This is a genomic window from Paenibacillus sp. FSL M8-0334, assembly GCF_038000405.1.
Taxonomy (GTDB): Bacteria; Bacillota; Bacilli; order Paenibacillales; family Paenibacillaceae; genus Paenibacillus_AQ; species Paenibacillus_AQ campinasensis.
In genome coordinates this window covers 1,612,943-1,728,285 of the sequence record NZ_JBBOCH010000002.1, presented here as the reverse complement: position 1 = coordinate 1,728,285, position 115,343 = coordinate 1,612,943, and the positions used below count along the sequence as shown (strand labels likewise).

The following is a 115,343-nucleotide window of genomic DNA, read 5'->3' as shown; positions in this document are numbered from 1 at the left end:
CGACATGAGTCAAGCTGACATAATAGACACCGTAAGGATTATAACCGTGAATCAGAACGTCAAAGGGGTCTGGCCCCGCATTCGTAATCGTGATATCAACAGATTGAATGTATCTGGAATCGATGACTCCATGTTCAACCGCATCCAATCGAAATATGGACATTGAATTCCCCCCTGGTCATCACTTAATGATTACTATCAGGGTATGTACCGCATATGGCATGTGTAAGGGCATATCAACCCGGCCAATATCCATTTGTGCGGTAGCGCTGGCATGTTAGTCCACGCCTCTTCGCGCCTTTCGGCATTCAATAGAATATAACTTCACTGCCAAGAAAGGATCAGGTGAGAGTGCGATGAACCTTGCGGATCTTAAGGTTCCTTACAACGCCATTTTCAGCCTAGGGAACAACTGTATTCCCGCTATTCAGCTTCGCAAGAACGGACTGCGCAGGTTCGCGGGCCCGCTGGACTGGATGGGCACGCCATTTCTGCCTCAGGTGATTAGACTGCTGCAAAACCGGTTTGTCGGGTATCTTGACTATACGAAACTGCAAGTCGTCGATCAGGTAAGCTCGGAGCTGTACAACGTTCGGGATCAGGAATACGATCTGTTCATGAATCACGACTTCCATGTCAATGCCGATTACCCTCCATACAAGCTCAGCTATCCTGCCGTGAAAACGAAGTATGACCGCCGCGTCGACCGCTTTCTTCTGACCCTGCAGCAGCCCGGCCGGTATTTGTTTATCCGGACCGACTCGGACATTCTGCATGTCAGGGAACTGGTGGAGGTGCTGCGCGGTCTTGTGGTCGGCGAGTTCCGGGTGCTGCTCGTGAATCATATGCCCGTCCCTGAACTGACATGGGTGGAGAGCGGCATGAATGAAGTATGCTGGCTGCATATGCCGAATCAGGAAATCTGGGAGGGCAATAACTACCGCTGGTCCTTTATTTTCCAGGGCATGTCGCTCGCATGAGCGGCACTGTGGTGTTGAAGACCGACCGTTCATCGGTTTAACACGCGCAGGGGATCCACCATTCGCCGGTTCTTTCACAACATCGTTAATCGTTAAGGAATGTCTGGAGCTGGCAAAGGGCCACATGTGGTAACCCTATGAGCGATCGACCGCCGCCTTGCAGCGTCCCGCAGAACAACGCCCCGGTCAATCCTGACGGGCAGGAATGACCGGGGCTTCTTGTTACCGCTCTTATTCAGACTCTGAATTCAGGGCTACGTTCAGGACTTACGTTCGGAGCTTACAAGCTTACGCTTCTGTAGGTTCCATTCCGATTAGTGCGAAGGTGCGATGAAGAATGTCTCCCATGCGCCGCCTACCGAGTCTCGGTTCGCATACAGCACGCCGTCTCTGTCCAGGTCTGCGGTGACATATTTTCCGTTCGCTACAGACTTCAGCGCATAGAGTCCGCTGCTGATCTGCTCGCGGGTAAACTTCTCCCAGGTCGAGGCATAGGTGGCCGAGGCAATGAGTCGTCCGCCATTGTTCAGATCAGCCTGCACAAACTTGTTGTTGCTCATCGACAGAAGCGATACCGTTCCATCCGCATGCTCGATGATCTTGAACCGTTCCCAATCCCCGTCCGTGTCGCGGTTGGCCACAAGCGGCGCAGCCCCGGCATTCTCGGCGCTGACAAACTTGCCATTGGCATTGGCTTTCAGGCTGGACCAGCCTACCGTAACCGGAGCGGTGCCGGTATGTCTTCTCACCACATTCAGAAACGCCGTGTTGCTGGCAAAATGGTTTGTGGTGAAGCGCGTCCATTTGGCTGCGATTGTATCGGCGCTGTCGGTATTCAGGTTCGGAGCCGGATTATTGTTATTATTGAAATAGCCCCAGTTGCCGCCGCCCTTAACCTTGTAACTCCAGTTCGTCCAGGAGGCGTTCAGGTTATTCAGGCCGGACAACCATTTCTCCGTCAAATCATGCTGACCGAAAGAGAATTCGCCGGCAAATACAGGCACGTTCCAATTTTTCTGATGTGTCGCCAGGTCTCTCAGCCAACGATCAATCTCCTGGTTTGTCATCTCCCAGTTGTTATAGTCGGTGAACTGGTAGTGATGCGTCTGGTACATCACATTTTGCCAGCCGTACGTGCTCGGCGGATAAGCGGCAAACCAGTCGTGGAAGGCTGCAATAATGATCATGTGATCAGGGTCCTTGGCGCGAACAGCCCGGTACATCCGGTCATAGAACTCCATCTTCTGCCGGATCTGCGTCGAGTTCTCCCCTGCCCCCATCGAGACGAGCGGTTCATTCAGAAGATCGTAGGCTGCTACGGTCGGATTGCCTCTGTAGCGTGTGGCGATACGCTCCCAAATCTGGATGGTCCAGTTCTGGTAGGTGGAATTGGTCCACAGCTCATTGGCATTTTCCCGTCCGCAGGAATGCCATGGACAGGCTGCGCCAGGGGCTCCGTGAAGATCCAGAATGACATACAGATTGCGCTGTCCAGCTTCCGCGATCAGCCAATCCAGCTTGCGGAAAGATACCGAATCGGGTTTCATCACGCCGTTTGTATTCATGAAATCCTCCCAGTAGAGAGGAACCCGAACCACGTTCATGCCCCAATTCCGGATATTGTCGAGGTCACTCGCCTGAATCCAGTGATCCTGATATACATTAATCAGCGACTGTGCGCCGGCTTCGCCAAAACGATGGATCAGCGTTCTCCGCAGCGTGTATTCGTCCACCGCTCCGGACGGCGTCATCCATTCCTCCTGCAGCAGCCATCCCCCAAGGTTCGTGCCGCGCAGGTTGACAATGCTGCCATTGCCTGAATTGTTTCGCACAACGGTTCCGTTTGCCTTCAGAAAATCGCCGGGCCCAAAAGCAGCATCGGCTGTCGGCGCACCGATAACTGAGGCAAACAGACCTAGCAGCAGGCTGGTACATAACAGAATGATTTTGCTTTTCTTGAACACAATAACGCCTCCCCAATATGAAAGATCGAATTCGCTTGAAGACTGACCCTGCTGCTTGATGAATGATAACACCCGGAAAACCAGGACGTTACAGGACAACGCTTCCCGCCCTCCTGAAAACCCCAAAGACGGTTTTCGTATACCGATGATGAAATCGATTTCATTTCAAAGCAATGTTGGAAATCGGATTTCTCCTCATTGGGAAAGAATTGACGCTAACCCAAATGTGAAATCGATTTCATAAATCAGAAGCCTTGCGAATCATCACACTTACATCCTCCCGTGATCCCCTCCTTTCTTCCATCGATTCATACATCGACGTTATGCAAGATTGCGCTTCTGCTTATTTCTCTTGTTGTAATCGTTTTCAATTCACATTATAATAGAATTACAATAATTGTCAATCATGGGTTTGGAGATGTGAACGATGGATGTCAAAATCGTGGATGTGGCCATGATCGCCGGTGTCTCCCCTGCTACCGTCTCGCGTGTGCTGAATCATACCAGCAAGGTCAGTGCCCGCACCCGGGATAAAGTGATGCGGGCCATTGAAGAGCTGGGCTATCACCCGAATGCCGCAGCCAAAAATTTGCGTTCCCAGAGAACGATGACCATTGGCGTCATTGTTCCGGATATCAATAATTCCTATTTCGCCGAGATTATCAAGGGCATAGAGAATATCGCCTACGCTCAGCATTACAAAATCATTATCTGTGATACGCAAAACCAGAAGGAACGTGAGGCGGAATATCTGAACCTGCTGCTGGACCGGACAATCGACGGCGCTATCATCCTCACCCCGCTGGTCGAGGATCAAGAGCTGATCGAGCTCGCCGATAAAGGATACCGCCTTGGCGTCGTGGGCAAATATGTCAAGCATGATCAGGTTCCTTGCATTTATACGGATAATGTGAAATTTTCGCAGGAAGTAGTGCAGCACCTGGTTGATCAGGGCCACCGGGATATTGTGTTCTTGAGCGGTTATGCCGATGCAGTGGACAGCTACGAGCGCCTGGAAGGTTATCTGAAGGCGCTGCGCAGCCATCACATTCCGTTCCGGCCGGAGCTGGTCGAGAACGGAAACTTTAACGAACAAGGCGGGTATGAAGCGATGAAGCGGCTGTTCGAGAAGCGGCTGTCTTTTACGGCTGTCTATGCGGCCAATGACGAGATGGCGCTGGGTGTATACCAGGCTTGTGCCGAATACGGCATGCGCATTCCGGATCAGCTGGCCGTTGTCGGGGTGGATAATAATCGGATCAGCCGCTACATTCAGCCAACTTTAAGCTCAGTGGATCAGCCGAAATATACGATGGGTGCTATTTTGGCCGAGAAGCTGATTGATATGATGAATCACAATGAGTTCGCTCACCAGCGAGTATTCAGGATCGACTCCACCCTGCTCATCCGGGAATCCTCGGCCTATCAGCGCAAGAGCTGAGAAACATAACGCCTACCTATGACTGCATTTCATTCTGGATGCGGCTCATGAAGTCTTCCGCCGCACTGTAGCCGAGCTGTTTCAGGTACCAATTGTTGGCGGCCGCCTCGATCAGACCGGCTACATCCCGCCCAGGCTGAAGCTGGACTTCAAGATGCGGTATCTGAATGCCTAAATATTCGGTGAACTGAGGCACGACCTCCAGCTCGTTGTTCAGCGCATTCTCCCGCCATGGAGACAGCTCGATATCGAGCACGATGCGAGTCTCGTCCTGGAACGCGGTGCGCCCGTATTGACGCACCACATTGATCAGACCGACGCTTCGCAGCGCCAGGAACTCACGGGACGTCTGATTATGGGTGCCAAGCAGCGTCGTCGGCCCCAGCTTTTTAAGCACAACAATATCGTCAGCTACGAAGCGATGCCCTTTTCGAATCAGCGTATGCGCGGTTTCACTTTTGCCAATGCCGGACTTCCCCCGAAGCAAAATCCCGATTCCCGCTACGTTCACGCACACGCCGTGAATCGACATCTCCGGGGCGAGCGCCTTCACTAAATATCCGTCCAGCTTGGCGATAAACTCCGTCGTTGTCTCGGCTGTCCGCAGCAGCGGAATGCCTTCCTGTTCACAGAACAGCGTCAGATAGTGAATCTCCTCCTGGCCTGTCGTAACAATGAAGCAGGGCGGATGATATTTCACAATATTGCCGATATGCAGCTTGCGCTCCTCCACGCTTCTGGTCAGCAAATAGTTGATTTCCTTCCGTCCAAGCACCTGCACTCGCTCCATGGGAAAAAAATCAAAGTATCCGACAAACTCCAGGCCCGGTCTGTGCGACCTCGGACGGGTAATGATCCGGTCCAGACGATCGGCGCCAGTGAGCACCTCCAGTTGAAAAGTATCCTTTATGTTCTGAACGGTAATGGACTTCATGCGTCTCCCCCTCTGCGGCATATTTTAACTTTTATATTTACATAATTGTGTTTCCAATACAAATACGAGCCGGAGGCGAACCTGGTTACGCCATCATAAATGACAAAAGAAGCGGGGGATCATTCCCCGCTTCCCGGTTCGCTGCTGCAGCTGATCATCTGGCCCTTTGCGGCGCAGACATGCTGGACACGTGCTATTTTTTCAGGTTGATGCTGCGAATCGCTTCCATATTCACCTTCGGCTGGCGATCAATCGTCAGCAAGCCGTTCACTTCCTGCTGCACATCGGTAATTTGGGTATAGCAGAACCCGCATACGTAAGGCAAATCTTTAATCGCTTGCGTCACCCCTTCATACCGCTTCAGGAATTCCTCTTCGGTTCGCACCTGATTGCCATAACCCCAGCCCTCTTCGCTCGTAAAGGCGATGCCGCCATATTCGCTGATGAGAACCGGCTGACCGCGATAGCCATATCCTTGCGCGAACGGATAACGATTCTTATTATGAGCAAAGTCGTTGCTTAGGAGCGCCTCTTTGTCCTGATAGCGTTCGGCCAGATCGGCACCAAGCTCTTCATAATCATGAAGCGTAATAATATCCGAGATCGTATGCTCCCACCCGTCATTGACGATAACCGGGCGCATCTGGTCAAATGCTTTCGTCAGATGATAGATCGACTCTGTAAACTGCTGCTGCTTGCGGTTGGTGGCAATATCCGACACCCCCCACGACTCATTGAAAGGCACCCATGTGATGATGGAAGGGTGATTGTAATGCTGGCGGACCACCTCCATCCACTCTTTGGTGAAGCGCTCGACGGCATCGTCACCGAATTCAAAGGTCGATGGCATCTCCGACCATACGAGCAGCCCTTTACGGTCGCACCAATATAAGTAACGGGGATCCTCCAGCTTCTGATGCTTGCGTACTCCGTTAAATCCGAGCGCCAGCGTCTTGTCGATATCCTCCAGAATCGCTTCCTCAGATGGAGGTGTCAGATGCGTGTCTTCCCAGTACCCTTGGTCGAGCAGCAGCCGCTGATAGATTGGGGAATGATTCAGGATCACCTGATTCCCGGCAATGCGGATGTTCCGCATGCCAAAATAGGAATACACCGTGTCGATCGGCTGTCCATCCTTCTTCAGGATCATCTCGACGTCATATAGAGCCGGGTGGTTCGGATGCCATGGTCTGATCTTCCACTCGCCCACGGCTTCATTCACGACACTCACATCAACGGCTACGGTTCCGCGCTCCACATTCGTCTCGATGGAACGGATCAGCTTGCCGTCAAAGCGGACCGTTGTCTGAAGCGACAAACCGTCAACATCCGCACTCCCAAAGCCACCCAATTCGTAAATGAAATTGGCGGATCCGCGTTCCAGTTCGGGCGTAATTTTCACGCGGCTGATATGAACCGGATGCACGAACTCCATCCACACCGTCTGCCAGATCCCGGTCGTCTGCACATACCAGCAGCCAAAGCTGTTCGGCGTCCAGCGCTGCTTGCCCCGCGGCTGCGTACAGCTGTTGCTGTCTGTGGCACGAACCGTAATCCGGTTCTCCCCGCCAAGCTTGACCGCTTCTGTAATATCAAACGAAAAGGCTGCATATCCGCCCTCATGATTTCCGATATGGCGGCCGTTCACCCATAGCGTTGTCTCGTAATCAACCGCCTGAAAGTGAAGGATGACCCGCTTGCCCGCCGCCTCTGCAGGGACGGACACGGACCGTTCATACCATACGCATGGATGGAATGATTCATCGCCGATGCCGCTCGCCTTGGTCTCGTAGGTGAACGGAACCGTAATTTTCCGGTCTGCCTGCAGTCCTTCGTACCATCTGCCGAGCTGTCCCTCCTGGCTGTCATCAAACCGGAAATCCCATTGGCCGTTCAGGTTCTCCCATTGCTCACGCACCAGTTGAGGTCTGGGATAATCTTTTATATATTTGTGCGAATTTGTAGTCATCGTCTTCCACTCTCCATCTTTTTTATTTGTTGAACGATTGATGTACTGCATGCGCTTCTGCATGTGTTCACCATTCGCGCAGTTACTTCGTTTTTACGGACTCCACATCGATATCTCCAAGCTTGATCTGCTCGGCATGAACCGAACGGATGCCAACCCGTCCTTGCAAGAATGCTGCGGCATCCCGGAAGGTCATCACCGGCTCCGTTTCATCTTGGACATAGACCCGGATTGAGTCCCCGATAGCCTCAATCTGCAAGCGGACAGGCTCTCCGGCAGGAAAGGAAGTCTTGACGCTGTGCAGCAGCTCGGAATCGTACTGATGTTTGTACAGCTCCAGCTTCGTTGCGCTCACGGCTAGGAAGTATCCCATTAGGGAATCGCTGACCTGATCCCGGAACTCCGATTCATGGCTCACCCGGAACAGAACCCCTGCCTGCCCGGCAGGATCATCACCCAGCGTCACCGTGGTCCGGATGCGGTAATCAGTCCACAGATGGCTTCCTCCGTACATTTTCACATCGCCATCCTGGGCGCCGATATAGCCGTCACCTGTCTCAAGCCATGTGCCATGGACATCCTCTGCGCCAGCTTGCTCCAGCAGCCGTTCATGCTTGAACGGTTGATCATCGATGCGCTCAACATTCATCGTCTTCCACTCCAGCTGGCCGCTATTCAGCTGCACTGTAATGGTGTGCAAGCCTTGTTCCAGCTCCAGTGTTCCGGCCCGGATCTTCGCCCAGGATTCGCCTTCAGAGAAATGACGGCTGTCCACCGTATAGGTTCCGGCTTTCCGGTCATCAACCTGCACCTGGATGGATGAAGGCTGCTCCGCTGCCCTAACTGTCAGATCCAGCGCATACTTGCCGGTCTCTGACACGTTCACGGCATATCGCAGCCAGTCGCCTTTATGCGACAGCGTGGCTGCATAGCTGCCATCCTCCGCAAGGGTAATCGTTGTGCCATCCGAACGGCGCCACTGGCTGGTCGCTGATGGTTCACGGACCGAGAACCCTCTGTTCTCTCCGCTTAAGTAATGAACCGCTTCAATGCTGCCCGGAAGAGGCTTCACTGTTTCGAAGTCGCTGCTGCCGGAGGCGACATTGGAGAAAGCCGTATAGGACAAGCCCGGCTCGCCTTGCGCGTACTGATACCCGATTTTGCCTGGGCCAAAACCTGAGGCCTCCGCCGATTCATCCAGCTTCAGCAGCCCGTCCACATAGATCCGCAGCTGTTCTTCTCCTCGTTCCACGCGAATCGTATGCAGCTTCGTCCAGTCCATGTCCTCAGGAAGCTCTGACGTAGCCAGCGTGCTGCGATGGCCGGCCTCCACTCGGCCTATGGACACAAGATTGTGCTGCGGATCAAGCGCAACGAATCCGTAATGCAGCTCATCCTCATAGGCGAATAGCATGTCTACTGGCGCCGTGAGTGGCGTCAGATTATATTCCGCTGTGTAGATCTGCTCCGTACTCACCTTGCTCACGATCATCGTTTTGTCGCTTGACGCCACCTGTTCCCACACGCTCGAATCGGGAGCGCCCTCATTCAGCCTGCCGGCAAAGTCAGGCCCCTTTGGTACAGGATGTGCATAGTTGGTTGGGCCAAGAACCTCCATCTTGTCGCCATTGAATACGAGCCTATCTATGTTCATGCGGCGCACCGGCGGGCCTTCCTGAGATCTTCCGATCAAGTTATGGTACACAAGATAATAAGAGTCCAGATCCGGCCCCATCACAGTAGAGCTGTGTCCGAGTCCGTAGAAATCGTCCGTCGTGCTGATCACGAGCGGGTTGTTGGACGGGGCTGTGTAGGGTCCGAGCGGCGAATCATGGGCGATCGCGTAGTGAATGCGATAGCCTTTGCTGAACACATGATTACCCGTATAGGTTAAGAAATACGTGCCGCCGCGCTTGATGATCATCGAGCCTTCCGTCCAGTGGCCCAGATAGACCCCAGGAAGTGTAACACCGACGCCAAAATCTGCCGGGCCATTCATCGGTACACCGACAATACCGGAGGATCCAGCATGCGTGAACAACCAGCTGCCGTCATCGTCAATGAAGACCGAGCCGTCAATGCTCATACCGACATTGTCCGTGATTCGCTCAAACGGTCCCGTCGGCGATTCGCTGCGAAATACATAATGTCCCTGCCCGGCTGGGGAGGTGTACAGATAGAACCATCCATTCCAATAGTTGACCTCCGGCGCATAGGCCCCGGTGGACACCGGATCCTCCGTTACCATCCCCGCATAAGTCCAGTCGATCAGATTATCGGACACCCACGCCTTGATGCCAGTCCGGTGATCCTTCGTGCTGACATACAGATAGTAGCGGCCGTCATGCCGCAGCACATACGGGTCGCCGTTGCCATAATCCTCCCATTCTTCCTCTAAGGATGGAAAAGGATTGGCATACATTTCACGATAATTGTCCATATTCACCGCCTCCGGTTTCGCGCTTGAATCACATCCTGACAATGCGAGCGCTGCTGCTAATCCCAATGTTCCGAGACTGCGCATAAACGGCTTCCGTCTCGCCTTGCTGATCTGCATCCGCCTCACCCCTTGATTCCGCTGATCGCCATCGATTCAATAAAGTATCTTTGGCAGAAGAAGAACACCACGATCACCGGCAGCATCGCGATGACGGCCGCTGCCATAATCATCGGATAATCCGACTGGCCGATGTACATCGCCTGCATGGAGGCGATCAATACCTGTATCGTCTGCTTCTCCGGCGTATGCAAGTAGATGAGCGGACCGAGAAAATCGTTCCAGATGCCCATAAATCCGAGGGCTGCCTGAGCGGCAAGCGCCGGCTTCATCGTCGGCAGCGCGATTTTGAAGAAGATGCCCGGGAAGCTGCAGCCGTCGATCTTGGCCGCCTCGATCAATTCCGTAGGCAGCGCGCTCTGTAAATACTGCCGGATGAAGAAGATGACAACGATATTGCCGAACAGTCCCGGCACGATCAGCGGCAGCAGCGTATCCACCCAATCGAGCCTGGAGAAGCCGATATATTGCGGAATCATGACTACCGAATACGGAATCATCATCGTTCCGAGCAGCCCTAGAAACAGCACGCCTTTGTAAGGAAATTCGAATTTTCCGAACGCATAGGCAGCCATGGCCGAGACGAGCATGCCGACGGTCAGGACAATGACAACGATGATCAGACTGTTCATGAAGCCGTATAGCAGCGGCGATTCCAACCAGACGCGCTCATAGTTGCTGAACGTGATCGGATCAGGAATCCACTGCGGAGGAATTTCAAATACATTCCGCCGATCCTTCAATGAAGTCGAGATGGTCCAAATAAACGGCGCAATCATAAAAATTGAACCGAACAAAAGCAGCAGCAGCGACCAGAGGTCCTTCCATTGTTCCCGTTTCACAAGATCACCCCCCTAGTCCTGGTAAACCCATCGGTTCGAAAGCTTGAATTGAATCAGTGTCACGACAAAGATCAGCAGACCGAGCACCCAGGCCACCGAGCTGGCATAGCCCATGTTGAAGTATTTAAAGGCGTGCTGGAAAATGTAATACACAACGGTCGCGCCGCTGTACTCCGGTCCGCCGTCCACCGCCAATACGTAAATTTGGCTGAACGACTGGAACGCTCCGATGATCCCCATCACAATTACAAAAAAATGAATCGGCGTCAGCAGCGGGATCGTAATCCGCGTCAGCTTGTGCCAGGCTCCGGCGCCATCGATTTCCGCAGCTTCATAGTACGTCGACGAGATCGATTGGAGACCTGCAAGATACAGCACCATGTTGCCTCCGATACCGCCCCACAGCCCGATTAGAATAAGCGAAGGCTTCACCCACTCCGGCTTGCCCAGCCAGTTCGGACCCGTAATGCCGAACGTTTCCCATAAGAAGTTGTTCAGCAGGCCGTAATCCTGATTCAGAATCCACTGCCACAGCAAGGATACGGCAATAATGGGCGAGATGACCGGCAAATAGTAGATAGTGCGCATGAACGAGATGCCTGCAAATTTGCGGTTCATCAAGATGGCCAGCAGCAGCGACAAGACCATGCCGATCGGAATGCCGATCATCAGGTAAATGGTGTTGTACATGGATTTGTACACTTTTTCATCGCCAAGAAGCTCCTTGAAGTTCGCGAACCCCACCCACTGTGGATCAGACAGCATATCCCATTTATGAAAGCTGATATAGATTGAGAACAAGATCGGCACCAGACCGAACAATAGAAAACCGAGAACAGGCGGGGCGACGAATAAGTACAGCCACACCCGTTCCTTTCTGCGATAACCGCTAAGCTTCATTCCCATATTCATTCCACCTTAGCCTGTATTCATCATGACAGGACGTGACCCGGCGGGAAGCACCGCCGTCCGGCTATACAGCAGCCAGATCAAGCGGCTCTTCCCCTGGGTCTATGTGCATCTTGCATGAGAGCTGTTCACGAGGCGCCCTCTCTCTGAGGGCGGTCACCCGCTCCCGATAGCCTTACTTGTTGCCTTTATCGTACAGATCCTGCATCTGCTGATGGATCTCGGCGGTGAAATCCTTGGCAGACATATCGCCGTTCCATACCTTGCTTGCATTCTGATTGAACAGATCCATCCACTGGGTGTCCTTCGAGAAGGCAATTACATCCGGACGTCCGTAATCCTCAATGATGTCCAGGAACACTTGGCGTGTCTTCGGTCCTTGCTCCATCTGCAAAAATTCCCCTTCAGCCATATCGATCAGATTCGGCACCGCCTGGCCGAGCTGATAGTTCTCACGTTGGCCTTGTTCATCCAGCGACAGGAAGGCCGCCAGATCAAACGCCTCCTGCGGATGCTTGGATTTCGCCGAGACGGCAAATCCCATCGAGCCAAGCCAGGTCGCCGTCTGCCCCGTATTCGGGCTGGCCGGCCATGCCGCGATATCCCATTCAAAAGGCAGCTCCCAGAAAGCCGGCTGATCCCAAGGCCCCATCGCGAACATCGCCAGCGAACCGTCAACAAAGCGTGTATAGGCATTCATCGCCTGCTCGGCTTCCTGATTCGGGCTCACCTTATGCTTCAGGCTCAGATCGGCTACGAACTGCATCGCTTCATAGAACTCCGGCTCATTCACCTTCACGGTGCCGGTTTCGTAATCGATATACTCGCCACCGTTGGCCCATACCGCCGACTCCAGAGCGTAAGCGCCCACACCATACTGTTCCGGCTTCCCATCTCCGTTGCGGTCCACGGTCAGCTTCTGGGCCGCTTCCAGCATGTCCTCCCAAGTCCATTCCCCGGCTGTGGCGGAAGGATACGGCACACCTGCTTCATCAAACAAATCCTTGTTGTACACAAACGCCCACGGGCCGACATCCTTCGGCAAGCCGTACAAGTCGCCTGCTCCTACCTTGCTGCCATCAAAGCGGTAGCGGTCCAGCGCCTCTTTCCATACATTGTCTGGATTGAACAGCGTTGTCTGATCAAGGTAAGACTGAATATTCAGCAGAGTCCCGGCTTCTGCGAACCGGTAAAATTCAGGGCCGCCGACGTAGAAGACGTCCGGCACCTTGCCTGAGCTGATGAGCGTTGTCATCTTCTGCGAATACTCGCCAGGCGGAACCGATGTATATTTCACGGTCACATGCGGGTATTTGTCCTCAAAGGACGCGATCAGCTTCTCGAATATTTTCTTCTCATTCGGGTTGCCATGGCCCATAAACTCGATGGTGACCGGCGCCTTCTTCCCCGTTTCCCCACTCCCCTCTTGACCTGGCTGTGGCGAGCTCGGGCTGCCTGTCGAAGAATCACCGCTTGGACCGCCCCCGCTGCAAGCGGATAACGCGAACATCAACAGCAAAACCAACATGCCTGCAAATTTGCTCTTCGATTTCATGCGATTCCCCTCTTCTTTTCAAAATATTTATTTGTAAGCGCTTTACAATGTGATGATATATTATAACAATATAAATTTATATACTAAATTCAATATAAAATCAGGATGAATCATTCCATTCAATTATCGTGTACAAGACGGACAGGAACGACAATACGCCGCGCATCATAACCCCCCTTGATCTGCTCAATCAGGAGCTCTACGGTCAGGCGGCACATTTCCTCCTCGTTTTGGCGAATGTATGGAATATGCGGCAGCTCCGGAGGGTCGAATGTCACGAGTTCCAAATCTTCGGGCACCCGTAACGAGGCGGACAATGCGGCTTTGTACGTATTTCTGCACAGCTCGGTATTGACGGTCACCGCACCGGTTATTCCGCGATTGGCGGTCAAAAACATGCGGATGATTTCAACCGATTGCCCGGAAGCAATCGCATCCAGCGGCAGGAGGCACCATAAATTTTTGTCGATGGACAAGCCGTGCTCCAGGAACGCCTGCTCAAACCCGTGCGCCCGCTCGTCCGTCACCGTGTTCGTAATCTCAGGCGATATGAAGGCGATGGAGCTATGTGCCTGGTCCAGCAAATAGTTGACCGCTTCCTTGGTGCCGTTCACGTTGTCCGAGCTGACGCTGTATGTCTTGACCTCCTTCAGAAAACGATCGATCAGCACAAACGGAAACCGGTCCAGCGACAATCGAAGGATCGAATCGTTATAGGTCTCGTTCTCCACCGGGAATATGATCATCCCATCTACGCCCTGCTTCAAAAATGACGCGATCACCCGCGACTCCTCCACCTGGGATTCACGCGTAATTCTGACCATAACCTCATAACCGGCCTCTGTGGCATACCTCTCCAGACCGTCCAGAAATCGCTGATCGACTTTTGTCTTCATCGCCGGCAGCACGAGTCCGATGCGCCCGCTCCGGCTCGGCCCAGCCGTCCATTCGCCCAGCGTCTCAAGCGCGGAGGCCTCCTCCGGCCTGCTCATCACAAAGGTGCCTTTGCCCTGAATCCGCACAAGCAAACCTTCCTCCATCAGCCCGACCAGCGCATTCTTGCTTGTAATCTGGCTGACGCGGTAACGCTCGGACAGCTCCTTCTCGGAAGGGACGCGATCCCCTTCCCTTAGCTTGCCGATCGCAATCAGTCGCTTGATGTCCTCCTGGATCTGTTTGTACAGCGGCAACGATTTCAATGTATATCACAACCTTCGCGTTTCGAATATTATATTAAGTATATTAATATAATATTTCTCGATACTTGTAAATATGAAAACGCTTTTTTGTGCAAATAAAAATCGGCCCGGACAATGAGGATTCCTTCCTCTGCCCGGGCCGATCCCCGCTATAGCCGCACTATCACTATCGAATTGAAACCTATCGTTTTCCCAGCATTATCCAGTCTGCACCCACGCTACCGGCACGACCTCTCTGCGCGGGTCATACTTGCCCTCCAGCTGCTCAGCCAACAGTTCCACCGCGCTGCGGCACATCTCATCCAGATGCTGACGAACATAAGGAACACCTTCGAGATCCGGATCGTCAAAAGCCGCCAGCAGCGGTCTGTTCTCCGCCTGTGGCCAGATGTCCCGAAGGGCATAAAACGCATAGCGAGCCAGCTCCGCATTCACGGCAAACAACGCGGTAACCTCGCTCTTTTCACGTAAGAAGCGGCTGATCTCCTGCTGGCCAAGTCCCTTGCCTAAGGTGTCCAGATCAAGCAGGCACCACAGCGTCTTGTCAATCGGCAGGCCTCGCTCCATAAAGGCCGCCTCGAACCCTTTCGCTCTTTCATCCGTGACCGTATTGGTGATTTCCGGCGACAGAAGGGCCACATGCTCATGCCCCGCAGCAAGCATATCGGAGACGGCTGTCCGCACGCCGCCATAATTGTCAGCGCTCACGCTATACGTTTTGATCTCCTTCAGGAAACGATCGACCAGCACCAGCGGCACCCGATCCAGCGTCAAGCGAAGAATCGCATTGTTGTAGCTTTCCTGCTCCACCGGAAAAATAATGTAGCCGTCCACGCCCCGTTCCCTGAAATGCTCGATCGCGAAGGCTTCCTCCTCCGGCGATTCGCGGGTAATGCGTATTAAGAGATCATAATCCCTCTCCGAGCAATACCGCTCCAGGCCATCGAGCAGCTGCTGGTCAATTCTCGTTTTCATCGTCGGCAGGATCATGGCAATCGTTTTTTTGGCGCTTGGTTGGGGCTGATGCTGGTGCGGATGCCCGCGCTCGGAGCTGAGGAGCTCCCGCACGAAGGTCCCCCTCCCCCGGTAACGAACGAGCAGCCCTTCTTCCACCAGACCGTTCAGCGCATTTTTCGATGTGATCTGGCTGACACCATATTGCTGGGCCAGCTCCTTCTCCGACGGTACCAGCGCCCCCGACGGTAGCTCGCCGCTCTGAATGCGGCTCCTTATATCGTTCTGAATCTGTTTATACAACGGATGTTCCATGTTATACCTCTCTTTATTTATCCATTCCTATCGTTGCAGATTTGAAAAATAGTATATAGTTAGTATATTAAAGATACATCCGCAGCAAAGCATTCATATTCATATATTGTATCATCTCTTTGGATAATCTCAATCCCTTGGAGACGGAGTTATGCGGTCAGACTTTTAGGATAAAAACCACTATAAAAAACACGACGTCAGATCGACGACATCGGGTTAAGCATACTTGGGCTCTCTACAGAAGAAATTGAGATTGAAGACATTTTTATGATTGTTTGCTTTGGCTCTACATTAAATATGAGTATTACAAAGAGGTACATCATCACTAAAAGCCCAATAATGATGGATAATGTGATACCTATTATCTTTCCTAGTTTCATTTGGTTCCTCCTGTACTTCGATATTGAAATCGTGAATATGCGAATATAGCTTATAAAAACCAGAAACATACATAAATGATTATTGTTACATAAGTAATGTTAAAGCGAAAACAGGAAGATTTAAAGGAAATATTTCCTATTCCCACTCATGTTCCGCACACTTAGCAGAATTATCCCGCTAGGTCAGGATGAAGAACAAAAGACCGTGAAGATTCACATACTTCCCACGGTTTCTCATCCACTCCTTTTTTATCCCTTTTCATCCCTTCCGCTCTAAGCCTCTAACCTCTGCCCCCTGAATGAAAGGGATAACCATGCAAGACTGACGGCAAGGGGTACCGTGGCCGGCCCGCCAGTTAATTTTAATATCAATTTAGTATATCTATATGGATATCAACTGCGATACAATCCTTTTTAGAAAGCGCTTTCTACCATCTAATGACAATGTTGGGAGGCTGATGATGATCATGATACGGAAACAACAAGGCCGCTGGAAGCGTCCACTGGCCTTCATCTTGATGCTGGTGCTGGCAGCTGCATCCATGCCGATGAGCCCAGCTTATGCCGCTTCAACCGGCATGGCTTGGGCTACACAGCAGGTTCCGATCTATACCCCGCCTTCAGGCGGAGTGTGGTATCCGAGGCTGCTCAAGCTGACCCCGCAGGAGTGGCTCGTCTCGTTCGACACGAATGCCGGCGGAGGAAATACAAGAATCGTGGTGTCCAGAACACAGAACGGCGGCTATTCCTGGAGTGCTCCGGTTACGGCTGTCTCCAGCCCTACCGGCAACGTAGGCAACGGACAGATGATGAGGTTGCCGAACGGGGAAATCTGGCTGGCGTATCGGCATGTCGTCCAGAATGGCTCTACGTACGACATCCAGCTGAATGTCCGGCGAAGCTTCGATGGCGGTTATACATGGAGCGACTTGCCGGGCGGACTTATCGGCAGTTCAACCGCCTCCTCCTTCAAGGGGCTCTGGGAGCCGCATCTGGAAATGATCGGCAACACCATTGCAGTGCTCTATGCAGATGATAGCCCGGCAGCGGTCGGAACGACAGGTCAGCAGAATCTGTATATGAAGACTTGGAACGGAAACAGCTGGGGCAACCGAATCACGATCAGCGACGGTGTCGCGGTCGGCTCCCGCGAAGGCATGCCGGTCATTACGCGAATGAGCGATGGTCGGTATATCACCGTATTTGAAGCGTCTGACGTGCCCGGACATCCTTTTGTCATCAAATACAAAATCTCGCCGGACGGCTTTAACTGGTCTGTGCCGCGTCAGACGCTCTATGTGCCCAACGGAAACGGCAAGAAAGCCGGCGCTCCTTTTGTCGTCAGGCTTGAGGACGGTCGCCTGATGACCGCATTTCAGACGGATGATAGCAGCGCCAACACAGGGGACCCGTACACCTCCATGCATACGATGATCAGCGCCGATAACGGGGCCACCTGGCAGCACAAGTATAATGTGTTCCCGGTATCCGATACGCGCTCCTCGAATTGGAATGCGCTTATGACCGTTGACGCTACGAAAGTTGCAGCGGTGACCAGCGCGACTTATCCCGCAAACGGCATCTATCTGCGGTTTGGTTACACGGTAACACCGTTTCAGACGAATCTCGTGAACAATCCCGGGTTTGAGACAGCAAACGTAGCAGGCTGGACCACATACGGGGATGACTACCCGCAGCGCATTCTGATCCACGGTGCGAATGACGGTGTCGGCTTGCCGGCCGCAGAAGGCTCGTACTTTGTCGGCCTCGCCGGAACCAGCGGGCCGGCCACTGCCTATATCGGTCAAACGATTACCGGACTGGATAACGGCACCTATACGATGCGTGCCCGAATGCGCAGCAGCGGCGGTCAGAACAGCTGTGTCATGGAGGTTAAGGATTATGGCGGCAGCATGCGCCAGGCTGGCTGTCCGGTTACCACTTCGTGGACGCCGGTCACTATTTCCAACGTTCAAGTGACGAATGGGCAGGCGACCATCGGATTCTATGTGTCCAATTCCTCTCCTTCCCAATGGGCGGACATTGATCAGGTGGAATTTTTCCGGGAGTAACTTCGTATTTCTTCTTCTCACAACATTTGCGGAAGCTGCCGCCTGCCACCGTATGCCTGAAGCATCTCATGTGTGAGATGCTTCGATCAACCTGGGCACTCACCTTATTTAACTGGCAATAGACAACTCCCCGAAGCGTACAGCTTCGGGGAGTTTGTACTATACGAACCCCTCTCACCAATCATGGACAAATGAGGCGTCGATGCTATAATGATTGCGTACTGCTACAATTCCCTTTCCCCATTCGATGACCGTTCCTATTATATAAAAACGACCAAGGAGCTTATCACTTTTATGCATGCAATGAATGAAGCCTATTACCGAGCCATACTCGCCGCTTATCCGCTTCCGCCGGTCAGGCAGATCGAAGCGCGCGAGAGCGGCATGAACAATACGACCCGCTACGCTGTCCTGGAAGACGGACAAACGATCGTACTGCGTATTTACGAGAACCATCGTTCAACCCTGAAGCTGGCTGCCGAGCATGAACTGCTGCTCCAACTGGCACAGCAGCAGCTCCCCTTTCTGATCCCTTGCCCGCTTCGCACGGATCAAGGCCGGACCTGGACGACGGCATCTGACGGGAAGCTCGCCGCCCTCTTCACCTATCTGCCGGGTGTCAAACCCGCTGCCGATCGCCACGACCTGTCTTACGCATATGGACAAGTCGTAGGCCAGCTTACGCAGGCGATGGAGAAGCTGCAGCTTGAAGCTGCGCCTGCATACCCGCCGTATGATGAATTACTCGGCCCGGACACGGAAGAAGCAGCGGCAACCGCCCGCAACCTCTATGCGTCCGACCCGGCTCTTACCGCACTTGCGGAAGAAGCTGATTTCCTGCTGAATATTCTTGCTGCACTGAACCGTCACGCTGACGCCATTCGCTGCCTGAATAGACAATGGATACACGGCGACGTATCGTTCGCCAATGTCTTGATCGAGCCAGAAGGCGTTATCCGCGCTGTGCTTGACTTCGAGTTTGCTACACGTGATTCTAGGGCGATGGAGCTTGCTGTTTGCCTCGCTGAACAGCTATCCGCCCCCGGTGGGCTTGCGTTAACTGTGATTCATGAACTGCTCGCTGGTTACAGAAGCGTCCGCCCGCTGGAGTCAGAAGAGCTGAAGCTGCTCCCCGAGCTGCTTCAGCTGCGCAAGCTGGATGTCTTCCTTCACTTCCTGCACCGCTATCAGGAAGGGCTGGATCCCGCCCCTGTCCTTCTGGACCAGACGCGTAAATCCGCAGCCGTATGTCGTTTTATCAGCTCACATGCCGATCACATTCGCAGCCTGTGAATCCGTGTCATCGCGTTAGCACAACAGGAGTACAGCGACTGTACTCCTGTTTATTTCCGCCAGAATGTTGAGCAGTCCGCCTTATCCATAATATTGAACTCGATCATTTTCTCAAGCAGCGTGAAGTCCACCTCACCCTTCCACGGGAAACGCACCAATTCCTTGGTGTGACTATAACCTGCCTGTACAATGTCATCATAGAACCGATCGATCGTTACTCTTTCCGGAGCCACAGCCATATGCTGCTTGGATACGCTGAAACCAATGATGTACGTGCCGTGATCGGTGAACATCGGCTGATTCCATGCAATTTTCGGCTCTAATTGCGGAAACTTATGAGTTACCCATTTCAAGACCTCTTCTGTTCGTTCACGGTGATCCGGATGATCGATCCCTTTTAAATATTCCGCAAAAACCTCCATGCCGCTCCTCCTATCAGGAAAATATACGAGTGCTTCATCGTATTGAATACTTGGATTATAACCGCATTGTAAGTAAAGAATCAAAATTTTAGGTGCACTGCATTTCACATACGACCCGGTCAAAACACAGGCTTGCAAGATCATCCTCATGAATCCAAAAATAGATTCGGCCTGCATCCCCCCCACGAGACCCCTGTCTTGTCTTCTTCCGAATCGATTTGTAGCAGCAACGATAGCACGTACGTTCCCTTTCGAAATCTATAAAAACCAATAATTTACTACACCCATAATAAAAAAGAGAACGCCCGCTGGACGTCCTCCGACTTCATATCAACTTCACTTCAACTTCAGCAAACATTCAGTCACGTCAAATGAACCGTGAACCGTCTGTATGCGATAACGCGACACATCCAAGGGGTTTAAACGACCACGCCCTTTTTTAAAATAAGGTTGGCATACAGCGCGGTTTCCCCGGTGGCTACGATAGCGTAGGCGTTTTTTGCCCGTTCATAAAAAGCAAACCGCTCGACCGTCTCAAACAGGTCGCTCCCCGGATGGTGATCCCGCACAATGTCGCGGTAACGATCCCAGATCGGCGTCTCCACATTGTCTCCCGGCATGACGGCCATCAGGGATACAGGCCGCTCGACATAGGAGTCGAGCGGGAACAGCGGCAGAATGGCGGCCAGCAGCTCCGGAACGCCATGACCATCGCAGCGAACGAGCCGCTGCGCATGGCTGGCTGCCGGGAAGTTGCCATCCGCGATCACAATCTCGTCGGCATGCCCCATCTCCATCAATAGTTTGATCAGCTCCGGCGAGATCAACGGCGATATTCCTTTAAGCATGCGTTTCCTCCTCTTTCACAGGTTGGATTAACCTCGGCTCCGCACTCTAACCGGCACCACTGCGAATGTCCGACTCGATGAGCCGCAGATATCGCGTGTAGCCTGCTTCCCACACCGCACGACGCTCGGCTTCATCCGGCTCATAGATATGCTGCGGGAACGAAGCCTTCACCAGCTCCTGCCCCTCCCGCATATCGTTGATATGGCCGGACGTTCGGAGCTGGACAAGCACATTGCCGATCGCGCTTGCTTCGACCGGCCCCGCCCAGACCGGGCGGCCGATGGCATTCGCCGTCAAGGCGCACAGCAGTTCATTCTGAATGCCGCCGCCAACCATGTGCAGTCCGGCGAACTTTGAGCCTGTCAGCATCTCGGCCTGTTCCAGCACTTGCCGGTACCGGAAGGCCAGGCTTTCCAGGATGCAGCGCACCATGCTGCCGACTGAGTCCGGCTCAAGCTGGCCGTTATCCCGGCAGTAGCTTCGAATTTCCTCCGGCATATCCGGAGGGTTCATAAACCGCAGCGCATCCGGATCAATGAGCGTGCGCAGCGGTTCGGCCGCTTCTGCAAGTTCAATGAGCTCGGCATAGGTGAAGCTGCAGCCGTCCTGCTCCCACTTGCGCTTGCACTCCTGCAAAATCCACAAGCCCATAATATTTTTAAGCAAATGATAATTGCCGTCCACACCGCCTTCATTCGAGAATTGATGCTCGAATACCGATGACGTCAGCAAGGGCGCGGGCATCTGCGTGCCGAGCAGCGACCAGGTGCCGCTGACCAGATAGGCGAAGGAAGCTGAGGATGCCGGCACAGCCGCCGCGGCTGACTCCGTATCATGCGAAGCGACGGCAACGACGTTCATCGGCGGCACTCCCAGCTCCGCACACACCTCTGACGTCAATGATCCGATGACCGTTCCCGGTGATACCGGCTCCAGGAACATGTCGCTGCGCAGCCCCAGCTCCTCCAGCAGCTGAACGTTCCAACCGCCTCTTCCCGGGTCATATAGCCCGGTCGTTGTTGCCATTGAAAATTCACAGCAGCGCTTGCCAGTTAGAAAATAATTCATTAAATCCGGCGTGAGCAGCAAGGTGTCGGCAACGTCCAGCTTGGGGGAAGCGGCCTTTTTCATAGCATACAGCTGATAGATCGTATTAAACGGCATGAACTGCAGCCCGCTCTCGCGAAACAGACGCTCCGATCCGACCAGGGCGGACACCTCCTCCACCACCCCTTCGGTTTGCCGGTCGCGATAATGGTACGGGATGCCCAGCAGTTCGCCGTTACGGTCCAGCAGCCCGAAATCGACGCCCCAGGTATCGATGGCACAGCTTTGCGGCTCATAGCCTGCCTGAAACGCTTTGCGAATCCCGTTCTTAATCTCCTGCAGCAGCATCGGGGTATCCCAGTGCAAATGGCGGCCGATCTGAACCGGATGGTTCGGAAACCGATGAATCTCCGTGATCCGGAGTTTGCGCACAGCTTCCTCCGCCAATCCGCTTGACTGCAAGTGCATCTCTTCACCGGCCTGGTCAAGCAGGACCGCCGCGTCCTGGTCACGCTCCGTGCCATTGCGCCCGCCTTCTCCTGGCCCGTCTGTCGTCCAAGGGGGCTCCTCGACAATCTCGCCGATGATGGCGCGTCCGCTGCCGGCACCTAAATCAAACGCCAACACGCAAGGAATCCGTCGTTCATTCACGGTCATGGACAACCTCACGCCCCTTCCGTCATTTCATTTTTTGCAGCAGCTGGATTCGGTAGTCTTCACTCTCCAGCGCGGCAATCTCAGCCACTTCCTCATCGGTCAGCGGCACCGGCGTCCCGGCCGCCCGGGCACTTAAATAAATTTTTGCGCTCTCCTCCACAACCTGGGTCCGGTAAAAGGCCTCCCGCAAATTGCGTCCGGTAGTTACCAGGCCGTGATTTCCGAGCAGAATCGAGCATGCCTCATTGACTTTCGCAGCCACCGCATCGGCCAACAGATCGGTGGTCGGCACGAGGTAAGGAATGAACGCCGTCCGTCCGACCAGCGCGGCCTGATCCGGAAACATGATCGGAAGCTCCTGCTCAATCAGTGTAAAGGCGATGCAATGCGGCGGGTGCGTATGCACCATGGCCCCCATGTCCGGCTTCTTGCGGTATCCGTACAGATGCATCAGCACCTCCGACGAGGGACGCAGCCCGGTCTCGGTCACTTCCCCTGTCGGAATATCCACTTCGATCCACTGCTCCGGCTCAATCTCCTCCAGCGCGAAGCCGCTTGGCGACAAATACATTTTGTCACCAGCCCGCGCGCTGATATTGCCACCCGGGCCTACGACGAGACCGCCCTCCACAATTTTACGAGCGTATTTACACAACTCCTGGCGCACCTCTCTGGCATTATCGTTGCTCATGGTTTGCGATTCTCCTTTATTGCTTTTTTTGATCCTTGCCTGCCATCACTATGCCAACCGGTTACCGACCGCAGTGCATCACCACTGTGGCAGCCTGCATCCTAGGCCGACACGGTCATGGGCCGTCACTGGCCGTCAGCCGGCGGCGGGCGTTATCGATACAGCGGCCCGAACGTCTCGCAGGCGCGGAAATCGGCGCTTTCCGCTTCCTCGGTACCGAAGAGCCCCCATGCCCGCGGGCGGAAAATGCTCTCTTTCGGCACATTGTGCATACTCACCGGAATGCGCAGTATCGATGCCAGCGTAATCAGATCGGCACCGATATGCCCATAGCTGATCACACCGTGGTTCGCCCCCCAATGATCCATCACGCTGTAGACGCTCGTGAATGCGCCGCTGCCAGTCAGGTTCGGAGCGAACCAGGTCGATGGCCAGGTCGGGTCCGTCCGCTTATCCAGCGTGTCATGCACATGCTCCGGCAGATCCACCGAGTAGCCCTCGGCAATCTGCAGCACCGGACCCAGGCCCTTCACCAGATTCAGCCGAGCCATCGTCATCGGCATGCCGCCCCGGGTCAGATAGTCGGTTGAGAAGCCGCCGCCGCGAAAATATTCAACCGAAGCCGGACGCCACTGCGTCGCTTTCAGCATCCGCTCGACCTCATCATCGCTGATTTCCCAGTGCGGCTTGATGACAGGCGCCCCGTCTTTCGTCTGTTCGCCTGTGCCGTCCAGCGCGGCTGAGCCCGAATTGATCAGATGCAGAATGCCGTTGGCTGCACGCCCCTCCAGCTTGTAGCCAGCCACCCGCTCTACGGACGCTGGGCTCCAGTATGTGCGCACATCCGCGAATATCTGCGCCGTATTCGTCAACAGGTAGCCGAACAGCATGCCAACCCCATTCAGACTGTCATTCTCGGTTGCTACAATATAAGGCGCCCTTGTCCCGTTCCAGTCGAAGGACGAATTAAGAAGCGTTTCCATAAAGTCGCCGTTTGGAAAATGGTCCGTCCACTGCCGCTGCCCCTGGAAGCCGGAAGCGATCGCATGATGGCCCTGCGCCTCTTCCTCAAAGCCCAGCTCGGCCAACCGCGGGTTGCCGATCATCAGGTCGCGCGCGATCAGCGTCATTTTCACCACCGTCTCCCATTCCTTGTTCTTGCGCTCCCTGGACGTCTGCAGGTCTTCCGGATTGTTGTCCGGTCCTTCCTGGCAATTCCGCTTCACCCATTCGAAAGCCAGCTTGTACTCTTCCGGATCGTAGATCTCCTCGTTAATCCGCCGTGTGAATTCGCTCATGTCCACATATTCGTTGCGCATGCCAAGATATTCCTGGAAGAAGGAATCATTGACCATCGAGCCCGCAATCCCCATCGATACAGAACCCATCGACAGATAGGCCTGATCGCGCATCATCGCTGCCGCCAGACCGCCCCGGGCGAAGCGAAGCAGCTTCTCCTGCACATCCTCCGGAATCCGGTCATCGCCCTCATCCTGAACATCCTCCCCGTAAATGCCGAATGCCGGCAGCCCTTTCTGCGCATGGGCAGACAATACCGCCGCCAGGTACACCGCTCCCGGACGTCCGGTTCCGTTAAAGCCCCAGACCGCTTTCGGAATTACCGGATCGGTATCCATCGTCTCTGTGCCGTAACACCAGCACGGCGTCACCGTAATCGACAGGCCGACCTCGGCCTGCTTGAATTTTTTGGCCGCGGCAGCCGCCTCTGCCACTCCCCCGATACATGTATCCGCAATCACGCATTCAACCGGCTCACCGTTCGGATAGCGCAGCTGCTCGCTCAGCAGTCGCGCCACCGCCTTCGCCAGATTCATCGTCTGCTCCTCCAGCGATTCGCGGACCCCTCTTCTTCTGCCGTCAATGGTCGGGCGAATGCCGATTTTCGGAAATCCGTTTCTCCATCTGTAACCGTTTTCAACCATGCCTGTCCTGCCTCCTTGGCTATTGGAATATGCCCTTATTCTAATTGGAGGAAGCGTGGGGCGAGAACCTACTATATTGCCTTTTTCCAAACCCAAAACAACAAAAAAGTGAACCCCGTGCCTTCGCTTAGTGTGTGACGAAGCCGCGGGCTCTCTTCCTTTTTCCATCGGTTTCAAATTGAGCTATAATAGAGGTATCTATTTGCCGGGGGAGGAATGCAAGGCGTGCCCAAAATCGAAATTCCGCATCGCAAAAGCGATCGCTTCCGGTTCAAGAAGAGACCGGAGCTGTTATTTGCAGGCCAGGTTGTGGATGAATGCCGTTTCTACGCTCCGCCGCAAATTCACGATTATTGCGAAATTATATACATTGTAGAGGGCACCGGGACATTCCGGATCGGAGGCAAGTCATATGAGGTGCGGCCCGGCGATGTGGCTGTCTACAATGCCGGTGTCCCGCATGAGGAATTTTCCAGCAGTTCCGAGCCATTCAAGCTCATCTACTGCGGTGTAAGCCATGTGCATATTGAGGGGGTGCCGCTCGGGCATCTGCTTCCCGCTTCCGTGGAGCCGGTCGTTCCATGCGAGAAATACGCCTACAAGGTGGAGAGCTATCTGTCCGAGATCCTTCAGGAATGCGATTCCCAGGTGCTCGGCTACGAAACGCTCAGCAGCAACCTGCTCATGTCGCTGATCACGCTGCTGTACCGGATCATTGACGTCAAGCACCCGTTTGACCCGCTCAAGGACAAGAATGAAATTACAGTCCGTACCAAACAGTTCATCGATAAAAACTACACCCGCAGCATTACGCTGAAAGAGATTGCCGACACGCTGTACGTGAGCCAGCACTACCTGTCCCATCTGTTCAAAAAGGAGCTCGGCGACTCGCCCGTGAACTATTTGATCAAGCGCCGGATTGAAGAGGCTAAGCGCCTGCTTCGGGACAGTGATGCACCCATTCATGAAATCGCTTTCCGGGTTGGATATGGCAATGACAAGTACTTTTCCATGCTGTTCAAAAAAGTAACCGGCCAATCGCCCAGCGCCTACCGGGGTTCAGAGAAACCGAAGTAACGAGCGCCCCGGCTGTCTCACTCCCCGGCTTATATGCCAATCAGGCGCCTTTATGCCCGAACAAGGATATCCATCATTAAAAAAGCCCCCGGCATAAATGCCGGAGGCTTGAACCCGTTGCATGACGTATAGTCTATCGCACAGCGATTGTGCAGCAAGTCGTACCTTGCTATGATTCGATCTGGTATAAATAATGGCTCTATTCTGAATCTATCTATCGATGGTGCCTAGGCTTGTCTTAGTCAGATACGGCTATTCAGCCACTGCTTGCCCGGTTTTCACAGATTGTTCGTCGGCTGCATCCAGAGGCATATCTCCGTCTTTCCAGATCACCTTCTGGCCGTAATCCTTGCCCCAGTCATACATGAGCTTGAGGATCGGCATCAGACTCTCGCCGTAAGGTGTGAGCGAATACTCCACTCTTGGCGGGACCTCGGGATACACGACGCGGTGTACCAGCTGATCTTCCTCCAGCTCGCGCAGCTGATTGGTCAGCATTTTCTGTGTGATATGCGGAATGAGCCGATTCAGCTCACCGAATCGTTTAACGCCGCCCAGACCGAGATGCCACAGGATGATCAGTTTCCATTTACCGCCGATGACCGCAAGGGTTAACTCCTTATGGCAGTTTATTTCTTTCAGATTGATGCGCTGCTTGACTTCATTTGCCATAATGCTTCACCCCTTTACTCTATAGTATACAACGGTCAGGGCAATAACTTCAAAAAACAGATCTACTCCAGATTGGCGTGCAGCCCGAACATGCGGTCCGATTGCTGGTCGCTCTTCTCCATCAGCCTCAGGATGGCTGCATCCAGCACCACCAGCATCGTCTGCTCGAATAGGGAAGCCATCGGCTGGACCGTCGTCAGGAAATCCTGCTGCTGATCCTTCGTGGCTCCCGGCAGCTGAACGACGACATCTGCCAGTGCTCCGATGCGAGACTCTGGCTTGATCGTGATTGCGGCCAGACTCGATCCGATCTGCTTGGCCTTCTGGGCCATAGCGACCAGACTTTGCGTTTCACCGGAGCCGGATCCGATGATAAGTAAGTCCCGAGCTCCGATTGCAGGCGTTACCGTATCGCCCACGACATGAACCCGATGTCCCATCTGCATCAGCCGCATGGCAAACGCCCGGATCATCAGCCCGGATCTTCCGCTTCCGGCGACGAACACCGCTTCACTCTTCAATATCCGTTCAATCAGTGCCTCCACCTGGGTGCCGTCGATTTTCTCGACCGATTCTGCGATCTCACTAGCAATAACGGCTGCCTGTTTGAACATGATGGCGCTCATCGATGCTTACGCCTGCTGTACGAGCTGCTTCATTTCCGCAGCTACAGCTTTCATATCGGACTGGCCTGTAATGCCGCCGCCTACGATGACAAGATCCGGCTTTGCTGCAATAACTTCAGGAAGTGTCTCGAGCTTGATGCCCCCGGCAACAGCGGTTTTTGCCTGCTGAACCACCCGATTGATCGTAGCCAATTCCTCGAAGGAATTCTTGCCTTCTGCCTGGTGGTCGTAGCCGGAATGCACGCAGATGTAGTCGACTCCGAAACCGTCAATCTCCCGCGCTCTTTCCTCCATGTTCTTCACATTGATCATATCCACCATCACTTGTTTGCCTTGTTTGCGGGCTTCCGCAACAGCGCCTTTAATGGTGGCGTCGTCCGATACACCAAGCACCGTAATAATGTCTGCGCCCGCTTCGGATGCTTTCATTACCTCGTAACCGCCGGCATCCATAACTTTCAGGTCAGCAAGCACGCGCAGATGCGGGAATGCTTCCTTGATCGCTTTAACCGCATGAAGCCCCTCATTGATGACCACCGGCGTTCCGATCTCTACGATGTCGATATGCTCGGCCACTTCGGCCACCACTTGTTTTGCTTCCGGGATATTTACCAAATCGAGTGCCAATTGAAGTTCCATATTATGAATCTCTCCTTATGAGCGTATTGGTGTAGATTACAGCTTTCATTGTAGAGCAGTTACTTTAGAATGCGGAAGTACGTACTTGAAAGTGAGATACTTACGTGGAAGTAAGTATTGGGCAACGACAAGGGGTTTGGCACCTCGTATTCGAGAATTTCTTGATGCTGGTCTCGCGGCCATTAGTAGCATGCCCGAATTCACACCTGAATGCGCACATAAGAAAAAGACCTTCAATACGAAGGTCTTGTGAGGTTGCCATCATGGCCTCAAGCTTCTTTCCAAACGATTATTGCTCCGATGCCTGCTCATCCATATTAACTTGAAAAATCACGCCGAACTTGTCCCCGCCCGCACTTCGCAGAAACTGCCGCTCCCACATCCCGCTTCATCGTATCTAGCCGATACCCAATTCACTGCTTAATCCTGCACACAATGTCCATAGAATCGCGACTTCATTTATCGTCCAAACCTGCCTATGATCAATATGCAATCCTTTACAAATCCATTAAATAAAGGAGGTTTATGTACAGAATGAAAATTGCGAACAGCCACACACGAATGCTCGCCTTAGTCTGTGCCTTCAGTCTGCTGCTGGGGACGCTGCTCTCTTCCCTCGGCACACCCCGCACCGCCGATGCCGCTGCACTGCAGAATCTCGCTGCAGGCAAACCGGTGACCGCATCGGGCCATGCCGATGTGTACGTCGCAGCTAATGTGACCGATGGCAATCCGGGGACCTATTGGGAAAGCGTCAACCATGCCTTCCCGCAATGGGTGCAGGTGGACCTCGGCAGCCAGACAACTGTCCATCAGGTCGTGTTGAAGCTTCCTCCGGGCTGGGAGACCCGCGCCCAGACGTTGTCCGTTCAAGGCAGCGCCAACGGTTCCAGCTTCACCGACCTCAAGTCATCCGCCAGCTACACCTTTAATCCGGCGGCCGGCAACTCCGTCACCATTGAATGGAGCCCGGTCAGCACGAGATACATTCGAATCCACGTAACCGCCAACACGGGCTGGCCCGCAGCACAGCTGTCAGAGCTTGAGGTATACGGCCAATCCGAAGTGGTCACCTGGCCGATTCCGGGCAAGATTGAAGCCGAAGGCTACAGTGCCATGCACGGCATCCAGACTGAGCCGACATCCGACATCGGCGGCGGTCTGAACGTTGGCTGGATTGATGTCGGCGACTGGCTCGAATACAATGTTCATGTTCAGAGCGCCGGCACGTATGCTGTAGATTATCGAGTGGCCAGCAATGCCTCCACCGGACAGATCCAGCTGCGTTCCGGCACCACGACGCTGGCCACGACGGCGGTCCCGAATACCGGCGGCTGGCAGAATTGGCAGACGGTCACCGACTATGTCACGTTGAGCGCGGGTCAGCAAACGCTCCGTCTATATGCCAGCGGGCATGATTTCAACATCAACTGGGTACAGTTTGCCCCTGACAATGCCGACCGTATACCTCCTACAGCCCCGTCCAATCTGACCTATACGGAGCCGGCGCCAGACACGATTCGCCTCGCATGGGGAGCCTCCACCGATAATGTGGGCGTCACCGGATACGACATTTATGCCAATGGCCTGCTTCGCGGCAGTGTGAGCGGATCGACCCTCACCTATACTGATCAACAGCCTCAGAACGCCACCGTAAGCTACTATGTCGTTGCCAAGGATGCCATCGGCAATACTTCCTCGCCCAGCAACACCGTCACCCGATACGGTTCAGGCGGCAATGATAGCGGCCGCGGCGCGAACATGCCGTTCACCATCCTTGAAGCCGAAGCACCTTCGAACAGAACGAACGGCACACGGCTTACACCGAACTATATCCTCGGCGATTTTGCCGGCGAAGCCTCCGGCCGTTCCGCCGTATATCTGGACCGCAACGGCCAGTATGTCGAGTTCACGCTGACCGCACCCGCCAACGCGCTTGTCCTGCGCAACGCCGTTGCCGAGAATACAACCGGAACGATCAGCCTGTACATCGACGATGTGGATAAAGGCAACTTTACTGTTACCTCCAAATTTTCTTACGTCTATGCAACACCGACCACGCTCGACCGGCTCGGCTACGACAATGCCGGCTCCAAAGCCTACTGGCTGTATGAGGACAGTCAGCTTATGCTGGATCAGGTATATCCGGCCGGAACCAAGATTCGAATCCAAAAGGACGCCGGCGATGTGCCATGGATTTATGTCGATATGATCGAAACCGAGAATGTTGCACCGCCGGCATCCAATCCGAATCCTAACCTGTATGTTCAGGTATCCAACAGCAAATCGATTGAGCAGGCGCTCCAGGAATTCCGGCAGGACCCTTCGAAGAAAGGCATCTTCATTCCAGCCGGCGAATGGACCTTATCGTCCAAGATCCATCTGTACGGACGGGCAACGGAAATTATCGGCGCCGGGCCATGGCATACGAAGCTCGTCGCTCCGCAAAACCAGACGAATACCGATATCGGCTTCAACATCGGACAGGAAGCAAACGGCTCAACGATTCGGGATCTGTCGGCTTGGGGCAATTATGTCTACAGACAGGACGGTCCCGGGAAATTTATTGACGGAAACGGCATGCGAAACGTGACCATTGATAACGTGTGGGCTGAGCATTTTGTCTGTCTCTACTGGGGCGTGAACTCTTCATACAACACGTTTACGAACAACCGGATCAAGAACATGTTTGCAGACGGCATCAACATGACCAACGGTTCATCCTACAATGTCATCGACAACAACTATGCCCGCGGAACAGGCGATGACGCGTTTGCTTTGTTCAGTGCCATTGATGCAGGCGGCTCTTACAATGTTGGCAACAAATATACCAATCTGACGGCAACCAATGTGAGACGCGCAGCCGCATTTGCCGTATATGGCGGTCAAGGCAACCTGTTCCAGAATCTGTACGGTGCCGATACGCTGACATATCCGGGCTTAACAATCAGCAGCTTGAGCTTTGGCTACAACACGCTCGGCTTTGGCGATCAGGACACCGTCATCGATGGCGTCACCCTGGACCGCACAGGCGGCGATTTCTGGACCAGCGTCGGTGCAGATGACAAAATCAATGATTATCAGAACTTCGGAGCGATCTGGCTGTTTGCCGGTGACCGAAGCTTCCGAAATATTGTGGTGAAAAATGTAGATATCAACAACCCGGTCTACTTCGGTTTGATGTTCCAGACCAAATCACCGGAGAATCTGCCGATGGAGAACGTTCGCCTTGAGAATATCAATATCCATCATGCGCCTCGCTACGGCATCAAGCTGGTGGTGAGCGCAGAAGCAGGTCAAGGCCCTGTCGTCGGAGAAGCAAGCTTCACCAATGTCCGAGTGAACAACCCGGGAATCACCGCCATATACGGGGAAGACAGAACCCCGAACTTCCGCGTGATCCGGGTGTCCGGCAACAACTGGTAGACGACAGCCCGCTCCATTTCCTCATCGATAGTACAACGGAAGAAGCTCCGCGAGATCCTTGGGATCCGCGGAGCTTCCTGCATCCTAACAACGTTATGGCGCTTCAATCTTGTCAAAAAATCTCGTCTGCACCGTCTTGGCCGCTTCATCCAGCTGGGACTTGGAATCCGTCCCTTCCTTCGAGAAGGATTCCTGCACTACGTTGGCCATGACGCCGTAGTAATCCTGCGTTCCGTACTGGGCCTCCGGCTTGCCGTCGATCAGGCTCAGCATCCGCTCATCATAACGATACACATTGTCGTATTTATCGTAAATCGCATTCAGCTTCTGGGCATACTCGGAATCATCGCTGAAATAGTTCAGCGGTGCCGGGACATAATACTTGCCGTTGCTCTTCCGTTCCTGAATATTCGCCTCCAGCGCCTCCAGCCCTTTATCCGTGAAATAATCAAAGGTGATGTACCGGAACGCCATTTCCTGCTCTTCCTTCGTTGCATTCGGGTTGATAACCAAGTAATTGCCGCCCAGAATGCCGATATGCTTCCCGCCCTTTTCGTAGGCCGGCATCGGATAGGCGATGACATTCTCCGGCTTAAGACCGCCCTGGTTCAGCGCAGAGTCGATAATATCCGATGCACCGGCGATCACCATCGCGGTCCGTCCCTGCTGAAACGCATTGATGGCATCGCTCCAGCCTAGCGCCCAGTCCTGCGGAATCGCATTAGCTTCCCAGCGCAGCTTCTTGTAGAAGTCCAGCGCTTTTACTCCCGCCTCGGAATTGAAGATGGCCGTATATTTGCCATTCTCGATCTCCTGGATTTCCCCGCCGGCCTCAAACAGGAAGTTCGTCCAGTTCCATCCGGCCTCGTTACCCTTGCCCATCGGAGCAATGCCCGAGATGCCTTTCTTCGGATCTGCTGCGCCCTTGGCGGTATTGTACATATCGTCCCACGTCCAGTCCATGTCCGGCAGCGGAATCTGCTTCTCGTCTAACAAGCCTTTGTTGATCACCGTTGAGGTTACATAGCCGTTTTGCGTAATGCCATACACCTTGCCGTCCACGATAAACTGGCTTTGCAGCAGCGAGTTCATCTCATCCTTGTATTCCCAGCTGTTGTACAGCTCGCTGATGTCAGCCACCCAGCCATGCTCCACCAGCATTTGTGCTTCGGTTGCAAATGTGTTGTAGAAGGTCGGCGCTTCATTCGAAGCCATTTTAATGCCGATTTCGTTGACATTATACTGCCAGTCGTCCTTCACAATCGTCACATTCGGATACATCTCGGTAAAACGCTTGATTTTGTCATCCTCCTGTGCCCTGGCCTCCTTCTGATCCGGCAGCGGATAATGGATTTTGATCGTAATTTTGCTCTGCGAGCCGTCATCCGGGCCTGCCGCTTCCCCGCCTGGATTGTCCTCTGTCGCTCCATTGCCGCTGCAGGCAGCCAGAACGGCAGCCAGCAGCATCAAACTGAGCAGCAGCATTGAATACTTGCGCATGAAAACTCCCCTTTTCCCTTCAGAATGGTTGTTGCTTCTTTCTCATCATAAAAGAGCGCGCTCCTTCGAACGATGTGTTATCATATTCCCTTCATGTGCAGGCCTACGATGTTGCCTCCATGACCGAATTCCCGCTTGCAAGCGGGCCTCCCCGGATATTCAGCGCGCCCTTGCCCTGATCACCTCGACCTATCCTTTTACCGCTGCCAGGCTGACACTGCGCATAATGAAGCGCTGAAACACGAGAAAGACGAGGATCGGCGGCACCATCACCATGAACAGAATCGTGAACTTGATGTTGTTGTCCATGCTGCGGGCATTGATCACATATTTATAGATCGCGGTGGCGAGCGTGTATTTCGATTCACTGTGCAGCACGAGCGACGGCCAGAACCAGTCATTCCAGGCATTTGAGAATATAAAGATCGCCAGCGTAGCGAAGATCGGAATGGACAGCGGTACGGCGATCCGGATGTAGCTGTTCATCTCCGAGGCTCCGTCGATCCGCGCCGCCTCGAAGATTTCCGGGTGAATCCCGTCGAAGAAATTTTTCATCAGCAAAAAGAAGTAGGCATTCGCCCCCGCTGGCAGCCAGAATGCCCAGAACGTATTCAGCAGCCCCAAATCCTTCAAATTAACAAAATTCGGAATCATATAGCTGGAAGCCGGGATAAACAAAGTCATCAGAATGAAGAAATAAATCCCGCGGTGAAATGGCACTTTCAGGCGCGAGATGCTGAAAGACGCAAGCCCGAGCACAAATATGGTCATCACCAGATTTCCGACAAATACATACAGCGTGTTTTTCAGAAACATCGGCAGCTGAATGTAGGCCCAGCCTTCCTTGAAGTTGCTCCAATTCCACGTCTGCGGCAAAAACCGCGGCGGAAAGGTGTTGACCTCCTGATTCGTCTTCAGTCCGTTAAATGCGGTCATCAGGATCGGATACAGCATCGTCACAATCATGACAACAATACACAGCACCATGAAGCCGTAGACAACCTTGTTCCACGGTTTCTGCAGATCCGCATCCGAGAGAATGCCCCGTTCATAAAGTTTGCTCAAGCTCCATCATCCCCCTTGTTCAGCTTGTACTGGATGATCCCGACCAGGCTTAATACGGCAAACATGAGCATGCCCATGGCAGTCGCTGTTCCGTAATCCAGACGTGTGAAGGCGTATTTCACAATCAGCAGCGCATACGTCAGCGTGGCATTGTTCGGTCCGCCATCCAGCAAGGCCAGCTGGGACTGGTAGGCCTGTGAAGTGCTGATGACCTGGAGAATGAACATCAATGCAATCAGCGTTCGCATCGAAGGAAGCGTGATATACCGGATCCGGTTCCACACCCCTGCACCATCAATCTCCGCGGCCTCATACCAATCCTTCGGTATGCTCAAGACGCCGGCGAGATAGATCAGCATCGCTGAGCCGAACTGCTGCCACGTCTCCATGAACACAATCGCAATCATCGACCATCGGCTGTCGGATATAAAGGACACCGGATCCGCGCCAAATGTGATCAATAGCCCGTTGATCGGACCGACCGGATCATACATCCATCTCCACATGCCGTACAGCACGACGCCCGGCACAACGAAAGGCAAATAGGCGGCGATGCGCGCAAAGCCCTGGAAATAGCGCAGCTCGGAGATGGCGATCGAAGCCACGATCGGCACCCAGAAGCCGATGATCACCGTGAGCAGCATGTAATAAAGCGTGTTCTTGACCGCCGTCCACACGTCCGGGTCCTGAAATACGCGCGCATAGTTATCGACACCCACAAACGTATTGCCGTTCACAAAGTCGATGCTGTAGAAGCTGTACAGCGCCCCTTTGGCGATCGGCACCCATAGAAACAGAATAAAAATGATGACCGCCGGCAACAGAAACAAATATCCCCACAGATGTTTTCTGAATCGGCCTCTCGGCTTGCCGGACCGCTTCTGCAAGACGGGCTGCAGCGCCGTTTCTGGCTCCCCCATTGTTCTCCCTCATTTCATGTTGGTATGCAATCAACATCATTGTAGAGAAGAGAGAAGGGGCGGAACATGTCTAGTTCTATGAGAATGATGGTTGATCTTACTCCCCTTATTTTTTCAAGTCGCTTGGGCTGACCCCGTAATATTTTTTGAAGATTTTGCTGAAATGCTCCGGCGATTCATATCCGACCCGCTCGGCAATCTCATACCGGCGCAGATCGGTGTGAAGGAGCAGCGACCGGCTCTCTTCCATGCGCAGCTTCACCACGTATTCCCACAGGTTGGAGCCGGTTATTTTCTTGAACAGATAGCTTAAATAATTCGGGCTGACATGATTTCGCTTGGCCACTTCATGTATGGTAAGCCCCTTTTGATGGTAATGCTCATCGATGTAGCGTTTGACCTGCTCCACGATCTGGTTGCTCTGGGTAGAGAGCTCATCGGCATCCGGGTCGCGCTCGTAGTTATGCCAGCTGAAATCGCCGTAATAGAATACATGGTAATCCTTGTGCTCCCGGCTCCACAGCATCGCTTTATCCGCTTGCCGGCTCAATACGTTCAGGAACGAGAGCCCCTTCAAGATTTGGCTGATGCCGACCGTGCATGGTATCTTTAAATACTTGACGATATGGTGATGCATGCTTCTGCCGATCATCTCCAGCTGATGAATCCGCCCGGCCTGCAGCTCGGCGTATTCCTCATCGCTCCACTGGACGATCACATGGATGTTCCGGTTCCGGCCGTAGAAGACATCGGCATGCCATTGCTGATCCAGCAGCTCCTTGACGATGTTCAAGGCCGCATATTGCAGCAGCCGGGCATCCTGCTCCGAATAGCGTGCATCCTCCGCTTCGCTTAAAGCTAGGCGGATTTTGATCACCGAGAAATACGGGCCTTTCAAGCCCAGATGTTCATAATACGCGGTCTTCGGGTGAGGCTCCTCCAATCGATCCACAGGCGCCTCCAGCAATTGGTTGAGCGGCTCGCTGTGTGCTGGCCCAGGCTCCTCCATCCGAAAGTCCTCATGCCCGGCGGACAGCACCTCTTCCGTTCGAGGCAACGGCTTATCCATCTTCAGCAGCACACTCCGGACCGAGTCAAGAAACTGCTCGCTGTTCAGCGGCTTGATCAGATAGTCTTTGGCGCCGAGCCGGATCGCCATCTGGGCATACTGAAACGTCTCATGGGCGGAGATAATGATCGCCTGCACCCAAGGCTTTGCCATTTTCGCCTGATGCATCAGTTCAATCCCGGATAGCTCGCCCATCTGGATGTCGGTAATCAGCAGATCGACATCTTCCATACGAATATAATCCAGCGCCTCTTCTCCGCTGGCAGCCGTCATAATCTGACCGATGCCAAGTCCGGATGCTCGCAGCAGCCCGGCCAGCCCTCTGCATATGAGCGGCTCATCATCCACGACTAAAATGTTGTACATCGCTATCGTCTCCTCCTTTAATCGCTCTGGCGAATCACCCGCAGCCTCACCGTCACCATCGTGCCTCCTCCAGGCCGCTTGGCATACGTGAGCCCGTATTCCGGGCCATAATGAAGCTGCAGCCGCTGATGAATATTGCGAATGCCATAACCCGATGACGGATTCGGCGATTCATCGTTCAGCACCTTGGCAATCGCCTCGTAATCCACCGTTTTAAATCCGTTGTCGGATATGCGAACATACAGCGCTCCTTGTTTCTCCTCGGCGCTGATCCGGATTTCCCCGTCCTCGCCCATATTTTTAATGCCATGGATAATGGCGTTCTCTATTAATGGCTGAAGCGTAATTTTCGGAATCATCACATCGAGCAGCGCAGCGGGAATGTCCGACTCCACGCGGAAGGCGTAATCATGCCGGTTCTGCTGCAGCTTGATATAGGCTGTCGCATGCTGAAGCTCCTCCTCCAGCGTAATCAGCTCGCGGCCGCGGCTCAGACTGATTTTCATCAGTTTCGACAGATCCTTGATCATTTCCGCCGAGGCGGTGTTTCCTTCCATTACGCTTTTCCAGTAAATGCTCTCCAGTGTGTTGTACAGCAAATGCGGGTTGATCTGCTGGTATAATAGCGCGAGCTGGGTCTCCTTCTGTTTAAGCTCCATCAAATATTGATCACGAATCAGATCATTCAGCCTTCGCGCCATATCATAGGTGGTGGAGATGAGCACACTCACCTCGTCGCTGCGCTTTCGGCTTGGGGGTTCAGGCACGATGCTTCCCGGCTCGTAGCGGCGCACGAAATGGACCAGCTTCTGCAGCGGGGCCATCAGGGAGCGCCAGAAATACAGAATGATGATCAGGCCAACCACAAAATAAGCGACCGAGATCAGAAGAATGACCTGCTTCATCTCATCCTGCTGCTGCAGCAGCGCCTTGACCGGCACCTTGTACACGAGCTTCTGCTGAAGCACGTAGTTGTAATCGGCAACATAGATGAAATCCTTCGTGATCGCATCCTTCACGCCGATCGCAGAGCTGCCCGGATCCAGCTCCGGCGGCAGCGCAAGATAACCTTCCTCCCCGGGCACGGTCGATGTGAGGATCAAATTGTTCCAATCGGTAAAATATAGCTCTCCTTCCGGCAATGATACCGTTTTCAAAGATTCCTCGATTTTCGCCTCGACATTTGAGACGGCCAGTACGCCGATCGTGCCGTCTTTATAAATATTGTTGACTGCCCGAAGATACAGCAGCGTATTCGTTTCCTCCGGTGCCTGGACCGACGGGGAGTAATAATCAGTGAGCCTCAAGTACCCTTTTCCCTTGCGGGCCACTGCCTCATCGAACCATTCCGGCTTTTGCAACTCATCGGAAAAGAAATATACACCCGATTTCAACGGATCGGGATAATACGGGGCAAAAAAATACGCATTATCCGGGTCATACACGTAAAGCGAGTAGTACAGCGGTTCCCTTTCATCCGATTCCTGGGAGTATGTATTCAGCATCACTTCGATTTTCTCATAATGTTTGACCCGGGTCAGAACATCTTCCTCCCCGATCGTGCTGAGCTGTTGTATGAACTCGTTCTGCACCACGGTGGAAGTTACTTTGTTAATCGTCTCAATGTCCCTGCTGATCAGCTTGAAGTTCTGCTGGTTCAGCTCGATGTAGGCATTGGTCACATGACGCTTCAATATTTGCCCGGCCGTACTGTTGCCATAGCTGTTTAGAATGAACAGCGGAATGACAAGCACAAGAAACAGCAGGACGAGCTGCTGCTTGACATTCATTTGGGTTAACGGGTTTCGAAACTTCATTCGCCACCTCCGGCTTATTCTCAATATATCAGTTCCTAAATAAGCCCTGTATGTGCATTTCTACGATGATTATGAGCATTTCCACACACCGCTGCAGTGCGATCACCTCATCCTGCACCTCCTGATGACCCGTATATCGGTTCATTCATTAGCTTCATTCTACTTCCTCCGGCGTTTTTTGCCAAAACGGCGATTTGATCCCTTAGCTCATCGGCAACAGCACCCTGCTCCGCGGATCAAGATCCCTTCTGCATCTTCACTGCATGCGAAAAAGCCGCGATTCCTCGCGGCTGACATGAATCTGCGCACCGCCTGCAGCGGTGAAGCTGGAGTTATGCATCGGTTACAGTTCCTTCACCGTCCATAAAGCGAATGATCCTCTCCACATATAAATCCATGTCGGTGATCAGGCTAAGATGACCGCCTTGCCTGATTTCCAGATGAGCGGCTCCATGATACCGCAATACTACCGCCAATACTCCGGCTGCAATCTGATCCATCGAGGCGGCTTCCCCATAGTAAAATGATATGACCGTATACCGCTGTGCAAGCTCAAGCATATGCAGGAAAAAAGCTTCTCCGTTGCCGATCGCGCCAGGCAGCAATATCAAGGCAGGTTCATGGCTTCCACCGATATGGTAGCTGATTCGAATGCCACTGTGCACGAACGTTGATTTGCACAAGTTCTCGCAATGAGCCGCAATCCTATTCTCCGCTCTGATGCTATTCTTCCTCCATCAATTGCCGCAACTTCGCCTCTGTATTCGTATCCGGCGCAGGGGTGTAAATGCTGCAGCGCAGGTCAGCATCGCCATATACTTTCAGTGAGGTCAGCTCATACACCATCTTCCCGGCCTTCGCATGCCGAAATTCCAGATGCACTTCCGGCGCATAGCTGACCTGGCTTTGTTCCCACATCTGCTTGAAATCCGGGTGCTGCCGCTTCATTTCCTCCAAAAAATGATCATACCACTCATCATCCACATATTGACCGTAATACGTGCGAAACATTGCCAGAAAACCGCTGGCAAACTGCTCCCAGTTCACAGCCAGCCGCCGAAACTCCCGGCGTGTGAACAGCAACCGAATGATGTTCCGCTCTTCCGGCGGGATCTGGTCAAAATCGAGGAACACTATCGAGGCCGCGCGGTTCCAGCCTACAATATTGCACATTCGGTCCGAAATCATGACCGGACAGAGCCTCAGCTCGCTCATAATTTTTTGCAGGGACGGACTGAGCTGGACCTCGCCCTGACGAACGGGGTAAGCAGCGCCGCTGTCCCCGCTGTCCATGGCCAGCGAATACAGATAACGCCGCTCATCGGCATTGAGCTGCAGCGCCTTGGCTACATTGTCCAGCACCGATGACGATACCTGGATATCACGGCCTTGCTCCAGCCAGGTGTACCAGGTGGTGCTCACTCCAGCCAGCTGAGCAACCTCCTCCCGGCGCAGTCCCGGCGTTCGCCGCCGCGCACCGGGAGGGAGCCCGGCTGCTTCTGGCGAGATTTTCGCCCGCTGCCCTTTAAGAAAGTCTGACAATGCCTGTCTTCGAATTAACATATGACGACGCGTAGGGGACTCCATGCGCGCACCTCCCTTTAGTACCTGGATTTAGTACCAAGCCTAAACTATCATAATTTATACTAGGATAAACGGTATCTTGTAATAGGATAGATCTAGTGACATTATAGCCTTATATTCTCCAATATAGAAGATAAACAAGGAGGCTGACGTTCTCATGGAAAGAGTTGTCATTACCGGCATGGGCATCATTTCACCGCTCGGCAACGATGTAGAAACATTCTGGACCCGACTGTCCAGAGGCGAGTCGGGCATTTCACTTATAGATACTTTGGACACGACCAGGCATAAAGTTAAAATCGCGGGCTCCGTCTCCGCATTTGATGCGAACGAACGCTTCGGCGCGAAGGAAGCCCGGCGCATGGACCGTTTCTGTCAGTTTGCGCTGGCTGCAGCCGATGAGGCGGTCACCCGTTCCGGACTGGACCTGAACCAGGTGAACAAGGAGCGGATGGGCGTATATGTTGGGTCCGGCATCGGCGGCATACAGACGCTCATCTCCCAGACGGAGACCTTGTCCGCACGGGGGCCGGAACGGATCAGCCCTACACTCGTCCCGATGATGATCCCGAACATGGCCGCTGCCCTGATCAGCATCACCTACGGTACGCGCGGGCCTACGCTGGCTCCGGTAACCGCCTGCTCCATCGGCAATACCGCCATCGGCGAAGCTTTTTTTCACATTCAGGCCGGGCGATCCGACGTGATTATTGCGGGCGGAACCGAGGCTGCGCTTACCGACATTTCGCTCGCCAGCTTCGCGAATGCAACAGCCCTCTCCACTCGCGCTTGTGCGCCTTCGGAGGCGAGCCGTCCATTCGATCGGGATCGGGACGGCTTCGTCATGGCCGAAGGAGCGGGCATCCTGGTCCTTGAATCGCTCTCCCATGCGCTGAAGCGCGGTGCTCCTATCCTGGCTGAGGTCATCGGCTATGGAGCAAGCTCGGATGCCTACCATATGGTGGCTACCCCGGCAGACGGTCAAGGGGCCGCGCTGGCCATGCAGGCCGCGCTGGCAGAAGCCGGGCTCGCTCCGGCCGATATTGATGTCATTAGCGCTCATGCGACAAGCACCATCGTTGGCGACCGGTCAGAGACAGCTGCGATCAAGCAGGTATTCGGCGATCATGCCTACCGTGTCCCGGTGACGGCCAACAAGTCGATGACCGGGCATATGCTCGGCGCATCCGGCGGAGCCGAGGCGATTGCTCTTGTTAAAATGCTGGAGCAAGGACTTATTCCGCCAACGATCAATCTGAATCATCCTGACCCGGAATGCGACCTCGATTATGTCCCGAATACGGCCCGTTATTCGGATTTGCGAATCGGAATTTCCAATTCGTTCGGATTTGGCGGACATAATTCGGCCATTGTATTGAAGCGTTTCGAACACGACGGAAAGTGACCTTTATACAAGAAGAAGCCCCCGGGGAGCCGGGGGCTTCTCTTGATCCTGTTACGAACTCCGATACAGCCAGCCTTCAGGAGTTTCAGTCACATCGGCGGATATCTCATACTTTTACTTTTCGCCTATTTCTCTAAACCGTTCCATCACATTGTCATCCAGCAATCCCTGATATCAGGTGCTTCGCCTAGACGAGCAGATTGATCACGGAAATCATCCGTATATTCCAGAGCCTTCGGTTAATAATTAAGATATTTTCTTCGATTATTTGCGATAAGATAATGAGGGTAAGGGATTACAAGTGCAATAAAAAGAGGAGGATGGAACAATGAAACTGTTGGCTATTACCTCAAGTCCCAACGGGATTGCACATACGTATATGGCGGCGGAAAACCTGCAGAAAGCCGCTGACAAGCTCGGCATTACGATAAAGGTGGAGACACAAGGCTCCATCGGTGTGGAAAACCAGTTTACCGAAGAGGATATCCGCGAGGCTGACGGCATTATCATCGCAGCAGACAAGACGGTGGATAAGAGCCGCTTCATCGGCAAAAGGCTGCTCGTCACCGGGGTGCAGGAAGGAATTCGCCAGCCCGAAGCGCTGATCAACACCATGATCCGCGGCGAAGCACCTGTGTATCAGGGGCACAGCGAAGAAGATGTGCCAGCCGAGAAGGCTGCCGCTTCCGGAAAACCGCAAAATTCGTTCTATCGCCACCTGATGAGCGGCGTATCCTACATGATCCCGTTTATCGTTGTCGGCGGACTGTTGATTGCCATCGCATTATCGATTGGCGGCGAGCCGACACCCGGCGGGCTGCAAATTCCAGAAGACTCGTTCTGGAAAACCATCGAACAGCTGGGCGCTGCAGCCTTTACGTTCATGGTGCCTGTTCTGGCCGGCTTCATCGCCTTCAGCATCGCCGACCGTCCGGGTCTGGCTCCGGGCATCATCGGCGGTTACATCGCGGCCAATGGCAGTTTCTACGGCAGTGAGGCTGGTGCCGGCTTCATCGGCGGAATTATCGCCGGTTTCCTGGCGGGATATGTAGCGCTGTGGATCAAGAACTGGAAGGTGCCGAAAGTTATCCACCCGATCATGCCTATCATTATTATACCGGTATTGGCTTCCTTGATCGTCGGCCTGGCGTTCATATATTTGCTGGGCGGACCGGTCGCTCAGGTGTTCGTATCACTGACCAATTGGCTGTCCGGCATGCAAGGCACCAGCTCGATTCTGCTGGCCCTCATCCTCGGCGCCATGATCTCCTTCGATATGGGCGGTCCTGTCAACAAAGTGGCGTTCATGTTTGGTTCCGCCATGATCGCAGAGGGCAATTATGGCATTATGGGGCCGATTGCGGTTGCGATCTGTGTTCCGCCGATTGGTCTGGGACTGGCCACCTTTCTGTTCAAACGCAAGTTCCATGAGACAGAGCGTGAATCCGGCAAGGCTGCCTTCACGATGGGCCTGTTCGGCATTACCGAAGGCGCGATTCCGTTTGCTTCACAGGACCCGCTGCGTGTCATCCCGAGCATTATGGTCGGCTCGATGGCCGGATCCGTCATCGCGATGCTCGGCGGCGTTGGCGACCGGGTGGCTCACGGCGGCCCGATTGTAGCCGTTCTTGGCGCCATCGACAACGTCTTCATGTTCTTCGTCGCTGTCATCGTCGGTGCGATTGTCACCGCCTTGATGATCAAGCTGTTGAAGAAGGACCAGATTGAGCAGCAGCTGGCCGTAGCCGGAGAAAGTATAGGCACGGTCTCCCCTGCCTCGGGGACGCCTGTGCAGACGAACGATTTCAACAACCCCACAGAAGCAGCCGAAGCCTCGGAACTCCCTCGGGCCAACGGGATATCGGAGCAGAAGCAGCGGCCCATTCGCAAGCTGACCGATATCATCAGTCTGGATTTGATTGATACTTCCTTGTCCGCCTCCACGCGCGATGGAGTCATTGATGAAATGATCAGCAAGCTGGAAGCCCAAGAAGTGCTGACCTCCGGCGCAGCGTTCCGAGAGGCGATTATGCGTCGCGAGCAGGAAAGCTCGACGGGCATCGGGATGAATGTCGCCGTTCCGCATGGAAAATCAGATGCCGTGCTCAGTCCTCGCGTCGCCTTCGGCATAAGTCGTGAAGGGGTCGACTGGAACAGTGCTGATGGCACGCCAGCCAAGCTGATCTTTATGATTGCCGTTCCCGCAGAGAACAAGGGCAACGAGCATTTGAAGATTTTGCAGATGCTCTCGCGCAAGCTGATGGATGACAGCTTCCGCGACCAGTTGCTCCATGCAGAAACCAAGCAAGAAGTGATTGGACTGCTGGAGCAGATTCAATAAAGACCAAGCCCCCAGGCCATTCAAGGCCTGGGGGATTACTCCATTCCAGGACGGCGGACCGTTTCCTTAAGACGCTCCCGCGCTCCCCCAAGTTTAAACACAAAGATGCCGGCCACAAACACCAGAACGCCGATTAGCTGATGAAGCGTGAATGGCACCTGTTGAAGCCCCAGCCATCCCCTCGTATCAAACAGCAGCGCAAGCCCGAGCTGTGAGGTCATTGTGATCGCTACAGCAAACGTCGGTCCGAGCAGCCTCATTCCCTGCACCATACAGGTAACGACCCCGACACCGATCAGACCGCTGAACCAGAACCAGGTCTGCATATGAGGCAGAAATCCGGTCATGCCCTCTCGATCCGCAAACATTCCGATCATGAATGAAGCAGCAAAGCCCAATCCAAGCACCAGCGTCGTCGTTGTCCACGTCCCCGTATGCCTGTTCACTTTCGTATTGAACACATTTTGCAGGCCGACCAGTGAGCCGGCGATCAGCGCCAAGAACAATCCCAACACCATCTAAGGTCCCTCTTTTCTATTCATAAATATTCCGGCTGACCAGCCTGCGAAGGCCGTCCCGATCGGTCACCACGATGCCGCTGCGGCTTCGCTCGACCCAGCCATGCGCGGTGAATTTGCGCAGCACCCGGTTCAGATGCCTGTAGCTGGTGCCGATCAGATTCGCGGCGTCGGCAAGATCGGCCGTGCTAAGACTGCCCCGGAACTGGCTATCGCCCTCGTCAAATGAAACGGACAACAGATAGCTCGCCAGTCTGATCTCAACCGGATATAGCAGATTGAAGCTCATCGAGGTTGATTTCGTGTAGAACTTATTCGTAATGATGTCCAGCAGAAAATGCAGCAGTGGAGAATGATCGCCTCCATATTTTCGCAGCCAGCGATATTCGACGCCAATCATATGAACCGGCGATACCGCCTCCACCGTGTTGATGATCTCACCAGCCCGGATATATTCAACGTCGCCAACGACCTCCAGCGGATTCTGGAAGGTGACGATCAGCGTCCGTCCCTCCGGGGAGGTGTTGTAGATTTTCAGTTTCCCTTTAACGAGCACATACAATGCAGTGGCCGGTTCGCCTTGCGTGCATATCAGCTCTCCCTGGTCACAACTGTACAGCTTTAAATAAGGGGTCAGCGCCTCGGTAAACACCTCACCCAATCCGTACTTGTCCATATAGTGCTGGAACTGCTTGCGATCCGCGATTTCTTTCATGGCTGCCCCCTTCTCCTATCCATCAGCTGCTCCCAAGAACCATTATTCCACTGCACTTAAAGTTTCAATATGACGACACCCGCGATCATCAATCCGATACCGATAAATTGCGGCAGCCGCATTCGCTTCTGCTTCACACCGAACCAGCCAAAGCTGTCAATCAGAAACGTCATCAGCAGCTGCGCAATCAATACCACCGCCATCGATAGCGTAACACCGACCTTCTGTATTGCCGTCACATTCGCAAAAATAATGATCGCGGCCAGCGCACCGCCGCTTAAATAAAGCGGGGAGACCTGCGCAAGCTGACTTCTGTTTCCGTCACGGATCATGATCCAGATCACGAACGCAGCTACAAAAACGACAAACTGGGTTAGCGCCGCAGCCGGCCATGTGCCGATATCTGCACTGATCCGTGTATTGGCGACGCCCTGAACCGTTATAAAAGCCCCTGCCAAAAAAGCAAACAGCAACCCTTTCATAATCTCTCTCCTTGTTCCTTCCGACTTGCTTCCTGTTTCATGTCAATTTCTAATTAAAGATGAACTTCATCCGTTTGGAAAGGACATATGTCCTGAATGACGCACCTCTGATGATAAACAGCCTTATGGACTGCGTTATAGTCAGGTTGTCGCAACTCCTTGTCCCGTATAAAATAATAGCAGATTCAAGACATCTGAACAGGAGGCGCGCCATGCGGCTGGACATGAAGACATTAACGGAATGGAGCGAGGCGTGGTGGGATAAGCTTGGCCCCATCTACCAGGAGGCCTTTACACACGGAGCCAAGCCGGAACGCGTGCTGCGGAGCATGCTGGAGCGCGGGATTGCCTGCTTGCATGCCGGAATGGTCGGGGACGAGGCCATTGCCATGGCCGTGAGCGGATTTCGCGGCAAGTTGGGCAACAGGCGGCTCATCCTCGACTATATGGCTGTCCGTGACACATGGCGGGGAAAAGGTTTCGGCACACGCTTTTTCATGCACATTCGCGACTGGGCTGTACGCGAGCATCAAGTTAAAGCCATGATCATCGAAGCGGAAGCAATGGATACGGAAACAAATCGGAACCGCCTGGCTTTCTGGCATCATTGCGGTTTCATCGAAACCCCTTATGTGCATCAGTACATCTGGGTTCCGGAGCCCTATCGCGCGCTGGCACTGCCGCTGTCCCCTGATTTTCGCATCACGGACGACGGGCGTTCCCTGTTTCACGATATTACTTCGTTTCATCAGCAATCCTTTCGGAACCCTTCGTAAGAGGGCTTCAACATTAATAACCCGGAGGAGCGGTCAAGCCACCCTCCGGGTTATTCGCTTTCTCACAATGACTATTCTTCGGATGAAGAGAGAATGTGAAGGTCTCCTCCAGGAACAATTCGGCAATCATCAGGTAGCGCCACAGCATTCATATTCGTCTTGCTCCTTCCCCGATTACTTTAACGGCTCCAATCTGTACGTTAGTCCCGGCGCTGTTGAGAAAGCGCAGTACCCCTGTTCATCCGGCGTGATTTCGAACCTTTCATCCTTGCAGTACACGGCATAACTTATCCCGCTGCCGCTCGTGTCGATGATGCATCGGTTCCCGAGATTCGAGTATATGCGAGCTTCGATCAACGAGCCGGATGCCCAGCGAATATCCACTTCAAAGCCGCCTCTGGCGCGAAGACCGCGCACCACCCCTTCCCGCCACCCGTCCGGAAGCGCAGGCAGCAGCTTCATCGCAGGGCGATGCGATTGGAGCAGCATTTCGGCAATGCCGGCCGAGGCGGCAAAATTGCCGTCAATCTGGAACGGCGGATGCGCGCCCAGGAGGCTTGCATAGACCCCCCCATAGTTATAGCGCTCTCCCTCCCCGTCTTTGACCAGTCGCAGCATGTTCTTAAGCAGCTGATAAGCCCGATTCCCGTCGCCAAAGCGGCTCCAGAGCGCAACTCGCCAGCCGAGGCTCCAGCCGGTGCTTTCATCCCCGCGCCGCTGCAGCGTCACCCTCGCTGCCTCGAACCATTCAGGCGTCTCTTCAGCGGTCAGCTGCCGCCCCGGGTATACCCCCACCAGATGGGAGGTGTGCCGGTGAAACGGATCCTCGTCTTCAAAGTCCGCTGCCCATTCCTGCAGCTGGCCGTAACGCCCGATCTGCGGCGGAAACAGTCGTTCCCGGGTGCTGCTCAGCTCTCGTCGGAAATCATCATCCATGCCGAGGATGTTGCTGGCCTCGATCGTGTTGGTGAACAGCTCCCAGATCAGACTCAAATCCATTGTTGCCCCTTCACTGATCGCATAAGTTCCGTCAGCCGTGCGGAATTTATGCTCCGGCGATGTAGACGGGGATGTCGTCAAATAGCCATCCGGCCCTTCAATGAGCCAGTCCAGGGCGAACAGACAAGATTCTTTCAGAATAGGGTAGGCTTCATCCCGCAAGTACTGCAGATCTCCGCCAAACGTATAGTGCTCCCACAGATGCTGGGTCAGCCAGATGCCGCCCATCTGCCACAATGCCCAGGTGGGATCACCGTCCCCGTAATTGCCCACGGGCGCAGTCTGCCCCCATAGATCGGTGTTATGATGAGCGACCCAACCTCTGGCTCCGTAATGAACCGCGGCGGTTACGGCACCATTCTGGGCCAGATTGCCGATCATATCGAGCATCGGGCGATGACATTCAGCCAGATTGCAGACTTCGGCCGGCCAATAGTTCATCTCTGCATTGATGTTCAGTGTCCAGTTGCTGCTCCACGGCGGGCGTATGGACGCATTCCATATGCCCTGCAGATTCGCTGCCTGCGTGCCGGGACGCGAGCTGGAGATGAGAAGATATCGCCCATAGTGGAACAGCAGCTCCACCAGCCCCGGATCCGAAGCCCCGTACTGCACAATGCGCTCTTCCGTGTCCATTTCAGCGCTGCCGGCCACGCTGTCCCCGAGCCGCAGATCGACACGGTCAAACAGACGGCGGTAATCCTGCATATGCCGCTCAAGCAGCTGTGAATAGTCATGCTGCAGCGCCGCTGCCAGATGCCGCTCACAAGCAGCTGTTGCAACGTCCGGGCCGGCAGGCATCTTGTCATAGCCGCTGAAGCTGGTCGCCGCACTGATAACCAGAACCGCTTCGGTCGCTCCATACACATGGATGCCTCCGGCATCGGCATAGACCTGACCGTCCGTGCTTGCGACATGCAGCTGTCCTTCAAATGCCATTCCCTTGCCCGGTCCGGAATCCGCATACCGAACCGGCTTGTCGGCTGACACGTAGCTTGGTTCCACACGTGCAGGCGCATGTCCGCGTATCTTGCAGGCCTGATCCTCCATCAGCAGAACATGACGGAGCTGGCTCTCCAGCCGCGCATGGACATCCAGCGCTCCAGGTACACTGGCACGCAGCTTCAGCACAATCAGCTGATCCGGGAATGATGCAAACATCTCGCGAACATAAGCAACCTGACCGACACTGTACTCGGTCCGATGAACAGCGCGCGTAAGATCCAGTGTGCGCCGGTAGGAATGGAAGATCGGGCCATGATCAAAGCTCAGACGCAGATCGCCAAGCGGCATATAGGATTCCGTGTAGGGCCCCAGCATCTTCCGGCCCAGCTGGTCCGCTTCGGCATAACGCCCCTCCCGCGTAAGCTGCCGAATAACCGGGAGAACCTCCCGTGCAGCCGGATTGTTCCAGTCCCTCGGATATCCCGACCATAGCGTATCCTCGTTCAAGCTAATCGTCTCCCGCTCCACGCCGCCGTAGATCATCGCACCCAGACGGCCGTTGCCGATCGGCAGCGCTTCGGTCCATACCGAGGCGGGTTTGCCGTACATCAGTTTTTTGTTCTCTTGCATGCTTAACTACCTCCGTTTCTCTTTCAGTAGATGGAATTGAATTGCCTTGTTTTCTCTTGCGATGTCTAAATATCAGATCCATGATTAACCATCTGGTCGATGGACCATGTCCAGATCTTGCATGTAAAAGAGCCCGTTGTCGCTAATGTCAACGTTCCGGCATGTTTCTACCGTGATCAGCCCAAGCGACTCCAGCGTCCCGGTCCGGCTTCCCGTCACGTCCACCTCATTGCCCTGAAATACCAGCCCTTCCGTCCCATGCACTGACAGCAGAAGTGCTGCTGTACCCTCGAACCGATTCCCCTCGATGCGAATATTGCGATGCACCGGATCAGCACCGGAGCCCGCCTCGTTCTCGGGCGCAATTCGAATGACCGGATGCCCCGCACCGCCGCAGCCAATAAACACGTGGTCTGCAATGAGCATATTTCGAACGGCACCCGACTCATACCAAGAATTGGCGTCGCCTGCAACCAGAATGGCGCTCATGGTCATCTGTTCAAACCGGTTGCCGCGAATGATCGTTTCAACAATCTGGACTCCCCCCTTTTTTCTTGATAGCGCTATCATTTTTGGCCAATCCGGTTTTCTATATAGGTTCCATGTTACTGGATGTGCCACTTTTTGAATAGGTACCTTTTTGAGCGGAGGGTACATTTCGTATGATTCCAGGGCTGCTCAACGGCTTGAATACGGCAATTTCAAGAAGCCGCATATATGAAGCCTGCAATCATCCTCGCCTTTATGCATCCGGGTAGGCATGCGGTGCTAGTGCTGACAGGCTCCATCTATGGTTGCGGTCACTTTCTCACGTCCGTGCTCGCCACCGATCCGGATATCACGCAGAAAAGCAGCTCAAAATGAGCTGCTTATGTCATCATTCATTGCTTTCCAGTTCACCTTCAAGCTCCAAATACCGCTCGTGCAGCATCTGCAACTCTTCATCTGAAGCCTGCCAGTATTGGCGTTGATGGCTCTCCAGCAAAGTCTCCAGCATGCTGTGATAAGCCCAGCGATTATTGTCCCGCATCTGCTTGCTGCGCTGTTCATCAGCCACGTATTCCTTGTGAACCGCTGAGAAAATCCAGGAATCCACTTCATGGGTTGTCGCCGCCAGACCCAGCAGGTTTTCGATGCGATCCGCGATTTTCTGCGCGCCATGATAATCATGCTTCAGCAAGCCGTCCATCCATTTGGGATTCAGCAGCCGGGTGCGAACCCCGCGCTGCACCGACTTCCGCACTTCCTCGGTCAATGCCCGCTCACCCGTCGAATCGGTGATGTATATCGCTGCTTTTGTCCCTTTGGCGATCTCTACCGATTTGGCCAATCCTCCGAAGAACTCGTAATAGTGGTCCAAATCCGTAACTTCGTGCTCGTGATTGCTGCGGATTTGCGAAACAATATCCACCGCAGCCAGATTCGCCTTGTAGAGGTCATACATGTCTTCGCCCCTGTACTTCGAGCTGTATACATGCTTCAGACTGCTCATAAAGGCCTCGCCCAGCTGGCTTTCATCCTCCCACTGCTTCGTCTCGATGAGCTTGGTGACCGATGTGCCGTACTCCCCTTCGGCAGGTCCATATATGCGTGCGCATGCCAGATCCCATGCTTCGTTATGTCCTGCGCCAGCCAAGCGAAGCTGTTCATACAGCTTCACCGAGTGTCGCTTGAACAGATTCTGGTCCATTGGCTCATCCAGCTCGGAAATGTCTTGAAAAATCCGATGCAGCATAATCATCTGCTCAGGGAACATATCCCGGAAGAAACCGCAAATATGTACGATGACATTCAGCCGCGGCCTATTCAGCTCTGCCAGGGGAACAATTTCATACGCCATCGGCATCATAGCTCCCCGTTCTTTAATTCTGACGCCGAGATACGCCAGAATCTGGCCCAGCGTCTCGCCTTGTGTTCGCGATGTTTCCAGCCCCCACATCACAAGCGCTGTGGTATCCGGATATTGATGGTGAGACTTATAATACAGTTTCAGTGTATTCTCTGCGATTTTCCATCCACTGGAAGCGGCTGTTTGTGTGGGGATGGCTCTTGGGTCGAACTGCACCAGATTGTACCCTGACGGGAGAACCTCCGGGTTCCGAATATAATCTCCGGCAAGGCGTACCGGCACATACTTCCCATCGAGCGCTGACAAGAGCTGCTGGATTTCCTGCTCTGCATTTGTGGAATGGTACGCCGCCATCCCTTTCTCCCATAGTTCCTGCCAGCGTGCCTGAAGCTCCTCGTTTAGCCCGCCGGGGGCATCCGGAATACTGGACGTTTGCATGAAGGACCGCACGGCTTGCTCGACATGCTCATCCACCGTTCGCAGCTTATCAATATGCTGCCCATCCAGCAGTTGATCATAATCCCAGCCGAGTGTCGTGGCATAGATTCGCTGCAAGGAGCCAAGCGCACGGTTATCATGGCTTAAGATCATTCTCATATGACCTGCCGCCTGCTCGTGGGTATAGCCCTCACCCAGAACATGCAGTCCTTCGGGGATCAAGGATCTTCGCATTCGGTACAATTCGCTTTCGATCTGCTCCAGATCATCGGCTTCAAGCGACAGCGCTTCAGCCTGCTCCTGCAGCCTTCTCCACAGCCCCGGAAGCCGCGCCGGATTCAGCCGCTCCGCTTCCCTGTATTCGTGCAGCAGCCCTTCAAGCGCTGCATATTCCCCATACAGGCCGCTAGCTGTAAATGGCGGGGATTGATAGCCGAGAAGGACAGCATGGGTTCTTCGTTTTGCAATCATCGCCTCCGAAGGATTCCCGACATAATAGGCATAAAAGTGAGGAAGATCCGAAATCATGGCATCCGGCACACAGTCTCCGGACATGCCGCTCTCCTTGCCTGCCATAAACTCAATCGTGCCATGGGTCCCGACATGCAGGATGGCATCCGCCTTGAACTCGTCCCGGATATACTGGTAAAAGGCCAAATACTGATGGTGCGGCAGCAGGCTTTTATCATGGTAGGCCGCTTCGGGATTTTCATGCACGCCCCGGCTCGGCTGCAGTCCGATAAACAAATTCCCGCTGATCAGACCAGGGATTTTGAACGCCTCGTTCTCGATCGTCATTATGCTTCCCGGCGCCTCTCCCCACTGCTCACGAAGCTCATCTTCTCGTTTGGCAAATACCTGGTTATTCTTCACATACTGATCGGTGCTGATCCTGGGAAGAGATTCAGACCAGCGCTCATCCGCCCAGTCACCGGAATTGATCAGCCCTTCCCGAAGGAAGCGCTCCTTTAATTCTGCACCGGTAAATGTATCGGTCTCGTAGCCATGCGCTTTCAGTGCGGCTGTCAACCTGGAGATCGACTCGAATGTATCTAACAATGAGGCTTGAAAAAGATTCCCTTCTCCCGGCGGATAATTGTATCCGATAATAGCAATTCGTTTCTCCGATTGCGGCTTGCTGCGCAGCGCCAAATACCGCCGGATCCGGCTGACCAATCGGTGTGCCCGCTCTTCGATCAGCTGCAGCTCCTTGGTATGCAGCTGCATCTCCTCATCATAGTCACGCGTGCTCAAGGCAGCAACCGGCAGTGTATCTATGCTCCCGTCGAGCTCAGGCAGCATCATCTGCACGAGGAATTCGGAAGGGGTCAGGCCTTGGGCGGATAGTTCCCAGTCGGAACGTTCCCTGCGTGTCAGGAAAAAGGGATGCAGCATCGGCGCCTCCAGCTCTTTTAACATGGACAACATTTCTTCGCTCTTGCCCCCGGTAGGCCCTGCCCCCAGCCGGAATGGCACAAAATTGACGATCAGGTCCACCTTGTTGCCAGAGGTCCCGCCGTGCATGAGCAAATCCTTCAACCTCTTCGGGTCCACGCGGACGAGGGAAGCGAATGCAACGGGCAGAACATTGGCGAAGGGCCGGATGTCCTGTATGATGCTGCCTACAATGTCACCTGTATGGAGCGGATAGCTGTAGCCCATGAACAGCACGGCTACCGTCGGCAGTTCTTTCCGGACAGGCACGGTGAGGCGATAGGCCTCTATTGAATCGAAGGGCCGCTTCAGACACGGGTCATAGATGCCTGCCGCTTTAAGTGCAGCGGGCGGCTCCACCGCCGGCCAATCCAGCTTTTTCCCTAGCCTAGCTGCAATGTAACCGAGCATATGCTGCATATTATGGATGCCTGCATGTCTCCAGTATTCAACAAGCGATCGGTAGCATTCGAGATCCTCTCGGCACTCAGCCTGATCGGCAGAAGCGTGCGGCTTTCCGTGTTGGTGCTTGCCGGCAATGTCATCGTAACGCAATGAGCCTAACCGGAACAGCTCCTGAATCCCTTCCGCATTCCCCCCTACAATGACCTGCTCCGTATCGAGAGCTGCGCATATTCTATGGAGACGAGACAGGGTCTGAGCAGGCGTGCCGTGCGGATCATGAATAATAAACTCGGCCTCCTCGGCCCTAGCTTTCACCCGCTCCCATTCTTCCTCCGATAACTCTCCTTCAATATTAAAAATGGATAACGCGATACGACTGCGAAGCGATGTCTCCATGTTGGTATACATCAGCGATAAATCCTTCATGGCCGCATGCGAAGTTGTAAAGATCACGATCTTCAATCTTGTTGCCTCCTTTCTGGATGTGAAGCGGTACCCGGTCATCGCTTGGTCAGACGAACTGCGGTAGCTACGCCTTCCTCGTCCATATTCTCAAGCTTCCTGTATGCAGCACCCAGCGCTTGCGCCAGCTCTTTCGAGCGTCCCAATTTGACAAATCCCTGTTCCGTGTCCAGCACGAGACATGGAATTCCGGAAGCGCGAATAGGCTCGGCAGCACTGAGGCACTCCTTCCAGACGTCGGCATAGGAAGTAAGACCGCTTGGACTTTCATTGGCCCGGCCATCAGTGACAAGAATGATCATCGGCAGCGTGTCATTGTTTCTGCGCTTCTCCAGCTCCAGCGTTTGGTAAGCTTTGACAAGCCCGGCTGTCAGCGGTGTCTTTCCGCCCGTAGGGATGTCCCGCAAATGCTTGGATGCTGCATCAACACTGCGCGTAATCGGGAGCACATACTCGGCTTCTCCTTTTCGAAAGGCAATCATGCCGATATGGTCCCGCTTAACGTAGGCATCCTGAAGGAGGGACAGAATGCCGCCCTTTACAGCGGCCATTCGTTTCCGAGCTGCCATCGAGCCGCTGGCGTCCACCACGAACAGCAGCGAGGCGCCCACGCTGCTTTCTTTTTTCTTCTGACGCAAATCTCCGGGCTCGATTGCGAACGCAAGCCCGTCCCTCTTCTCGCGAATCGTCTGGAAGGGAGCAGCTGCACGAATCGTAGCATCAAAAGCGACATCTGCCTGCACCTTTCGGTGCGGAGTCACAGCACCTACGACACGTCCTTTATTCATGTTGGCATGGGCTCGCCCCCTTTTGCCCAGTCCTCCATCAGCCATCTTCCGCCGAAGATTATAATCCAGGGGCTGAAGCCGGAAACCGTCGTCCGGAAGGATGATCCGGTCTTCTGAAGCGGATAAGCGCTGCCCTTCCTCATCCTCATCCCTGGACGCAGAAGGGTCTGAAGCCGGACTGGATGTGGTTGTCATTCGGCCGGAGCCGCTCGCCGCGTGATCCGGGGAGCCGTCTGGGGAACGTGAATCGCGTGAGGTATCATCCTCCGGCGAATGGCCTGGCTGCTCTGCGGAATCTGGAGCTGCCGGAGAATGGTCTGCAGCACGAGACTCATCAGCTACTGCACTCATGCGATGAGGCAGCACACACTCCGCAATTTCTCGAATGTCGGAAGAAGTGACCTCCCCTCGTTCATCCCAGGCTGCCGCCGCTCTAGCACCTTCAATAAGAGCCAGCTCGGCCCGGGAGCTGGCAATGCCCGCTTCCTTGGCGATGGAAGCCGCCAATTGGAGCATTGACGCCCCCACCTTAATGCGGGGCAGCGTGCGCGCTGCGGCCTCCATTCGTTGCCGAAGCGCTTCATCCTGTGCCCGATACCGGTGTACAAACGCATCCGGATCGCGCTCATATTGAAGCTGACGGCGAATGATCTCGACTCTGGACGTCAAGGATTCGGCTGTATCCAATGCGATGCCATAACCGAAATGGTCCAGAATGGGAGAAGGTATCCCTCCTTCTTCCGCATCCATTGCTGCAAGAAGCATAAAGCGGCTGCTTCGGACGGCAGATATCCCTTCTCTATGCAAATGAATGACACCCATGCTGAAAGCACGAACGATTTCCTTGATGATGGTTTCCGGCAGCAGATTCAGATGATCCGTGAGGAGCAGCTGTCCGTCAGCTTCCGCGAGCAACCCAGGCTGGTGAGTCATCGTTCTGCCTTGTACAATGGCGGCTGCATCCCATGCACCAAGAAGGCGGTCTGCGGTCACATTTGCGGGTACGGATATGCTTCTTCGGGTTCCCAGAAGAGCAGCTGCCCCGCGCAAAAGCAAGCTTTTGCCTGCACCGGGAGAACCGCTGAGAAGAACGCCGCCGCTAGCCGGATTTATGAAATAGAGCAGGATCGCCCGTTTCGCCCTCTCCTGTCCTACTATAGCGCTAAACGGATACACGGGAGCGGCATGCATCAGCTCCTTCGCCTTCATCTTGCCTGTACCGATCCTGCTGAATTTAGTACGCCTTGCAGCTTCTGCTCCATGCCGCCGGCCTCTTCAAACGGCTTCCTCCGCATGCGGTGAGGCAGGACGAGATAAGCGGCTTCCTGCATATGAGCAGGATTGACAGTTTCTTGTCCATGCCAGGCCGCTAGCGTTGCAGCCGTTTTGATCAGGGTGATGTCCGATCGGTGGCCTTCCACCTCTAGGGCGATGCCAATGCTTGCAGCCAGTTCGAGCATATCGTCTGGTATCCGAACCTGATCCAGCCGATTCCGGGCCTGAAGGATCTGGTTCAGCATCTGTTCCTGCTCTAACGCGTATTGCTTTACAAATGCGCCAGGATCACGCTCATAATCCATTCGTCTTCGAATCACCTGCGCGCGCTCCTGAACATCCCGTTCACCGCCAATCTCAACAGAGAGACCAAATCGGTCGAGAAGCTGCGGACGCAGGTCCCCCTCTTCCGGATTCATCGTCCCCACCAAGATGAAGCGAGATGGGTGCGAATAAGAGATGCCTTCCCGCTCCACCGTATTGACTCCCATCGCAGCTGCGTCCAACAGGACATCCACGATATGGTCGTCCAGCAGATTAATTTCATCAATATACAAAATGTGGCCGTCCGCCGCAGCCAGTAATCCGGGCTCAAATTTCTTTTCCCCCGTTTTGATTGCATGCTCAATGTCCAGCGCTCCGACCACACGATCTTCCGTTGCACTGACGGGCAGATTAACGACATTCAGATTAGGTACAAGGCCTGCTAAAGCGCGGACCGTGGTGGACTTGGCTGTTCCTTTCTCACCTCGAATCAGCACGCCTCCTAACCTCGGATTAATGACATTCAGAATGAGTGCCAGCTTCATGCGTGTCTGACCTACAATAGCCGTAAAAGGATATTGCTGCTGTATATGCTCCACTGCGTTCCTCTCCTTATTTCTGTATTAAACCCGTAATCCGGCAGATCGGCTTCCCGTGCTCCGGCGCAGCCTCAATATGTGCCTTCACGCCAAAGACGCGGCCAAGCAGATCTGGTGTCAGCACTTCGGTTGGAGATCCGAAGCCCTCGATCTCTCCTGATCTCATAGCTAGAATATAGTCCGAATAGACTGACGCATGATTCATATCATGCAGCACCATGATCACCGTCATCTTAAATTGTTGATTCAGTTCTCGAACCAATTCTAGAATCTCCAGCTGATGGGCAATATCCAGATACGTGGTCGGCTCATCCAGAAGCAGCAGTTCCGGCTGCTGCGCCAGCGCCATTGCAATCCAGGCCCGCTGTCTCTCTCCGCCTGAGAGCGTGTGCAGCAAACGATCCCCATAAGTGGTTAACCCTGTTGCCTCCAGCGCCCAATCTGCAATCTCCCGATCCTTCGCACTAACGCGGTTCCAATAAGGCTGATGCGGTGTTCTTCCATACCCCACCAACTCCTTGACCGTAACTTCGATCTGCTCTTGGGTTTGAGCCATATATGATAACTGCCTGGCCACTTGCTTACCGCTTAGACTGGACATCGCCTTGCCATCCAGGAGCACCTGACCAGCCGCCGGTTTCAGCTGCCGGGCCAGCGCCTTCAGCAGCGTGCTCTTCCCGCAGCCATTCGGCCCAATGATGCTGTACACCGCCCCCGCCTCAAAGGCGATGTTCAAATGTTGAATAATGATTCTGTCACTATACTTGAGCGATAGACGATCGGTCTCCAAGCGATTCATGCTCTCTTCCTCCTTAACAGATACAGGAAAAAAGGCGCTCCAATCGCCCCCATTATGATTCCAACCGGCAGCTCGATCGGCGAGAACATAATTCTTGCCAGCGTGTCGCAGAACGTCAGCACCGCAGCCCCTAACAGGGCCGAAGATGGGATAAGCATCCGGTAATCAGAGCCGACTAAGAGCTTGGCGATATGTGGAATGACCAGACCGACGAATCCCAGCAAGCCCGCAATGCTGACAGCACTGGCCGCAAGCAGCGTAGCGGTTGCCGTGATCAACAAGCGTGACAGCTCCACCCGGGTCCCCAGATTGCGTGCATTCACATCACCCAGCATCATAATGTTCATTTGCTTGGAGAACATCATCGCCAGACCAAGGCCGATGATCGAATATGGCAGAATGATGGCGAGGTCTGGCCAGCTTTTGGCCGCGAGACCTCCAACCATAAAGATAAGGGCGCCATGTACCCGATCGCTGTAAAAAGTAAGCATTGCCGAGATGCCGGCCCCCAAGAAAGCAGAGACGGCGACGCCCGCCAGAACGATCCTGAGCGGACTGACACCGTCTTTCCAGGCCAGTAAATAGATAATAAAAGCAGCAAGAGTCGCACCAACAAAAGCTGCTGGGGTCAAAAGGTAATCATACTGGGGTACAACGACAAGCAGAAAAATTCCGAATAACCCCGCTCCGCTGGAGACCCCGATAATGTGTGGGTCTGCCAGCTGATTGCGCATGACTCCTTGCAGCAGCGCGCCGGAGACGGCCAGGTTCGCGCCAACAACCATCGCCACCAGTGTCCGCGGCAGACGGATATTCCAGATAATATCCCGATGCATACCAGACAGATCATACTGCAGGATGCTGTTTACGATATCTCGCAGCGGTACCATAACAGCCCCGGTCGAGATGCTGAATAAACATGCTGCCATGGCAGCTGCCGTAAACAGTATCAGCATGGATACACGCCGGATGGACTTATTGAGCATCACCAAAGAGCTCCGGATACACCATGGACGCTAAATACGTCAGAGATTCATCATATTGAAGCCCCGGGTTGGTCAAGAACAGGTCGGACGGAACAAGGATGACACGCTGTTCCCTAACCGCCCTGATGGACGCCCAGGCTGGGTTGCCTTCCAGTTCTTCCTGGATCTTTTGCTCACCAGCAGCCCGCTGCCCATGAATGATGAGAAAGATATAATCGGGGTCCTGCTGGACCAGCGTCTCCATGCTGTATGGTGTCGTTGTCGGACTGTTCGGAGATGGTTCTAGCGTCTCGGCTGCATTGGTCAAGCCGAGCATTTTCGCAATTTCAAGCCCGGTCGTGCCATTCTTCTGAATGGAGATCCCGCCTGGTGTAACATTCAGGTTGATGAAGGTGCGCTTCTCCTTCGGCAATTGAGCCAATACAGCGTCCACCCTCTCGTCCAATGCTTTCAGCTTCTCTGGCAGCTGGTCTTCTGTGCCGGCGATTTTCGCCATCCACTCAGCCTTGGATTTCATGTCCTCATAGCTGGACAGGCTCATCAAAGCGACCGGAATCTCGCTGCTCTCCAGCGCTTGAATCAGATCTTTGTGAAACCGAGTCTGACCGATGACAAGATCCGGCCTTAGCGCCACCACTTGCTCAAGATTGATCTGACTGACTGTACCGACAGAGGTGATCGATTCTGCCTCACCCGGAATGGATACGCCGGTAGCATCCATCCGACCCACTGCCTTGCCGCCAACGGCATATAACAGATCCAAGTACTCGGGTGAGAGGACGACAATACGCTCAGGCTGATGCTGAAGTGTTATGGTGCGGTCTGCCGCATCCTGAAACGTCATGAACGGTCCCTCAGCCGTTGTTGAATCCGATTCGGAGAGCTCCGGAGAAGCTTCATTGTGCGTTTCTGGAGAGCTGTCATTTAATCCCGAAGTGGCTGGGCTTTCACTGCCTCCACATGCCGACATCATGATCGCGAAGCACACGAGAAGTATAATTACGGCTGTGAGGTAAGATTTCTTCTTTTGCTGATGAGTTCGTATAAACATGGACCTGTTCTCCCCCTGAGATGTATGCTTTTAAACCCAAATCACGGATTCTGGCGCACTATAGTGATGTAAAAATTACGATTTAATGCAATGTTTCTTTACCAGCTTGCCTTTTTCACGCCCGGAATGTGCCCTTTATGAGCCAGTTCACGGAACACGATTCGAGACACGCCGAATTTGCTGATGTAACCTCTCGGTCTGCCGCTGACGGCGCATCGATTGTGAAGCCTTGTCGGTGACGAATCCCGGGGAAGCTTTTGCAGGGCGGCATAATCGCCTTGATCGATCAAGGCTCTGCGTTTCGCTGCATACTTAGCTACCAACTGCTGACGTTTCTCCTCTTTCGCTACTTTTGATTTTTTGGCCAATGTAGGGTAACAACTCCTTTTCTTATTTTGATTATTCGTTCAAGGCGGTCTTCAGCGCCTCCAGATTCTGACGCATGATGGAAATGTAGTCGAGATTGGCCGCGATGTCCTCTTGCGTCAATCCTTCGATTGGATTGAGCACGGAAGTCGAAGCGCCGATCTCCGCCGCAATCGCTTCTGCCACTTTAGAGGACACAAGCGTTTCGAAGAAAATGGTCTTCACTTCATGTTCCTTCGCAAATTCAATCACGCTCGCCATTTGGGCAGCGGATGGCTCTTGATCGGGAGACAGACCCGCAATCGGAACTTGAGTCAGGCCATACTCTCTCGCTAAATATCCAAATGCGGAATGCTGGGTAATAAAGTCCTTGCGTTTGGAATCCTTCAAGCCATCCCGAAACTCCTGATCCAGTGCCTCCAGCTTGCTGATGTAAGCGTCAGCGTTTGCTTTGAAAGCTTCCTTATGCTCCGGAGCTGCTGCGGACAATCCTGCTTCGATGTTGCGCACCTGCTCGATCGCCAGAACGGGTGAGAGCCATACATGCGGGTCTAATCCACCATGATCATGGTGATGATGTCCGCTCTCTCCGCCATGGTCATGCTCGTCGTGGCTGTCCTCGCCTTCATGCTCATGGTCATGCGCATGCTCGTCATGGCTGTGCTCACCTTCATGATCATGATCATGCGCGTGCTCCTCATGGCTGTGCTCACCCTCATGGTCATGGTCATGCGCATGCTCGTCATGGCTGTGCTCGCCTTCGTGGTCATGATCATGTGCGTGCTCCTCGTGGCTGTGCTCGCCCTCATGGTCATGATCATGTGCGTGCTCCTCATGGCTGTGCTCACCCTCATGATCATGATCATGACCGTGGTTGTGGGAATGTCCCCCGTCCGGATCTTCAATAATTTCAAGCCCCTTACTTGCCTCAATCACGGTCAGGTCACTGGCGTTGATGCTGCCGAGTACCTGGTCAATCCAGCCTTCCATGCCAGCACCGTTGTATACAAGTACATCTGCTTCTGCAATTCCTGCCATATCCTGAGGAGTCGGCTCCCAATCATGCGGTTCAACGCCCGCTGGAACCAAATTCTCTACCTCTGCCAAATCGCCCGCTACCTGACGGGTGAATTCGTACATCGGGTAGAAGCTTGTTTTAATTTTCAACGGTGAGGATGCGGCTGTAGTCTCTGACGGATGATCGGTAGAAGGATTGTTCCCCTCACTTGCCGATTTACCTGTACCGCAGCCAGCAATCGCCAGCACAGCGGATAAGGATAAAGCGGTGATTGTTCGCTTAAAGCTTTTCATATGCATTGTACCTCCGATATTGATTTAATTTTTGATTGCGATGTTGGATACCAAGCAGTTTCTGGACGATTACTGCTGCAACAAGGAATGCTAATAAAATCAGTGCAATGGTCGCTCCCGGGGGCGTATTTAAATAATAGGAAGCGGTGAGCCCCGAGAAAACACCGCATAGACCAACAGCAACGGCAATCACAGCTGCCGCGAGAAAGCCAGATGCCAGCCGAAGCGCTATGGAGGCGGGCAATACGATCAGCGCCGACACAAGAAGCACCCCCACAATCGGCATGGCAGCCGCTACCGTCATTCCGGTAAAAACAGCAAACATAAATGAGAGCAGCGAGACCGGCGTTCCGGATACGAAAGCCGTCTCCTCATCAAAAGCAAATTGATAGAGCGGTCTACGCAGACCGATGAAAAACAGCACTCCGGCCATAGCGACGATCGCAATCAGCCGAAGCTGGGTATCACTGACGGCAACAATCGAGCCGAAGAGGTAGGCGCTGAAGCTTTTGCTTAGATTAGGGCTAAAGCTCATCAGAACAACCGCAATCGCCAGCCCCGAGGTCAACATAATAGCCACCGGAACCTCGCTATATGTACGGTAAACCCTTCGCAGCTGCTCAATGATCAGTGCCCCCAGAACAGCCACGGCGAACCCGGTTAGAACTGGATTCAGATTCATGAGCGAGCCCAGCGCCACCCCTGCCAGCGACACATGAGAGAGCGTATCCGCCATCAATGCCTGCCGTCTCAGCATCAGGAACAGACCAAGTACAGGACCGATAATGCCGATCAGGCCTCCTGCGATAAAGGCCCGCTGCATGAATTCGTAACCGAGCATTGCCATCCCCCATTCTCCTTTCGCTCCAGGCGGACGATACGATCCACATAGGGATCGATTTCTTCCAAGGAATGGGTGACCATGATCACCGTCTTGCCCTGCTCCTTAACATAACCGCTGAGCAGCCTGTATAGATCCGCACGGCTGGCCGCGTCCAGCCCGGTGGTAGGCTCGTCGAGAATAAGCACATGCGGCTCTTGGGCCAGCGCTCTGGCCATGCATATCCGCTGCTTCTGGCCTCCTGACAATTCCCCGATCCTGCGGTTGCGATACTCCCACATGCCGACTTCCTTCAGGCTCCGTTCCACCATTTCATGATCTCTCGCCGTAAACCGTCGAAACCATCCAAGTCGGTTGTAACGTCCTGAACGGACAAGCTCAATGACTTTACTTGGAAATCCTGCATTAAAAGACGCAACCTGCTGCGGTACGTATCCAACCGACAATTTCGTCCCGTCCTCCAGCACACGCGTAAATCGGGCAGTCCCGCGCCATGGCTTGATTAAGCCGAGCATCAATTTGAGCATCGTCGATTTGGCCGCGCCATTGGGACCCGAGATGGCAGTGAATTGACCGGCATAGATATCCAGCGTCAAATTCTCAATGACCGCTTCATCTCCGTAACCAAACACGACGCCCTGCATGGAAGACAAAATCATCCCTCCTCCCCCTTTCGCAAATTTCAAAACAAACCAACGACATCAACATGTAAAAATTACGATCTAAGCTTAATTTTTAAAGCGACTCTTCTCGTCACTCGCCTATCTAATATCTAAGACGAAGCATGAATCGCATGAACGCTGATTTCCCCGCGGCTGATTGAAGCAGCTTACCGGGTTTCACGGTGCAGCGTATATCTTTTTAAGCGAGGACAATATTTGCGCATTTCCAGACGTTCAGGATGCGTTCTCTTATTCTTGGTTGTTGTGTAATTGCGATCCCCAGTTTCGGTGCATGCCAAAGTAACAATCACTCTCATCTCTGTTCCATCTCCTTTTATTCGTAACCATTACGATTAATATCATGTATGAATATAGGCAATAATCGCTAATCTGTCAACAACTGATTTTCTACAACCATTCAAAATTTCAAATATTCTGGATGCAAACCAAGTGTACTTTCCCAAGCAAAGGATACATGGACGCTCTTCTCGATCGGACAAATACAAAACCGCGCACGGTCCCATGCGCGGTTTCCTTTGGTCGTATTTAATTATTAACTTAACCGAGCCCAAGGATTCGGCTGATCATGCTACTGACATTGATCACATAATCCATAAATTTCGAAACGATGATTGGAAATTTTGAAATTCGCAGGCAGGTCAATAGACTGGTCCATCGGGCAGTAATCAAGAGGCAGCGTTTTCTCACAACTCAGACATATCAAGTGATGATGGTGATGTGTGGAGCAGCAGCCTTTAAATTTCAAGCCGCCATCCAAAAAGTAGTACTGCTCCAGAACCCCCATCTCACTAAGCAGCCGCAAATTCCGATATACGGTATCAAAGCTGACGCTCGGATACTGCTGCTTCATTTTGTCATACACATCTTTTGGGGACAAATACCCTTCATCATCTGTAAAAATCTGGGCCAGCGTTCTCCGCTGGTCGGTGACACGCAGCCCGTTTCTCGACATCGCGTCCGTAATCTGGTGGATTCGTTCGGATTTATTCATCACGTTTAACCCCTTTTCGGTTTCCGTAAGGCATTTCACACCGCTTAAGCAACTCAAATCTGCTTTACTGACAAAAACATTATTTATTATACAATAAACCACATAAGAGTTTAAACTCAAACCGGTGTATGTCCCCTCGTCCTGGCATGGCATGCTTCTGTTCAAGGCTGAAAAAAACAAGCTCATATTCCCCTGGTGATCATTTCTACAAATCGATTGACAGAACAAGAACCTGTCCCGCTTCGGCATACAAAAAAATCCCACCGCATCAACGATTCGGTGAGATTTCCTCAGCAAAGCAGCCCGGCTACGATCCGGTGGATGACTTCACATGGTTTGCTGTCTTGCAACGTACTCATCTCTTAACAGACCATAGTAAATCAGGTCTTCATAATGCTCCCCCTTGCGCGCATGCTGTCTCAGGGTGCCCTCGTACTGCATGCCGATCTTCTCCATGACCCGGCCGGATGCCGGATTTTTGCCAAAATAACGCGCAAAGATCTTATTCAAGTCGAGCTTTTCAAACCCGTATTGGATCATGCCCTTCGCCGCTTCCGTACAATAGCCGTTATTGTTGTACTTTCTGCCGACCCAGTAGGCCAGCTCCCCAAGATTGAAGTTCCGGTGGATGCCGAGGCTGATCGCACCGATAACATATTGTTCTTCCTTATGTACAATCGCCAGCTCAAGGGAGCGCCCGGCGGCAAAGTTGTCCGCATGCGTTCCGATCCATCGTTCAGCCACCCCGTCCCCATAAGGATGAGGAATATACAGTGTCATGTCCGCGATGAACGGATCGCCTGCCAGTTGTTGCACAACCGGGGCGTCCTCCAGCCGGAACGGTCGCAGCAGCAGTCGGTCTAACGGAATGGTTGGCAATGGTCTCATCGTTACTCTCTCCCTTTGTCTGTGTGGTATTCATCCTGATCCGTCTTGCTCACAAGTTTTATCGACCATTATATTCCACAGACCGGGGCTTGGCAATACCAATAACACCATGTGCAAGGGGAAAGGAAAATCGCCCCAGCGCGGATGTCATGATAAACTAGAAGGGAATGGATGCTAACCTGCGATATCGATAAAGGATGACCCTGTATGCAGGTTCGGCAGAACGCACACACAAGAGAGGAGCATGTCGTGTGAAATGTATCATTTTTGATCTCGATGGCACGCTGGGAAATACATTGCCTTTATGCATTGCCGCTTTCAAAGCATCGATAGAGCCGCTTGCAGGCCGGTCGCTCACTGATCAGGAGATTATCGCAACCTTCGGCCCTTCCGAGGAGGGAACTGTGCAAGCCTTGATTCCTGATCACTACGATCAGGGCGTTGAGGATTATCTTAAAGCTTATCGCGAGCTGCATCACATGTGCCCGGCTCCCTTTCCGGGCATCGCCGCATTGCTGGATCAGGCGCAAGCGACTCAGGTTGCCCTCGCGCTCGTTACGGGCAAAGGCGCCCGCAGCACCGAAATTACACTGGATCTCTTCGGCATACGCTCGTATTTTCGCGTGATCGAAACCGGTTCTCCGCAGGGACCGCGAAAAGTGGAGGGAATCCAGCATGTGCTGCAGCAGCTTGATGTGAAACCCGAAGATGCGCTCTATGTAGGCGATACCCCAAGCGACATCGAGTCGTCCAGAACTGCCGGTATTCCGGTAGCGGCCGCTGCCTGGGCTGACACCTCCGATGCGGAGCTGCTGCGGTCGTATCACCCGGATCAGCTGTTCACGACAATTGACGATTTCAAGCAGTACATCGAAACCTGGGCTCGCGCTTAGCATAGCGTACAGGCTTCAGTTCAATAGCTGCCGTCATATGCTGTTCGCAACATAAGATTATTACCTAAATCCGTTAGTTAAGACCCTCCATCTGCGATAAATTGATCTACCCTTCCCGCGCATGCACAGCCCCAAACATCCGCACATGCCCATCCGATGATTTCTAATCATCGATATGCCAGGGGAAGGCAGATCATGAAGACGAATTACGCTGCATGCCAAAAAGCGCTGCACGGCAAGCCTCGGCTTGCCATACAGCGCCTGTCCCCAATTCCATATCGTGCTTCAATCATGCCATCAGGCTCTCTTCTTCCTCGTCATCACGTCAAAAATGACTGCCGCCGCGAGCACCCCGCCCCGGATCATATATTGATACGATACGCCGACCCCCAGCAGGTTCATCCCGCTCGTCAGCGAGGCCATCACAATCGCCCCGATAATCGCGCCGGTCACTTTACCTACGCCACCTGCAGAGGATACGCCGCCAACATAAGCGGCCGCAATCGCATCAAGCTCAAACAATGTGCCTGCCGTCGTTGTAGCCGACTGCAGCCGGGCGGTGAACAGGATACCGGAAAGCGCGGACAGCATGCCCATTGATCCGAAGACGATGTACGTGATCTTCTTGACGTTGATCCCGCTCAGATGCGCAGCCTCTGGATTGCTTCCAACGGCGTAGATATGACGTCCGAGCACCGTTTTGGTCGTAAGGAAATGATAGATCAGAACGACCAGCAGCATAATCACTACCGTCCAGGAGAAGCCGTTGTATCCAGCCAGAATCCACGTAATATAACCGATGATCGCGGAGATAAAGATAAGCTTCAAGGCGAATATCGGCCCCGAGATTACCTCGAACTGGTACTTGATTTTGTTGCGGCGGTTGGCCATTTCACTCAGCACATACAGTACAATGCACAGTAACCCGAGTATCAAGGACAGAATATGAAGGCCGTTCACCTCGAACAGATCCGGAATAAAGCCGTTGCCAATCGCGTTGAACCGTTCATCGCTCACAATAATGGTTCCCGTCTTCTCCGTCATTTGCAGCAGCGCTCCCCGGAAGACGAGCATGCCTGCCAAAGTGGCCACAAATGAAGGGATGCCGATTTTCGCGACAAGCACACCGTTGATCAGGCCAAGACCCATCCCCAGCACAAGAATGACCGGAATCGTGATATAGACCGGAACGCCGAGCTGCGTCAGCATAATGGCTGCGATCGCCCCGAGAAATCCGGCGGCAAAGCCAACGGATAAGTCAATTTGCCGGATGACAATAACGAGGGTCATCCCGACGGCCAGCACCGCGATATACCCTGTTGCATCCAGCAGGTTACTGATATTGCGGGAGGACATGAACAGCCCATCTGTCAAAATGCTGAAGGTGAGCAAAATGACAAACAAAGCGATGTACATGCCGTATTCCCGTATGTTCTCCTTGATTAGAGTCCGGGCTTCCTGTAGAAGGCCCTGCCCCTCCTGCCGCGCTGACGCATTGCGCTTAGGCGCTTGATTCAGTTCCATAGGTACTCCTCCTATTGTGTAGCCAGCTGCATAATATTTTCCTGATTCGCCTGATCGGCCGGCAGCTCTCCCTTGATCTTGCCGCCCGCCATTACATAGATGCGGTCGCTCATTCCAAGCACTTCACCAAGCTCAGACGAAATCATAATGATGCTCATTCCCCGAGCAATCAGCTCGTTCATGATCGAGTAGATTTCGAATTTGGCGCCGACATCAATGCCTCTTGTCGGTTCGTCCAATATGAGCAGCTTCGGTTCCGTGAACAGCCATTTGCCAATGGATACCTTCTGCTGGTTCCCTCCGCTCAGCTTGCCGACCAGCTGCTCCACCGAGGGGGCCTTGATCACCATCGATTGCTTGTATTCCAGGGCCTGCTTTACTTCTTCATTGTGGTTGATCAGACCCTTGCTGGAGATGGCACGTAGATGCGCGGCCGTAATATTGGACTTGATATCCTGTGCCAGAAACAGCCCATTCCCTTTCCGGTCCTCGGTCACATAGGCCATGCCGGATCGGATGGCGTCGCTGGTGTGGCTGAATTTCACAGCCTTTCCTTCCAGCCGCATCTCTCCTTGCAGCCTGTATTCCTTCGGATTGCCGAACAGGCTCAAGGCCAGCTCCGTCCGGCCTGAGCCCATTAAGCCGGCGATGCCCACAATCTCGCCTTTGCGCACGTGAAGACGCACGTCTTTGGCGACATGGCGGCCAAGTCTGGGGTCATAGGCGCTCCAGTCAACCAGCTCCAGCACACGCTCCCCGAAGCTGCTAGAAGCTCTTTTCGGATAAATATCGCTCAGCTCCCGGCCCACCATATGCTTGATGATTGCATTCTCCGTAATCTCGCCTTTGTCTGCGTCCAGCGTGCAGATCGTCCGCCCGTCGCGAAGCACCGTAGCCGAATCAGCAATCGAAATGACTTCCTTCAGCTTGTGCGAGATCATGATGCAGGTGATTCCTTGATTCTTCAGCTCGCGCAGCAGCTGCAGCAAATTCTCACTGTCATCCTCGTTCAGCGCCGCCGTCGGTTCATCCAGAATGAGCAGCTTTACATCCTTGCTGAGCGCCTTCGCAATCTCCACCAGCTGCTGTTTGCCGACACCCAGATCCTTGACGAGCGTCTCCGGATTGACATCGAGCTTCACCTTCCGCAGCATCTCCTTGGATTTCACAATCGTCTGGTTCCAGTCGACCAGCTTGCCCCGCTTCACTTCATTGCCGGCAAAAATATTCTCATACACGCTCAGATCGGGAAACAGCGCCAGCTCCTGATAGATGATGACAATGCCTGCATTGACACTGTCCTTGATCGTCCGGAACCGCTGCGTCTGCCCTTCAAATACGATCTCGCCTTCATACGTGCCGTGCGGATAGACACCGCTGAGCACTTTCATCAGCGTTGATTTGCCTGCGCCGTTCTCGCCGACCAGGCAATGAATCTCGCCCTTTTTCACTTTGAAATTGACATCAGACAAGGCCTTGACCCCGATAAACTCCTTGCTGATTCTCTTCATCTCCAATATGGTCTCGCCCATCGTATAGCCTCCTTCATCCGGGCAGCTGTCTGAGGGATGACGCCGCAAGCAGGGATAGCCTCGACTATCCCTGCCCTTCACAAGCGTCTCCTTACTCAAGTTACAAGCCGGTGAATTCGCTTGCCTCGTAGTAGCCGGAATCAATCATCTCTTGCTGAACGTTGTCTTTGTGTACAACAATGACGTCAGTTTGCTTCGCTTTGACTTCGATTTTGCCATTGTTATAGGATCCGGTTGTTTCCGGGGTCTTGCCCTCCAGAATCGCCACCGCCATGTCCATCGCATCCTTGACGAGAACACGCACGTCCTTGAATACCGTCATCGACTGTTTGCCGTCAATGATGTACTGGATCGTTGCTATTTCCGCATCCTGACCGGTAATGACATAGTTCGTGACCGCGCTGTCGGAGGCGAATACGTCCGCAATGGCGCGGGCCGTGCCGTCGTTCGGCGCCAGTACAGCTACATCGCCCTTCAGATCAGCTCCGGCTGCTGTCAGATGCGTCTGCGCTTTGTTCTTTGCTTCGTTCGGATCCCAGTTCGTTGTAACCTGGCCGATAATTTTGCTCTGCTGATCCCGGGACAGCTCGGCGGTATCCTGTACCGCTACGGCTTCGCTGGAGTTGGCAATCTTGAAGGTGCCGTCAGCGATCTTCGGCTGCAGCACAGACCAAGCGCCTTTAAAGAACAGGAACGCGTTGTTGTCAGCCGCCGAGCCGGCATACAGATACAGCGGCACGCCGCTGCCGGAGGCGTTGTCTACCAGGAACTGCGCCTGTGCGGCACCGACAGCCTCACTGTCGAAGGTGACGTAGTAATCCACCGCATCGGTATTGGTGATCAGGCGGTCATAAGCGATGACCGTAATGCCTTCCTTCTTGGCCGCCTCCACGGCAGCCGCCGCCGCATCGCCGTCCTGCGGACAGATGATCAGCACCTGGATGCCTTTGTTGATCAGCGTTTCGACGTTTTCTTTTTCCTTCGCGGACGAGCCTTGGCTGAACAAAATTTCCGTGGTGTACTCCGTGCCCGACAGCGCCTCCTTGAACCGCTGTTCATCCTGAATCCACCGCGTCTCATCCTTGGTCGGGAGAACGATTCCCACCGAAATTTTCCCGCTTCCGCTCTGGCTGCATGCAGCCGTGAACATCACGGCCATGACCATGATCAGCATCATTGCAATCGGTTTCATAAGTTTTGTCATTGCCGAACCCCTCTTTCGTTATGGATAATCTAAAAGACACGTTAACTATAGCACCGGGTTTTCGCCGTTATCGTCATGATCACTAGTCTTCTTTTTAGATCATCTTGACTTTTTTGACGACAGTGCCGTGTGCGCGGGTCCGTAACGATAAGACAAACGCCCCGGTCACTCCTGCTCAGGCAGAAAGGATCGGGGCGTGGATTTGCCCATTGGGCGACACGATGGCTCGGTGGTACGACGGCTGATGGAATCATAATGGCTCGTTGGTGGTACGGTGGCTTCATGATGGCTTTGTACGATTTGTCGTACAAAGACTATGCTAAGCCCAGTGGTTACAAGTGAATTGTACGATTTATCACACAAAATTCCTCGTCCACTCATGCAAACCTCTGATTTTGTATGGAAAATCGTACAAAACCGACCATTTTGTCGAATAAAAGTGTGATTTGTACGACGAATCATACAAAACACTCATACAAATCATCTTATGCTGTTCATACAACCTCGCGGCGGACGATGCCACCCGAACAGTTATAACTTCTGGCGTATAATATTATCTCCTTAGAAAAAGGCCCCCGGTCACTCTCGAAGGAAAGAAACGCCTGACGTGGAAGCTTTAATGCATCAATCTTACCAGGCCAAATTACGAATCCCCTTACTAGTTACCTTACTAGTTACCTTGCTAATTCCCTTACTAGTTCCGTCACCTTTGCAGTCCCCATGTTCGTCCTCCAATAGGGGAGTAGGCGTCAGAGGAGAATCCGACAATGTCAAAAAGCCCGGGCTTCGCCGGGCATCCTGTAGTCATCCGATGCGGTTATGTCACAGTCCAGCGCTTCGCTTGCTGAATTATAGCCGCTTCTAACGCTTTGCGGCTGAATAGACCTCCTCCCTGCTGTGGAAACCGTCGGCAATAATCGTCTCATCGATCGTTTCCCGATTCACCGCAATCGGCGTCAGCAGCAGGGACGGAACTTCCAGCTTGCCGTTGCTCATCGTCCGGTGGATTTCCACCGGCTCGTCCTTCGCCAGCTTCACCGCCATTTCGGCCGCTGTCTGCGCCATCGACTGTATCGGCTTGTACACGGTCATCGTTTGCGTTCCCTCGACAATGCGGATCGCCGCCGTCAAGTCGGCATCCTGGCCGGCGACCGGCACTTTCCCGGCAAGCCCCCTCGCCTCAAGCTCCTTGATCACCTCATTCGCCGTAGCATCATTGGCCGCAATCACCGCGTCTATGTCATTGCCGTTGACATCGAGGGCGGTCTTAATGTTCTCTCTCGCAATGTCTGTCTTCCAGTTATGCGTCCACTCATCATAGACGACCGTAATGTCACCGCGATCGATCAGCGGCTGCAGCACGTGGAATACGCCTTTCTTCAACAGATGCGCATTGTTGTCCGTCTCGGCACCGCCGATGTAGACATATTTCCCGCGTGGAACCAGCTCCGTAATGGCCTGGGCCTGCAGTTCACCCACGCGCTCATTATCAAACGAGATGTACAGATCGACGCTGGCATTGCGGATGAGCCGGTCATAGGCGAGCACCTTAATGCCTGCCGCATGAGCCCGGTGGACAATTGCAGCCATCGCATCGGCATTATGGGGAACAACCACAAGCACATCCACTCCCCGGCTGATCAGCGTTTCCGCTTGCACAAGCTGAAGGGCGTCGTCTCCGTTCGCCGCCATCACCTCGACCTCGGCACCAAGCTTTTCGGCCTCCGCCCGGAATAAATCCCGATCCTTTAACCATCGCTCCTCCAGCAGCGTGTCCATGGAAAAGCCGATCTTCAGCCTCTCACTCCCCGCCGCAGCCTGAACGGTCCCCGGACCGGACATGCCGCTCTCCACTGGCTCATCCGGGGCGAACAGCCCGGACTTTACCGGCAGGTGGAAGGTGGTCAGCACGCAGACCACAAGCAGCCACAGGCCTGGTCGCCAAGGCATTCGCCTGGCCGCATCGAGATATCGTTTCAACTGTCGTCCCTCCTTGGACCGAATCTTTGAAAGAATCTATGACAGAATCTTTGATCAGATCTTTAGTTCTTCGCACCAGAATGTCTCTGAAGCAGCTGCTTTCTATATTCGGTAGGCGACACTCCGCATGTTTTTCTGAACACTTTGCTGAAATAATTCGGGTCGTGATAACCGACCTCATATGTAATTTCCTTGAGACTTCGATCCGGGTCGCGCATCAGCTGCTTCGCTTTCTCAATCCGGCATTCCGTCAGGAAATCAATATAGTTCATTCCCGTCTGATCCTTGAACCATTTGCTGATGTAATATGGATTGAGTCCTGCCCATTCGGCGATCACTTCCAGTGATATATCCGCATGGGCGTGTTCTTCGATATACTGCTTGATGCGATAGATCAAGTCCGGCGATGTCTGCTGACAATAATCCTCGTAGTGCTGCTGCATCGTCTGAACCATACGGATCGTCTCCGCCCTGAACTGGCGGTAATCCCTCGCCTGGAACGTATACATCGGCTTCTCCGCTGCCATGCCCATCTCGGTCAAGAGCCTAGAAGCGATCCACAGCATTTCCAGCATGCGCTGCTGGGCCTGGATAACATGCACCTGCTCATGCTCCAGCCGCTCGATGACATCCATCATGCTCCGCAGCACGCTCTCCCATCGGCCCAGCCGGACATCTTCGAGATACGCCCGCTCCTGCTGCCGGTCCATCCAGTCTCTGACGGTGCCCTGGACAGGCATATCCTCATAGAACCGGTATTTCACCGGAGCCGACATATCCATCGTGGCCATCATCGCTTCCTGGTACGATTGCCGGATATCATGCAGCGAGCCGTACACATTGCCAATGCCTACAAACCATCCTTCCCGATTTCCGTTGCCTGCTGCTGCCATAATCGCCTGGGCCAGCGCCACCGCCTGGTTCCGATACGACCGGTCTCGTTCGCGGAACACAATCACCGGAATCTGCAGCCCGCACATCGCTCCGATCCAGCATATTCCCTCCTGCCTGATCCTGTCCTTGACAGCAGCATACAGATGCTCGGCCTGTTCAGGCAGCGTGACCTTCATCGCATACATCTCCTCGTTCGCACTTCGTCCCAGGAGCGTCAGAAGCTCTTCCAGATGCACATCATGCACATGATCGAACAGGAGCTGGGTCACGACATCGGTCTCAACAAGCGGCAGCGCCTTGTTCAGTACGGCCTGTTGACGGATTAGCAGTTCGCGCGTTTGCCGCTCTGCGCCGATCTGCTCCAGCACCCGGGTGACCGAAGCGACGATCTCCCGCGCTTTGCTTGGCTTAAGCAGATAATCCTTGACACCAAGCTTGATCGCTTGCCGCGCATAGTCGAACGTATCAAATGCGGTCACCATCATGAACCGGGTTTCGGGACGGAGTTCCGAAATGTGTCGAATCGCTTCCAGCCCGTTCATGCCCGGCATTTTAATGTCCATCAGGATTAAATCCGGCTCGAAGGCTCGAGCCATTTCTACCGCTGCCTTTCCGTTGGCGGCTTCCTCAATGGCGATCTCAGCAATGCCATGCTGCAAAATGGCATGCAGCCCCTCACGCTCAATCCGCTCATCATCCACAATCAGAACTTTGTACATGCTCCTCATTCCCCCTTTTTGGCACTGTTAAGATGATGGTTGTACCCGCGCCCTGCACGCTCTTAATGTGAATGACATCCGCTCCCTGATAGAAAAGCTTCAGCCGCTGAACGACGTTGCTGAATCCGATGCCGGTGGAATGCCCGCCGCTGCCGGTGTCCACTCCAGCAACAATCGATCTGATCTTGGCTTCCGGAATGCCCGGGCCGTCATCTTCAATGACAACCCGGACATGCTCCGCTTCGTCCTTGACAATAAACCGTATGATGCCCCCTTCCTCCCTCGGCTCAACCGCATGAATGACAGCGTTTTCAATGAGGGGCTGCAGCGTAAGTCCCGGCAGCTGGATGTACAGGCAGCGTTCATCGATATCCGCCTGAAACTGAAGACGTTCGGCAAATCGGGCAGTCTGGATCTCGATGTATTGATGCAGCACGCGCACTTCGTCATAGAGCGTAACCGACCGGTTCAGCCGTTTCAGATTGTAGCGCAGCAGCTCCGCGACATTAACGAGCAGATCGCTCGTTTCCTCAGAGCCTTCCAGATAGGCTTTTTTGGAGATGGTGTCCAGTGTATTAAACAGAAAATGCGGATTGATCTGGCTCTGCAAGCTGCGGAGCTGGCTTTCTTGTAGCAGCAGCCGACTTTGCTGGAGCTCCTTTTCGAGCTGCGCCTTTTCCTGAATCTCCATGATGAGGTTGTTGATGTTCACGCGCATGCGCTCGAACATTTTGGCCAGGAAAGAGATTTCGTCATTCGAATTCACCTCGATTCTCAAATCGAATCTTCCCCGGGAAATTTCCTTGGCCGCACGGCTAAGCGACAGCAGCGGTCTTGTAATGCTGTGGGAGAACCAATAGGTGAACACCGCAAGCAAAAATGTGATGAGCAGCAGCAGCCAGACACCCAGCTGTTTCAAGGCTTCGGTCCGTTCGATAATCCCCCGGTAAAAAGGATTGTAGGTGTTCAGTTCCTTGTCAATCAGCGTCAGGGTCATCTCGGAAATGTACAGGGACAGGCGGGTCGCCTCGGCAAAAGTGGTGCTTGTCGCCTCCGGATCATTCTCCGATCTTAGCAGCAGTGTTCGATCCGTCGTCTCAACGAGACTGTCCATCAGATGGACGACACTGCTCAGTTCAGCGTCATTATCCGTATTGCGCAGCCGATACATCTCATACTTCGACTGGCGGATATGGTCGATCGCTTCCTGGAGCAGTGCCCGCTGCTCCTGAGCTGGCGTCACCAGGTAATTGTTCAAGGCGGCAACCAGCTCCTTGCTGGCTATGCTGGCGTCATTCATCTGAATATACCGCTGTAGGATATTGTTATACTGATCTTGCGTTTGCTGATTATAGTACGTTAGCGCCGCCCAGATGGAAGCCATAATGACCAGGACGACGGCAGCGAGAAGCCATATTTTATGCTGAATGCTCATCTTCATGGCAGTTCCTCCGCCTTCACCATCCGGATGTTCGTATAATAGCCGTTCATGTCCAGCGGCCCGGCCTCACTCTTCAGCCATTTCACCATCAAATCCACGCTGATTCTCCCCATCTCTTCCGGAGACTGGAGGATCATGCCCTCCAGCTTGCCTGCCTTGAGCAGCTCCATCGTCTCGGGGCTGTCATCAAAAGAGTAGATGCGAAACGGACTTTGGTGATAGCGCTTTCCAATCTCCCGGACAAGCGTCTCGGTAATGTTGGAATTTACGGCAATTAGCGCATCCGCTTCAGGGTAGCGATTCATGACATCCCTCGCGGCGCTGACGACTCTTTCCCGCTCGTCGGGCGCTTCGGCAAACACAGTGTGAATATCCGGATAATGCTGCAATATGTCGTGAATGCCCGCAAGACGAAGATCCTGATCGTACCGCTGCCGGCTGCCGCCGATCAGAATGACCGTGCCAGCCTGTCCCATATCCGAGAGCAGTTCCCTGGCAACCAATCTTCCCGCTTCCTTATGATCGGAGCCGACATAGGTTCTTCTCAGGCTGTCCTGCATCGGCACATCGCTTGCTACCGTGATGACCGGGATGCCATGCCGTCCGGCCTGGATCTTCGTCAGCTCGTTGAATTCCTCGGTATCCAGCCCTTGCACGATAATGCCGTCCACCTTCGAGGCAATCGCAATCTCCATCTTCTTCAGAAAATCATCCTCATTGCTGCCGTAGCTCCCCCAAATCTGGAGGCTGATCCCCTGCTTCTCCGCTTCTGCAAGCGCGGAATCACCGACCAGATCCCAGAATGGCGTATCCATCTCCTGTGTAATAAGCACAAGCCGGTACGGTACCTCCTGCTCCTGCAATGCCGCCGGCATCGGACTTCCGGCACGGTACAGCTTCACGATTGACGCAGAAGTAAAGTAACATAGCATCAGCGTCATCGCAATGATGGTTATGATGGCCGTTTTGCGCAATTGATGTTGGCCCCCCAAAATGTTCATTTTCAGATCGATATGCATTTTTTTACAAGTATAATATTAAATCCCGGATTAATAAAGACAGCCTGTTCTGTCAGATAAGTTGTTCGAGCCCCTTCTGGCGGCTGGATTCACCCTTGCTGCTGCGCAGACTTCATCTGTTTGTATGTTCTCGGGCTGACCCCCATCTGCTTGCGAAATAATGCGGCAAAATGATTGTAGCTGTTGAACCCGACATCCTGAGCGGCCTCCGTCGCCGTCCGGTCCATATGCTCCATGAAGCGGGCAGCCTGCTGGATGCGCAGCCGGTTCGCATGCTCCACAATTCCCTCACCTACCTGTTCCTTGAACAGATGGGCCAGCCGAGACACGGACAGCCCTGCTGCCTTCGCCAGATGCTCCACCCGGATCTCCTGCTTCGATTGCGACAACATCCCAAGCACGAGCGTGATTCGAGGGTCGCGCTTGCTCGAAAGCTGCCGGGCCAGCAAGAGCAATAACTCCCGGATGGAATTCTCGCTCAGCGCATGCCAGTAATCCGAACGTTCGCCCGCATGGTAGAAAATATGATGAAACGCGGCGAGCACCCGCTCCCTTCCATACCCCTCGGGGATGCTTGCGCTCAGCAGCTCTTCCTGGGGAAGGTAGCTGATTTCGGGTAGTTTAGGGAAATGCACCCACAGAAACGACCAGCCCTGCTCTCCGTCCATCGTCCCGTATTGATGGGGAACGTCTTCCCGCAGCAATATCAGCTCATGGGCCTCCGCAACCCGCGTGCCGGCTGACGTCTTGAAGTATCCTCTCCCCTGCAATGTATAAGCAAGCAGCAAATCCCCCCTGCCCTGCGGCCGGATCACCCCATAGGAAGAGTCAGCGCTAATATGTCCGCTAATAATGTCTCCGTAATCGGCAGCGTCATATAGATCCACCGGCAGTTTCGCATCCATCTCCAAGCCTCCTGTTCAGTTGAAAATAGCAGAATCCATGTCGTTTTCAGCAGGAATGTGACTTCTCATTTATTATGAATCCCGGTAAGCTGTTGTCAACCCGAATATCCATCGGGCAACATTCTAATGTTAAGGGAGCTGATCAAGATGAAATCCACACCGGAGCTGAAGCGACTGACGAAGGAGCAGCTGGAGCATTTCCTGACCGAGGGGTATGTCATTGTGAAGGGCTTGATGACCGAAGCGGAGCTTCAAGAAATCGACGCTGCTTTTGAAGCGATCAGCCATCAGACGATTCCCGGACATTTCGAGCCTGATCGGTCCGCTGCTGTGGAGGATCCGCTGAAGCGCTATCCCCGGGTGATGCATCCGCATCGTTTCAACGACACCGCCAAGCGGTTCATGCTTCATCCGCCGATCATGGCGGTGCTGGAGGATCTGTACGGCGAGGAGGCGCTGGCCGCCCAAAGCATGTTCTATTACAAGCCGCCGGGGGCGCGGGGGCAAGCCCTGCATCAGGACAATTTCTATCTACAGGTAGAGCCAGGCAACTGCATTGCCGCCTGGACCGCTATTGATCCTGCGACGCAGGAGAACGGCGGATTGCTGGTCGTCCCGAAAACGAGTGAGCACGATATCGAGTGCCCGGAGCTGGCGGATGCAAGTGAGTCGTTCACGACTCATTACGTCAAGCCGCCCAAGGATTCAAGCCCGATACCCGCAATCATGGATCGCGGAGATGTCCTGTTCTTCAACGGGAACCTCATCCACGGCTCATACCGGAATAAGACAAAGGACCAGTTTCGCCGCGCCTTCATCTGCCATTACGCCAATGCTTCGGCCATGCGCATTAACGCCCACTATCGTCCGCTGTTCCGTGCTGACGGCACCGCAGTCGATCTTGAGGTCAATCCGGACGGCGGGCCGTGCGGGGTAGAATTCCAGCAGGTCTACCCTCATTAAACGGTGAGAGGCAAGTGCGAAAGATGCCAAGGCCAGCCATAGGTCCCGGTCTACCTCAGGATCGAAGTCTGGCCAATTGGCATCTCTGTTTATGCATATGTATACCGGAAAACCGGCTTAATTCGACTTAATCGATCGGTTTTGTAAAATTAATATTGACGACTGCACCGACCGGACCGTATAGTAAAGCTGGAGGTGGTGCCATGAATCGAAATTCGAGGCGAGACGCGATACTGAAAGTGGCCTGCAGACTGGTCCGAACGATGGGCGCCTCTCACCTAACACTTGATGCTGTGGCCAGAGAAGCTGGCATCAGCAAAGGCGGGCTGCTCTACCATTACCCGACCAAGGACGCGTTGATCCAGGCCGCGCTGAATGATTTTTTGGACCGATTCGATTCGGAGACCGATGCCGAAGCTTCAAGCGGCGAAGCCCCCATGGGCTGGGCGCAAGCTTATCTGATTCAGACCTTCGAGATCAGCAAGGAGGATCTGGAGATGAGTTTTGGCATACTGGCTGCCGCAGCCAGCAACCCTGACCTGCTTGAACCGATGCGCCAGCGCTACCTCAAGTGGCAGAGCCGCATGACCACCGAATGCAGCGATCAAGTGGAAGCTACGGTGGCGAGACTCGCGGCGGACGGCCTGTTCTTCTGCGAGCTGTTCGGCTTTGCTCCGCTCGAAGACCAGCTCCGGGCTGACGTCCTTTCGAATCTGTTAACCCGGGTGGATAAGTAACCGCCACCTGCATGACAAGTAATGAACATTGGTGCAGCATAACAGCACCCCCAACAATTACAGGAACGGATCCTTTCATCGTTCCCCTCAACCTGACGACAGGAGAGACAATCGGAAGCTATTGGCTGATGTATAGCCGAGCTGCGATCGGAAGCTCTCTTTTTTTGTTGTCTTCTCCCGGAGTTTCCCTTCACTCGTCAGCTCTGACATTGCTACCACTCGCCTCTTCATCAGCCTGTTCGTTTCCTTATTTATGAAACATGAAAAAAGAAGGATGTGAAGTGTGTATCGATGCCGCACCCTAACGCCCAACCCGCCGAACCGGTCCGCACGGATCTGAGAAACGGGTTGTACCTCATCGTCTCTGCCGTTTCCGTCGGTCTCGCTTTGCTCATCTGGTGGATGGCGAGCCGCAACGAGTGGGTCAATCCGCTGTTCCTCCCTTCACCGCCGGACGTCTGGTCAGCCTTTATGACGATCGCCACGGAAGGCTATAAAGGAACCAGCCTGTTAGCGCATATCGGAGCAAGCATGCAGCGCATTGCCGTCGCCCTGATCCTGGTGCTGCTGACCGCCGTTCCGCTCGGCATCCTCTGCGGCAGAATTCGGCTGCTGCGGGCAATATTCGATCCGTTCATCGAGTTCTACCGGCCCCTGCCGCCGCTGGCTTATTATTCGTTGCTCGTGCTGTGGTTCGGGATCGAGGATACGTCCAAAATCGTGCTGCTGTACCTCGGCGGGTTCGCCCCGATGTTCATTGCAGCCGTCTATAGCGCGCGCCGGATTCCGCCGGATCGGATCCAGGGTGCAAGGTCTCTCGGAGCCAGCCGGTGGAGGCTGTATCTGTACGTTATTCTCCCCTCCTGCCTGCCGGATTTGTTAACCGGACTTCGCACCGCGGTAGGCGTTACATACGCCACACTGGTCGCCGCTGAGATGATTGCCGCCGTCTCCGGGATCGGCTGGATGGTGCTGGATGCAAGCAAATATTTGCGCAGCGACATCATTTATGCCGCCATTATCATCATGGGGATCATCGCCATCCTGATTGATGCGGGCATCCGCTATCTCATTCAGCGCGTGTCACCGTGGGCGGAACATTAAACACTTAGGAAAAAAGGAGCTGATTCCATCATGCGTTATGATCGCATATCCGTGCTACGTCCCATTCTCTCACTCACCATCGCAGCGTTCATGCTGCTGGCAGCCGGCTGCGGCAGCTCGTCCGGCACGCCGTCCGCATCCGGCAAGGAAAGAGATGCCGATGCGCTGCCGAAGGAAATCCGCATCGGCTACCAGGTATCGCCTAACGGAGAACTGGTAGCCAAAGCGCTCGGACTGGCCGAGAAGAAAATGCCGGATGTCAACATCTCCTGGATCCCGTTCGAATCCGGCCGCGATGTGAATACGGCCATGGCCAGCGGCAGCATCGACTTCGGACTCGTCGGGACCCCTCCCGGCGCTTCGGGCATCGCGCAGGGGCTGCCGAACAAAGTGTATTACATTCACGATGTGATCGGGGACAGCGAAGCGCTCGTCGTGCAGAGCGGCTCCGGTATTCACTCCCTTGAGGATATCAGAGGCAAGACGATTGCGACTACGTTCGGATCCACCTCGCATTTCAGCCTGCTCTCGGCCATCAAGCAAGCGGGCATCGATCCGGCGGACATCAGGATCATTGATATGCAAGCGCCCGATCTGCTTGCAGCCTGGCAGCGCGGCGACATCGACGGCGCCTATACGTGGCAGCCTGTACAATCCAAGCTGCTTGCAGAGCATGGAAGCATCGTCATTTCCTCGAAGGAGGTTGCCGAGGGCGGCGCGCTCACCGGCGAATTCGGCGTCGTCCATAACAGCTTTGCCGCCAGCTATCCGGCCGCTGTCAAGCTGTATATCGAAGTGCTTGATGAAGGGACGGCGTATTACCGGGAACATCCGCAGGAGGCGGCAGAGGCGCTATCCCGGGAGCTGGGACTGTCGGTTGAGGAAACGCTGAAAGCGATGAGCGAAATTACAGTGCTGGGTGCCTCGGAGCAGACAGACCCCCGCTATCTCGGCACACCTGAAGAGCCCGGTCAATTCGCCGTGCTGCTGAAGCAGACCGCGGATTTCCTGGTTGAGCAGCAGTCGATCAAGAGTGCGCCGGAACTGAGCGTGTTCCAGGAAGCGCTGCTGAACGAGCTGTATGTGGAAGCACCGTAATCATTCGCTAAACTTCAAGGGAAAGGCGGACCGAATCATGACCGCAACTTCATTATCCACCACAACACGCGATGAGCACGGAGCACGTCAGAATGAGCATGCCTCCTCTTGTCCGGGGCCGGATACCGGCTCAGCAGCAGGCATTCAATTAGCCGATATTTCGTTAACCTATCGTCAAGGCAGCCAAGCTGTGCATGTCTTGGACCGGATTGGACTCTCGCTTGCGCCGGACGAGTTCGTATGTTTGCTCGGGCCTTCCGGCTGCGGTAAATCAACGCTGCTCAGCATCATCGCCGGGTATGTCCAGCCCTCCGGCGGGTCAGTCCGGATTGACGGGAAACGCCATACGAAGCCGACACCTCAGGTGGGCGTTGTGTTCCAGCATGCCAATCTGTTCCCCTGGCTGTCGGTCGCCGGCAATGTCGAGTTCGGCCTGCGCATGGCCGGTATTGGACGCAAGGAGCGCCGGCGCATCGCCTCGTTCTACATCGGGCTGGTGGGGCTTGAGGCTTCTGCCGCTCGCCTTCCCCATCAGCTGTCAGGCGGGATGAAGCAAAGAGCTGCGCTCGCCAGAACGCTGGCGACAGAGCCGCGCATCGTCTTGATGGATGAGCCGTTCAGCGCACTGGACGCCCTGACGCGGGAATCCATGCAGCTGCATGTGCGGCGGATCTGGCAGCAGACACGCCGCTGCTTCTTCCTCATCACCCATGATGTGGATGAAGCGCTGCTGCTGGGGCGGCGCATTATCGTGATGCACCCGAATCCCGGCACCATCGTGCAGGATATCCGCAACCCGCTGTTTCAGGACACGGATGCGCCTTCCTTTTCCATATTGCGCGCCAGCAAGGACTTTGCCGATTTGCGGCAGCACCTCGTTTCTATGATTGCCGGCAGCGGCAGCAACAGCCGCTGAAACAGATAAAGGAGTGAACCAGCCAATGGAAATGTTCTGGTACTTGCCTACGATGGGCGACGGAAGATATCTCGGTACGTCCCACGGAGCGAAAATCACCGATCTGCATTATTTCAGACAGGTGGCCCAAGCGGTGGACCGGCTCGGCTACACCGGCATGCTGGTGCCAACCGGTCACGCGTGCGAGGATGGATGGGTTGTCGCCTCCTCGCTCATTACAGCAACCGAGCGGCTGAAATTTCTCGTTGCCGTCCGTCCAGGCGGCATATCGGTCAGCATTGCGGCCCGGATGGCCGCCTCATTCGATCGGCTATCCTCCGGGCGCCTGCTGATCAATGTCGTGACCGGCGGCGATCCTGTGGAGATGAAGGGTGACGGGATCTTCCTCTCGCATCATGAGCGTTACGAAGCTACCGATGAATTCCTCCAAGTATGGCACAAGCTGATGACAGGCGAGCGCGTTACGTTCCACGGAACGTTTATTCAGGTGGAGGATGCCAGGCTGCAATATGTCCCGTTTGACCGGCAGTCGCCTCCGCTGTTTATCGGTGCTTCCTCCGATGCCGGGCATGAGGTGGCCGCCAAACATATTGACACTTATCTGACCTGGGCTGAAACGCCCGCGATGGTCGCAGAGAAGATCGCCGATGTCAGAGAACGGGCGCAGCGATACGGCCGCTCGATCAAAATCGGCCTCCGCGTGCAAATCATTGTGCGCGAGACGGCTGAGGAAGCCTGGGAAGCGGCGCACAAGCTGATCCAATATGTCACCGAAGAGGATGTGCAGGAAGCGCAAGCGCTGCTGAACCGTTTCGATTCGGTAGGTCAACGCCGGATGAGCCAGCTTGTGCGCGAGCATCGGGACACGCTGGAGATCAGCCCCAATCTGTGGGCAGGCATCGGACAAGTGAGAGGCGGTGTAGGCACCGCCCTCGTCGGCAGCCCGGATGAAGTGGCCCAGCGGCTGCTGGAGTATGCGGCTCTCGGCATCGATACCTTTATTTTGTCCGGCTATCCGCATCTGGAGGAGGCTTACCGGATCGCCGAGCTGCTCTTCCCAAGGCTTCCCGTCACTTACTCAAGGCCCCCAGAAGAGCAGCACTGGACTGCTATGGGCGAACTGCTCGCCGAGAATCGAAAGCCGAAGCCGAAGGAGGCCTGACACCGCGCTTCGGGCTCGATCCTGGACGTCATATGAGATGTTCGGCGTGCTCGAATCAGATTGACAACCGCCCATGCCCGTGTTAGATTCTGAATAAAAGTAAGTACGATGGGATGAATACTTGCTTTTATTTTATAACTATGTAGAAAACGAGGTGAGCGCATGAAAGAAATACCGCTACCGCTCATTAAAGTAAATCAGGCGGCCATGGTGCTGTTCGTGCTTCTGTCACTTGTTTTCCGTCAGCCTCTGTTCATCTATGCCATCTTTCTGATTCAGCTGATCGCGCTGGCAGCCGGAGCGAGAGCAAACCTGCTGTTTCTGGTGGCCAAATGGTTTCTAGGCGCTGACAGACTGCAAAGATCGGATACGCAAGCTGCAGAGCTGGCCCGATTCAACCAATCGATTGCCGTCATTCTGCTCGGCATTTCTTCAGCTGCTTATTTGCTGGGGTGGCATATTGTCGCTATCGCTGCCTCCGTGATGGTAGCTGCTGCAGCAACCGCTGCTGTGCTCGGCTATTGCATCGGCTGCACCATCTATTATCAATATAAGAAATGGAAGCTGCTGCGCTCCCGGGCCAGCTAGAGATTTCGAATGCTGTCATACCACTGCCACTAGGGAGTCCGGATATCTTCTTTCCGGTGGCCGTATATCTCGGTGTGGCGGTATATCTCGGTGGCAGTATATCACAGTGACAGCCATCTAGGTGCCGGCATATCGATGCCGGCATCGTAGGATCGCTTTCCACCTATTCATCACACAATAAGCTATATACACCAGCAGGGAAGCCGCATCATGCGGCTTCCCTGTCATGGTTAACTTGGATATCATCTTCCCCTACTCCCTATAACCGGCGGTGACGAACGAGCAGCGCGATGAAGAACGGCGCTCCAATCGCAGCCGTGAACACCCCTGCAGGAATGTCCAGCGGCTGAAACAGCGTGCGGCCGGCCGTATCCGCCAGCAGCAGCAGAAGCGCCCCAACCAGTGCGGATGCAGGCAGCAGCACGCCATAGGAAGAGCCGACCAGCCGGCGCGCAATATGCGGACCAATAAGGCCGATGAAGCCAACCGCGCCCACCAGAGCGACCGATGAGCCTGCGAGTGCAACGGCAACCAGGATCAAGCCAAGCCGCTGCCGCTGTACGGCGGCTCCCAGGCCGGTTGCGGCTTCATCACCCAGCTGGTGCACGTTCAGTTTCCTCGCATTTGTCCAGGCCACCGTGCCGAACAAGAGCAGCCATGGCAGCAAGGTGAGGACCTGCTCCCATGAAGCTCCGTAAACACTCCCTGTCAGCCATATGTAGGCCTTGCCGGCCGAAGTGATCGAGCTGAATGCCAGCAGCAGCATCGTGACCGAGCTGGTGCCTGCGGATATGCCCACACCAATCAGCACAAGCCGAACCGGAGAAACCCCGTTCTTCCAGGCGAGCAAATAGATAAGGCCAGATACAAGCAGCGCGCCGATCATGGCAGCAACAGGCAGCCAGCGAATGCTGAGCGCCCCGCCGGACAATGCGATGAAGCCGACGGCGGCGGCCGAAGCGCCCCCTGTCATCCCGAGCACATCCGGCGAGGCGAGCGGGTTGCGGATCAGCCCCTGCAGCACCGCCCCGGCCAGACTAAGCCCTGCACCGGCGAGCAATGCCAGCACCAGTCGCGGAAGACGCAGTGTGCCGATAACAAAGGCCGAATCACTCTGCACCCCCGCCATCGTCAGCAGCACCTGAAACGGAGATTCCCATGTGCTGCCAAGACATGCGCCCAGCACTAGCGCCGCCATAAGCACCAGCAACAACACCAGCAATATCAGCACCCGCCTGTCTTCCAATGCCGACAGGAACGGGTGCCGACTACGAAACGGAACGGTTGGTTTCATCCTGCGCCCTCCTTCTGTTGAAATCACTGCGGGCGATATAAATGAAGAACGGCACGCCGATCAGTCCGGTCACAACCCCGAGTGGAAGCTCCCCCGGCTGCACAGGGAAGCGGGCGACAATGTCGGCCCCAAGCAGCAATATCGCGCCTAGCACGGCGCTGTATGGAATGACCCAGCGGTAGTCTGTGCCGGCCAAATAACGTGCGAAATGCGGCATGACAAGACCGACGAAGCCAATGGCTCCGGCAGCCGCTACCGCGCTTCCGGCCAGCATCACCACCGCAGCCGCAGCAATGGCCTTTACAAGTCCGATCCGCTGCCCCAGTCCTTTGGCCATCTCCTCCCCGGAGCTAAGAATCGTGAGCGGATAGCCGAGCAGCAGCGCTGCCCCGCCGCCCATCACCATATAAGGCAGCACCTGGTACAGCGTTCCGAGCTCTTTGCCTGCCACAGAGCCTGCGAGCCAGAACAGCACATTTTGCAGACCGGATTCATCCAGTACCAGCACGCCTTGCGTCAATGCGCTGAACAATGCGCTCAGGGCCGACCCAGCCAGAACGAGACGAATCGGCGTCAGATTGCCGCCGCCAAGCGAAGCCAGTCCATATACGAGCAGCGCTGCCCCCGCCGCGCCGACAAAAGCAGCCCATACGAGCTGCGACAGCGAGGTCAGCGGCAGCAGCAGCAAAGCCAGTACAACCGCGAGCACGGCACCCGAGTTAATGCCGAATAACCCCGGCGAAGCAAGCGGGTTGCGCGTTAACGCCTGCATCATCGCTCCCGCCATCGCCAGCGATGCGCCGACCGTCAGGGCAAAGACCGCTCGCGGCACCCGCGTTGTCACAATGATGACATGCTCGGTGTTCGCCGGATTATAGGCGACCAGTGCCTCCACCGTTGTAGTCAGCCGGATCGACGTCGTTCCAAGCGCGATGCTTGCCGCGCAGGCCGCTGCAAGCAGCAGCAGTGCAGCCGCAAGTCCCAGCAGTTTGCTGGCGTTATGTTGCAAAAGTGGCCTCACCGTTTATCCCCCTCTTGTTGTCTGATGCAGCCGATTACGGCAAAAGCGCCGAAGCGGCAAGCCGTATCGGCTGCCGCTTCCAGCTCGGCTCGGAAGGAGCGGAACTCCCCGAAGAGAAACCGCAATGCTTCGCCGCCGTTATTGCCGCGCATCAGTTCAGTTCGTATATCTCCTTGAGATCCTCCAGCATCTCCTCGGCGGCAAGCGGGCCGGAGCCGTTGTTCCAGACCGCCGTATCCACCTCGAACACCCGGTTGTTCTGCACGGCTCTCAGGTTATTCCACAGCGGATGCTCCGTCCATTCCTTACGCAGATCCAGCCTTCCGTCATCCCGCGAAGTGCTCGTCTGGTCGAAGATGATGTCGGCGTCCATCTGCGGGATATTCTCCTTGGATACCAGCTTGACGCCCCAGTCCTCACCCTGTTGCTCCATCGGGCGGGTGATGCCAAGCTCGTCCAGCACCAGCGCAGAGAACCCGGTATAGACGATGCGCGCATGATCGGCGCGGAAATCGACGATGCCGACCTCCAGGTTCAGCTTATCGCCCATCTTCTCTTTGAATGCGGCGACTTCGCTGTCCCAGCGTTCGAGGAACGCTTGTTCCTCCGCTTGTTTGTTCAACGCTTCCGCCGTCAGTGCCAGCGACTCCTTCCAGATATGTACTTCTTCGGTCATGACCGTCGGTGCAATGGCACTCAGCTGCGTGTAAATTTCCTCATGCCGGGTTTTGGAGGCAACGATGACATCCGGCTTGAGCGCCGCAATTTCCTCCAGGTTCGGCTGATTCTCCGAGCCGAGATTGACCACGCCGTCCATCTGGTCGCGAATGTAGTTGTACCACGGCTGCTCAATCCAGGCTTCAACCGCCCCGACCGGCTGCACGCCAAGCGCGAGCGCGGCATCCGTCGCTCCCTGGAACAGCGTTACTACCTTCTCCGGCGTTCCTTTCACGTCGGTATCCCCCATCGCATGCCGGATCGTCCGCTCGCTATCCCCTTCGGCGGCTGCCGTGTTCTGCTCGTTGGAGCTGGCCTGCGCCTGCGCCTCCGGCGTTTGTGAAGCAGCACCTTCGCTGCCCCCGGATTGACCGCAGCCGGACAGCACGGTGAGTACAGCCAGCAGAACGGCCAGCATCATTGTCAGACGGCTTTTATAACGGTTATATAGCCTCTGGTGATTGAAATACATCATGAACATGACCTCTCCTTACTCCTCTTTCGGTGTAATTGATATTGATTATCATTATTATTACATGAAGAGATGATGTTGAAAATGCACATTTGCGTCACAGCTTCTGTACATATCCGACGGCTTGCCATGTATCGGCCCGAAACGGACACGCTGCATCAGGCTCTTCTCACACAGCAAGCCGGAACGACAAAGGAGGCGCCCCCTTGCCATCCGGCTGGTGGACACCTCCTTGTGTACAGGAATTAGGAATTAGCTTAAAATGCTGCCCGGTAGGCCATTCTCTCTCCTGTTGTATGATTTACTCATGCTTAACCTGGTCCTTGTTGCCCTATGAATATACTTGCGGTATGACTGCCTCCGTCTTCAGCCCCAGATGCTCACGCAGCGTGCTTCCGCTGTAATCGGTACGATATATGCCGCGATTCTGCAGCTCCGGAATCACTTTGTGGACAAAATCCTCTAGCCCGGACGGCAGCAGCGGAGGCATCAGATTAAAGCCATCGGCTGCCTGTTCCTCAAGCCAGCGCTGCATCGTGTCCGCGATCTGGACCGCCGTTCCCGCCACCGTGAAGTGGCCGCGGCCGCCCGCTGTACGGATAATGAGCTGGCGGATCGACAGGTTCTCCTTGCGGGCCAGCTCAGTGTACAGCCGGAAGCGAGCCTGCTGTCCCTGAACCTGTTCGGGGGCAGGCAGCCGCTCGTAAGGCAGCGGGCCGTCAAGCGGACAGCCGGACAGGTCTGTCTGCAGCAATGCCGACAGATTGGTCAGCCCGTATTCGGACACGCTGAGCTCGTTCAGCTCCTGCTCCTTCTCCTTCGCCTCGGCCTCCGTATCCCCGACAAAAGGGATGCATCCCGGCAATATTTTCATATGATCCGGCCTGCGTCCATAGGCGCTCATCCTGCCCTTCAGATCAGCATAAAAGGCCGCTGCCTCCCCGATGCCCGGCTGTGCCGTGAATACGACCTCCGCCCAGCGCGCCGCGAAAGCTCTGCCGTCCTCCGAGGAACCTGCCTGAACCAGCACCGGCACCCCTTGCGGAGAACGCGGCAGATTAAGCGGTCCGGCTACCGATACATGCTTGCCTGCATAATCCGCTGCCTGAATGCGGCTCATATCCGCATATATGCCAGCCTCCTGATCCAATCGAAGGGCATCTTCCGCCCAGCCGTTCCATAGCCGGATCGCCGCCTCCACGAACTCATGTGCCCGCTCATAGCGGAGCGTATGAGGCAAATGCCGCGCCTGCCCGAAATTGCGGGCGGTCGCGTCCCCTGTCGAGGTAACAATATTCCAGGCTGCGCGTCCGCCGCTGATATGATCGAGGGAAGCCAGCTTGCGGGCGATATGGTAAGGGTCGTTATAGGTGGTCGAAGCGGTGACGACAAGCCCGATCCGCTCGGTAGCCGCCGCAAGCGCCGAAAGCATGGTGAACGCTTCTAGCTGGGGGATGACGCGGTACTTGGTCATGATGTTCAACCGGTACTTATCCGCCAAGAACACGGCATCCATCTTAGCCTGTTCAGCCAGCTTCGCCATCCGGGCATAATAGCCGAAGTCGGCGGCATGCTGCGGACTTGCCTTGGGGTGTCGCCAGCTCGCTTCATGATGCCCCGTGCTCATCAGAAACAGGTTGAGATGCAACTGCTTACGGGAACGATCCAAACCGCTCATGTCACTTCGCCTCCTTCACGGATATGGCCACCGATATGGCCGTATCCGAGCTTGACGCGGCTGCGCTGCTCCCGCTCCTGCTTCTCCAGCGCGAGCCGTCCCAGTTCCTCCGCCCGTTTCGGATCGATGGCAAACAGGCCGTCCTCATCGCCAATGATCAGATCGCCGGGACGAACGGCCACACCGCCAACGCTAATGCAGGTATTGACCTCACCCTCCAGTTCGAGCGAGCGCGTGGTCAACGCGCTGACGCCGCGCGAGAAGACGGGAAAACGAAGCTGCCGCAAGACCGCGGCGTCCGAGACGCAGCCGGACACCACCGCGCCGGCCACCCCTTTGGCAATCGCCTTGTAAGCGCGGAACTCTCCCCAGCAAGCCCGGTCCTCGTCGCCGGACATGTCGATGACGATAACGTCCCCTGGCCGGGCCAGCTCAAGCGCTTCGCGCAGAGCTGCCGAGCCGATATGAGGAAGCCGGACCGTAAGCGCGGTTCCGATTAGACGGATCGGGGTAACGAGCGGCTGCAAGCCGCGAATATAGCCGAAATCCGTCAGATGACCGATGGTCGACGGCTGAATGCTTCGGTAGAGCTCCAGCAGCTCCGGTGATATCGGCTTCGCAAGCGGTTCAATTCGCACCATATGGCACCTCCTGTAATGGGGTCAACCTACGGGACACAGGCTGCGGCGACTGCGAATCCGCAGCCTGCAGCTTCGCCGCCAGAAACGGATTGCTCGTCTCTCCTTTGCTGTACGGCATGCTGCCTGGCACCTTCGCCGATTGTGCTAGCAGGGGACGCACGATTTGCTTCCAAGGCCAATGCTCGTTCATGAACAGGCTGGCGCGAACGATCTCTTCCTGATCCGAAGGCAAGCCGGCTTGCGCGAGCGCGGTCAACAGCGCAGCCTCGAGCGCCGACCACATGCTCCGCTCCGCTAGGCCGTAGTCCCGGGACACGCTGTCCATGATGGCAAACAGATTCACCTGGATGCCAAGCATTTGGAAAAAAGCCAGCAATTGCTGCGGCGTATCATGATAGAGCGAATTCGGCACGCCAGGGCGCAGCATATAGCCCGGATCCTCAAGCCCCGCCTTGCGCAGCCACGGCACATGGACGCGCAGCGCGTCATGATCCCGCAGCAGCAGGCCGTGCACCTGCCCTTCCTTCAGCACGAGCACCGCATTCTGCCCATGCGCTTCCGGTACGAGCCCGAAGCGCAGCAGCCGCAGCAGCAGCTCGCTGAACAGGACTGCGATCTCGCGGAACAGCTTCAGCGCTCCCTGGGCTGTATTGGGCAGCCCGCGCAGGCGCAGCCATTCCGGGAGCAGCCCGGCTTCCGCTTCGTGAGCGGCCAGCGCAGACATCGGCACAAGCCGGATGCTGTCATCGTCGGCAGCAAGTGCCCGAGGATAGCGGCGGATCATCGCCGACAGATGGCGCGGATTCTCCGCGAACAGGTCATTATCCTGCGGTGCGAGCGCCCACCAGCTTCCTTCCTCGCAGAGATGCAGCCTCTCGCCCAGCACCGGATCAAGCGCCCGCACCTGCCGCAGCAGCGACTCTGCGCGAACCCCATTCATCAGCTTGATCGCGGACAGATAGCGCTGCCCACCGAGCGAGCGGATGCCAAGCGGAAGCTTCACATGCTGCGGCGATTCGCCTAGGCTCATGAGCGAGCGCACGGACGAAGTCGCGTAGAAGGTGCCAGCCGCCGTATCGAGCGGCACGCAAACGCCGCTGGCCAGCTCCGGCTGCAGCCGCTGCGGCAGCACCTGCTCCAGCTGCCACGGGTGCACCGGCAGCGCGATGTGCGTGCCGTCCAGCCCGCGCCGCCGCAGCTCCTGCTCCAGCGGCGCGCGGACATCGGCCGGCAGCAGCAGTGACTGCGGCAGCGCTTCCCCGGCGCCGCCGCTTAGCAGGCGGTCGCGCCGCACCGCCATCCAGCGCAGCCGGATGGGCTGCCCGGCCTCGGCGGTGTAGAGGCCGCACTCGGCGCGGCCCCAGCCGAGCTTCACCTTCGCGACCGGGTGGAACGGCCGGTCGCGAAGGGCGGCGCAGCGCTCCAGCGCCAGCAGCGAGCGGTCCTGCGGCAGCGCCAGCAGGTCCTTCACGGGCGCGCGCCGCTCCAGCGACCAAGCGATCTGCTCGGCTGTCTGCCGGAGCATATCGATGAACGCCTCCGCTCCCGCTTCTGCGGCGCCCGCTGTGCCAGCGGGGGCTGCTGTGCCCGCGGGGGCTGCTGCGCCTGCGGCTCCCGCCATCATGCCCGCGGCCCGCGCCATCCCCGTGGCCGCGGCCACATCCGCGGCGTCCGCGGGGCGCGTGCCGCTCGCCTCGGTGCGGTGCTCCGCCACGAGGCGCATCCATGCGGCCGGCGCGAGCAGCTCGGCCGCACCGTCAGCGCGGCCGGCGGCGACCCGGGCCGCGGGCATGCAGCGCAGCCGCTGCCATGGCGAGCTGCGCAGCCCGAACACGACCGCGGCTTCGCCATGCGGTCGCCACAGGCCAATCAGCTCGCCTGGCGCGCTGATTGCTCCTTGCCCCGCCTCCGGCCGGGCCAAGCCATGCTCATCGCCGCACGCTGTAGCGGAAGCGCCTTCGAGCAGCTTCCAGGCCGCGGCGAATGCCGGATCGGCTTCGCTGATCGCGCGCGCTTCCTGCGGCGTGAGCACCTGCAGGCCGACCAGCAGTTCCTCGGCCAGCAGCGCATTCAGCAGATCCTCCATCACGCGGCGCTCCGCTTCTTCTTCGTATCGCTTATCCGGCATGAACACTCTCTCCTTTCACATCCCGAAACGCATATAGCGGATTCGGCACCCATTTTGGCTCAACCTCGGAATCGGGATATAGGCGCCTGCGCGCCAGCTGCTCAATGCGAATTTTTTCCGAGAACAGATCATATCGCTCGTACTGTTTCTCTAGCTCGGGATGGCGATGCTGATATCGATGAATGACATGCGCGACGCGTTCCCAGAATGCCATCTCGGACAGGCCGTGCCGTTCGCTTAAGTAGAGACCAAGATCGCCAAGGCAGACGAAGAAGAATGCACTGTGCAAGAAATCCCGGACCGCCGCCGGGTCCTCCGTCTCCATATAGGAATGGCGATTCTGCGCCAAATGGGCGGCCGGTTCAGGATGAAGCTGCGGGCACAGCTCCGGCTGGGGCAGCAAGCTCCGACTAAAACGAACGCCATCATGAAAGTCACGAAGCGCAATCCGGACGGGACGTCCTTCCCGGTGCAGCAGTAAAATGTTCTGGGCATGCGACTCCAGCGCCACCCCGTGGGCGTAAAGCAGATGAATCAGCGGCGTCACCGTTGCCGTCAGCAGCTCATCCAGCCATGGCAACAAGCCGTAGCGCCTGATCCACGCTTCGACATGCGCTGCAGCTGTACCATCGGCGTATGAAAGCGCGGCGAACGGCAGCGCCTCCTCGCCCGGTCGCAGCACGCTGGCTATGCCGCGTCTCATAATGGCGCCCAGCGAGCCGTAGGCGCGTTCCCTCACGGATGGAGATAGCTCCGCCGGGTCAAAAGCAACGCCGGCATATTCATCCAGCACAGCAACCTCCGGCTGGTCCGGCATGCGGCCGGTGTCCAGCAGATCATGCAGCCAGTCCGACACGAGCGCCGCGTTCAGCACCGTATGAAGCGCCAGCATGCGCCGGGTCGAGGTGTTGACGATGCCCAGCGCCAGCTTCCATGTCGCCTTGCGCGGGTCTGTAACATTTTCCAGGCTGCGGATGGATTGCTGTGCCCGGTAGATGTCCTTCGTTCGCCCGATCGGCAGCAGCACTCCTTCGGCAATCTCCCGGTGCAGCGCCGGCACCACCACATGCTCCCATTGCCACGGGTGGACAGGCATGAACACATAGTCGTCCGGGACGCAGCCAAGCTGTTCAAGCCGCGCACGGAACCTTTCATATAACTCCTCGCCGAGCGCTTCAAGCAGCCATCCCTGCTCCTTCATGCCACGGCGCAGGGACAGCCTGGCATGCGAGCGGGCCACCGCGATCCACAGCGGCTGCAGCGGCTCACCAAACTCCGGCCCGTACAGCCGGTTATCGGCCGCATCAAAGCCGACACGGGACTTGTAGCAGGGGTGATACGGATGACCGTCCAGCTCCCCTTCCGCATGGTCCAGCGATCGCGTCGCTCCTGCCAGGCTCCGCCATGCGCGCGCTTCTGCATCGTGGAGCAGCGTTCTTCCCAGTTCATCCTGTAAACGTAGCAGCCGTTCGCTCTGCTGTTTCTGCCCAAGCACCTCATCAACAAAAAGAGCAAGTCGCCCCGCCGACACCTCCCCATCCGCACCAATACGCCGCAGCGATCCGCGATCCATACGGATGCGGCCGAAGCCGTGAGTACGCCGGCAGTCTAGCCGGTATCGAACCTGCTCACCAGCAGCCGCAAGACCGGATAATTCAACGGTTCGGGCTTCCCCGGGCTGTGGAAGTCCGCCGATGGGCACGGCGATTTCCTCATAAAGCATCGCTTCTATCAGCTGCCCAAGCACGCGCTGCTCAGCAGCGGCATAGGCGTCCGAACGAATGGCAGCCGCACGCGGGTCTATTTCCTCCCAGCTTTTCATTTTCAGTTCACCTCAACCACCTGTATTTTTTAAACTTCTCGATTTATCGAAGATAGGTCCACACCCATCTCAGAACATGGAGCGCAGTCTGTCTTGGTCATACCAAGATACTCCTGCCCGACCCGCAATTTGGAATCTGGAGCAGAGCCCAACTGCTGTTGCGAACCGTAATCTGTTCACCCGCTTGTCAGGGTTGTGCTCTCTTTCCTCATCGTTTGCCGACACTGCCAGTCTGCTGCGGCTGTCCCTCCCAGGCTTCCTTATCACTTGACAGGTCGGCGGTTTCCTGACGAGCCCCGTCTGTCTCCGATACATGTGCATCGGTTATTTTCACCCATAGCCAATTGAGCGCCAGCAGCACCGCAGATCCGGCAAAAATGATGCGCAACCCGAACGCTCCCGCAAGCCAGCCCATGCCGATGGAACCGAGCAGACCGCCAGCCATCTGCGCACAATTGAGATAACTGTAAGCACGGCTTTCCATCCCGGCCGGTGCATGCCTGCGCACGAGCGAGTTCAGCGACAGCCCGAGCCCGCTCAGGCTGGCACCGCTACAGAAGCGGAGCGCGATCAGCTGCCATAGCTGCTGTGCGAACGCTTGCGGAATGGCCAGCAGCATCGCGCCCAGCAGAGAAGAAGCCAGCACACGACTTGGGCCGCGGCGATCTCCGAGCTTGCCCAGTTGCGGAGCCGCCATCATGTTGGCCACCCCCGCCGCCGCGGAAGCGATGCCTGCGAGAAGCGCGACATTGCTGCTTCCGGGCGCGAGCAGCTGCACATAGAGCGGAATAAGCGGCAATATTCCGACCGTTGCCGCCCGCTGGAGAAAAGCGGACACAAACACATGCAGCAGCGGACGCCGGGACATCATTTCCCGCAAATCCCCGCGCAGTCCGGAAGTCTGCGCCTGCAACAACGGCTTCTCATATCGCTCATGAACGCCGAACAACACGACGACAGAGGCAGCCAGAATACCGATGCCCATGTACAGAAACACCTCGGCAAAACCAAAGCGGTCCGCCAGCATCCCGCCCAGAAGCGGCCCGCAGATGGTGCCGCCAACCGAGCTGGAGTGCAGCATCCCGAGCGCATAGCCGCTCCTCTCTTTGGGCGCACTTTTGGCTGTCAGCGCGATCGCAGCCGGACCGAATCCGGACAGGGTCCCGTTAAGCAGCCGCAGGAGCAGCAGCTCAACCGGCCCGCTCACGAAGGCCATGAGCGTCATTGTCACCGCCATGCCAAAGCCGGAGCGCAGCAGCATCAGCTTGCGGCCATAACGGTCCGCCAGCCTTCCCCACACCGGCGCCATCACAAAGGCACTGAGCAAATTCGCCCCATAGATGACCGCTGACCACATGGTCACATCGGCATGATCCTGTACGCCAAGCTCCTGCAAGTACAGCGGCAGAAACGGGGCTACACAGCTGATCGAAGCCATCGCCAAAAACTGCCCGATGCAGAGAATATATAAACTCCGTTTCCAACCTTCCATTTCTGCCTGCCTTCCTTCGCATGAAGCAGGATCGGACGGCGTTATCGCCGTCCGTCCCTCATTGGATTTGCAATCATAATATAGAGGGGCGTGTCCCCTTTATTGACCAGACAGCTGCTGAAATTCGCTTTAGCCGGCAGTGTCTGCTCGGTAAGCAGGCCGTCGATATACGGTAGAAGCCTGGCGCTGGCCCGCGCCCTTTCCGCTAGCAGCAGGTGGCGAACGACGTCCCAGCCCTCGCCCTCCGGTCGATTCTGACAGCGTGCCCAAGCATGAATAAGCGAACCAAGATGATTCACGAAATAGTAGTACAGTGTCCGCCGCCAAGCTTCCGCCGCGTTGTAGAGCAGCGGGCTATTCTCAGGAAGCAGTTCCCCGATCCAGCCGGCCGCTTCCGCCACTTGTCGATCCACACTCATCCCTTCCAGATCCCGGGTGTAGAAAGCGCTTGGCCAGCCTCCCTTAAGCGCCAGCAGCGAATTCTGTGCATGCGCTTCAAAGCTGATGCCGTAGCGGTCCCATACCCGCAGCAGCGGCAGCATGGACAGCTGCAAATAACGCTCCAGCCACAGCTGCATGTCCGGCAGTTCCCGTGTGCCACCCGCCTGCGCGCTTTCCGCAATCGCCTGTGCCAGTTTTGGCGCCCTCTCACCCGGCCAACTTTCCACCAGCGAAGCCAGCACAAACGAGGATGAAGGATCCAGCTTGAGCGGCCTGAACATAACGGTAATCGACGGATCAAGTATGGCATCGCCGGGTTCCGCGATGCCCGCATACCCGGTTTCCGGCATCAGCCCTGGCAGCTCCCGCCGCAGATCATCACCGAGACGGGCCGTTAGCTGAGCCGCATGCATTGTGCGAGTCGTCTGCTCGGCGGTATTGACGCGTATCAGGTTTGTTATCCGCACGCCGAGCGGCAGCTTCCAACCGCAGCCGCTCCCCGGTTCCCACACGGTGCGCACCGAGGAGGTCGGGAACACCTTCGGTCCAAGCGGCCCGAGCGGCACCAGTTCGCCTCGCTCCAGCGCACGGCGCAGACGTGGTTGCCCCAGCAGTTGTCTTGCCTGCCACGGATGCATCGGCAAGGGTTCGTACATATCTTCTGCCAGCGTTCCAATCCGTTCCACCAGCGCCTCCCGATAAGGCTCGCAGATCGGCTCCGGAAGCATCGCAGACCGTTCGCCAGGCAGCCATTCCCCATGCAGCGCCGACTTGCTTACCGCGAAATAATACAGGGCAAAGCTTGCGCCCCGTTCGGGACTGTAGCGATCCAGGTCCACTTCGTCCATCCCTTCCACGCTTTTCGGATATGGATGAAACGGATGACCGGCAAACACGCTTTGTTCAGACCTGATGTAATCGAGCTTCCGCACCTCTTTCCCAGCCTTGGCATCCTCCTCCCGCTGAACTAAATGCCCGTGCAAATATCGAACGCTTAACCCAATTCGTCGCAGCACCTCATCCACAGCAAGAAGCCGCTGCCGCCGATGATGAAGCCTTTGGGCCAGTTCAAGCACGAGCCGCTCGGCCAGCTCGTGAAAGGTCAACAACCGCCGAATCTCCCCGGCCTCCAGCATCCATTCATCTGCGTATACATGCTGACCGATAAGCGATGCATATTGAACCGTGCCATGAAGCCGGGCGCCGTCGCCAAGCATAAGCGTAACCGAAACCGCAGCCCCTTTCTCGGCCGCTTCAGCCAGCCTTTGCAGATGCTCTATGGCATCAACGTTTTCCCTCAGAAAAGCATTTAGCAGAGACCTGGCAGCCATCTGCTGCGCCAGCCTTTCCGTCTCCTCCCGTATCATCAGTCCTGTCTTGATATCTGTATCAGGATCAGCTTCCTTGAGTGGAAGCGCATGTTTGTCTGTCAGCATGACTGCGCCTCTCGAGCAGCACGCACCGATTCTCCGAAGCGGAATACGATATCGTCCAGCTCCTGCTCCGTCACAATCAGCGGCGGCAGGAAACGCATAACCGCCGCATGCCGTCCCCCCACCTCCAGGATCAAGCCGCGCCGCAAGCATTCCTGCTGGATTCGGGCCGCCAGTGCCGGAGCAGCCGGATAATGACCGAGACGATCAGGCTCACGATGCTCGTCCACAATTTCAACGCCGATCATAAGCCCGAGTCCGCGCACATCGCCGATGCAGATCTCATGTTCAGCCAGCATCCACAGCTGCTCCTTTAGCCGATCACCGAGCAGCCGCGCCCGTTCGGGAAGGTCCTGCTCCTTGATGTAGCGCAGCGCAGCCAGACCTGCAGCCATCGCCAGCTGATTGCCGCGGAAGGTGCCGATATGCGCCCCGGGCTTCCATACATCGTAGCGTTCGTGGTATACAACGACCGACAGCGGCAAGCTGCCGCCGATCGCCTTCGACAACACGATTGCATCCGGCTCAATCCCGGCGTGCTCATAAGCAAACAGCTTGCCGGTACGCCCAAGTCCCGTCTGCACTTCGTCCACGATGAGCGGAATATCCCGCTCTCTCGTTATTCGCCGCAGCTCCTTCAGCCATGCGGATGGTGCAGGTATGGAGCCTCCCTCCCCCTGTACGGGTTCAACGATCATCGCGGCAGGAGGCACGATCCCGCTTTCAGGGTCATGCAGCACATTTTCGATGTAGCGGAGGCTGAGCTCTTGCGTCTCGCTGCCACCCACGCCGAACGGACAGCGATAAGCGTATGGGTACGGCAGGAAGTGCACATCCGGCATCAGTCCGGCTATCCGCTCCTTTTGACCGAGTGTTCCGCTTAGACTCATCGCAGCATGCGTCGACCCGTGATAGCCGCCGTGGAAGGACAGGACACTTCGTCTGCCGGTCGCCGTTTTCATCAGCTTGATTGCAGCCTCGACAGCATCCCCGCCGGTCGGTCCGCAGAACTGAATCCGTGCCCGGCTCGCCAGAGACGATGGCAAGCTGGCGAACAGCTCGTCCACGAACGCTTCCTTGAGCGGTGTCGTCAAATCCAGCGTATGAAGCGGAGCTTTCGAATCAAATAGTTCTCTCATCGCTCCGATCACGACGGGATGATTATGTCCAAGCGCCAGTGTTCCGGCACCAGCCAAACAATCATAGTACACCTTGCCGTCCAAATCCCGGACGTAAATCCCCTCTGCTTCCGAGATGACTATAGGCAGACGGCGGGGATAGGAGCGGGCCGAAGATTCGCGCTCCTGCTGGCTTTGCAAATAGCGGCTGTTATTGCTCATTTCTGCCGCCACACTTGAGCGATACATGACGGGACACTCCTTTGCAAAATAGTTTGATTGCATACCTTATCAATAATGATAATCATTATCAATAAGATGACTAAATCATACCATGTCCCTGTCAGCCGGAATATTATCCGGTTGAATAATCCGAGTACTCCATATGGATAATAATGTTTATTCATTCATTTTTAGTGTCATCTCCCAACTTCTTTGCCAGAAGAAACACAAATTCGTCCCCTGCCTCCTCAAGGCAGAGTGCTTTTTTAATATTTTGAATATGTTTTTTGACCGTGTTGATGCTGATATATAATTCCTCGGCAATCTTCCTGATGCTGTAATGACGGCACAACAGCACGGCAATCTCCAATTGTCTCGCGCTTAAATTCGCTAGATTATCCCGTGCCGCGAGCTCCAAACCGACTGAATCGGAGGATGCCGAATCCCCATCCGAATCCGCCACCACATACTCCATCGTTACTTGTACGGAATCCCGGATATTCATGTGCACGACCCGGTTCATAATCATGCTGTGCAGTTCAGCCAGCTCCTGGCGCTCCCGCTCATGGTCTGAGCTGGAAGCGACCGTAAGAAGCAGCTTTGTAACAGGCATAAGCGCATCACCGCCCAGACTGGAATGGATTTTTCATTCATGCATGGTCTATGAAGAAACTTGCAGTTTATTGCAGCAGCGCCTCCGCAATTTCCTCCACTACTCTGCTCATCGCAATCGGACCGTAGTATCCGATCCACAGCGCCGTATCAAAATGGCGGACCTTGCCGCTATGCACAGCATCCACGTCATTCCATAATGGGTTCATCTCGTATTGCCGGGTCTGTTCACGGTTCGTATTATCTGTCAACACAAACAGCCGGTCCGCTCGCAGCTCTGAAAGTGCTTCAAGCGGGATCATGGAGCTGGTGCCCGTGTGATTGGCGGCAAGCCGCGGGGCGGACAGACCGAGCTCGCTATACAGAAGCCTTGCGGTACGGTGCCTGCCGGTATGTACACGAATGCGGCCGTCACGAGGACGGATTAACGCAACGGTAGGTGTGCTTCCACCATCTTCAAGCCGTCTCCGCAGCCGACTCAGCTGTGCATTATACGCATCAATGATTTGCAGCGCCTTCCATTTCAATCCAAGCAGCTCGCCAAGCCGAAGCAGTGACAGCCGCCAATCCTCGTTGCGATCCAGCATCATCGCCGGCGCGATCCCGGAAATCTCGGTGTAGCAATGCTCCTGAAATGAGGTGCATAGGACCAGATCCGGTTCCAATGCCGCCAATCTGCGCAGATCCGGCTGCTCCTTCGTCCCGAGCCTCGCCATTCTTCCTAATGACAACGCCAGGTTCGCCGGCAAGCCACCCGTCTCCACCGTACATACGACACTGCCCACGGGCTCAACGCCAAGCGCAAGCAGCTGGTCTGCATACTGGTTGTCCAGCACCGCAATTCTTCTTGGCCTGCGGGCAAGCTCCAGCGTGCCTCGCAAATGCGGTACACGCAGATGCCCATCGATTTCTACAAGTCCTCCGGTACAGAGCAGAGTTAGCGATAGCAAGGCGCGGAACGCCTGGGTAGCGTTCTCCCTCTGATCATACCGACCCTCGCCTGCCGAAACAATGTCCGAATGCGACGGACTTGTGGGAGAAATCCGACAATCCTCGGGAAGAGACGGACGGTGCTGATTACGGGATTGCCTGTAGCTTCTGGGCGAGATACCGGTGTATTTTTTAAACAAACGGCTGAAATAGTAGCTGTCCGGATAACCGACCTCCTCGGCAATTTGGGAGATTGTCCGTTCACTGTGCTCCAATAGCTGCTTCGCTTTAGCAATCCGAATGCTGATCAGATGTTCTAGCGGGCTATGGCCAAATCGAGCCTTGAAGCCCCGCTGCAGCTGGCGTGTATTTGTTCCGAGATCCTCGGCGAGCGACGCAAGCGTCCACGGTTTGCTGTAATTGGCCTCCATGTGACGAACAGCAGCGTCAATGGCATCCTCATCTCTCCTCCCTGCTTCCGCCTGTCCCTCCATCTCCTTCAACAGCAAATGGATGAAAGCATATACTTGCTGCTTGACCTTCAGCCGCAGCAGCGGATGTGCTTGCTTCCACAGGTTTTCCATCTCACAGGCCATGCTTCGGCACGCAATTCCCGCTTCCGCCGGAGCTGTGTAACTGGCCCGAAACTGCTCTACTGCACGCTGCGGATCATCCATCTCGCCCGGCACAGGATGAGGAAGCTGCGCTTTGTACATGATCATAATATACTCGTACCCTGCCGGCGTACTCTGAATATGAAGATGTTCACCTTTCGCGATATGAGCTACCGGTGCCTGCTGCGAGCTGTAATCGATCCTCGATGCCTTGATTCGGGCCGCACCTCCTGTCGTCACCAGAAACAACGATGTTGGAGCCCTGTATTCCAGCCGATCCTCCGGCTTCACATGTCCCGGGCGGATATCTACAACATCAAAGGAAGCGTATGTCCACAGCAACATGAGATCCCGTACCGACATCGTTTTTCCAACCTCCCCATACCGATTTGTCTGCTATGCTAGCCCCATTATAAATTCATTGAGAATCATTATCAACTAATTGTAAGCGGTCCCTCCCGGGATCACGGTTCATGCTGCAGATAATCGTCCATGCTACAACCACTTGCTCTGAAGATTACGCGTTGATTCTTCGCTCCCTGATGATCAAAATTCTCTTTGGCTACAAAAATTGTATATGCCGAACATGTCCTTATATAAAAATAGTCTATCTCTCGCAATAACTTCCTTCATTTTCACTTGCCATTGATCTCGTCTGCATATGATCTTGATGTCCGCCATGTAACATTCCCTGTGAAAGAAAGGAAGGGAAATGAAACATGACAAACAAAAGACAAGGCTTCTCGAGAAGTGTCCCTCGGAGAAAACGGTTCGAAAGATTATGTGTGTCACTTATACTGCTTATCGTTACGATTGTAGGAATTAGGATCGCATCAACCAGCGGGGCCTCCGTTGTTGAAATCCCCCCACTGCTGTCAGAATCCGGTCCATCGACATTCCGGATCGTGATCGACCCCGGACATGGCGGCAAAGACCCGGGAGCGACGGGAAGCAGCGGTGCCTTTGAGAAGGAGTACAATCTGGCGATGGCACAGCGGGTGTACCAGCTGCTTGAGCAGGATCCCATGTTCGAAGTTAAAATGACCCGCGAAGACGATCAATTCGTTGAGTTAGAAAAGCGAGCTGCCATCGCTAATGAGTGGAATGCGGATGCGCTGGTTTCCATCCACGGCAACACGTACGAGGACCCCGCGGTTTCCGGGACGGAAACCTTGTACTACCATAACGAAAGCATACCGCTAGCCAGAACGCTCCAGAAGGAGATTACCGCAGCGCTCTGCCTTCGGGATCGCGGCATCAAACAGCAACAGCTCGTGATTCTGTCCAGGTCGGAGGTTCCGGCGGTCATCGTAGAGATGGGATACCTCACCAATCCGGGCGAGGAAGAACTGCTATTAAGCAGCGATGGACAAGCTCTTGGAGCCACTGCCATTTATGAAGGGTTAAAGAACTATTTTAGCCATTAAACTCCTTGCAATCATCCATATAGGTGAAATTATGGTGTTATGTTCCTGTGTAATCGATACAAATCAGAATGGAGGTGTCATAACCCTGTGATTCAAATACGTCAAGGGCTCAGGTGCTTCAAGTATTTTACAAGCAGGGAGAAAACGAAGATTAACTTTTTTTCGTCAAAATGGTGGTAACTGATGATTTTGTGATTACTTCTAATAGCTAGGATAAATTAAATAGGTTATACGTTTTATAGGTGTTGTACGTACTTTATAATTTGTAATTACATCATAGAGGGCTTATATGGGTTATCTCTTTCTTGTAGCTAAAATGCTGTTTATTCGGCACTAGGTAGCCTCACCCTAAAAGAAAACCTTGAAAGGCATTTAGCCAATCAAGGTTTATTTTTATCAATTTATTCGCTTTAATATTTTCTCTACCACTTTTAATCCTAAATGATGAAAATTCTCTTCTAATTTTGTAAATCGGATTTCTTCTATTTCATTTAGTACTGAATATTTAAATCCCTCTAATTCGGGAGGAAATATTGCTGTTTCTAACCTATTTTGAAATTCAATTAAATCATATTCCTTACCTTTAAACTTACTGCATAATTGCTTTATATGACTTCTATCTCCCATGTAACCACCTACTTTGTAATTATGGTAACAACTGCTCCCTGCTTATTAGTTATACTTGTAAAGTTCCTGAGTTATAAGAAAGATTTCCATTCTGTTGAACTACTGAATTGGTATTTATTTTATTATTTTCCGTAAAAAGACGGTTATACACTTCTACCATAATCCCCACCTGCTTGAGTTGGACTTCCATAACTTTTTCCACTTGGCTGCATTCTATCAACTGCATGTTTAGAATATAGTCTATTTCCCTCTTTGCCATATGTTTGCAAATTAACATTAACCTTTTTATAATCATTCCAAGAAGCCCATAGTATCTTACCATTACCCGTCCCCTCTGTCCCAGCCTTACTCGAAGAACGCTTCATTCGCCCGCCGCCAGGACCTCGCGCGACGAATGCCCCGTTGCTGCTGCCTCCCAGGCTACCTCTGGTTAGGCCTCTTCCGCCTCCGCCGCCGCTGCAGTTGTGGGGTCCATAATTTCAGCTCGCTGATAAAATACGTGTAATAATCCCTACACGAAATTATACATTCTAATCGTCTCTTGTTTCACTTCGATCGGCTTGATATCGCATGCTTTTCCACTTGAATGTGATACGTGTCTTTCTTTCCCTACCCGTCTTCATTTAAAGAAAAGAACCTTGAAAGGCATGTAGCCATGTGCGTCTATACCTTGTTTTTTATGGCATTTGTCATTAACCTTTTTTATACTCTTTGGAATATATCTCTCTGCTGCACCAACAGTATTTTTCCCAAACGAATGCTTTTTACCCGTACCCTATCTTTATAATCTTAAAAGCTAAAAATAAAAAATCAGCCATTTTACCACCCTCTTAAATTACTTCTTTCTCTTGCACTATCGGCATTTCATAGGCTGTTTTGTACTTCATCATGCCGTAAATAATGTTCACAAGTCTTCTCATATTAAAAAAATACTAAACATGTCGCAGTGAGAATTGGCTCGGCTAACAATCCTACGCCCCAACACAATTAGTCACCTTTGTTCGGACAAGGTGGATAGGGTATACTTAGATACGCTAGAAAGAGTATGTATAGCATTGGACATCAAGGTGGAAGAACTCATTATTATCGAATAGCACCAAGGGAAAAGGTGTTTACATGGTACTAATCGTTCTATGAGTGGAAAAGTTGCGAGCAAATTTGAAATGTTTTTAGGAAGAATGCGAAGAGTAGTTATTTTACTTTAAGTATGGACCTAACTGATGATGTTGGGGCTGTAATTGAAGTTGTTGTTCATTAATTTAGGACATAATTTTCAATATTTTGTACGTCTGAATAATTTATTAATTCTCTTTACACATAGAGCATGGGTTATGTAAGTTATCATTGAGTAGTGCTAATCATTCGCCACTCACCCCATGTAAAAAGGGGCTGTCCAATAAGTCCCTAAAGTAAAAAGGTTGGACGAGAAGAGAACCATTTCTCCGTCCAACCTTTTTACGTCCCTGCGTTTGAAAGAATGTAGCGAGGCGAATGCCTGCTACTTTCAGTAGATTGTGGGCCAAGGCCACAATCCCAAACTCTGTATGAACTTTTTCTAGACCCCGCAAGGAAAATCTGCGGAACGACCGATTGCCCTTGATGTGACCGAATACACTCTCAACCTCGACTTTACGTCGAGCATAGATCGCGGATTTCTCGTCATCCTCAAGGGCTGTTTTTGCCTTTGCCTTTAATTCTTCCCATACCGTGTTCCAGTGTACTTGACGATTTCCCTTTGCTTTCGTACATGCTGCCTTTAATGGGCAATCGCTACAATCCTCACATTCGTAAATCTTAAAGCTTTGCTCTAGGCCGGAGCGTGTCTTCTTCGTCTGGTACTTCTTAAACGAAACGTATCGACCATTCGGGCAAATAAAGCGATCGTCTAACTCTTCATACGTCCAATTGCTTGCATGCTTCATGTTCTTTTTGTAGCGTCTGGTTTGTTCGTGCATATAGCTGCCATATGGAATAAGAAAATCAAATCGCGTCTCTTTTTCTTCGCCTAACGCGTACAAATAGTTTTCCTCACTACCATAACCAGCGTCAGCAATCACGGTTTTAGGCATGGGTAAAGAAGACGCAGCAAGTTGCTCCATATGCGGAATGAAGCAGCGTGTGTCCGTTGGTCGTTGGTGAAGACTATAAAACAAAATAAATTGGTTTTCCGTTGCCATCTGTACATTGTAACCTGGTTTAAGTTGACCATTTTTCATGTGATCTTCTTTCATTCGCATAAACGTAGCGTCTGGATCGGTCTTGGAGTAGCTATTGCGATCACCAAAGCAAGCTTTCTGCTGATCATACTTGGCCAGACGTGGAAGAAAGTCTTGACGAATCTTTTTCAGAGGCTGTTTCCAGGCACTACGCTCTTTTCGTAAGGCTTTTCTCGCTTCACTGTCATTGGTTTGAGCGATCTGTTCAGTTAAGCGCTCTACTTGTTCTTCTAGAATAACAGCTGTTTCTTCAAGCTGTACAGGAAGCTCATCTGGATCGGTAGCTACCATTTCACTAGCTTCTTGCTGCGTGAGCGTATGAATATGCGCAAGGGTTGCCTGCACCTTTTCTTTGAGTTTCTCTTCAAAGCGTAACGTAGATTTTTTCCACACAAAAGAATACTTGTTGGCATTAGCTTCAATCTTTGTGCCATCCAAGAAGTAGTTCTCCATGGTAATAAAATTGTCGTTGATGAGCTTTTTAATCATCGTTTGAAAGAGCTCATCCATAAGGCTCTTCATTCGCACACCACGGAAGTCATTCAGGGTGCGGAAGTCCGGCTGTTGCATCGCAGCTAGCCACATCGCCGGTAGGTTTTCTTGTAATAGTTTTTCAATGCCACGGCAGGAATAGACTTTTTGAGAGTAGCCATAAAGAATCACTTTGAGCATCATTTTAGGATGGTAGGAACTACGGCCACCGCCAACATAATGAGCAAACAACAGCTCGTCAGGAATAGATTCAATCATTTCATCAATGATACGAGCGACATGGTGGGAAGGGATTAGTGATTCTAGATCCAAGATCATATGCATCTGCTTGTTATCATAAGCTTTAAAAGCAGGTGTGAGCTTTCGTTTAGAATCTATGTTTCCTTCTATATTTTCTAGAGGAAATGTGAGTTGCATGTTATAATGTTTAGTAGTAGTCATTTGATTACGCATAAAAACCGTCCCTTTCTGAAATGGTTGTGTGGTAACTTTCATTTTACAGGAAAAGACGGTTTTTTTGCGCATATTTTTAGCGTTTTACAAAAAAAGAGGCTGCCAGTAGTCAGGTTTCACTGACTTTCTGGACAGCCTCTTAATTTTATAGGATTTACTTCTATGTCTCACACATTAGTATTTCTAAAATATTTTGAAAGGTTAAAAATCATTTTTTCATGAGAGTTATCATGACTAATATTAATAAGTCTTTGTATTTTTTCTTTAATAATATTTATATTAAAGTCATGCATAATAAAATAACCATATCCTATTTCAATATCGTTTTCTTGTAAAATCTTACCTAACCTTTTAGGGCTCACTACATTAATTGTAAATAAATCAGAAGGGGTATCTGTAGTGGTTTCACCTATATCTATTTGTAAAAGGATGAAAAAATCACTTTCATCGTCTCCCCAATCCTCATTCGCTATTGTCAATGCCTTTAATTCTAACAATTCGTACCACCTCTAATTTAGGATGTCTAATTGGACATTTTTGATTTGTGTTATTTTTCCAGACAGCCCACTCTTTACATTTTCAGTAAAATTGGCTCTCCACATTTGTTCATTATTTTTAAACTGTCAACGAAATGCACGCATACCATCCTTACTACTATATCCGATTAGTTGTCCTGAACTATAGATTGGCTTTGCGCCATTACCAGCCCAAGCTTTACCTGCATCTAGTACTTTAGAATATGTTGTACTGCCTGGAGTGGATAGTCCTTTCGAAGAACTTTTAACACCTAGTAGTATTTGAGAATTAGATAAATTATTTGGATACCCTGGGTGTCATCACTGACTTTTTCCCGTCCCCTAAGTTGTAATCTTAAACTTGGGAATAAAGAAGGTGGCAATCAGTTTACCAATTACCACCATTATATCAGCTTGCTTGACGTTCAGTTAGCGTTGCCGCCCGATACTCTGTCTTGTTCTTCATCATGCTGTAGATGATGTTTACAAGCCTTCTCATGACGCATATTAGGGCTTGTTTCTTCGTGTTGCCTTCTGCTAGCTTACGTTGGTAATACTCGTAGAAGATAGGATTCCGTTGTTTCTTGTTCTCACCTTTAGCCACTTGGATTTGTTGAACGGCTAGGTTATCGAAGATGGCGTTCAATACCCGATTTCCTTGTCCGCTTGCTTGGTCTTTCCCTTTGCCGCCCGAACTAAAGCGGACAGGTGCGATTCCGGCGAAACGGGCTAGCTTATCAGCGTTAGGAAAGCGGCGAATGTCTCCGATTTCGGCAATCAGTTCCGCCGCTGTAACGGTGCTAATACCATTCATCGACTGCTACTTAAAGTCAGTTTCGCTTAGAACCTGACGAAGCTGTTCTTCCGTCTCCTTAATCAGTTCCCTACTTCGCTTCATGTCCTGTACCATGTTTACGACAAGAAAGTCTCTTGATGCTCGGTAGTTCCGCTTTGTTTCCCCGTCCTTCTTCACCAGTTCCAAGATTTCCTCTGCCTTCCGGGTAGAGCAGGTGTTATGGCTTGCTTTACGGAGATAAGCCGCTAGTTCCTCCGCCCCCACCGATTCTAAGTGATGTGGAGCAGGGTACTTCTCCCAAAAGGCTAAAGCCGCTTTACCGCCAATGTCACAGAAGAACTTCTTGTAGGACGGATAATGATAGCTTAATTGCTGATGAGTTGTCGGGGTATCCTATGAATTTGTTGCGATGCTCTCGACACTATATCCATCGAGGTATCTATTCGCAAAGTTGCGTTTAATTTGAAAAAACCGCAAGATAACGAAGATAACAAAAAACAGGTCTATCATGGTGGTATCTGACTATAATCGACCTGTTCTGTGTATCGGAAGCGTTATTTAGGGTATAAAATTCAAGCTTTATGTGCGTACAACAGAAATGACGGAATCTTCATACGGGTATTACATGGGTTAAATGTGTTATTGGTTGAATGATGGGTTTATTCGGTACTAGGTAGCCCCCGCCAAAAAAGAACCTTGAAAGGCACGAAGCCAATCAAGGTTAATTGTAAATTTTATAACTTAACTTTTATTAAATATACTTTTTCCGACGGCATCAGTATCGATGGGCTTATCTGAGTCGGCTTGGGGATAGTCTCTTCTACCATATCCTCGAGATACAATAAGAGAGCTTCTTTCGCCATTTGAATTGCTTCCTCTGTTGAGTAGCCGCATGAAATACATCCGGGTAAATCCGGGAAGCTCACAGATATCCCATCATCAGCAAAGTCGAAAATTGCCCAATATCCATACTCCTTTTGAGCCACCTAATCACTCCTTTATTTATAGCCTGCTTGTTTCTTAATACTATTAAGAGTTCCAATTGGTAAATCTTTATTTCCATGTACAGGAACTATTACTACTTCCCCATTCGGTCCGTTTAGTTTTACATGACTACCATTTAGACTCACTTCGGAGAAACCATCTTTTTTCAGGAATTTCACCACATCTTTACCACTGACAGAGCCAGTAGGAAACTTGCTTTTTTGCGAATAATTGCAAATCAAGTTTAAGTGAACCAGATTTCTGCGTAGGTTCACCGTACCCTTAGTCCCAGCCTTACTCGAAGAACCTTCGTTCCCCCGCCGCCAGGACCTCGCGCGACGAATGCCCCGTTGCTGCTGCCTCCCAGGCTACCTCTGGTTAGGCCTCTTCCGCCTCCGCTGCAGTTGTGGGGTCCATAATTTCAGTTCGCTGACAAAATACGTGTAATAATCCCTACACGAAATTATACATTCTAATCGTCTCTTGTTTCACTTCGATCTGTTTGATATCACATACTCTTCCACTTGAATGTGATACGTCTCTCTTTCCCTATCCGTCTTCATTTAAAGTAAAGAACCTTGAACGGCATGTAGCCATGTGCGTCTATACCTTGTTTTTTATGGCATTTGTCACTAACCATTTTTATACTCTTTGGAATATATCTCTCTGCTGCACCAACAGTGTTTTTCCCAAACGAATGCTTTTTACCCGTACCCTATCTTTATAATCTTAAAAGCTAAAAATAAAAAATCAGCCATTTTACCACACTATTAAATTACTTCTTTCTCTTGCACTATCGGCATTTCATAGGCTGTTTTGTACTTCATCATGCCGTAAATAATGTTCACAAGTCTTCTCATTATACAAACCAATGCTTGCTTGGTAGTTAACATGGAATACTGGGTTTCTTGGTAGAATATTTCCTTTTGCTACTTGCACTTGTTGGACTGCAAGGTTATAAAATAAAGCGTGCAGCGCCTTTGCTTTTTTGTTCCTTACCTTTCCCACAGACCAAGGTAAACAGGCGCAATCCCCGCAAATCATGCCAATTTGTTGGCATTTGGAAAACGTCTAACGTCACCAATCTCCGCAATTAAAGCGGAAGCTGTTACGAGGTCAATGCCTGGCATGGAGTCTAGTTGAAAGTCTAGTAAGCTCATTAACTCTCTTAATTCTCGTTCCACATAGCTCATGTCCTTCTTTTTAAATGAAAAGTCTCGAACGATGCTTCTCACTAGAAAGACTCGTATTTCTTGGTGTTCTTTCGCTGTGTGTCCATCTTCTTTCATCAGCTTTAATATTTCCTTCGCTTTTTTACCGAACATGTATTGTTACTGGCTTCTAGTAAAAAAGTAGTCAATTTCTCTACACTTACACCGTCTAAACTTGGAAGGTGACGGGTATCGTTCCCAAATACCAATGCCGTTTTTCCATTCGACACTCTATCCATCGGGCTATCTATTCATAAAATTGCGTTTGTTATGAAAAAACCGCAAGAAAACGAACATAACAAAAAACAGGTCAATCATGGAGGTATCTGACCATAATCGACCTGTTTGATGTAACGGAATACCGTTATTTGGGTGATAAATTTCAATCTTCGTTGTGCGTACAACGAAGATGATGAAATCTTTATACGGATATTACATGGGTTATAGAAGTTATTGGTTGAATGATGAGTGCATTCGGCACTGGGTAGCCCCAACTAAAAACAAAGCCCTGAATGGTATTCAGCCAATTCAGGGCATTTGTCTACTTAGAATAGCCAGTAACAGTTTGAATAAATGCCGATTCGGCCTTGATGAAAGCATTAACTGTTCCGGTAATCTTAACTACAATTAAGTCGGCTTCATCCTTCAAAATTTCGATATTTGCCCTGAAGTCTAATGTACCGGAACTGAGTTTAATTTCGTGTATAGCCGAAAAATCAATTCTAACAGCAACAGTATTATCACCTTGTTCCACCCACTTTTTTGGGGGACGTTCGGCATAATAAGGCATATCAAATTTAACTGCAACAATACGTCCTTCATCATGAATGTTAATTTCAGAAATACGAACTTCCTTGAGTTCAGGTACTTTTTCATACAAACTAACTAAAAAGTTGTTCCGTTCCAAACTTTCATACCACAAATTTTACTCACCCCTATTTCTTAATAGGATAATGTTCCTTCGTGCCGGGGACCTTACCTGTTCGGGTATTATCAGCAGGCCTTACATTAAAATGTGGGCCTTGTCCCCCTTTTTGGTGCCCTGCACTGTGGTCTTGAATTACAATCTTTTTACCGTCTTTATTAGTGTAAGTATACTCTCTAGTACTAATAACTTTCCCATGTGAATCTTTTATTACATGTCCGCCCTCATGTGCGGCTGAGCGCATGTCCACTCGATTTACCGCTTCAGGCTGTTGACTTCTCGGTATTCCTGCATCTCTTTTCGCTTGGTTCAAAGCACCACTACGACTAAGTTCACCTGTACCCTATGTTGTAATCTTAAAAGCGAAAAATAAAAAAGTCAGCCATTTTACCCCCCTATTAAACTACTTCTTTCTCGTGCACTATCGGCAATTTATAGGCTGTTTTATACTTCATCATGCCATAAACAATGTACACAAGCCTTCGCATAATGCAGACCAATGCTTGTCCTTTTGTTTTGCCTTCTTTCAGCTTACGTTGGTAATAAGCGTGGAACACTGGGTTTCGTGGCAATTTACTTCCCTTTGCTACTTGCACTTGTTGTACTGCGAGGTTGTAAAATAAAGCGTGTAGCGCCCGATTTCCCTGTTACTTTTTTGTTCCTTACCTTTCCCACCAGACCAAAGTAAACAGGCGCAATCCCCGCAAATCATGCCAATTTGTTGGCATTTGGAAAACGCCTAACGTCACCAATCTCCGCAATTAAAGCGGAAGCTGTTACGAGGTCAATGCCTGGCATGGAGTCTAGTTGAAAGTCTAGTAAGCTCATTAACTCTTTTAATTCGCCTTCCACATAGTTCATTTTCCTTCTTTTTAAACTCTTACTTAAGAAGTCATCGAACCTATCTTGTACGTCAGTTTAACAGTTCAAAATATTTAGTTAAAAAAATCGGACTAATTATCGTAAAAATATTTTAAAGCATAAAAACCTTGAAAGGCAAATAGCCAATCAAGGTTTAAGGATTATTGTATCAGTAAATATATATGCTCTTAATGTACAAACACCTATCTCCAATTCTCTAATGTCCACTCTTGTGAAATTCTTTCAATAAGCAAAGTGTCATTCCATGTACCCCAAGGAGACAATTTTTTTTGTTCTTCCGTTAATTCACTGATTGTTTCCCTCTGCCATGTTTCATAGTCTACGATATGCCAACCAACCAGATTTCCGTCATTATTCATTATTTCTGTTCTAAATTTCTTGGGAATTTCTAATCCCTTAGGTAAATCAAAATTTGAAATTAGTTCAACTATTTTTTGCTTTTTAGCTGCCTTAACTGGAAAATGCACAAAATATTCTTCTTTCCCAGTAACTATTTCTTTTATGTTGTCTGGTATTTTATCATATACTCCTGGTAATACACGTATTAATTCCCCAATCATTTCATTATGTGAAACATATTGAATGTACGCTTTTCCTCTTGGAGTATCAACTTCAAATACATCTCCAACTTTTATTCGTGCCACACTATTCACCTCTATTTATCTCCAATAGTTTTTAATAACTCATATCCTCTTTTTAGTTGTTTTGCATATGATGGATTCTTATTAGAAATACTATTGATTTTATTCATTAATGAACCACCATTTTTTTGTAAACCATGAATTTCAATAAGTACTTGTTCTACTGCTTTTGCATCATTTCTACTTAAATTTTTCATAAGAGGTTGAATATTAATCCCTTTCCCGCTGCAGTTGTGGGTCCATAAATTTCAGTTCGCTGACAAAATACGTGTGGTAATCCCCTATACGAAAATATACATTCTGATCGTCTCTTGTTTCAATTCGATCTGCTTGATATCACATACTCTTCCACTTGAATGTGATACGTCTCTCTTTCCCTATCCGTCTTCATTTAAAGTAAAGAACCTTGAAAGGCATGCAGCCATGTGCGTCTATACCTTGTTTTTTATGGCATTTGTCATTAACCATATTTATACTCTTTGGAATATATCTCTCTGCTGCACCAACAGTGTTTTTCCCAAACGAATGCTTTTTACCCGTACCCTATCTTTATAATCTTAAAAGCTAAAAATAAAAAAATCAGCCATTTTACCACACTATTAAACTACTTCTTTTTCTTGCACTATCGGCATTTCATAGGCTGTTTTGTACTTCATCATGCGTAAATAATGTTCACAAGTCTTCTCATTATGCAAACCAATGCTTGTCCCTTTGTTTTACCTTCTTTAAGTTTTCTTTGGTAATAAGCATAAAATAAAATACTGGGTTCCTTGGCAGTTTACTTCCTTTCGCAACTTGCACTTGTTAGACTGCTAAATTGTAAAATAAAGCATGCAGCGCGCGATTTCCCTGTTTGCTTTTTTGTTCCTTGCCTTTCCCACCAGACCCAAAGTTTCTTCAACTCTCTTTGAATCAGCACCTTCACAATATCTGACCGCCATAATCGACTTGCATTGAGCACCACCACATAATCAATTTGGACAGACGAAAGGTGAGCCAACATTTCCTGTAAGCCCACCCTGTCTATTTCTAGTGCTTCTTCATTCAAATTTTGCGCCACTAATTCCTGCATCTCTAAAAATATGAATCAAGTTCCAACCATGCTCTTCACAATATGCTTTAATTTCCTCTTCTTGATATTTCAAGCTGTATCCCTCTCTTGCTTGCCCTTGAGTCGAGACTCGTATATAACCAACTACATTCAACTTTTCACCCTCCCGTTACGGAAATTAAAAAAAATTATGTAACGCTTTTTAAACGAATAGCGAGTATTATACGACCGTCTCTAGTAAAAATACAACCCAAAATTTTTAATCCAAATAAGTAAAAGAACACCCTATCACGTTACCCTATTGTTTATCGCCACGAGCTTTTTCATTCTCGTTAGTTTGTTAGCCATTCCATGTCGTAACTCCTCCTGCTATTTAAAATTGGAGTGCTACGATAAAAATGCAGTCGAAAAACACCCTCGTATGAAATAAAATGAAAGCTAATGAGGGGATGAGCGAGAATGAATCGGTACGACAAAACATTCAAAGAAGAAGCGGTAAGGTTAAGCGATGAGATCGGGCCCAAGAAAGCCGCCGAGCAGTTGGGCGTAGCCTACCACACCTTGCAGGACTGGAGGAAACGAAGAACCCTGCACGGTGATGGAGCGCATATCGGAAGTGGACGCGCTTATGCATCTACCAATAAGACTGCGCGTGAAATCGAATTAGAAAGAGAAAACAGCGAGTTGCGTCGTGCGAATGAAATTCTCAAGGATGCACTTGGTTTTTTCGCAAAAGACCGGAAGCGGTAAAAGCATGCCAGCTCTATGGTTACATCCGTGAACGACGGGATCGATGGACCGTCAAGGAGATGTGCAAAGTACTTGCTGTCAGCGAATCAGGCTATTACCGCAGCTTGAAGCCCACACCCAAACGAGAGCGGCAAGAACGCCTTCTGGTCAAAATCAAAGAAATCATCGAAGAATATGAAGACAACAGTAATTACGGCGCCCAGCGGATTAGGCTGGCTCTAGCGCAAAAAGAGATCGTGACCAGCTATAGCACCGTCTATCGCATCATGAAGAAGCACGGTCTGCTGAAGAAAGTGAGGCGTCATCCAAACGGCATTACACGTGAGGATGCGACAGCTCAAAAGAGCGAGAACCTGATTCAGAGAGACTTCAGCGCCTCAGCGCCCAACCAGAAGTGGTTATCGGATATCACAGAAGTGCCTTGTTTAGACGGTAAGGTGTATGTGTCCGCCGTATTGGACTGTTTCAATGGAGAGATCGTGGGTCTGGCCATGGATGACAACATGCGCAAGGAACTCTGCATCCAAGCTTTTGAGAACGCCTGCAAGGCCAGAAATGCTCGTGGAATGATTTATCACAGCGACCGAGGCAGCCAGTTCACGAGCCATGCATTCCGAGCGTGTCTGGCTAAACGAGATGTCGTTCAAAGCATGAGCGGCACAGGGCGCTGCTATGACAACGCAAGAATGGAAAGCTTCTTTGCTACGCTAAAGAAAGAAAAGCTATATAAGATCAAAACCGAGCAATACCCGATGGCCTATATGAAATCGATTATCTTCCGATACATCATGGTCTATTACAACAGACAGAGGGTGTACACCTCTAATCCAGGGGGCTGGCCCCCAGCTATTTATCGCGAAAGAATGCTGTCACAGGCAGCTTAATCATGGGGTTCTCATGAGTGTGTTTTCAAACTGCACTTTTTTTGACAACTCCAAATATCATCTCGCCCAATTCTCGTTCTTATTCAGTTCCTACAAGTATTAAAACTCTACTCCTTGATGGTACAACCATCATGAGTTTTGAATTTCAAATAATAATTGTTCTTTTTGCCTCACTCTAAAATTCTCATTTTCCTTCTTTGTTCACCCGCCTTGTGTTGCCTGTATATTACACCTTTAGCATTACGAGCTTTTTCATTCTCATGTGTAAAAATAAATCGAGTAGTTAGTGTGGTTATTTTATTTAAATGTCGTTGCATCCAATCTCGTGTGTCTACTTACCATCATGAGTTTTTGATTCAATTTAAATTTTTTAAGTCTACATTATAAAAAAATCTCCCTGTGGCAGAATACCCAGGGAGAAAAATGTCTAATTACTCTTCCAAATAAGTTCGCCATTCACCAAGAAAATATTACTAGGCTTGTTTAATTTTGATAACTCTAGTAACTCACCTTCTCTTATAACTTTATTTGAAAGGTTTTTTTCTATTGATAATATTTTTAACGTACACGCAAAATATTCTTCGTATCCTTCTTCTTCTAATTCTAATCCATTATCAGTTTCATAAATTGTATCTAATTCTGCTTTAATTATTAAATTGTTTTCCCAATCAACTAAGACTTCTGTTCCATTTGGATATCTATTTAATACAGAAATAAATCCATCCATTTGCTACACCTCTTTCTAAGGTCTTGCAGGTACAATATGTGCACCGTTTTTCGAGTAGTGTATAATACCTTTGGTAGTTTCATAAGCCTTTCCAGTAGTTGGGTCAACCCATTTTCCTATAACCTGTTTAAAGTTTACCCTCTCTTTATTTTGACCTATCCACTCACCCTTGCCAGCATATTTATCTAATAGTTTTTGTCCATTACCTGTGAAAATACTTTTACCTTTTTGATAATTCGGATGACCTGGTATATGTTTACCTTGTTTTCCTGGATGAACTTTAGCTTCAAAACCATTTATTGTTTTAACCGTACCCTTAGTCCCAGCCTTACTCGAAGAACTCTTCGTTCCCCCGCCGCCAGGACCTCGCGCGACGAATGCCCCGTTGCTGCCGCCTCCCAGGCTGCCTCTGGTTAGGCCTCTTCCGAGTCCGCCTCCGCCGCCGCTGCAGTTGTGGGTCCATAATTTCAGTTCGCTGACAAAATACGTGTGGTAATCCCCTACACTGAAATTATACACTCTGATCGTCTCTTGTTTCACTTCGATCTGCTTGATCGCATACTCTGTTCCTTCGTCATTGACCAGTTGGTCCCCTGCCTTCAATTCACGGGCTTCCACCCAGCCTTGACCTACGACCCAGAATGGATGCTCTGCAGTGGTGACGATCGTAGTGTCTTCCACTTGAATGTGATATGTCTCTTCCGTTACCCGATAGAACGTCTCTTCCACCGGTTTATATGCCAATTCTCCTGTCACATCGCTTTGAGCCAGTACGTAATCCCCGACTTCAATGTCTTCAATAGCCTTCGGACCATCTTGAGTTTCGATGATCGTTCCTGCCGCGAAGCACAGAAGCATACACGACATGGCAGATGCTCTTGTGTTCCCGCTCGGATCCACATATATCAGCGGATTATTGTGCACATACGTATACAGGTTCTGACTCAGCGGATCTTCCAGTTCCCCTTCATAAGGGTCCTCACCGATGAACCGGGCCGTTCCCGGATCGTACCACCGTGCACGTAGATACTGCAGTCCGGTTGTGTCGTCCCAGTATTCTCCTGCATAGCGCATGATGTTTGGAACCGTTTCTTTCGTTTCTTCCGGGCCACCCCATATATCATAAGTATAACTGTTTAACGAAGTTCCTTGCTCATCCACCAATCCGACAACATCGCCGTGTCCATTAAACTGGTAGTACTCCAGCTTGCCGGTGGCCCGATCCTGTCTTGCCGTCAGCTCGCCATACAAATCGTAGACGTAAGCATAGGTGATAATGGATTGTCCTTTGGAAACCTCCGCTTCAGCAATCAGCTTCGCTTCTTCATCATAGTAATAGCGGGTCGTTTCGGTGTCATCTGAACGTTCGTATAGCAGACCATCACCATTGTAGGAGTAGCTGATCTCCTTGCCTTCACCGGCTACCTTGATCAACCGGTTCTGACTATCAAATGTATACTTAGCTTCCTTCAG

At 53.0% G+C, this 115,343-nt stretch carries 97 protein-coding genes and 7 pseudogenes (2 of these 104 running past the window's edge); 21 read left to right on the top strand and 83 right to left on the bottom strand.

What is annotated here, in order from left to right:
- Positions 1 to 163, bottom strand: partial view of a hypothetical protein gene (locus MKX64_RS21980; protein WP_155618183.1) — the 5' portion only. 173 nt of this gene lie to the left of the window's left edge; only the first 163 of its 336 coding nucleotides appear in the window; it begins with the start codon at positions 161 to 163; the stop codon falls past the left edge of the window.
- Positions 164 to 356: 193 nt separating this feature from the next.
- Here MKX64_RS21980 and MKX64_RS21975 point away from each other — a divergent pair, with 193 nt between their 5' ends.
- Complete coding sequence (locus MKX64_RS21975; protein ID WP_341037408.1) at positions 357 to 980, top strand: DUF1796 family putative cysteine peptidase; 624 nt, start codon at positions 357 to 359, stop codon at positions 978 to 980.
- A gap of 314 nt (positions 981 to 1,294) precedes the next feature.
- On the opposite strand, the gene MKX64_RS21970 is transcribed toward MKX64_RS21975, so the two are convergent.
- Entirely contained in the window at positions 1,295 to 2,944 is a 1,650-nt protein-coding gene (locus MKX64_RS21970) for a cellulase family glycosylhydrolase (protein WP_341037406.1), read from the bottom strand.
- 427 nt (positions 2,945 to 3,371) lie between these two features.
- On the opposite strand from MKX64_RS21970, the gene MKX64_RS21965 reads away from it, so the two are divergent.
- A complete protein-coding gene (locus tag MKX64_RS21965) occupies positions 3,372 to 4,385 on the top strand; it encodes a LacI family DNA-binding transcriptional regulator (protein ID WP_095266070.1) in 1,014 nt (337 codons plus the stop codon).
- A 16-nt stretch (positions 4,386 to 4,401) separates the two neighbouring features.
- On the opposite strand, the gene hprK is transcribed toward MKX64_RS21965, so the two are convergent.
- From hprK to MKX64_RS21925, 8 genes are all read right to left on the bottom strand, one after another.
- Positions 4,402 to 5,319: an HPr(Ser) kinase/phosphatase gene (gene hprK, locus MKX64_RS21960; protein ID WP_095266069.1), complete on the bottom strand. Its 918-nt coding sequence runs from the start codon at positions 5,317 to 5,319 to the stop codon at positions 4,402 to 4,404.
- 193 nt (positions 5,320 to 5,512) lie between these two features.
- Positions 5,513 to 7,288 (bottom strand): glycoside hydrolase family 2 protein, encoded by a 1,776-nt coding sequence (locus tag MKX64_RS21955; protein WP_341037404.1) that lies wholly within the window; start codon positions 7,286 to 7,288, stop codon positions 5,513 to 5,515.
- 82 nt (positions 7,289 to 7,370) lie between these two features.
- Positions 7,371 to 9,845, bottom strand: a complete 2,475-nt coding sequence (locus tag MKX64_RS21950; RefSeq protein WP_341037403.1) for a family 43 glycosylhydrolase — start codon at positions 9,843 to 9,845, stop codon at positions 7,371 to 7,373.
- 5 nt (positions 9,846 to 9,850) lie between these two features.
- A complete protein-coding gene (locus MKX64_RS21945; protein ID WP_095266067.1) occupies positions 9,851 to 10,687 on the bottom strand; it encodes a carbohydrate ABC transporter permease in 837 nt (278 codons plus the stop codon).
- A 12-nt stretch (positions 10,688 to 10,699) separates the two neighbouring features.
- The gene (locus tag MKX64_RS21940; RefSeq protein WP_095266066.1) at positions 10,700 to 11,593 is read right to left on the bottom strand and encodes a carbohydrate ABC transporter permease; all 894 of its coding nucleotides are present in this window, start codon (positions 11,591 to 11,593) and stop codon (positions 10,700 to 10,702) included.
- 178 nt (positions 11,594 to 11,771) lie between these two features.
- Positions 11,772 to 13,151 (bottom strand): ABC transporter substrate-binding protein, encoded by a 1,380-nt coding sequence (locus MKX64_RS21935; protein WP_095266065.1) that lies wholly within the window; start codon positions 13,149 to 13,151, stop codon positions 11,772 to 11,774.
- Positions 13,152 to 13,270: 119 nt separating this feature from the next.
- Positions 13,271 to 14,350 carry a GntR family transcriptional regulator gene (locus MKX64_RS21930; RefSeq protein ID WP_095266064.1) on the bottom strand — a complete coding sequence of 360 codons (1,080 nt, stop codon included), beginning with the start codon at positions 14,348 to 14,350 and terminating at the stop codon, positions 13,271 to 13,273.
- Between the two features lie 198 nt (positions 14,351 to 14,548).
- On the bottom strand, positions 14,549 to 15,619 hold the full coding sequence (locus MKX64_RS21925; RefSeq protein ID WP_095266063.1) for a GntR family transcriptional regulator: 1,071 nt from the start codon (positions 15,617 to 15,619) through the stop codon (positions 14,549 to 14,551).
- Between the two features lie 847 nt (positions 15,620 to 16,466).
- On the opposite strand from MKX64_RS21925, the gene MKX64_RS21920 reads away from it, so the two are divergent.
- On the top strand, positions 16,467 to 18,071 hold the full coding sequence (locus MKX64_RS21920; protein ID WP_095266179.1) for a sialidase family protein: 1,605 nt from the start codon (positions 16,467 to 16,469) through the stop codon (positions 18,069 to 18,071).
- A gap of 294 nt (positions 18,072 to 18,365) precedes the next feature.
- A complete protein-coding gene (locus tag MKX64_RS21915) occupies positions 18,366 to 19,364 on the top strand; it encodes a phosphotransferase (protein WP_179292137.1) in 999 nt (332 codons plus the stop codon).
- A gap of 50 nt (positions 19,365 to 19,414) precedes the next feature.
- On the opposite strand, the gene MKX64_RS21910 is transcribed toward MKX64_RS21915, so the two are convergent.
- From MKX64_RS21910 to MKX64_RS21885, 6 genes are all read right to left on the bottom strand, one after another.
- Positions 19,415 to 19,786, bottom strand: a complete 372-nt coding sequence (locus tag MKX64_RS21910) for an iron chaperone (protein ID WP_095265179.1) — start codon at positions 19,784 to 19,786, stop codon at positions 19,415 to 19,417.
- Between the two features lie 88 nt (positions 19,787 to 19,874).
- The gene (locus MKX64_RS21905; RefSeq protein ID WP_341037398.1) at positions 19,875 to 20,057 is read right to left on the bottom strand and encodes a DUF1963 domain-containing protein; all 183 of its coding nucleotides are present in this window, start codon (positions 20,055 to 20,057) and stop codon (positions 19,875 to 19,877) included.
- Between the two features lie 148 nt (positions 20,058 to 20,205).
- The gene (gene fucU, locus MKX64_RS21900) at positions 20,206 to 20,634 is read right to left on the bottom strand and encodes an L-fucose mutarotase (protein WP_095265180.1); all 429 of its coding nucleotides are present in this window, start codon (positions 20,632 to 20,634) and stop codon (positions 20,206 to 20,208) included.
- Between the two features lie 46 nt (positions 20,635 to 20,680).
- Entirely contained in the window at positions 20,681 to 22,333 is a 1,653-nt protein-coding gene (locus MKX64_RS21895; RefSeq protein WP_341037397.1) for a rhamnulokinase, read from the bottom strand.
- 28 nt (positions 22,334 to 22,361) lie between these two features.
- Entirely contained in the window at positions 22,362 to 23,030 is a 669-nt protein-coding gene (locus MKX64_RS21890) for a class II aldolase/adducin family protein (protein ID WP_095265181.1), read from the bottom strand.
- A gap of 152 nt (positions 23,031 to 23,182) precedes the next feature.
- Positions 23,183 to 24,973: an L-fucose isomerase gene (locus tag MKX64_RS21885; RefSeq protein WP_095265182.1), complete on the bottom strand. Its 1,791-nt coding sequence runs from the start codon at positions 24,971 to 24,973 to the stop codon at positions 23,183 to 23,185.
- 216 nt (positions 24,974 to 25,189) lie between these two features.
- Here MKX64_RS21885 and MKX64_RS21880 point away from each other — a divergent pair, with 216 nt between their 5' ends.
- On the top strand, positions 25,190 to 26,050 hold the full coding sequence (locus MKX64_RS21880) for an AraC family transcriptional regulator (protein ID WP_155618190.1): 861 nt from the start codon (positions 25,190 to 25,192) through the stop codon (positions 26,048 to 26,050).
- 252 nt (positions 26,051 to 26,302) lie between these two features.
- Here the strand turns inward: MKX64_RS21880 and MKX64_RS21875 are convergent, their stop codons facing one another.
- The 3 genes from MKX64_RS21875 to hxlA form a co-directional block, all read right to left on the bottom strand.
- Positions 26,303 to 26,722, bottom strand: a complete 420-nt coding sequence (locus tag MKX64_RS21875) for a winged helix-turn-helix transcriptional regulator (protein WP_095265183.1) — start codon at positions 26,720 to 26,722, stop codon at positions 26,303 to 26,305.
- A 62-nt stretch (positions 26,723 to 26,784) separates the two neighbouring features.
- Entirely contained in the window at positions 26,785 to 27,348 is a 564-nt protein-coding gene (hxlB, locus tag MKX64_RS21870; RefSeq protein ID WP_095265184.1) for a 6-phospho-3-hexuloisomerase, read from the bottom strand.
- A 6-nt stretch (positions 27,349 to 27,354) separates the two neighbouring features.
- Positions 27,355 to 27,987, bottom strand: a complete 633-nt coding sequence (gene hxlA, locus MKX64_RS21865) for a 3-hexulose-6-phosphate synthase (protein WP_095265185.1) — start codon at positions 27,985 to 27,987, stop codon at positions 27,355 to 27,357.
- Between the two features lie 534 nt (positions 27,988 to 28,521).
- Here hxlA and MKX64_RS21860 point away from each other — a divergent pair.
- Positions 28,522 to 31,413 carry a carbohydrate-binding protein gene (locus MKX64_RS21860; RefSeq protein WP_341037395.1) on the top strand — a complete coding sequence of 964 codons (2,892 nt, stop codon included), beginning with the start codon at positions 28,522 to 28,524 and terminating at the stop codon, positions 31,411 to 31,413.
- A gap of 93 nt (positions 31,414 to 31,506) precedes the next feature.
- Here MKX64_RS21860 and MKX64_RS21855 read toward each other — a convergent pair whose 3' ends face one another.
- The 7 genes from MKX64_RS21855 to MKX64_RS21825 form a co-directional block, all read right to left on the bottom strand.
- On the bottom strand, positions 31,507 to 32,913 hold the full coding sequence (locus MKX64_RS21855; RefSeq protein ID WP_095265187.1) for an ABC transporter substrate-binding protein: 1,407 nt from the start codon (positions 32,911 to 32,913) through the stop codon (positions 31,507 to 31,509).
- Between the two features lie 189 nt (positions 32,914 to 33,102).
- The gene (locus tag MKX64_RS21850) at positions 33,103 to 33,978 is read right to left on the bottom strand and encodes a carbohydrate ABC transporter permease (RefSeq protein ID WP_230875714.1); all 876 of its coding nucleotides are present in this window, start codon (positions 33,976 to 33,978) and stop codon (positions 33,103 to 33,105) included.
- Positions 33,975 to 34,898, bottom strand: coding sequence for a carbohydrate ABC transporter permease (locus tag MKX64_RS21845; RefSeq protein ID WP_095265189.1), 924 nt, complete (start codon positions 34,896 to 34,898; stop codon positions 33,975 to 33,977). Before MKX64_RS21845 ends, MKX64_RS21850 begins: the two co-directional genes overlap by 4 nt.
- 106 nt (positions 34,899 to 35,004) lie before the next feature.
- Positions 35,005 to 36,333: a response regulator transcription factor gene (locus tag MKX64_RS21840; RefSeq protein ID WP_155618191.1), complete on the bottom strand. Its 1,329-nt coding sequence runs from the start codon at positions 36,331 to 36,333 to the stop codon at positions 35,005 to 35,007.
- Between the two features lie 17 nt (positions 36,334 to 36,350).
- Positions 36,351 to 38,150 (bottom strand): cache domain-containing sensor histidine kinase, encoded by a 1,800-nt coding sequence (locus tag MKX64_RS21835; RefSeq protein ID WP_341037394.1) that lies wholly within the window; start codon positions 38,148 to 38,150, stop codon positions 36,351 to 36,353.
- Between the two features lie 332 nt (positions 38,151 to 38,482).
- The gene (locus MKX64_RS21830; RefSeq protein ID WP_095265191.1) at positions 38,483 to 38,833 is read right to left on the bottom strand and encodes an alpha/beta fold hydrolase; all 351 of its coding nucleotides are present in this window, start codon (positions 38,831 to 38,833) and stop codon (positions 38,483 to 38,485) included.
- Positions 38,834 to 38,873: 40 nt separating this feature from the next.
- A complete protein-coding gene (locus tag MKX64_RS21825; protein ID WP_176475420.1) occupies positions 38,874 to 39,737 on the bottom strand; it encodes a helix-turn-helix transcriptional regulator in 864 nt (287 codons plus the stop codon).
- Positions 39,738 to 39,891: 154 nt separating this feature from the next.
- Here MKX64_RS21825 and fabF point away from each other — a divergent pair, with 154 nt between their 5' ends.
- Entirely contained in the window at positions 39,892 to 41,139 is a 1,248-nt protein-coding gene (fabF, locus tag MKX64_RS21820; protein WP_095265192.1) for a beta-ketoacyl-ACP synthase II, read from the top strand.
- Between the two features lie 328 nt (positions 41,140 to 41,467).
- A complete protein-coding gene (locus MKX64_RS21815; protein WP_341037391.1) occupies positions 41,468 to 43,480 on the top strand; it encodes a PTS fructose transporter subunit IIABC in 2,013 nt (670 codons plus the stop codon).
- Positions 43,481 to 43,515: 35 nt separating this feature from the next.
- Here the strand turns inward: MKX64_RS21815 and MKX64_RS21810 are convergent, their stop codons facing one another.
- Genes MKX64_RS21810 through MKX64_RS21800 form a run of 3 tightly spaced genes read right to left on the bottom strand, consistent with a single transcriptional unit; the run spans position 43,516 to position 45,195 of the window.
- Positions 43,516 to 43,998: a DMT family transporter gene (locus tag MKX64_RS21810; RefSeq protein WP_095265194.1), complete on the bottom strand. Its 483-nt coding sequence runs from the start codon at positions 43,996 to 43,998 to the stop codon at positions 43,516 to 43,518.
- Between the two features lie 16 nt (positions 43,999 to 44,014).
- Complete coding sequence (locus tag MKX64_RS21805) at positions 44,015 to 44,713, bottom strand: Crp/Fnr family transcriptional regulator (protein ID WP_095265195.1); 699 nt, start codon at positions 44,711 to 44,713, stop codon at positions 44,015 to 44,017.
- A 56-nt stretch (positions 44,714 to 44,769) separates the two neighbouring features.
- Positions 44,770 to 45,195 carry a DMT family transporter gene (locus MKX64_RS21800; RefSeq protein ID WP_341037390.1) on the bottom strand — a complete coding sequence of 142 codons (426 nt, stop codon included), beginning with the start codon at positions 45,193 to 45,195 and terminating at the stop codon, positions 44,770 to 44,772.
- A gap of 212 nt (positions 45,196 to 45,407) precedes the next feature.
- Between MKX64_RS21800 and MKX64_RS21795 the strand changes: the two genes are divergently transcribed.
- Positions 45,408 to 45,971 carry a GNAT family N-acetyltransferase gene (locus tag MKX64_RS21795; protein WP_095265197.1) on the top strand — a complete coding sequence of 188 codons (564 nt, stop codon included), beginning with the start codon at positions 45,408 to 45,410 and terminating at the stop codon, positions 45,969 to 45,971.
- A gap of 13 nt (positions 45,972 to 45,984) precedes the next feature.
- On the opposite strand, the gene MKX64_RS21790 is transcribed toward MKX64_RS21795, so the two are convergent.
- The 16 genes from MKX64_RS21790 to MKX64_RS21715 all read right to left on the bottom strand — a co-directional run bounded on the left by MKX64_RS21790 (position 45,985) and on the right by MKX64_RS21715 (position 63,975).
- Positions 45,985 to 46,119, bottom strand: a complete 135-nt coding sequence (locus MKX64_RS21790) for a hypothetical protein (RefSeq protein ID WP_255222930.1) — start codon at positions 46,117 to 46,119, stop codon at positions 45,985 to 45,987.
- Between the two features lie 26 nt (positions 46,120 to 46,145).
- Entirely contained in the window at positions 46,146 to 48,545 is a 2,400-nt protein-coding gene (locus MKX64_RS21785; RefSeq protein ID WP_095265198.1) for a glycoside hydrolase family 95 protein, read from the bottom strand.
- A gap of 84 nt (positions 48,546 to 48,629) precedes the next feature.
- On the bottom strand, positions 48,630 to 49,115 hold the full coding sequence (locus MKX64_RS21780; protein ID WP_095265199.1) for a hypothetical protein: 486 nt from the start codon (positions 49,113 to 49,115) through the stop codon (positions 48,630 to 48,632).
- A 307-nt stretch (positions 49,116 to 49,422) separates the two neighbouring features.
- The gene (locus tag MKX64_RS21775; RefSeq protein WP_255222939.1) at positions 49,423 to 53,124 is read right to left on the bottom strand and encodes a cobaltochelatase subunit CobN; all 3,702 of its coding nucleotides are present in this window, start codon (positions 53,122 to 53,124) and stop codon (positions 49,423 to 49,425) included.
- A gap of 47 nt (positions 53,125 to 53,171) precedes the next feature.
- Positions 53,172 to 55,130 carry a VWA domain-containing protein gene (locus tag MKX64_RS21770; protein ID WP_341037387.1) on the bottom strand — a complete coding sequence of 653 codons (1,959 nt, stop codon included), beginning with the start codon at positions 55,128 to 55,130 and terminating at the stop codon, positions 53,172 to 53,174.
- A complete protein-coding gene (locus MKX64_RS21765) occupies positions 55,127 to 56,059 on the bottom strand; it encodes an ATP-binding protein (RefSeq protein ID WP_218832015.1) in 933 nt (310 codons plus the stop codon). Before MKX64_RS21765 ends, MKX64_RS21770 begins: the two co-directional genes overlap by 4 nt.
- A gap of 13 nt (positions 56,060 to 56,072) precedes the next feature.
- The gene (locus MKX64_RS21760; RefSeq protein ID WP_095265202.1) at positions 56,073 to 56,858 is read right to left on the bottom strand and encodes an ABC transporter ATP-binding protein; all 786 of its coding nucleotides are present in this window, start codon (positions 56,856 to 56,858) and stop codon (positions 56,073 to 56,075) included.
- The gene (locus tag MKX64_RS21755) at positions 56,855 to 57,844 is read right to left on the bottom strand and encodes a FecCD family ABC transporter permease (protein WP_341037382.1); all 990 of its coding nucleotides are present in this window, start codon (positions 57,842 to 57,844) and stop codon (positions 56,855 to 56,857) included. Before MKX64_RS21755 ends, MKX64_RS21760 begins: the two co-directional genes overlap by 4 nt.
- Positions 57,834 to 58,895 (bottom strand): ABC transporter substrate-binding protein, encoded by a 1,062-nt coding sequence (locus MKX64_RS21750; protein ID WP_095265204.1) that lies wholly within the window; start codon positions 58,893 to 58,895, stop codon positions 57,834 to 57,836. The genes MKX64_RS21755 and MKX64_RS21750 overlap by 11 nt, the downstream gene beginning before the upstream one ends.
- A gap of 98 nt (positions 58,896 to 58,993) precedes the next feature.
- Complete coding sequence (rpsN, locus tag MKX64_RS21745) at positions 58,994 to 59,263, bottom strand: 30S ribosomal protein S14 (RefSeq protein ID WP_341037380.1); 270 nt, start codon at positions 59,261 to 59,263, stop codon at positions 58,994 to 58,996.
- A gap of 31 nt (positions 59,264 to 59,294) precedes the next feature.
- Positions 59,295 to 60,572, bottom strand: a complete 1,278-nt coding sequence (locus MKX64_RS21740; protein ID WP_095397238.1) for a metal ABC transporter substrate-binding protein — start codon at positions 60,570 to 60,572, stop codon at positions 59,295 to 59,297.
- Positions 60,559 to 61,419 (bottom strand): metal ABC transporter permease, encoded by an 861-nt coding sequence (locus MKX64_RS21735; protein ID WP_095265207.1) that lies wholly within the window; start codon positions 61,417 to 61,419, stop codon positions 60,559 to 60,561. Before MKX64_RS21735 ends, MKX64_RS21740 begins: the two co-directional genes overlap by 14 nt.
- The gene (locus MKX64_RS21730; protein ID WP_095397239.1) at positions 61,365 to 62,072 is read right to left on the bottom strand and encodes a metal ABC transporter ATP-binding protein; all 708 of its coding nucleotides are present in this window, start codon (positions 62,070 to 62,072) and stop codon (positions 61,365 to 61,367) included. Before MKX64_RS21730 ends, MKX64_RS21735 begins: the two co-directional genes overlap by 55 nt.
- 170 nt (positions 62,073 to 62,242) lie before the next feature.
- On the bottom strand, positions 62,243 to 62,392 hold the full coding sequence (rpmG, locus tag MKX64_RS21725) for a 50S ribosomal protein L33 (RefSeq protein WP_095265209.1): 150 nt from the start codon (positions 62,390 to 62,392) through the stop codon (positions 62,243 to 62,245).
- Between the two features lie 272 nt (positions 62,393 to 62,664).
- Positions 62,665 to 63,087, bottom strand: a complete 423-nt coding sequence (locus tag MKX64_RS21720) for a Fur family transcriptional regulator (RefSeq protein ID WP_095265210.1) — start codon at positions 63,085 to 63,087, stop codon at positions 62,665 to 62,667.
- Between the two features lie 327 nt (positions 63,088 to 63,414).
- Positions 63,415 to 63,975, bottom strand: a complete 561-nt coding sequence (locus MKX64_RS21715) for a GNAT family N-acetyltransferase (protein ID WP_095265211.1) — start codon at positions 63,973 to 63,975, stop codon at positions 63,415 to 63,417.
- Positions 63,976 to 64,226: 251 nt separating this feature from the next.
- Between MKX64_RS21715 and MKX64_RS21710 the strand changes: the two genes are divergently transcribed.
- Positions 64,227 to 64,868, top strand: a complete 642-nt coding sequence (locus MKX64_RS21710; protein WP_196426430.1) for an HAD family hydrolase — start codon at positions 64,227 to 64,229, stop codon at positions 64,866 to 64,868.
- A 297-nt stretch (positions 64,869 to 65,165) separates the two neighbouring features.
- Here the strand turns inward: MKX64_RS21710 and MKX64_RS21705 are convergent, their stop codons facing one another.
- The 8 genes from MKX64_RS21705 to MKX64_RS21670 form a co-directional block, all read right to left on the bottom strand.
- Complete coding sequence (locus MKX64_RS21705; RefSeq protein WP_341037821.1) at positions 65,166 to 66,284, bottom strand: sugar ABC transporter permease; 1,119 nt, start codon at positions 66,282 to 66,284, stop codon at positions 65,166 to 65,168.
- 119 nt (positions 66,285 to 66,403) lie between these two features.
- Positions 66,404 to 67,924: a sugar ABC transporter ATP-binding protein gene (locus MKX64_RS21700; protein WP_095397240.1), complete on the bottom strand. Its 1,521-nt coding sequence runs from the start codon at positions 67,922 to 67,924 to the stop codon at positions 66,404 to 66,406.
- Positions 67,925 to 68,024: 100 nt separating this feature from the next.
- Positions 68,025 to 69,089, bottom strand: coding sequence for a sugar ABC transporter substrate-binding protein (locus tag MKX64_RS21695; protein WP_413773613.1), 1,065 nt, complete (start codon positions 69,087 to 69,089; stop codon positions 68,025 to 68,027).
- Between the two features lie 900 nt (positions 69,090 to 69,989).
- Positions 69,990 to 71,108, bottom strand: a complete 1,119-nt coding sequence (locus MKX64_RS21690; protein ID WP_244908152.1) for a sugar ABC transporter substrate-binding protein — start codon at positions 71,106 to 71,108, stop codon at positions 69,990 to 69,992.
- Positions 71,109 to 71,170: 62 nt separating this feature from the next.
- Complete coding sequence (locus tag MKX64_RS21685) at positions 71,171 to 72,721, bottom strand: response regulator (RefSeq protein WP_341037372.1); 1,551 nt, start codon at positions 72,719 to 72,721, stop codon at positions 71,171 to 71,173.
- A complete protein-coding gene (locus tag MKX64_RS21680) occupies positions 72,696 to 74,162 on the bottom strand; it encodes a sensor histidine kinase (RefSeq protein WP_341037370.1) in 1,467 nt (488 codons plus the stop codon). Before MKX64_RS21680 ends, MKX64_RS21685 begins: the two co-directional genes overlap by 26 nt.
- Complete coding sequence (locus MKX64_RS21675; RefSeq protein ID WP_341037369.1) at positions 74,159 to 75,136, bottom strand: substrate-binding domain-containing protein; 978 nt, start codon at positions 75,134 to 75,136, stop codon at positions 74,159 to 74,161. Before MKX64_RS21675 ends, MKX64_RS21680 begins: the two co-directional genes overlap by 4 nt.
- A 134-nt stretch (positions 75,137 to 75,270) precedes the next feature.
- On the bottom strand, positions 75,271 to 76,086 hold the full coding sequence (locus tag MKX64_RS21670) for an AraC family transcriptional regulator (RefSeq protein WP_095397243.1): 816 nt from the start codon (positions 76,084 to 76,086) through the stop codon (positions 75,271 to 75,273).
- 147 nt (positions 76,087 to 76,233) lie between these two features.
- On the opposite strand from MKX64_RS21670, the gene MKX64_RS21665 reads away from it, so the two are divergent.
- The 7 genes from MKX64_RS21665 to MKX64_RS21635 all read left to right on the top strand — a co-directional run bounded on the left by MKX64_RS21665 (position 76,234) and on the right by MKX64_RS21635 (position 82,654).
- On the top strand, positions 76,234 to 77,049 hold the full coding sequence (locus MKX64_RS21665) for a phytanoyl-CoA dioxygenase family protein (RefSeq protein WP_095397244.1): 816 nt from the start codon (positions 76,234 to 76,236) through the stop codon (positions 77,047 to 77,049).
- 203 nt (positions 77,050 to 77,252) lie between these two features.
- Entirely contained in the window at positions 77,253 to 77,786 is a 534-nt protein-coding gene (locus MKX64_RS21660; protein WP_095397245.1) for a TetR/AcrR family transcriptional regulator, read from the top strand.
- Between the two features lie 276 nt (positions 77,787 to 78,062).
- The gene (locus tag MKX64_RS21655; RefSeq protein ID WP_413773611.1) at positions 78,063 to 78,890 is read left to right on the top strand and encodes an ABC transporter permease subunit; all 828 of its coding nucleotides are present in this window, start codon (positions 78,063 to 78,065) and stop codon (positions 78,888 to 78,890) included.
- A 30-nt stretch (positions 78,891 to 78,920) separates the two neighbouring features.
- The gene (locus MKX64_RS21650) at positions 78,921 to 79,988 is read left to right on the top strand and encodes a taurine ABC transporter substrate-binding protein (protein WP_341037367.1); all 1,068 of its coding nucleotides are present in this window, start codon (positions 78,921 to 78,923) and stop codon (positions 79,986 to 79,988) included.
- Positions 79,989 to 80,025: 37 nt separating this feature from the next.
- Entirely contained in the window at positions 80,026 to 80,904 is an 879-nt protein-coding gene (locus MKX64_RS21645; protein ID WP_095397248.1) for an ABC transporter ATP-binding protein, read from the top strand.
- Positions 80,905 to 80,929: 25 nt separating this feature from the next.
- Positions 80,930 to 82,066 (top strand): FMNH2-dependent alkanesulfonate monooxygenase, encoded by a 1,137-nt coding sequence (gene ssuD / locus MKX64_RS21640; RefSeq protein ID WP_095265224.1) that lies wholly within the window; start codon positions 80,930 to 80,932, stop codon positions 82,064 to 82,066.
- Positions 82,067 to 82,228: 162 nt separating this feature from the next.
- On the top strand, positions 82,229 to 82,654 hold the full coding sequence (locus MKX64_RS21635) for a DUF4395 domain-containing protein (protein ID WP_341037366.1): 426 nt from the start codon (positions 82,229 to 82,231) through the stop codon (positions 82,652 to 82,654).
- A 259-nt stretch (positions 82,655 to 82,913) separates the two neighbouring features.
- On the opposite strand, the gene MKX64_RS21630 is transcribed toward MKX64_RS21635, so the two are convergent.
- From MKX64_RS21630 to MKX64_RS21570, 13 genes are all read right to left on the bottom strand, one after another.
- On the bottom strand, positions 82,914 to 83,948 hold the full coding sequence (locus tag MKX64_RS21630) for a FecCD family ABC transporter permease (protein ID WP_341037364.1): 1,035 nt from the start codon (positions 83,946 to 83,948) through the stop codon (positions 82,914 to 82,916).
- Positions 83,923 to 84,969 carry a FecCD family ABC transporter permease gene (locus tag MKX64_RS21625; protein WP_341037363.1) on the bottom strand — a complete coding sequence of 349 codons (1,047 nt, stop codon included), beginning with the start codon at positions 84,967 to 84,969 and terminating at the stop codon, positions 83,923 to 83,925. Before MKX64_RS21625 ends, MKX64_RS21630 begins: the two co-directional genes overlap by 26 nt.
- Positions 84,966 to 85,121 carry a hypothetical protein gene (locus MKX64_RS21620; protein WP_179292097.1) on the bottom strand — a complete coding sequence of 52 codons (156 nt, stop codon included), beginning with the start codon at positions 85,119 to 85,121 and terminating at the stop codon, positions 84,966 to 84,968. Before MKX64_RS21620 ends, MKX64_RS21625 begins: the two co-directional genes overlap by 4 nt.
- Positions 85,121 to 86,161 carry an ABC transporter substrate-binding protein gene (locus MKX64_RS21615; RefSeq protein ID WP_341037360.1) on the bottom strand — a complete coding sequence of 347 codons (1,041 nt, stop codon included), beginning with the start codon at positions 86,159 to 86,161 and terminating at the stop codon, positions 85,121 to 85,123. The genes MKX64_RS21620 and MKX64_RS21615 overlap by 1 nt, the downstream gene beginning before the upstream one ends.
- A 328-nt stretch (positions 86,162 to 86,489) precedes the next feature.
- The gene (locus MKX64_RS21610) at positions 86,490 to 87,827 is read right to left on the bottom strand and encodes an LLM class flavin-dependent oxidoreductase (RefSeq protein WP_445670851.1); all 1,338 of its coding nucleotides are present in this window, start codon (positions 87,825 to 87,827) and stop codon (positions 86,490 to 86,492) included.
- Positions 87,828 to 87,832: 5 nt separating this feature from the next.
- Complete coding sequence (locus MKX64_RS21605; protein WP_341037356.1) at positions 87,833 to 88,477, bottom strand: RraA family protein; 645 nt, start codon at positions 88,475 to 88,477, stop codon at positions 87,833 to 87,835.
- The gene (locus MKX64_RS21600) at positions 88,464 to 90,002 is read right to left on the bottom strand and encodes an IucA/IucC family protein (RefSeq protein ID WP_341037819.1); all 1,539 of its coding nucleotides are present in this window, start codon (positions 90,000 to 90,002) and stop codon (positions 88,464 to 88,466) included. Before MKX64_RS21600 ends, MKX64_RS21605 begins: the two co-directional genes overlap by 14 nt.
- Positions 90,003 to 90,594: 592 nt before the next feature.
- Positions 90,595 to 92,427, bottom strand: a complete 1,833-nt coding sequence (locus tag MKX64_RS21595) for an IucA/IucC family protein (RefSeq protein WP_095397255.1) — start codon at positions 92,425 to 92,427, stop codon at positions 90,595 to 90,597.
- 208 nt (positions 92,428 to 92,635) lie between these two features.
- Positions 92,636 to 93,919 carry an MFS transporter gene (locus MKX64_RS21590; RefSeq protein ID WP_095397256.1) on the bottom strand — a complete coding sequence of 428 codons (1,284 nt, stop codon included), beginning with the start codon at positions 93,917 to 93,919 and terminating at the stop codon, positions 92,636 to 92,638.
- Positions 93,920 to 93,960: 41 nt separating this feature from the next.
- On the bottom strand, positions 93,961 to 95,796 hold the full coding sequence (locus MKX64_RS21585; protein WP_095265233.1) for an IucA/IucC family protein: 1,836 nt from the start codon (positions 95,794 to 95,796) through the stop codon (positions 93,961 to 93,963).
- Positions 95,790 to 97,160, bottom strand: coding sequence for a diaminobutyrate--2-oxoglutarate transaminase (locus MKX64_RS21580; RefSeq protein WP_244908155.1), 1,371 nt, complete (start codon positions 97,158 to 97,160; stop codon positions 95,790 to 95,792). The genes MKX64_RS21585 and MKX64_RS21580 overlap by 7 nt, the downstream gene beginning before the upstream one ends.
- Positions 97,161 to 97,314: 154 nt before the next feature.
- A complete protein-coding gene (locus MKX64_RS21575; protein ID WP_095265234.1) occupies positions 97,315 to 97,746 on the bottom strand; it encodes a response regulator transcription factor in 432 nt (143 codons plus the stop codon).
- A 67-nt stretch (positions 97,747 to 97,813) separates the two neighbouring features.
- Positions 97,814 to 99,652: a helix-turn-helix domain-containing protein gene (locus MKX64_RS21570; RefSeq protein ID WP_341037354.1), complete on the bottom strand. Its 1,839-nt coding sequence runs from the start codon at positions 99,650 to 99,652 to the stop codon at positions 97,814 to 97,816.
- Between the two features lie 356 nt (positions 99,653 to 100,008).
- Between MKX64_RS21570 and MKX64_RS21565 the strand changes: the two genes are divergently transcribed.
- Positions 100,009 to 100,716: an N-acetylmuramoyl-L-alanine amidase family protein gene (locus MKX64_RS21565; RefSeq protein ID WP_341037353.1), complete on the top strand. Its 708-nt coding sequence runs from the start codon at positions 100,009 to 100,011 to the stop codon at positions 100,714 to 100,716.
- Positions 100,717 to 101,112: 396 nt separating this feature from the next.
- Here the strand turns inward: MKX64_RS21565 and MKX64_RS21560 are convergent, their stop codons facing one another.
- Together MKX64_RS21560 and MKX64_RS21555 are read right to left on the bottom strand one after the other, a co-directional pair.
- A complete protein-coding gene (locus MKX64_RS21560; RefSeq protein ID WP_155618964.1) occupies positions 101,113 to 101,343 on the bottom strand; it encodes a hypothetical protein in 231 nt (76 codons plus the stop codon).
- 49 nt (positions 101,344 to 101,392) lie between these two features.
- Positions 101,393 to 101,665: a hypothetical protein gene (locus MKX64_RS21555; protein ID WP_341037352.1), complete on the bottom strand. Its 273-nt coding sequence runs from the start codon at positions 101,663 to 101,665 to the stop codon at positions 101,393 to 101,395.
- A 628-nt stretch (positions 101,666 to 102,293) separates the two neighbouring features.
- Here MKX64_RS21555 and MKX64_RS21550 point away from each other — a divergent pair.
- Positions 102,294 to 102,437 (top strand): annotated as a pseudogene (locus MKX64_RS21550) (helix-turn-helix domain-containing protein); the annotation flags it as partial.
- 264 nt (positions 102,438 to 102,701) lie between these two features.
- Here MKX64_RS21550 and MKX64_RS21545 read toward each other — a convergent pair.
- From MKX64_RS21545 to MKX64_RS21485, 13 genes and pseudogenes are all read right to left on the bottom strand, one after another.
- Positions 102,702 to 104,504: an IS1182 family transposase gene (locus MKX64_RS21545; RefSeq protein ID WP_341037350.1), complete on the bottom strand. Its 1,803-nt coding sequence runs from the start codon at positions 104,502 to 104,504 to the stop codon at positions 102,702 to 102,704.
- A gap of 167 nt (positions 104,505 to 104,671) precedes the next feature.
- Positions 104,672 to 105,001 carry an Imm8 family immunity protein gene (locus MKX64_RS21540; protein ID WP_341037349.1) on the bottom strand — a complete coding sequence of 110 codons (330 nt, stop codon included), beginning with the start codon at positions 104,999 to 105,001 and terminating at the stop codon, positions 104,672 to 104,674.
- Between the two features lie 427 nt (positions 105,002 to 105,428).
- Positions 105,429 to 105,833 (bottom strand): annotated as a pseudogene (locus tag MKX64_RS21535) (transposase); the annotation flags it as partial.
- Positions 105,834 to 106,549: 716 nt separating this feature from the next.
- Positions 106,550 to 106,801 (bottom strand): type II toxin-antitoxin system HicB family antitoxin, encoded by a 252-nt coding sequence (locus MKX64_RS21530; RefSeq protein WP_341037346.1) that lies wholly within the window; start codon positions 106,799 to 106,801, stop codon positions 106,550 to 106,552.
- A gap of 12 nt (positions 106,802 to 106,813) precedes the next feature.
- On the bottom strand, positions 106,814 to 107,074 hold the full coding sequence (locus MKX64_RS21525) for a type II toxin-antitoxin system HicA family toxin (protein WP_341037345.1): 261 nt from the start codon (positions 107,072 to 107,074) through the stop codon (positions 106,814 to 106,816).
- A gap of 495 nt (positions 107,075 to 107,569) precedes the next feature.
- A pseudogene (locus MKX64_RS21520) lies at positions 107,570 to 108,211 on the bottom strand (transposase); the annotation flags it as partial.
- Positions 108,212 to 108,551: 340 nt separating this feature from the next.
- Positions 108,552 to 108,932 carry an Imm50 family immunity protein gene (locus MKX64_RS21515; protein ID WP_341037342.1) on the bottom strand — a complete coding sequence of 127 codons (381 nt, stop codon included), beginning with the start codon at positions 108,930 to 108,932 and terminating at the stop codon, positions 108,552 to 108,554.
- A gap of 13 nt (positions 108,933 to 108,945) precedes the next feature.
- Positions 108,946 to 109,179 (bottom strand): HNH/endonuclease VII fold putative polymorphic toxin, encoded by a 234-nt coding sequence (locus tag MKX64_RS21510; RefSeq protein WP_341037818.1) that lies wholly within the window; start codon positions 109,177 to 109,179, stop codon positions 108,946 to 108,948.
- 154 nt (positions 109,180 to 109,333) lie between these two features.
- A pseudogene (locus MKX64_RS21505) lies at positions 109,334 to 109,796 on the bottom strand (transposase); the annotation flags it as partial.
- A gap of 203 nt (positions 109,797 to 109,999) precedes the next feature.
- Entirely contained in the window at positions 110,000 to 110,470 is a 471-nt protein-coding gene (locus MKX64_RS21500; protein WP_341037341.1) for a hypothetical protein, read from the bottom strand.
- A 2-nt stretch (positions 110,471 to 110,472) separates the two neighbouring features.
- A complete protein-coding gene (locus tag MKX64_RS21495) occupies positions 110,473 to 110,655 on the bottom strand; it encodes a hypothetical protein (protein WP_341037339.1) in 183 nt (60 codons plus the stop codon).
- Between the two features lie 402 nt (positions 110,656 to 111,057).
- Positions 111,058 to 111,349 (bottom strand): annotated as a pseudogene (locus MKX64_RS21490) (IS110 family transposase); the annotation flags it as partial.
- A 1-nt stretch (position 111,350) separates the two neighbouring features.
- Positions 111,351 to 111,663, bottom strand: a pseudogene (locus tag MKX64_RS21485) (recombinase family protein); the annotation flags it as partial.
- 305 nt (positions 111,664 to 111,968) lie between these two features.
- On the opposite strand from MKX64_RS21485, the gene MKX64_RS21480 reads away from it, so the two are divergent.
- Positions 111,969 to 112,259, top strand: coding sequence for a transposase (locus MKX64_RS21480; protein WP_155619201.1), 291 nt, complete (start codon positions 111,969 to 111,971; stop codon positions 112,257 to 112,259).
- Positions 112,260 to 112,273: 14 nt separating this feature from the next.
- Positions 112,274 to 113,143 (top strand): annotated as a pseudogene (locus MKX64_RS21475) (IS3 family transposase); the annotation flags it as partial.
- A 427-nt stretch (positions 113,144 to 113,570) separates the two neighbouring features.
- On the opposite strand, the gene MKX64_RS21470 reads toward MKX64_RS21475, so the two are convergent.
- Positions 113,571 to 113,870, bottom strand: coding sequence for a hypothetical protein (locus MKX64_RS21470; RefSeq protein WP_341037338.1), 300 nt, complete (start codon positions 113,868 to 113,870; stop codon positions 113,571 to 113,573).
- Between the two features lie 15 nt (positions 113,871 to 113,885).
- On the bottom strand, positions 113,886 to 115,343 hold the end of the coding sequence (locus MKX64_RS21465; RefSeq protein WP_341037337.1) for a polymorphic toxin-type HINT domain-containing protein. The gene runs 3,531 nt beyond the window's last position; 1,458 of the gene's 4,989 nt are visible here — the last part of the coding sequence; the start codon falls outside the window, past its right edge — the gene reads right to left on this strand; its stop codon occupies positions 113,886 to 113,888.

Bases quoted from the DNA above. Each gene is read 5' to 3' on its own strand.
- MKX64_RS21590 (WP_095397256.1), bottom strand. From the start codon at position 93,919: ATGGAAGGTTGGAAACGGAGTTTATATATTCTCTGCATCGGGCAGTTT.
- MKX64_RS21910 (WP_095265179.1), bottom strand. From the start codon at position 19,786: ATGGAGGTTTTTGCGGAATATTTAAAAGGGATCGATCATCCGGATCAC.
- MKX64_RS21705 (WP_341037821.1), bottom strand. From the start codon at position 66,284: ATGTACATCGCTTTGTTTGTCATTTTGCTCACCTTCAGCATTTTGACA.
- MKX64_RS21890 (WP_095265181.1), bottom strand. From the start codon at position 23,030: ATGAGCAACGATAATGCCAGAGAGGTGCGCCAGGAGTTGTGTAAATAC.
- MKX64_RS21925 (WP_095266063.1), bottom strand. From the start codon at position 15,619: ATGGAACATCCGTTGTATAAACAGATTCAGAACGATATAAGGAGCCGC.
- MKX64_RS21650 (WP_341037367.1), top strand. From the start codon at position 78,921: ATGCGTTATGATCGCATATCCGTGCTACGTCCCATTCTCTCACTCACC.
- MKX64_RS21740 (WP_095397238.1), bottom strand. From the start codon at position 60,572: ATGAAAAGCTTTAAGCGAACAATCACCGCTTTATCCTTATCCGCTGTG.
- MKX64_RS21510 (WP_341037818.1), bottom strand. From the start codon at position 109,179: ATGCGCTCAGCCGCACATGAGGGCGGACATGTAATAAAAGATTCACAT.
- MKX64_RS21585 (WP_095265233.1), bottom strand. From the start codon at position 95,796: ATGCTGACAGACAAACATGCGCTTCCACTCAAGGAAGCTGATCCTGAT.
- MKX64_RS21935 (WP_095266065.1), bottom strand. From the start codon at position 13,151: ATGAAATCGAAGAGCAAATTTGCAGGCATGTTGGTTTTGCTGTTGATG.
- MKX64_RS21570 (WP_341037354.1), bottom strand. From the start codon at position 99,652: ATGTCGGTACGGGATCTCATGTTGCTGTGGACATACGCTTCCTTTGAT.
- MKX64_RS21815 (WP_341037391.1), top strand. From the start codon at position 41,468: ATGAAACTGTTGGCTATTACCTCAAGTCCCAACGGGATTGCACATACG.
- MKX64_RS21635 (WP_341037366.1), top strand. From the start codon at position 82,229: ATGAAAGAAATACCGCTACCGCTCATTAAAGTAAATCAGGCGGCCATG.
- rpmG (WP_095265209.1), bottom strand. From the start codon at position 62,392: ATGAGAGTGATTGTTACTTTGGCATGCACCGAAACTGGGGATCGCAAT.
- MKX64_RS21680 (WP_341037370.1), bottom strand. From the start codon at position 74,162: ATGAAGATGAGCATTCAGCATAAAATATGGCTTCTCGCTGCCGTCGTC.
- MKX64_RS21760 (WP_095265202.1), bottom strand. From the start codon at position 56,858: ATGAATCGCTTGGAGACCGATCGTCTATCGCTCAAGTATAGTGACAGA.
- MKX64_RS21855 (WP_095265187.1), bottom strand. From the start codon at position 32,913: ATGCGCAAGTATTCAATGCTGCTGCTCAGTTTGATGCTGCTGGCTGCC.
- MKX64_RS21755 (WP_341037382.1), bottom strand. From the start codon at position 57,844: ATGCTCAATAAGTCCATCCGGCGTGTATCCATGCTGATACTGTTTACG.
- MKX64_RS21880 (WP_155618190.1), top strand. From the start codon at position 25,190: ATGCAAGGCGTGCCCAAAATCGAAATTCCGCATCGCAAAAGCGATCGC.
- MKX64_RS21620 (WP_179292097.1), bottom strand. From the start codon at position 85,121: ATGCGCGGCAATAACGGCGGCGAAGCATTGCGGTTTCTCTTCGGGGAG.
- hxlB (WP_095265184.1), bottom strand. From the start codon at position 27,348: ATGAGCGCCATCATGTTCAAACAGGCAGCCGTTATTGCTAGTGAGATC.
- MKX64_RS21670 (WP_095397243.1), bottom strand. From the start codon at position 76,086: ATGGATGCGAAACTGCCGGTGGATCTATATGACGCTGCCGATTACGGA.
- hprK (WP_095266069.1), bottom strand. From the start codon at position 5,319: ATGAAGTCCATTACCGTTCAGAACATAAAGGATACTTTTCAACTGGAG.
- MKX64_RS21695 (WP_413773613.1), bottom strand. From the start codon at position 69,089: ATGGTCATGGCCGTGATGTTCACGGCTGCATGCAGCCAGAGCGGAAGC.
- MKX64_RS21975 (WP_341037408.1), top strand. From the start codon at position 357: ATGAACCTTGCGGATCTTAAGGTTCCTTACAACGCCATTTTCAGCCTA.
- MKX64_RS21480 (WP_155619201.1), top strand. From the start codon at position 111,969: ATGAATCGGTACGACAAAACATTCAAAGAAGAAGCGGTAAGGTTAAGC.
- MKX64_RS21950 (WP_341037403.1), bottom strand. From the start codon at position 9,845: ATGCAGATCAGCAAGGCGAGACGGAAGCCGTTTATGCGCAGTCTCGGA.
- MKX64_RS21875 (WP_095265183.1), bottom strand. From the start codon at position 26,722: ATGGCAAATGAAGTCAAGCAGCGCATCAATCTGAAAGAAATAAACTGC.
- MKX64_RS21920 (WP_095266179.1), top strand. From the start codon at position 16,467: ATGATACGGAAACAACAAGGCCGCTGGAAGCGTCCACTGGCCTTCATC.
- MKX64_RS21700 (WP_095397240.1), bottom strand. From the start codon at position 67,924: ATGGGCGAGACCATATTGGAGATGAAGAGAATCAGCAAGGAGTTTATC.
- fucU (WP_095265180.1), bottom strand. From the start codon at position 20,634: ATGCTTAAAGGAATATCGCCGTTGATCTCGCCGGAGCTGATCAAACTA.
- MKX64_RS21730 (WP_095397239.1), bottom strand. From the start codon at position 62,072: ATGATTTTGTCTTCCATGCAGGGCGTCGTGTTTGGTTACGGAGATGAA.
- MKX64_RS21685 (WP_341037372.1), bottom strand. From the start codon at position 72,721: ATGTACAAAGTTCTGATTGTGGATGATGAGCGGATTGAGCGTGAGGGG.
- MKX64_RS21720 (WP_095265210.1), bottom strand. From the start codon at position 63,087: ATGAATAAATCCGAACGAATCCACCAGATTACGGACGCGATGTCGAGA.
- MKX64_RS21600 (WP_341037819.1), bottom strand. From the start codon at position 90,002: ATGCTCCGGCAGACAGCCGAGCAGATCGCTTGGTCGCTGGAGCGGCGC.
- MKX64_RS21565 (WP_341037353.1), top strand. From the start codon at position 100,009: ATGACAAACAAAAGACAAGGCTTCTCGAGAAGTGTCCCTCGGAGAAAA.
- MKX64_RS21845 (WP_095265189.1), bottom strand. From the start codon at position 34,898: ATGGGGGAGCCAGAAACGGCGCTGCAGCCCGTCTTGCAGAAGCGGTCC.
- MKX64_RS21735 (WP_095265207.1), bottom strand. From the start codon at position 61,419: ATGGCAATGCTCGGTTACGAATTCATGCAGCGGGCCTTTATCGCAGGA.
- MKX64_RS21840 (WP_155618191.1), bottom strand. From the start codon at position 36,333: ATGTACAACATTTTAGTCGTGGATGATGAGCCGCTCATATGCAGAGGG.
- MKX64_RS21940 (WP_095266066.1), bottom strand. From the start codon at position 11,593: ATGGGAATGAAGCTTAGCGGTTATCGCAGAAAGGAACGGGTGTGGCTG.
- MKX64_RS21810 (WP_095265194.1), bottom strand. From the start codon at position 43,998: ATGGTGTTGGGATTGTTCTTGGCGCTGATCGCCGGCTCACTGGTCGGC.
- MKX64_RS21495 (WP_341037339.1), bottom strand. From the start codon at position 110,655: ATGAAAAATTTAAGTAGAAATGATGCAAAAGCAGTAGAACAAGTACTT.
- fabF (WP_095265192.1), top strand. From the start codon at position 39,892: ATGGAAAGAGTTGTCATTACCGGCATGGGCATCATTTCACCGCTCGGC.
- MKX64_RS21965 (WP_095266070.1), top strand. From the start codon at position 3,372: ATGGATGTCAAAATCGTGGATGTGGCCATGATCGCCGGTGTCTCCCCT.
- MKX64_RS21915 (WP_179292137.1), top strand. From the start codon at position 18,366: ATGCATGCAATGAATGAAGCCTATTACCGAGCCATACTCGCCGCTTAT.
- MKX64_RS21630 (WP_341037364.1), bottom strand. From the start codon at position 83,948: ATGAAACCAACCGTTCCGTTTCGTAGTCGGCACCCGTTCCTGTCGGCA.
- MKX64_RS21645 (WP_095397248.1), top strand. From the start codon at position 80,026: ATGACCGCAACTTCATTATCCACCACAACACGCGATGAGCACGGAGCA.
- MKX64_RS21860 (WP_341037395.1), top strand. From the start codon at position 28,522: ATGAAAATTGCGAACAGCCACACACGAATGCTCGCCTTAGTCTGTGCC.
- ssuD (WP_095265224.1), top strand. From the start codon at position 80,930: ATGGAAATGTTCTGGTACTTGCCTACGATGGGCGACGGAAGATATCTC.
- MKX64_RS21715 (WP_095265211.1), bottom strand. From the start codon at position 63,975: ATGAGACCATTGCCAACCATTCCGTTAGACCGACTGCTGCTGCGACCG.
- MKX64_RS21770 (WP_341037387.1), bottom strand. From the start codon at position 55,130: ATGAAGGCGAAGGAGCTGATGCATGCCGCTCCCGTGTATCCGTTTAGC.
- MKX64_RS21665 (WP_095397244.1), top strand. From the start codon at position 76,234: ATGAAATCCACACCGGAGCTGAAGCGACTGACGAAGGAGCAGCTGGAG.
- MKX64_RS21835 (WP_341037394.1), bottom strand. From the start codon at position 38,150: ATGAAGTTTCGAAACCCGTTAACCCAAATGAATGTCAAGCAGCAGCTC.
- MKX64_RS21780 (WP_095265199.1), bottom strand. From the start codon at position 49,115: ATGATAGCGCTATCAAGAAAAAAGGGGGGAGTCCAGATTGTTGAAACG.
- MKX64_RS21885 (WP_095265182.1), bottom strand. From the start codon at position 24,973: ATGGTTGAAAACGGTTACAGATGGAGAAACGGATTTCCGAAAATCGGC.
- MKX64_RS21575 (WP_095265234.1), bottom strand. From the start codon at position 97,746: ATGCCTGTTACAAAGCTGCTTCTTACGGTCGCTTCCAGCTCAGACCAT.
- MKX64_RS21560 (WP_155618964.1), bottom strand. From the start codon at position 101,343: ATGGGAGATAGAAGTCATATAAAGCAATTATGCAGTAAGTTTAAAGGT.
- MKX64_RS21580 (WP_244908155.1), bottom strand. From the start codon at position 97,160: ATGTATCGCTCAAGTGTGGCGGCAGAAATGAGCAATAACAGCCGCTAT.
- MKX64_RS21555 (WP_341037352.1), bottom strand. From the start codon at position 101,665: ATGGTAAGATACTATGGGCTTCTTGGAATGATTATAAAAAGGTTAATG.
- MKX64_RS21545 (WP_341037350.1), bottom strand. From the start codon at position 104,504: ATGCGTAATCAAATGACTACTACTAAACATTATAACATGCAACTCACA.
- MKX64_RS21800 (WP_341037390.1), bottom strand. From the start codon at position 45,195: ATGAAAGGGTTGCTGTTTGCTTTTTTGGCAGGGGCTTTTATAACGGTT.
- MKX64_RS21955 (WP_341037404.1), bottom strand. From the start codon at position 7,288: ATGACTACAAATTCGCACAAATATATAAAAGATTATCCCAGACCTCAA.
- MKX64_RS21790 (WP_255222930.1), bottom strand. From the start codon at position 46,119: ATGCTGTGGCGCTACCTGATGATTGCCGAATTGTTCCTGGAGGAGACC.
- MKX64_RS21750 (WP_095265204.1), bottom strand. From the start codon at position 58,895: ATGTTTATACGAACTCATCAGCAAAAGAAGAAATCTTACCTCACAGCC.
- MKX64_RS21615 (WP_341037360.1), bottom strand. From the start codon at position 86,161: ATGATGTATTTCAATCACCAGAGGCTATATAACCGTTATAAAAGCCGT.
- MKX64_RS21605 (WP_341037356.1), bottom strand. From the start codon at position 88,477: ATGGTGCGAATTGAACCGCTTGCGAAGCCGATATCACCGGAGCTGCTG.
- MKX64_RS21795 (WP_095265197.1), top strand. From the start codon at position 45,408: ATGCGGCTGGACATGAAGACATTAACGGAATGGAGCGAGGCGTGGTGG.
- MKX64_RS21470 (WP_341037338.1), bottom strand. From the start codon at position 113,870: ATGGATGGATTTATTTCTGTATTAAATAGATATCCAAATGGAACAGAA.
- MKX64_RS21595 (WP_095397255.1), bottom strand. From the start codon at position 92,427: ATGAAAAGCTGGGAGGAAATAGACCCGCGTGCGGCTGCCATTCGTTCG.
- MKX64_RS21785 (WP_095265198.1), bottom strand. From the start codon at position 48,545: ATGCAAGAGAACAAAAAACTGATGTACGGCAAACCCGCCTCGGTATGG.
- MKX64_RS21660 (WP_095397245.1), top strand. From the start codon at position 77,253: ATGAATCGAAATTCGAGGCGAGACGCGATACTGAAAGTGGCCTGCAGA.
- MKX64_RS21825 (WP_176475420.1), bottom strand. From the start codon at position 39,737: ATGGAGTCCCCTACGCGTCGTCATATGTTAATTCGAAGACAGGCATTG.
- hxlA (WP_095265185.1), bottom strand. From the start codon at position 27,987: ATGGAACTTCAATTGGCACTCGATTTGGTAAATATCCCGGAAGCAAAA.
- MKX64_RS21805 (WP_095265195.1), bottom strand. From the start codon at position 44,713: ATGAAAGAAATCGCGGATCGCAAGCAGTTCCAGCACTATATGGACAAG.